This window comes from Streptomyces melanogenes (genome assembly GCF_014649795.1).
In the GTDB taxonomy this organism is placed as follows: Bacteria; Actinomycetota; Actinomycetes; order Streptomycetales; family Streptomycetaceae; genus Streptomyces; species Streptomyces noboritoensis.
Genome location: NZ_BMTS01000018.1, coordinates 57,672 through 169,945 on the forward strand (window position 1 = coordinate 57,672; position 112,274 = coordinate 169,945).

General features: G+C 70.8%; 110 protein-coding genes and 2 pseudogenes (1 of these 112 only partly in view). 48 read left to right on the top strand and 64 right to left on the bottom strand.

Translation table 11 applies throughout. The features are described 5' to 3' along the window. Window positions 1-695 precede the first annotated feature (695 nt). The gene (locus tag IE252_RS31610; protein WP_190092862.1) at window positions 696-1,136 is read left to right on the top strand and encodes a peptidase inhibitor family I36 protein; all 441 of its coding nucleotides are present in this window, start codon (window positions 696-698) and stop codon (window positions 1,134-1,136) included. 29 nt (window positions 1,137-1,165) lie between these two features. Continuing rightward, entirely contained in the window at window positions 1,166-2,089 is a 924-nt protein-coding gene (locus IE252_RS31615) for a hypothetical protein (protein ID WP_190092863.1), read from the top strand. Between the two features lie 121 nt (window positions 2,090-2,210). Here the strand turns inward: IE252_RS31615 and IE252_RS31620 are convergent, their stop codons facing one another. After that, on the bottom strand, window positions 2,211-4,040 hold the full coding sequence (locus IE252_RS31620) for a serine/threonine-protein kinase (RefSeq protein ID WP_229848908.1): 1,830 nt from the start codon (window positions 4,038-4,040) through the stop codon (window positions 2,211-2,213). 476 nt (window positions 4,041-4,516) lie between these two features. Here IE252_RS31620 and IE252_RS31625 point away from each other — a divergent pair, with 476 nt between their 5' ends. The 4 genes from IE252_RS31625 to IE252_RS31640 all read left to right on the top strand — a co-directional run bounded on the left by IE252_RS31625 (window position 4,517) and on the right by IE252_RS31640 (window position 9,781). Further along, window positions 4,517-5,929, top strand: a complete 1,413-nt coding sequence (locus IE252_RS31625) for a family 2B encapsulin nanocompartment shell protein (RefSeq protein ID WP_190092865.1) — start codon at window positions 4,517-4,519, stop codon at window positions 5,927-5,929. A 100-nt stretch (window positions 5,930-6,029) separates the two neighbouring features. Then, entirely contained in the window at window positions 6,030-7,391 is a 1,362-nt protein-coding gene (locus IE252_RS31630) for a family 2 encapsulin nanocompartment cargo protein terpene cyclase (RefSeq protein ID WP_190092866.1), read from the top strand. Window positions 7,392-7,400: 9 nt separating this feature from the next. After that, entirely contained in the window at window positions 7,401-8,282 is an 882-nt protein-coding gene (locus IE252_RS31635) for a geranyl diphosphate 2-C-methyltransferase (RefSeq protein ID WP_373298652.1), read from the top strand. A 116-nt stretch (window positions 8,283-8,398) separates the two neighbouring features. Beyond that, window positions 8,399-9,781, top strand: coding sequence for a M1 family metallopeptidase (locus IE252_RS31640; protein WP_190092868.1), 1,383 nt, complete (start codon window positions 8,399-8,401; stop codon window positions 9,779-9,781). A 23-nt stretch (window positions 9,782-9,804) separates the two neighbouring features. Here IE252_RS31640 and IE252_RS31645 read toward each other — a convergent pair whose 3' ends face one another. The 4 genes from IE252_RS31645 to IE252_RS31660 form a co-directional block, all read right to left on the bottom strand. Next, complete coding sequence (locus IE252_RS31645) at window positions 9,805-10,917, bottom strand: ABC transporter substrate-binding protein (RefSeq protein ID WP_190092869.1); 1,113 nt, start codon at window positions 10,915-10,917, stop codon at window positions 9,805-9,807. An 85-nt stretch (window positions 10,918-11,002) separates the two neighbouring features. Further along, complete coding sequence (gene lanL / locus IE252_RS31650) at window positions 11,003-13,735, bottom strand: class IV lanthionine synthetase LanL (protein ID WP_308434579.1); 2,733 nt, start codon at window positions 13,733-13,735, stop codon at window positions 11,003-11,005. A gap of 13 nt (window positions 13,736-13,748) precedes the next feature. Continuing rightward, window positions 13,749-13,910 carry an SflA family class IV lanthipeptide gene (locus IE252_RS31655; protein ID WP_180357040.1) on the bottom strand — a complete coding sequence of 54 codons (162 nt, stop codon included), beginning with the start codon at window positions 13,908-13,910 and terminating at the stop codon, window positions 13,749-13,751. Window positions 13,911-14,095: 185 nt separating this feature from the next. After that, complete coding sequence (locus IE252_RS31660; RefSeq protein ID WP_190092870.1) at window positions 14,096-15,085, bottom strand: GlxA family transcriptional regulator; 990 nt, start codon at window positions 15,083-15,085, stop codon at window positions 14,096-14,098. Between the two features lie 72 nt (window positions 15,086-15,157). Here IE252_RS31660 and IE252_RS31665 point away from each other — a divergent pair, with 72 nt between their 5' ends. Beyond that, window positions 15,158-16,474, top strand: a complete 1,317-nt coding sequence (locus tag IE252_RS31665) for an MFS transporter (RefSeq protein WP_229848910.1) — start codon at window positions 15,158-15,160, stop codon at window positions 16,472-16,474. 80 nt (window positions 16,475-16,554) lie between these two features. Beyond that, the gene (locus IE252_RS31670; RefSeq protein WP_190092872.1) at window positions 16,555-17,454 is read left to right on the top strand and encodes an NAD-dependent protein deacetylase; all 900 of its coding nucleotides are present in this window, start codon (window positions 16,555-16,557) and stop codon (window positions 17,452-17,454) included. A gap of 47 nt (window positions 17,455-17,501) precedes the next feature. Here IE252_RS31670 and IE252_RS31675 read toward each other — a convergent pair whose 3' ends face one another. From IE252_RS31675 to IE252_RS31685, 3 genes are all read right to left on the bottom strand, one after another. Further along, window positions 17,502-18,719, bottom strand: coding sequence for a GNAT family N-acetyltransferase (locus IE252_RS31675; protein WP_190092873.1), 1,218 nt, complete (start codon window positions 18,717-18,719; stop codon window positions 17,502-17,504). A 161-nt stretch (window positions 18,720-18,880) separates the two neighbouring features. After that, window positions 18,881-19,291 (bottom strand): hypothetical protein, encoded by a 411-nt coding sequence (locus IE252_RS31680; RefSeq protein WP_190092874.1) that lies wholly within the window; start codon window positions 19,289-19,291, stop codon window positions 18,881-18,883. Window positions 19,292-19,447: 156 nt separating this feature from the next. Further along, window positions 19,448-20,365 carry an endo-beta-N-acetylglucosaminidase H gene (locus IE252_RS31685; protein WP_190092875.1) on the bottom strand — a complete coding sequence of 306 codons (918 nt, stop codon included), beginning with the start codon at window positions 20,363-20,365 and terminating at the stop codon, window positions 19,448-19,450. 322 nt (window positions 20,366-20,687) lie between these two features. On the opposite strand from IE252_RS31685, the gene IE252_RS31690 reads away from it, so the two are divergent. Then, window positions 20,688-21,686, top strand: coding sequence for a beta-propeller domain-containing protein (locus IE252_RS31690; RefSeq protein WP_190092876.1), 999 nt, complete (start codon window positions 20,688-20,690; stop codon window positions 21,684-21,686). 60 nt (window positions 21,687-21,746) lie between these two features. Here the strand turns inward: IE252_RS31690 and IE252_RS31695 are convergent, their stop codons facing one another. The 3 genes from IE252_RS31695 to IE252_RS31705 all read right to left on the bottom strand — a co-directional run bounded on the left by IE252_RS31695 (window position 21,747) and on the right by IE252_RS31705 (window position 25,201). After that, window positions 21,747-22,328: a hypothetical protein gene (locus IE252_RS31695; protein ID WP_190092877.1), complete on the bottom strand. Its 582-nt coding sequence runs from the start codon at window positions 22,326-22,328 to the stop codon at window positions 21,747-21,749. Window positions 22,329-22,392: 64 nt separating this feature from the next. Beyond that, on the bottom strand, window positions 22,393-23,532 hold the full coding sequence (gene dnaN / locus IE252_RS31700; RefSeq protein WP_190092878.1) for a DNA polymerase III subunit beta: 1,140 nt from the start codon (window positions 23,530-23,532) through the stop codon (window positions 22,393-22,395). A gap of 172 nt (window positions 23,533-23,704) precedes the next feature. Then, window positions 23,705-25,201 carry an IMP dehydrogenase gene (locus tag IE252_RS31705; RefSeq protein WP_190092879.1) on the bottom strand — a complete coding sequence of 499 codons (1,497 nt, stop codon included), beginning with the start codon at window positions 25,199-25,201 and terminating at the stop codon, window positions 23,705-23,707. 368 nt (window positions 25,202-25,569) lie between these two features. Here IE252_RS31705 and IE252_RS31710 point away from each other — a divergent pair, with 368 nt between their 5' ends. Continuing rightward, the gene (locus IE252_RS31710) at window positions 25,570-25,959 is read left to right on the top strand and encodes a VOC family protein (protein ID WP_190092880.1); all 390 of its coding nucleotides are present in this window, start codon (window positions 25,570-25,572) and stop codon (window positions 25,957-25,959) included. 19 nt (window positions 25,960-25,978) lie between these two features. On the opposite strand, the pseudogene IE252_RS31715 reads toward IE252_RS31710, so the two are convergent. Together IE252_RS31715 and IE252_RS31720 are read right to left on the bottom strand one after the other, a co-directional pair. After that, window positions 25,979-26,513, bottom strand: a pseudogene (locus tag IE252_RS31715) (hypothetical protein). A gap of 121 nt (window positions 26,514-26,634) precedes the next feature. Next, a complete protein-coding gene (locus tag IE252_RS31720) occupies window positions 26,635-27,198 on the bottom strand; it encodes a GNAT family N-acetyltransferase (protein ID WP_190092881.1) in 564 nt (187 codons plus the stop codon). A 333-nt stretch (window positions 27,199-27,531) separates the two neighbouring features. Between IE252_RS31720 and IE252_RS31725 the strand changes: the two genes are divergently transcribed. Continuing rightward, window positions 27,532-27,951 (top strand): hypothetical protein, encoded by a 420-nt coding sequence (locus tag IE252_RS31725; RefSeq protein ID WP_190092882.1) that lies wholly within the window; start codon window positions 27,532-27,534, stop codon window positions 27,949-27,951. 96 nt (window positions 27,952-28,047) lie between these two features. Here IE252_RS31725 and IE252_RS31730 read toward each other — a convergent pair whose 3' ends face one another. The 3 genes from IE252_RS31730 to IE252_RS31740 form a co-directional block, all read right to left on the bottom strand. Then, a complete protein-coding gene (locus tag IE252_RS31730; protein WP_190092883.1) occupies window positions 28,048-28,572 on the bottom strand; it encodes a MepB family protein in 525 nt (174 codons plus the stop codon). Window positions 28,573-28,648: 76 nt separating this feature from the next. Beyond that, window positions 28,649-28,993, bottom strand: a complete 345-nt coding sequence (locus IE252_RS31735; protein ID WP_190092884.1) for a DoxX family protein — start codon at window positions 28,991-28,993, stop codon at window positions 28,649-28,651. Window positions 28,994-29,205: 212 nt separating this feature from the next. Then, window positions 29,206-29,943 (bottom strand): TetR/AcrR family transcriptional regulator, encoded by a 738-nt coding sequence (locus IE252_RS31740; RefSeq protein ID WP_229848911.1) that lies wholly within the window; start codon window positions 29,941-29,943, stop codon window positions 29,206-29,208. Window positions 29,944-30,062: 119 nt separating this feature from the next. Between IE252_RS31740 and IE252_RS31745 the strand changes: the two genes are divergently transcribed. Beyond that, complete coding sequence (locus IE252_RS31745) at window positions 30,063-30,770, top strand: NAD(P)-dependent oxidoreductase (RefSeq protein ID WP_190092885.1); 708 nt, start codon at window positions 30,063-30,065, stop codon at window positions 30,768-30,770. Between the two features lie 94 nt (window positions 30,771-30,864). On the opposite strand, the gene IE252_RS31750 is transcribed toward IE252_RS31745, so the two are convergent. Both IE252_RS31750 and IE252_RS31755 read right to left on the bottom strand, forming a co-directional pair. After that, window positions 30,865-31,071, bottom strand: coding sequence for a cold-shock protein (locus IE252_RS31750; RefSeq protein ID WP_190092886.1), 207 nt, complete (start codon window positions 31,069-31,071; stop codon window positions 30,865-30,867). 225 nt (window positions 31,072-31,296) lie between these two features. Then, window positions 31,297-32,502: an RICIN domain-containing protein gene (locus IE252_RS31755; protein WP_190092887.1), complete on the bottom strand. Its 1,206-nt coding sequence runs from the start codon at window positions 32,500-32,502 to the stop codon at window positions 31,297-31,299. A gap of 359 nt (window positions 32,503-32,861) precedes the next feature. Between IE252_RS31755 and IE252_RS31760 the strand changes: the two genes are divergently transcribed. Both IE252_RS31760 and IE252_RS31765 read left to right on the top strand, forming a co-directional pair. Beyond that, window positions 32,862-33,938 carry a LacI family DNA-binding transcriptional regulator gene (locus IE252_RS31760; protein ID WP_190092888.1) on the top strand — a complete coding sequence of 359 codons (1,077 nt, stop codon included), beginning with the start codon at window positions 32,862-32,864 and terminating at the stop codon, window positions 33,936-33,938. Between the two features lie 280 nt (window positions 33,939-34,218). Beyond that, window positions 34,219-35,589: a glycoside hydrolase family 10 protein gene (locus IE252_RS31765; protein ID WP_190092889.1), complete on the top strand. Its 1,371-nt coding sequence runs from the start codon at window positions 34,219-34,221 to the stop codon at window positions 35,587-35,589. A 116-nt stretch (window positions 35,590-35,705) separates the two neighbouring features. On the opposite strand, the gene IE252_RS31770 is transcribed toward IE252_RS31765, so the two are convergent. Further along, window positions 35,706-36,401 (bottom strand): SDR family NAD(P)-dependent oxidoreductase, encoded by a 696-nt coding sequence (locus IE252_RS31770; RefSeq protein WP_190092890.1) that lies wholly within the window; start codon window positions 36,399-36,401, stop codon window positions 35,706-35,708. A 114-nt stretch (window positions 36,402-36,515) separates the two neighbouring features. Between IE252_RS31770 and IE252_RS31775 the strand changes: the two genes are divergently transcribed. Beyond that, window positions 36,516-37,442 (top strand): LysR family transcriptional regulator, encoded by a 927-nt coding sequence (locus IE252_RS31775; RefSeq protein WP_190092891.1) that lies wholly within the window; start codon window positions 36,516-36,518, stop codon window positions 37,440-37,442. Here IE252_RS31775 and IE252_RS31780 read toward each other — a convergent pair. From IE252_RS31780 to IE252_RS31795, 4 genes are all read right to left on the bottom strand, one after another. Further along, window positions 37,355-38,185, bottom strand: coding sequence for a hypothetical protein (locus IE252_RS31780; protein ID WP_190092892.1), 831 nt, complete (start codon window positions 38,183-38,185; stop codon window positions 37,355-37,357). The genes IE252_RS31775 and IE252_RS31780 overlap by 88 nt on opposite strands. Window positions 38,186-38,211: 26 nt before the next feature. Continuing rightward, entirely contained in the window at window positions 38,212-38,691 is a 480-nt protein-coding gene (locus IE252_RS31785) for a hypothetical protein (RefSeq protein WP_190092893.1), read from the bottom strand. A 125-nt stretch (window positions 38,692-38,816) separates the two neighbouring features. Further along, window positions 38,817-39,851, bottom strand: coding sequence for an ETX/MTX2 family pore-forming toxin (locus tag IE252_RS31790; RefSeq protein ID WP_190092894.1), 1,035 nt, complete (start codon window positions 39,849-39,851; stop codon window positions 38,817-38,819). Window positions 39,852-40,143: 292 nt separating this feature from the next. Beyond that, window positions 40,144-41,355: a serine hydrolase domain-containing protein gene (locus tag IE252_RS31795; RefSeq protein WP_190092895.1), complete on the bottom strand. Its 1,212-nt coding sequence runs from the start codon at window positions 41,353-41,355 to the stop codon at window positions 40,144-40,146. Window positions 41,356-41,611: 256 nt separating this feature from the next. On the opposite strand from IE252_RS31795, the gene IE252_RS31800 reads away from it, so the two are divergent. Further along, window positions 41,612-43,201: a serine/threonine-protein kinase gene (locus tag IE252_RS31800; RefSeq protein WP_229848912.1), complete on the top strand. Its 1,590-nt coding sequence runs from the start codon at window positions 41,612-41,614 to the stop codon at window positions 43,199-43,201. A 78-nt stretch (window positions 43,202-43,279) separates the two neighbouring features. On the opposite strand, the gene IE252_RS31805 is transcribed toward IE252_RS31800, so the two are convergent. After that, window positions 43,280-44,023 carry a class I SAM-dependent methyltransferase gene (locus IE252_RS31805; protein ID WP_190092896.1) on the bottom strand — a complete coding sequence of 248 codons (744 nt, stop codon included), beginning with the start codon at window positions 44,021-44,023 and terminating at the stop codon, window positions 43,280-43,282. A 224-nt stretch (window positions 44,024-44,247) separates the two neighbouring features. On the opposite strand from IE252_RS31805, the gene IE252_RS31810 reads away from it, so the two are divergent. The 3 genes from IE252_RS31810 (at window position 44,248) to IE252_RS31820 (ending at window position 47,352) form a co-directional block, all read left to right on the top strand. Further along, window positions 44,248-44,547, top strand: a complete 300-nt coding sequence (locus IE252_RS31810; protein WP_373298650.1) for an alpha/beta hydrolase — start codon at window positions 44,248-44,250, stop codon at window positions 44,545-44,547. Between the two features lie 494 nt (window positions 44,548-45,041). Further along, a complete protein-coding gene (locus IE252_RS31815; RefSeq protein WP_190092897.1) occupies window positions 45,042-45,782 on the top strand; it encodes an SDR family NAD(P)-dependent oxidoreductase in 741 nt (246 codons plus the stop codon). A 205-nt stretch (window positions 45,783-45,987) separates the two neighbouring features. Continuing rightward, window positions 45,988-47,352 (top strand): esterase-like activity of phytase family protein, encoded by a 1,365-nt coding sequence (locus IE252_RS31820; RefSeq protein WP_190092898.1) that lies wholly within the window; start codon window positions 45,988-45,990, stop codon window positions 47,350-47,352. Window positions 47,353-47,354: 2 nt separating this feature from the next. Here IE252_RS31820 and IE252_RS43460 read toward each other — a convergent pair whose 3' ends face one another. After that, window positions 47,355-48,113, bottom strand: a complete 759-nt coding sequence (locus IE252_RS43460; RefSeq protein WP_229848913.1) for a helix-turn-helix domain-containing protein — start codon at window positions 48,111-48,113, stop codon at window positions 47,355-47,357. A 59-nt stretch (window positions 48,114-48,172) separates the two neighbouring features. Between IE252_RS43460 and IE252_RS31830 the strand changes: the two genes are divergently transcribed. Together IE252_RS31830 and IE252_RS31835 are read left to right on the top strand one after the other, a co-directional pair. Beyond that, window positions 48,173-48,514: a DoxX-related protein gene (locus tag IE252_RS31830; protein WP_506417297.1), complete on the top strand. Its 342-nt coding sequence runs from the start codon at window positions 48,173-48,175 to the stop codon at window positions 48,512-48,514. A 412-nt stretch (window positions 48,515-48,926) separates the two neighbouring features. Then, the gene (locus IE252_RS31835; protein WP_190092900.1) at window positions 48,927-49,427 is read left to right on the top strand and encodes a VOC family protein; all 501 of its coding nucleotides are present in this window, start codon (window positions 48,927-48,929) and stop codon (window positions 49,425-49,427) included. 100 nt (window positions 49,428-49,527) lie between these two features. On the opposite strand, the gene IE252_RS31840 is transcribed toward IE252_RS31835, so the two are convergent. Next, window positions 49,528-50,442 carry a MerR family transcriptional regulator gene (locus IE252_RS31840; RefSeq protein ID WP_190092901.1) on the bottom strand — a complete coding sequence of 305 codons (915 nt, stop codon included), beginning with the start codon at window positions 50,440-50,442 and terminating at the stop codon, window positions 49,528-49,530. Window positions 50,443-50,481: 39 nt separating this feature from the next. On the opposite strand from IE252_RS31840, the gene IE252_RS31845 reads away from it, so the two are divergent. Beyond that, window positions 50,482-51,231, top strand: coding sequence for a maleylpyruvate isomerase family mycothiol-dependent enzyme (locus IE252_RS31845; protein ID WP_229848914.1), 750 nt, complete (start codon window positions 50,482-50,484; stop codon window positions 51,229-51,231). Window positions 51,232-51,274: 43 nt separating this feature from the next. On the opposite strand, the gene IE252_RS31850 is transcribed toward IE252_RS31845, so the two are convergent. Next, a complete protein-coding gene (locus IE252_RS31850) occupies window positions 51,275-52,195 on the bottom strand; it encodes an NADP-dependent oxidoreductase (RefSeq protein WP_190092902.1) in 921 nt (306 codons plus the stop codon). Between the two features lie 133 nt (window positions 52,196-52,328). After that, window positions 52,329-52,769: a protein-tyrosine phosphatase family protein gene (locus IE252_RS31855; RefSeq protein ID WP_190092903.1), complete on the bottom strand. Its 441-nt coding sequence runs from the start codon at window positions 52,767-52,769 to the stop codon at window positions 52,329-52,331. A 231-nt stretch (window positions 52,770-53,000) separates the two neighbouring features. On the opposite strand from IE252_RS31855, the gene IE252_RS31860 reads away from it, so the two are divergent. The 4 genes from IE252_RS31860 (at window position 53,001) to IE252_RS31875 (ending at window position 56,530) form a co-directional block, all read left to right on the top strand. Next, a complete protein-coding gene (locus IE252_RS31860) occupies window positions 53,001-53,876 on the top strand; it encodes a heavy metal-binding domain-containing protein (RefSeq protein WP_190092904.1) in 876 nt (291 codons plus the stop codon). A 1-nt stretch (window position 53,877) separates the two neighbouring features. Continuing rightward, entirely contained in the window at window positions 53,878-54,741 is an 864-nt protein-coding gene (locus IE252_RS31865; protein ID WP_229848915.1) for a heavy metal-binding domain-containing protein, read from the top strand. Window positions 54,742-54,757: 16 nt separating this feature from the next. Next, entirely contained in the window at window positions 54,758-55,150 is a 393-nt protein-coding gene (locus IE252_RS31870) for a hypothetical protein (RefSeq protein ID WP_229848916.1), read from the top strand. Window positions 55,151-55,288: 138 nt separating this feature from the next. After that, window positions 55,289-56,530 (top strand): glycosyltransferase, encoded by a 1,242-nt coding sequence (locus IE252_RS31875; protein ID WP_190092906.1) that lies wholly within the window; start codon window positions 55,289-55,291, stop codon window positions 56,528-56,530. Here the strand turns inward: IE252_RS31875 and IE252_RS31880 are convergent. From IE252_RS31880 to IE252_RS31905, 5 genes and pseudogenes are all read right to left on the bottom strand, one after another. Then, the gene (locus IE252_RS31880; protein ID WP_190092907.1) at window positions 56,520-57,485 is read right to left on the bottom strand and encodes an alpha/beta fold hydrolase; all 966 of its coding nucleotides are present in this window, start codon (window positions 57,483-57,485) and stop codon (window positions 56,520-56,522) included. The two genes, IE252_RS31875 and IE252_RS31880, sit on opposite strands and share 11 nt — an antisense overlap. Beyond that, on the bottom strand, window positions 57,482-58,888 hold the full coding sequence (locus IE252_RS44545) for a beta-ketoacyl-ACP synthase 3 (protein WP_444545963.1): 1,407 nt from the start codon (window positions 58,886-58,888) through the stop codon (window positions 57,482-57,484). Before IE252_RS44545 ends, IE252_RS31880 begins: the two co-directional genes overlap by 4 nt. Before the next feature lie 74 nt (window positions 58,889-58,962). Then, window positions 58,963-59,550 (bottom strand): annotated as a pseudogene (locus tag IE252_RS31895) (alpha/beta fold hydrolase); the annotation flags it as partial. 183 nt (window positions 59,551-59,733) lie between these two features. Then, window positions 59,734-60,027, bottom strand: coding sequence for an acyl carrier protein (locus IE252_RS31900; protein ID WP_190092909.1), 294 nt, complete (start codon window positions 60,025-60,027; stop codon window positions 59,734-59,736). A 14-nt stretch (window positions 60,028-60,041) separates the two neighbouring features. After that, entirely contained in the window at window positions 60,042-61,055 is a 1,014-nt protein-coding gene (locus IE252_RS31905) for a beta-ketoacyl-ACP synthase 3 (protein ID WP_190092910.1), read from the bottom strand. A gap of 282 nt (window positions 61,056-61,337) precedes the next feature. Here IE252_RS31905 and IE252_RS31910 point away from each other — a divergent pair, with 282 nt between their 5' ends. Then, window positions 61,338-61,793, top strand: coding sequence for an ASCH domain-containing protein (locus tag IE252_RS31910; RefSeq protein ID WP_190092911.1), 456 nt, complete (start codon window positions 61,338-61,340; stop codon window positions 61,791-61,793). A 21-nt stretch (window positions 61,794-61,814) separates the two neighbouring features. Here the strand turns inward: IE252_RS31910 and IE252_RS31915 are convergent, their stop codons facing one another. Then, window positions 61,815-63,953, bottom strand: a complete 2,139-nt coding sequence (locus tag IE252_RS31915; protein WP_190092912.1) for a serine/threonine-protein kinase — start codon at window positions 63,951-63,953, stop codon at window positions 61,815-61,817. 266 nt (window positions 63,954-64,219) lie between these two features. Between IE252_RS31915 and IE252_RS31920 the strand changes: the two genes are divergently transcribed. After that, window positions 64,220-64,924: a class I SAM-dependent methyltransferase gene (locus tag IE252_RS31920; RefSeq protein ID WP_190092913.1), complete on the top strand. Its 705-nt coding sequence runs from the start codon at window positions 64,220-64,222 to the stop codon at window positions 64,922-64,924. Here the strand turns inward: IE252_RS31920 and IE252_RS31925 are convergent. Further along, window positions 64,877-65,305 (bottom strand): MarR family winged helix-turn-helix transcriptional regulator, encoded by a 429-nt coding sequence (locus tag IE252_RS31925; RefSeq protein ID WP_190092914.1) that lies wholly within the window; start codon window positions 65,303-65,305, stop codon window positions 64,877-64,879. The two genes, IE252_RS31920 and IE252_RS31925, sit on opposite strands and share 48 nt — an antisense overlap. A gap of 372 nt (window positions 65,306-65,677) precedes the next feature. On the opposite strand from IE252_RS31925, the gene IE252_RS31930 reads away from it, so the two are divergent. Next, on the top strand, window positions 65,678-66,913 hold the full coding sequence (locus tag IE252_RS31930) for an MFS transporter (protein WP_190092915.1): 1,236 nt from the start codon (window positions 65,678-65,680) through the stop codon (window positions 66,911-66,913). Between the two features lie 37 nt (window positions 66,914-66,950). Here IE252_RS31930 and IE252_RS31935 read toward each other — a convergent pair whose 3' ends face one another. The 6 genes from IE252_RS31935 to IE252_RS31960 all read right to left on the bottom strand — a co-directional run bounded on the left by IE252_RS31935 (window position 66,951) and on the right by IE252_RS31960 (window position 72,473). Continuing rightward, window positions 66,951-67,430, bottom strand: a complete 480-nt coding sequence (locus IE252_RS31935; protein ID WP_190092916.1) for a hemerythrin domain-containing protein — start codon at window positions 67,428-67,430, stop codon at window positions 66,951-66,953. A 110-nt stretch (window positions 67,431-67,540) separates the two neighbouring features. Beyond that, window positions 67,541-67,867 (bottom strand): plasmid stabilization protein, encoded by a 327-nt coding sequence (locus tag IE252_RS31940; RefSeq protein WP_190092917.1) that lies wholly within the window; start codon window positions 67,865-67,867, stop codon window positions 67,541-67,543. A 154-nt stretch (window positions 67,868-68,021) separates the two neighbouring features. Next, window positions 68,022-68,645 carry a DNA polymerase ligase N-terminal domain-containing protein gene (locus tag IE252_RS31945; RefSeq protein ID WP_190092918.1) on the bottom strand — a complete coding sequence of 208 codons (624 nt, stop codon included), beginning with the start codon at window positions 68,643-68,645 and terminating at the stop codon, window positions 68,022-68,024. A 213-nt stretch (window positions 68,646-68,858) separates the two neighbouring features. Continuing rightward, window positions 68,859-70,205, bottom strand: coding sequence for a phosphatase PAP2 family protein (locus tag IE252_RS31950; RefSeq protein WP_229848917.1), 1,347 nt, complete (start codon window positions 70,203-70,205; stop codon window positions 68,859-68,861). 168 nt (window positions 70,206-70,373) lie between these two features. Beyond that, on the bottom strand, window positions 70,374-71,030 hold the full coding sequence (locus tag IE252_RS31955) for a CatB-related O-acetyltransferase (RefSeq protein ID WP_190092919.1): 657 nt from the start codon (window positions 71,028-71,030) through the stop codon (window positions 70,374-70,376). A gap of 99 nt (window positions 71,031-71,129) precedes the next feature. Next, window positions 71,130-72,473, bottom strand: a complete 1,344-nt coding sequence (locus tag IE252_RS31960) for a serine hydrolase domain-containing protein (protein WP_190092920.1) — start codon at window positions 72,471-72,473, stop codon at window positions 71,130-71,132. A gap of 170 nt (window positions 72,474-72,643) precedes the next feature. Here IE252_RS31960 and IE252_RS31965 point away from each other — a divergent pair, with 170 nt between their 5' ends. The 5 genes from IE252_RS31965 to IE252_RS31985 all read left to right on the top strand — a co-directional run bounded on the left by IE252_RS31965 (window position 72,644) and on the right by IE252_RS31985 (window position 75,767). Further along, entirely contained in the window at window positions 72,644-73,432 is a 789-nt protein-coding gene (locus IE252_RS31965; protein ID WP_190092921.1) for a VOC family protein, read from the top strand. A 219-nt stretch (window positions 73,433-73,651) separates the two neighbouring features. After that, entirely contained in the window at window positions 73,652-74,230 is a 579-nt protein-coding gene (locus tag IE252_RS31970) for a dihydrofolate reductase family protein (RefSeq protein WP_190092922.1), read from the top strand. A 266-nt stretch (window positions 74,231-74,496) separates the two neighbouring features. Beyond that, a complete protein-coding gene (locus IE252_RS31975; RefSeq protein WP_190092923.1) occupies window positions 74,497-74,733 on the top strand; it encodes a hypothetical protein in 237 nt (78 codons plus the stop codon). Further along, window positions 74,730-74,999: a hypothetical protein gene (locus IE252_RS31980; protein ID WP_190092924.1), complete on the top strand. Its 270-nt coding sequence runs from the start codon at window positions 74,730-74,732 to the stop codon at window positions 74,997-74,999. The genes IE252_RS31975 and IE252_RS31980 overlap by 4 nt, the downstream gene beginning before the upstream one ends. Before the next feature lie 189 nt (window positions 75,000-75,188). After that, a complete protein-coding gene (locus tag IE252_RS31985) occupies window positions 75,189-75,767 on the top strand; it encodes a hypothetical protein (RefSeq protein WP_229848918.1) in 579 nt (192 codons plus the stop codon). A gap of 46 nt (window positions 75,768-75,813) precedes the next feature. On the opposite strand, the gene IE252_RS31990 is transcribed toward IE252_RS31985, so the two are convergent. Continuing rightward, window positions 75,814-77,049: a hypothetical protein gene (locus IE252_RS31990; protein ID WP_308434580.1), complete on the bottom strand. Its 1,236-nt coding sequence runs from the start codon at window positions 77,047-77,049 to the stop codon at window positions 75,814-75,816. On the opposite strand from IE252_RS31990, the gene IE252_RS31995 reads away from it, so the two are divergent. From IE252_RS31995 to IE252_RS32010, 4 genes are read left to right on the top strand one after another with little or no spacing between them, the layout of a single operon-like run. Next, on the top strand, window positions 77,020-77,340 hold the full coding sequence (locus tag IE252_RS31995; protein WP_190092974.1) for a hypothetical protein: 321 nt from the start codon (window positions 77,020-77,022) through the stop codon (window positions 77,338-77,340). The genes IE252_RS31990 and IE252_RS31995 overlap by 30 nt on opposite strands. After that, window positions 77,337-77,909: a hypothetical protein gene (locus tag IE252_RS32000; RefSeq protein ID WP_190092925.1), complete on the top strand. Its 573-nt coding sequence runs from the start codon at window positions 77,337-77,339 to the stop codon at window positions 77,907-77,909. Before IE252_RS31995 ends, IE252_RS32000 begins: the two co-directional genes overlap by 4 nt. 35 nt (window positions 77,910-77,944) lie before the next feature. After that, the gene (locus IE252_RS32005; protein ID WP_190092926.1) at window positions 77,945-79,138 is read left to right on the top strand and encodes an epoxide hydrolase family protein; all 1,194 of its coding nucleotides are present in this window, start codon (window positions 77,945-77,947) and stop codon (window positions 79,136-79,138) included. A 54-nt stretch (window positions 79,139-79,192) separates the two neighbouring features. After that, window positions 79,193-79,738, top strand: a complete 546-nt coding sequence (locus IE252_RS32010) for a GNAT family N-acetyltransferase (protein WP_190092927.1) — start codon at window positions 79,193-79,195, stop codon at window positions 79,736-79,738. A gap of 9 nt (window positions 79,739-79,747) precedes the next feature. Here IE252_RS32010 and IE252_RS32015 read toward each other — a convergent pair whose 3' ends face one another. From IE252_RS32015 to IE252_RS32050, 8 genes are read right to left on the bottom strand one after another with little or no spacing between them, the layout of a single operon-like run. Then, a complete protein-coding gene (locus IE252_RS32015) occupies window positions 79,748-81,040 on the bottom strand; it encodes an NADase-type glycan-binding domain-containing protein (RefSeq protein WP_190092928.1) in 1,293 nt (430 codons plus the stop codon). Continuing rightward, window positions 81,037-81,603, bottom strand: coding sequence for a phage tail protein (locus tag IE252_RS32020; protein ID WP_190092929.1), 567 nt, complete (start codon window positions 81,601-81,603; stop codon window positions 81,037-81,039). The genes IE252_RS32015 and IE252_RS32020 overlap by 4 nt, the downstream gene beginning before the upstream one ends. After that, window positions 81,600-83,567, bottom strand: a complete 1,968-nt coding sequence (locus IE252_RS32025) for a putative baseplate assembly protein (protein WP_190092930.1) — start codon at window positions 83,565-83,567, stop codon at window positions 81,600-81,602. The genes IE252_RS32020 and IE252_RS32025 overlap by 4 nt, the downstream gene beginning before the upstream one ends. Beyond that, window positions 83,567-84,037: a GPW/gp25 family protein gene (locus IE252_RS32030; RefSeq protein WP_190092931.1), complete on the bottom strand. Its 471-nt coding sequence runs from the start codon at window positions 84,035-84,037 to the stop codon at window positions 83,567-83,569. Before IE252_RS32030 ends, IE252_RS32025 begins: the two co-directional genes overlap by 1 nt. Window positions 84,038-84,080: 43 nt before the next feature. After that, window positions 84,081-85,991, bottom strand: coding sequence for a VgrG-related protein (locus IE252_RS32035; protein WP_190092932.1), 1,911 nt, complete (start codon window positions 85,989-85,991; stop codon window positions 84,081-84,083). Further along, window positions 85,991-86,728 (bottom strand): CIS tube protein, encoded by a 738-nt coding sequence (locus tag IE252_RS32040; protein ID WP_190092933.1) that lies wholly within the window; start codon window positions 86,726-86,728, stop codon window positions 85,991-85,993. The genes IE252_RS32035 and IE252_RS32040 overlap by 1 nt, the downstream gene beginning before the upstream one ends. 47 nt (window positions 86,729-86,775) lie before the next feature. Then, entirely contained in the window at window positions 86,776-87,198 is a 423-nt protein-coding gene (locus IE252_RS32045; protein ID WP_101386351.1) for a phage tail protein, read from the bottom strand. Between the two features lie 60 nt (window positions 87,199-87,258). Next, window positions 87,259-87,573 (bottom strand): hypothetical protein, encoded by a 315-nt coding sequence (locus tag IE252_RS32050; protein ID WP_190092934.1) that lies wholly within the window; start codon window positions 87,571-87,573, stop codon window positions 87,259-87,261. Window positions 87,574-89,869: 2,296 nt separating this feature from the next. Here IE252_RS32050 and IE252_RS32055 point away from each other — a divergent pair. Continuing rightward, a complete protein-coding gene (locus IE252_RS32055) occupies window positions 89,870-90,325 on the top strand; it encodes a hypothetical protein (RefSeq protein ID WP_190092935.1) in 456 nt (151 codons plus the stop codon). 149 nt (window positions 90,326-90,474) lie between these two features. Here IE252_RS32055 and IE252_RS32060 read toward each other — a convergent pair whose 3' ends face one another. From IE252_RS32060 to IE252_RS32075, 4 genes are all read right to left on the bottom strand, one after another. Next, window positions 90,475-90,633: a DUF6760 family protein gene (locus IE252_RS32060; protein WP_180357046.1), complete on the bottom strand. Its 159-nt coding sequence runs from the start codon at window positions 90,631-90,633 to the stop codon at window positions 90,475-90,477. Then, on the bottom strand, window positions 90,630-91,130 hold the full coding sequence (locus IE252_RS32065) for a hypothetical protein (RefSeq protein ID WP_190092936.1): 501 nt from the start codon (window positions 91,128-91,130) through the stop codon (window positions 90,630-90,632). The genes IE252_RS32060 and IE252_RS32065 overlap by 4 nt, the downstream gene beginning before the upstream one ends. Beyond that, a complete protein-coding gene (locus IE252_RS32070) occupies window positions 91,130-91,576 on the bottom strand; it encodes a phage tail protein (RefSeq protein ID WP_190092937.1) in 447 nt (148 codons plus the stop codon). Before IE252_RS32070 ends, IE252_RS32065 begins: the two co-directional genes overlap by 1 nt. 85 nt (window positions 91,577-91,661) lie before the next feature. Beyond that, the gene (locus tag IE252_RS32075) at window positions 91,662-93,278 is read right to left on the bottom strand and encodes a phage tail sheath family protein (RefSeq protein WP_190092938.1); all 1,617 of its coding nucleotides are present in this window, start codon (window positions 93,276-93,278) and stop codon (window positions 91,662-91,664) included. A 232-nt stretch (window positions 93,279-93,510) separates the two neighbouring features. On the opposite strand from IE252_RS32075, the gene IE252_RS32080 reads away from it, so the two are divergent. After that, on the top strand, window positions 93,511-94,911 hold the full coding sequence (locus IE252_RS32080) for an RICIN domain-containing protein (RefSeq protein WP_190092939.1): 1,401 nt from the start codon (window positions 93,511-93,513) through the stop codon (window positions 94,909-94,911). Between the two features lies 1 nt (window position 94,912). Here IE252_RS32080 and IE252_RS32085 read toward each other — a convergent pair whose 3' ends face one another. From IE252_RS32085 to IE252_RS32095, 3 genes are all read right to left on the bottom strand, one after another. Then, the gene (locus tag IE252_RS32085) at window positions 94,913-96,949 is read right to left on the bottom strand and encodes an ATP-binding protein (protein WP_190092940.1); all 2,037 of its coding nucleotides are present in this window, start codon (window positions 96,947-96,949) and stop codon (window positions 94,913-94,915) included. Continuing rightward, window positions 96,946-97,623, bottom strand: coding sequence for a Pvc16 family protein (locus IE252_RS32090; RefSeq protein WP_190092941.1), 678 nt, complete (start codon window positions 97,621-97,623; stop codon window positions 96,946-96,948). The genes IE252_RS32085 and IE252_RS32090 overlap by 4 nt, the downstream gene beginning before the upstream one ends. 164 nt (window positions 97,624-97,787) lie before the next feature. Beyond that, window positions 97,788-98,462 (bottom strand): helix-turn-helix transcriptional regulator, encoded by a 675-nt coding sequence (locus IE252_RS32095; RefSeq protein WP_190092942.1) that lies wholly within the window; start codon window positions 98,460-98,462, stop codon window positions 97,788-97,790. A 245-nt stretch (window positions 98,463-98,707) separates the two neighbouring features. Here IE252_RS32095 and IE252_RS32100 point away from each other — a divergent pair, with 245 nt between their 5' ends. Beyond that, a complete protein-coding gene (locus IE252_RS32100) occupies window positions 98,708-101,581 on the top strand; it encodes an AAA family ATPase (protein ID WP_190092943.1) in 2,874 nt (957 codons plus the stop codon). Between the two features lie 26 nt (window positions 101,582-101,607). Here the strand turns inward: IE252_RS32100 and IE252_RS32105 are convergent, their stop codons facing one another. From IE252_RS32105 to IE252_RS32120, 4 genes are all read right to left on the bottom strand, one after another. Next, window positions 101,608-101,997 carry an SHOCT domain-containing protein gene (locus IE252_RS32105; RefSeq protein ID WP_190092944.1) on the bottom strand — a complete coding sequence of 130 codons (390 nt, stop codon included), beginning with the start codon at window positions 101,995-101,997 and terminating at the stop codon, window positions 101,608-101,610. Window positions 101,998-102,143: 146 nt separating this feature from the next. Beyond that, entirely contained in the window at window positions 102,144-103,418 is a 1,275-nt protein-coding gene (locus IE252_RS32110) for a phosphatase PAP2 family protein (protein ID WP_229848920.1), read from the bottom strand. 298 nt (window positions 103,419-103,716) lie between these two features. Beyond that, on the bottom strand, window positions 103,717-104,076 hold the full coding sequence (locus tag IE252_RS32115) for a peptidase inhibitor family I36 protein (protein WP_190092946.1): 360 nt from the start codon (window positions 104,074-104,076) through the stop codon (window positions 103,717-103,719). Window positions 104,077-104,246: 170 nt separating this feature from the next. After that, window positions 104,247-105,395 (bottom strand): winged helix DNA-binding domain-containing protein, encoded by a 1,149-nt coding sequence (locus tag IE252_RS32120; RefSeq protein ID WP_190092947.1) that lies wholly within the window; start codon window positions 105,393-105,395, stop codon window positions 104,247-104,249. A 184-nt stretch (window positions 105,396-105,579) separates the two neighbouring features. Between IE252_RS32120 and IE252_RS32125 the strand changes: the two genes are divergently transcribed. The 3 genes from IE252_RS32125 to IE252_RS32135 all read left to right on the top strand — a co-directional run bounded on the left by IE252_RS32125 (window position 105,580) and on the right by IE252_RS32135 (window position 106,914). Continuing rightward, window positions 105,580-105,987: a DnaJ family domain-containing protein gene (locus IE252_RS32125; protein WP_190092948.1), complete on the top strand. Its 408-nt coding sequence runs from the start codon at window positions 105,580-105,582 to the stop codon at window positions 105,985-105,987. Window positions 105,988-106,181: 194 nt separating this feature from the next. Then, entirely contained in the window at window positions 106,182-106,409 is a 228-nt protein-coding gene (locus tag IE252_RS32130) for a hypothetical protein (protein WP_190092949.1), read from the top strand. A 19-nt stretch (window positions 106,410-106,428) separates the two neighbouring features. Next, the gene (locus IE252_RS32135; RefSeq protein ID WP_190092950.1) at window positions 106,429-106,914 is read left to right on the top strand and encodes a hypothetical protein; all 486 of its coding nucleotides are present in this window, start codon (window positions 106,429-106,431) and stop codon (window positions 106,912-106,914) included. Window positions 106,915-107,016: 102 nt separating this feature from the next. On the opposite strand, the gene IE252_RS32140 is transcribed toward IE252_RS32135, so the two are convergent. Continuing rightward, window positions 107,017-107,502 (bottom strand): hypothetical protein, encoded by a 486-nt coding sequence (locus IE252_RS32140; RefSeq protein ID WP_190092951.1) that lies wholly within the window; start codon window positions 107,500-107,502, stop codon window positions 107,017-107,019. Window positions 107,503-107,833: 331 nt separating this feature from the next. Here IE252_RS32140 and IE252_RS32145 point away from each other — a divergent pair, with 331 nt between their 5' ends. From IE252_RS32145 to IE252_RS32155, 3 genes are all read left to right on the top strand, one after another. After that, window positions 107,834-108,517 (top strand): response regulator transcription factor, encoded by a 684-nt coding sequence (locus tag IE252_RS32145; protein WP_190092952.1) that lies wholly within the window; start codon window positions 107,834-107,836, stop codon window positions 108,515-108,517. After that, window positions 108,514-109,698, top strand: a complete 1,185-nt coding sequence (locus IE252_RS32150; RefSeq protein WP_190092953.1) for a sensor histidine kinase — start codon at window positions 108,514-108,516, stop codon at window positions 109,696-109,698. Before IE252_RS32145 ends, IE252_RS32150 begins: the two co-directional genes overlap by 4 nt. Before the next feature lie 162 nt (window positions 109,699-109,860). After that, window positions 109,861-110,445 carry a TerD family protein gene (locus tag IE252_RS32155; protein WP_190092954.1) on the top strand — a complete coding sequence of 195 codons (585 nt, stop codon included), beginning with the start codon at window positions 109,861-109,863 and terminating at the stop codon, window positions 110,443-110,445. A gap of 134 nt (window positions 110,446-110,579) precedes the next feature. Here IE252_RS32155 and IE252_RS32160 read toward each other — a convergent pair whose 3' ends face one another. Further along, window positions 110,580-111,524, bottom strand: a complete 945-nt coding sequence (locus tag IE252_RS32160; protein ID WP_190092955.1) for an SMP-30/gluconolactonase/LRE family protein — start codon at window positions 111,522-111,524, stop codon at window positions 110,580-110,582. 107 nt (window positions 111,525-111,631) lie between these two features. Here IE252_RS32160 and IE252_RS32165 point away from each other — a divergent pair, with 107 nt between their 5' ends. Next, window positions 111,632-112,084: an Lrp/AsnC family transcriptional regulator gene (locus IE252_RS32165; RefSeq protein WP_190092956.1), complete on the top strand. Its 453-nt coding sequence runs from the start codon at window positions 111,632-111,634 to the stop codon at window positions 112,082-112,084. A 37-nt stretch (window positions 112,085-112,121) separates the two neighbouring features. On the opposite strand, the gene IE252_RS32170 is transcribed toward IE252_RS32165, so the two are convergent. Beyond that, window positions 112,122-112,274 carry the 3' portion of a MarR family winged helix-turn-helix transcriptional regulator gene (locus tag IE252_RS32170; RefSeq protein WP_190092957.1) on the bottom strand. Its footprint extends 276 nt past the window's final position, so only the last 153 of its 429 coding nucleotides appear in the window; the start codon falls outside the window, past its right edge; its stop codon occupies window positions 112,122-112,124.

The following is a 112,274-nucleotide window of genomic DNA, read 5'->3' on the forward strand; positions in this document are numbered from 1 at the left end:
TCGGCCTGGAAGCCGGCCTCGATACGGCTCCAGGGCGCGTCGATCAGCGCCGAGTGCGCCGCACGCATGGCGCGTTCAAGGGTCTGCCACGCCTCCCGCTCCCCGTCGGCGAGATCCATGATCCACGGGGTGATCGGTCGGCGCGTCGGGCACACCCGGTCGAGCTCCGCCCGTACGCGGGATGCGGGCGTCGCGAGGACCAGCTCGAGTCCGTCGTCGAGCCCTGCGCTGAGCGGGTCGAGGAACAACGGCCCCCGCGCCGTGGGAGGCACCAGACCGAACAGGGCTGTCGCCTCCCGGGGCAGGGCCTCCCGTGCCCTTCGCTGCCAGCGTGAGAACTGCGGCACCGTCGCCCGCTGGACCATCGCCATGGCCAGGCCCAGTTCCATGAGTGGCGCGGGCTCGGCGGCGAACGTCACCCGCAGCAGGTCCTCGGCGGTGAAGCGCAGACGCAGCAAACGTCCTCCCCCATCCGTCGCTCGGGCCGTGCGCACCCGTCAAAGACCGCCCCGCATCCGACAGTTCGGCCACAGCCGAAACCATCGCGTCCCCGATGCCCGGCGCCGAGCATGGAGCGCACCAACACGACCGATGGTTCCGGTGGTCCCTGTAGGACGAAAGGGCGTACCCGGCCACATCGCCGCGCGCGAGAAACCGGTCCACCGGTCACCGCTCGCCGTCTTCCAGGAGGACACGTGAGGAAAAAGCTGGCTGTCTGCATCGGCGCCGCGGTGCTGGGTCTGGGGACCCTCCCCGTGGCCCAGGCTTCCGCTCACACCGCCAAGGCGCCAGGGAGCGAGTCGGGGGCACAAGCCTCCTGCCCCTCCGGATACGCCTGCTTCTGGCCCGGCCAGAACTTCACCGGGAACCGGGGACAGGTGGCCGGGAACAACCCCAACTTCGCCACGTTGCCCAACTCGGCCCACTCCTGCAACGCCGGGTGGGAGGACTGCATCAGCTCCATCCGCAACAGCGGTACGCAGTGCACGGTCTACTTCTACTCGCTGCGGAACTACAGCAAGTCAGGCAGGTGGCACAGCCTGGCCCGCGGTGACGAGGTCGGCAACTTCGGCACGATCTACCACGACGCCGCCTTCGACAACACCATCAGCTCCAACAAGTGGTGCTCCTCGTAGTGCACCGGTCGGCCAGGGGCACGCGCTGCGTGTTGTCGGCCCTGATGCTCCTCACCGTGTCGGCCGGTTGCGCGGGCGCGCAGTCGGCCGACCGGTCGACGACCCCGCCGCCCGAGCGGACGTCGTCACCGGGACGGCTCAGCGGCGCGGCAATCGACCTCGCCACGCACTCCGGGACCTGGCCGACGACCGAGCGCACGCTGATGTCGGCCGAGGTCCGGCTCGTCAGAGCCTGCATGGAGGAGAAGGGATTCCGCTATCCGGCGCCGGATCCTCCCGCACGGCCCGCGCCCGAGGACGAGAAGGCCGCCGTGGAACTGACCGACCGGAGCAGGACCGGATACGGCATCTCCCAGCCCCCGTCACAGGCTCCCGGACCGGGCCCGGCGCCCGTCGACCGCTACTACCGGACCCTGCCGGCGGCCCGGCAGAGAGCCTTCGACCAGGCACTCGACGGACCGCCCGACAAGAAGGTGACCGTGAGCGGGACCGACTGGGGCGAGGTGCGCGTGGCGACCGAGGGCTGCGACGCCGAGAGCCGGTCCCGTCTGGCCGGCAGCCCGGCTCTGTGGGCACGCATCACCTACGTTCCCGAGAGGTACGACAACGAGCTGGGGCGGCGTGTGCCGTCGGCTCCCGCCTATGTGCGGGCCATGGCCGAATGGCGATCCTGCATGGCGGACCGAGGACTTCCGTACCGCAGCCCCGAACAGGCCCAGGACGCCCTGCGAAAAGAGCGGCGAACGGCCGACAGCGCCGAGGCGTTCCGGCACAGGGAGATCGCGGTCGCGGTCGCGGACGGCGCATGCGCGCTACGGGCCCACCTGCCCGCCGTCTCACTGCGCGTGCAACGTGAACTCGTCTCCACGTTGAGCCGCGACGAACAGCACACCCTCACCGAGCTCGCCGCGTACCGCGAGGCGGCGCTACGGCGGGCCCGCACGGTCCTGTGAGGAGTCGGAGCCAAGGGGGCAGGAACCGCTGAACTACGTGGGGAGTTCAGCGGTCCCCGTCACGGTGGGCTCGGCGGCGAGGCGCCGTCGCGATGCAGGTGTCGTACCCACGGCCTCCGAGCTACCTGTTGGCATCGGCGACCGATTCGACGACGTCCTTCGCCGCTGACCTCGCATCCCTCATCGCGCTCGCGTAAGTGGGCGCAGACGCGTTGGCGAAGCCCGTGCCGCTGTCGTAGACCCTGACCACGACGTTCCCCGTACGGACCACGACCGTCGCGTCTTTGTAGCTGTGGTTGTTCGTCTTCGAGTCGGAGGTCATGGCGGTGACCTGATCGCCGATGTCGGACACGCGCACCGTCTTGATGTTCCAGGCGTTGGTGCTGGTCCGGACGTCGGCGATGACGTCCGTGTAGGTGTCCTTGGCGTGCTGCCGGCCGCTGCGTGTGTCGGTGTCGTGGCGCCACAGGGAGACGGAGAGGAAGCGGAAGTGGTCGGTGTCGTCCTTGCCGCTCCAGTAACAGCTGGTGTGGTCGGCCGTGTTGTGCGATCCGGCCGTACCGCTCGTATCTGTCACGCCGGGCAGCAGCCGCTCGAGCGCCCCTGTGGTGAGTGCCTTGCAGGCCTGGGGCGCCCTGGCGAACTCCACGGCGTCGGCCTCCGGGGTCTCCGCCGTGCTCGGCGAGTAGTCGGAGTGCGAGCCCGTCGACTCCTCGCCGAGAGCATCGTCGCCCTGGCCCTTGGAACCCGTCTGCCCCAGGAAGACCGCGAGTGCCGCGATCGCCGAGGTTGCCAGGGCCACCCCCAACGCGACCACCAGCGGCGGTATACGGCGACGGTGTGGCGGCCTTGGCGTGGGAGTGCCGAGGAGCTCGGCACCGGCCGGAGGGGCCGGGACGGGGCCGGACGGTTCCCCGATCTGGGTAGGCGCGTGGTGCAGTGCGGGCGGCGGCGCGGGTGGCGGTGCCGGAGCGGGAACGTTGGGGGGTGCCGCAGGTTTGTCCGGCAGCACCGGGGGTGGCGTCTGAGGCAGGGACGCATCGGTGTGCTCCCGTACGAGCCGGGTGATCCGATCGGGCATCCAACCGGACTCGGTGAGCAGCAGCGCGACATCGGGCGTCTCTTCGCCCTTGCCACAACCACCCACGCTGGTCAGCTGGTTGAGCAGCGCGGCCACGGTGGGGCGGTCGTCGGGCTCTTTGGCCAGGCATGCGGAGACCACAGGGCGCAGCTCGGGTGAGAGCGAATCCAGGCCGGGCTGTTCGTATACGGCACGGAAGTGCAGGGCGTGCGGGGTGCCGGTGCCGAACGGGCCGACCCCGGTGGCCGTATAGGCCAGCAGCGCGCCCAGCGCGAAGATGTCGCTGGCCGGTCCGACCGACCGCCCGGTGAGCTGTTCGGGCGACATGAAACCAGGGGTGCCGATCGTCATGCCGGTATGGGTCAGCGCGCTGTCCTCACCGGCCAGCGAGATACCGAAGTCGATCACCCTCGGGCCGTCGGCGGCGAGAAGCACGTTGGAGGGTTTGAGGTCCCGGTGGACGACCCCCGCCGCGTGGATCGCCTCCAGTGCCTCGGCCAGACCCGCCCCCAGGGCGAGTACCGGCCGCGCCGGCCAGGGGCCGTGCCCGGAGATCGCCTCGTCCAGCGAGACACCCGGTACGTAGACGACGGCCAGCCAGGCGGGGGAACCCTCCGGGTCGGCGTCGACCACGCCTGCGGTGAAGGCGCTGCTGACCCGCCGGGCGGCGGTCACCTCGCGGGCGAAGCGCTGCCGGAATTCGGGTTCGCCGGCCAGTTCCGGACGTACCACCTTCACCGCGACCAGACGCCCGGCGGGTGAGCGCGCCAGGTACACCTGGCCCATGCCGCCGGAGCCGAGTCGCGCCACGATCCGGTAGCGCCCCGCCTGCCGAGGGTCCTGCGGCTCCAAGGTCTCCAGCGCTCCCACCCCTTGCCCCCTGTCCCGGCGCCGCCCGTAACGCCTTCCAGCATCGCGCCGCCCGTTCCGTGGAGCCAGAGCCGAGGATGATCGAACGTGGCTCGAACTATCGCGCTCCGGCGCGTGCGTCCCCGGCACACAACTGCCCCGCGACTGGGGGCGTTTCTGGACGTGAGCCGACCGGCGCAAGGCCTGGGGACCGCCCGACCTGCGCCGCGTCGACCCGGATGCGAAACGCCGCCCCACGGGTCGGCTGCCACCGTGCGCCAAGCGCGCTCGCGTTCGAGCTGTCCGAATACTTTCGACGCCCGGACCAAACGTCATACGGGGCAAGACCACTGCATCGAAGTAACAACATCCGATCTTGCCCTGCGCCGGGCGCACCGGCCCTTTACTGGTCCCCGGGAGCTGACGGGCTCGCTGAGGTCTGCCCTCGTTTCGCCCGCGTGCCCCGAACTACCCCCTCGTGAAGGAGAGCCCGGCGGATGACCATCGAGACCAGCCCGGAATCGGAGCTGGAGCCGGCTCGGCAGCAAAGCCTGGGCACCGCGGCTGCCCGCAACCTGGCCACCACGACCAAGTCCGCACCGCAGATGCAGGAGATCACCTCCCGCTGGCTGCTGCGGATGCTCCCCTGGGTGGAGGCCAAGGGCGGCACCTACCGGGTGAACCGACGGCTGAGCTACACCGTCACCGACGGGTACATCGCCTTCGTCCAGGACGGTCCCGACATCCGGGTCATCCCCCAAGAGCTCGGCGAACTGGCCCTTTTGCGCGGCTTCGAGGACGTCGACGTGCTGACCGCGATCGCCGACCGGTGCGTCCGGCGCGACTTCCGCGCCGGCGAGGTGCTGGTCGAACGCGGCGCCCCCGCCGAGGGGATCAACCTGATCGTCCACGGCCGCATCCGCCAGACCTCCGTCGGCCAGTACGGTGACGAAGTGGGCGTCGGCGTGCTCGCCGACGGCCACCACTTCGGCGAGCAGTCCCTCGTGGGCGCCGACGCCACTTGGGACTCCACCGCCACGGCCGAGACCGCCGGTACGCTGCTCACCCTCTCCCGGGCCGACTTCGACGCCGTACTGTCCAGGGCCCCGAGTCTGCGGGCCCACATCGCGCAGGCCGGCTCGCTGCCCCGCCAGCGCCAGAACCGTTACGGCGAGGCCGAGATCGGGATGTCGGCCGGCCACAAGGGCGAAGCGAGACTGCCGGGCGCCTTCGTCGACTACGAACTCCACCCGCGCGAGTACGAACTCTCCGTCGCACAGACGATCCTGCGGGTCCACACGAGGGTCGCGGACCTCTACAACGGGCCGATGGACCAGACCGAGGAGCAGCTCAGGCTGACCGTCGAGGCGCTGCGCGAGCGCCAGGAGCACGAGCTGATCAACAATCGGGAGTTCGGCCTGCTCCACAACGCCGACTTCAAGCAGCGGATCCAGCCCCACTCCGGCCCGCCCACCCCGGACGACCTCGACGAGCTGCTCTGCCGCCGCCGGGGCACCAAGCTGTTCCTCGCCCACCCCAGGACGATCGCGGCGATCGGGCGCGAGTTCAACGCCCGCGGGATCTATCCGGGCCATGTCGACCTCTACGGGCAGCTGGTCAGGGCGTGGCGGGACGTGCCGATCCTGCCCTGCGACAAGATCCCCATCAGCAAGGAGAGCACCAGCTCGATCCTCGCCATGCGCATCGGCGAGGACAACCAGGGCGTCATCGGGCTGCGCCAGACCGGCCTGCCGGACGAGTACGAGCCGGGGCTCTCGGTGCGCCGCACGGGCATCAACGAGCAGGCGATCATCTCGTACCTGGTCACCGCCTACTACTCCGCCGCGATCCTGGTGCCCAACGCGCTCGGCGTGCTGGAAAACGTGCAGATCTCCCGCTGGGGCGACTAGGGAAGCCGTCCAGCGTCCCCACGGCCCGGGCCTCTCCCCGGCCGCTGGTCGAACATGCCCGGGTCCCGGGCACCTGCCTCACCCCATCAAGGAGCTACGGATGCCCGATCCCGGTGCTGCCCCTGTGCAGTCGAGCCTGCCGGCCGCTGCGGCCCGTTTCGGGGAGCACATCGTTGCCGCATGCGCGGAAGCCGGTGTGGAAGCCAGTGCCCGGCCCTGCCTGCCAGGGCCGCCCCCCGCCCCCGTACTTGCCGCGAGTACCGCTCCTCCAGACTTGGAGACCGCCGGCCCGGACGAGACCGCACTCGACGACGCCCCTGGTGGCGACCTGGTCGCGCAGCACGTGGAAGACGGTGCCGCCGCCGAGGTGCGGCAGCTGAGTTCGATCCTGGAGCAGGTCCTGCGGGGTCCCACCGGTCTGGGTACGGCCGGCTTGAAGCTGGGCCTGTCCGAGCCGTCCCCGGCTCCGGCGGCACCGGCGGAGGGCACCCCGATCCCGGGCCTCTACCACCACCCGGTGCTACCGCCCGACCCGGCGCGGGTCGAGGAGGTCGGCCGCAGGATCAAGACATGGGCGGTGGACGAGGTCCAGGCCTACCCACCGGAGTGGGAGGACCAGTTCGACGGCTTCTCCGTCGCCCGCTACATGGTCGCCTGCCATCCGGACGCTCCCACCATCGACCACCTGATGGTCGCCGCACGGCTGATGGTCGCCGAGAACGCGGTCGACGACTGCTACTGCGAGGACCACGGGGGCTCACCCGTCGGTCTCGGCAGCCGCCTCCTGCTGGCACACACCGCCCTCGACCCGCTGCACACCACGAAGGAGTACGAGCCGGAGTGGACCGCCTCGCTCCAGTCGGACGCACCCCGGCGCGCCTACCGCTCCGCCATGGAGTACCTCCTCCAGCAGGCCACCGCCTCGCAGGCCGACCGGTTCCGGCACGACATGGCCCGGCTGCACCTGGGATACCTCGCCGAGGCCGCGTGGGCCGAGACGGACACCGTTCCCGAGGTGTGGGAGTACCTGGCGATGCGCCAGTTCAACAACTTCCGCCCCTGTCCCACCATCACCGACACCGTCGGCGGCTACGAACTGCCGGCCGACCTGCACGCCCGGCCCGACGTGCAGCGCGTCATCGCACTCGCCGGCAACGCCACGACCATCGTCAACGACCTGTACTCGTACACCAAGGAACTCGAAAGCCCCGGCCGCCACCTGAACCTGCCGGTGGTGATCGCCGAACGTGAGGGCATGTCCGACAGGGACGCCTATCTCAAGGCGGTCGAGGTCCACAACCAGCTCATGCACGACTTCGAGGCCGAAGCCGCGGCCGTGGCCGCCGCCTGCCCCGTACCCAGCCTGCTGCGCTTCCTGCGCGGAGTGGCGGTGTGGGTCGACGGCAACCACTACTGGCACCAGACCAACACCTACCGATACAGCCTGCCCGATTTCTGGTAAGGAGTGGACATTCCTGTGACCACCGAGCTCACCACCAACACCTCCCCCTTCATCCCCGCCCCGGCGTCGCCCTACCAAGGGGACATCGCCCGCTACTGGGACCAGGAGGCCAGGCCCGTCAATCTGCGTCTCGGCGACGTCGACGGGCTGTACCACCACCACTACGGCATCGGCGACGTCGACCACGCCGCCCTCGGGGACACCGCCGACAGCGAGTACGAGAAGAAGCTGATCGCCGAGTTGCACCGCCTGGAGTCGGCACAGGCCGAAGTCCTGCTGGACCACCTCGGCACCATCGGGCGTGCCGACACGCTCGTGGACGCCGGCTGCGGGCGGGGCGGGTCGATGGTCATGGCCCACCAGCGGTTCGGCTGCAGCGTCGAGGGCGTCACCCTCTCCGCCAAGCAGGCCGACTTCGCCAACCGGCGCGCCCACGAACTCGACATCGAGGACCACGTCCGCGCCCGCGTGTGCAACATGCTCGACATGCCCTTCGAGACCGGGCAGGCCGCGGCCTCCTGGAACAACGAGTCGAGCATGTACGTCGACCTGGAGGACCTCTTCGCCGAACACTCCCGCGTCCTGCGGGTCGGTGGCCGCTATGTGACCATCACCGGCTGCTGGAACCCGCGTTACGGCCAGCCCTCGAAGTGGGTCTCCCAGATCAACGCCCACTTCGAATGCAACATCCACTCCCGCAGGGAGTACCTGCGCGCCATGGCCGACAACCGCCTGGTACCGCAGGCCGTCATCGACCTGACGGCCGCGACCACGCCCTACTGGCAGCTGCGCGCCACGTCCTCCCTGGTCACCGGCATCGAAGAGGCCTTCCTCAACTCGTACGAGGACGGCTCCTTCCAGTACCTACTGATCGCCGCCGACCGCGTCTGACCGACCACTGCCCGCGAGGGCCGGGGCCGACATCCAACGGCCCCGGCCCTCGCGGAGCTTCGCGAAGTGCCTCGGAACCCGCCCGTCCGGGCGCACGCCGTTCTAGCGTGCCTGTCATGACCTCGCTCAGGTTCTGGCGGGCGCCGTTGCTCGCCCTCGCGGCCGTCCTGCTGATCCTCCCCCGGACGGCCGCGGCGCAGGACCCCGCGGCTCCCGTGCGGGCGGCGACACCGGACCATCCCTCGTACGACGTGGCACTGCGCGCCGACGACGACGGCTCGCACTGGACCGGCCGCCAGACTGTGTCCTTCCGCAACGCCTCCCGAACCCCGCTCAGTTCGGTCGACATACGACTGTGGGGCAACGGCACCGACGGCTGCGGGGCCCCGGGCAAACCGTCCCCGGTCCGGGTCGGCAGGATCGCCGGAGGCACCCCGCGACCGCTCACCGTCGGCTGCACCGCGCTGCGGATCGACCTGCCCGCGCCGCTTCCGTACGGGGCGCGCACGAGCGTCTCCTTCGACGTCGCGATCACCGTCCCGGACCGGATCCACCGCTTCGGCAAGGACGGCGCACACCGCTACCTCGGCAACGCGCTGCCCCTGCTGTCCGTACGCGACGCGCAGGGCCCCCACCTCGACCCGGACGTCGGCTTCGGCGAGAGCTTCTACACCCTGGCCGGTGACTTCCGGGTCGTCCTGGACCACCCCAGTGCGCTCGTCGTTCCCGCGACGGGCGCCACCACCCGGCATGCGGGCGCACCCGGCCGCACCGTCACCACGAGTGTCGCGCACGGGGTGCGGGACTTCGCGTGGGCGGCGGGCCCCTTCCGGTCCCGGACGGTGACCACGCCCGGCGGCATCCGGCTGAACGCGTACTGGACCGCCACCACCTCCCCCGAGGGCGTCGCCACCAGTGTGCGGGACGCCTCCGGGTCGGTGGACGAGTTCGGGAAGCGGTTCGGGCGCTACCCGTACGGCGAGCTCGACCTCGTCATGAGCGACACCCTCGACGACTTCGGCAACATGGAGTTCCCGGGGCTCGTCCTGCTGTGGACCGAACCGGACGGCTCGGGCGCCGTCCACGAGATCGCCCACCAGTGGTTCTACGGCATCGTCGGCAACGACCAGTTCGCCTCGCCCTGGCTGGACGAGTCCTTCGCCCAGTACGCGAACCAGCTGTACTACCGGGAGGACACCGCCGCTTGTTGGCCCGACCAGGGCGAGTGGCCCAGCGGCACGGCCGCCCTCACCCAGTCCATGGCCTACTACGCGGACGGCCGCCGTTCGGAGTACGTCCAAGTCGTCTACCTGCGCGGCGCCTGCGCCCTGCACGATCTGGAGCGCGTCCTGGGCGCCCCGGCGATGGCACGCATGCTGCACGGCTATGTACGAGACCACTGGCTGGGCGTCTCCACCACCGCGGACTTCAAGCGCGCGGCACAGGCGGCGACGGCGACGGACCTCGGCCCGTTCTGGACGGAGCACAGGATCCGCTGACCGCCTGGGCCGCGCCGCACCGGTCAGCCGGTGTGAAGGACCCGGAAGCGATCGGCCTCCGCCGGATCCCGATCGACGACTTGGACGGGCGCCCACACCCACTGCCACACGCTGATGCCCGACGTACGGGAGAACCGGATCTGCCCACGGGTGCCTTCGACTGCGACGCGCGGCCAGGACGCGGCCGTGCGCGCCCGGTCCGTGCCGTGCGAACGCAGCACGTCGGCGAGGACGGTGACCGTGTCGTAGCCTTCGAAGGCGACGAAGGAGGGTGCCTGGGCCAGCCGCTCGCGCAGGGCCGTTTCGACTCGTATCCCCAGCGGGCCGAGACGCTCGGGCAGGTAGCGCAGGAACGGGATCGCGGCCCCGTCGTCGCCCAGCAACGCCGCCCATTCGGCGAACTCCGGCTGCCCGGCCGGAGCGCCGATCATGATGTCGGCGAGGCGCTGGTCGCGGCGGACGGCCTTGACGGTCGGCACCGCGGGTTCCGGGTGGCCGGCCAGCAGGAGGAGGGCGCTCGCGCGGTGGTCGACGAGTGCGTCGCACAAGGCGGTGGGGGTGAGCGCGCGCAGGTCGAGTTCGACGACGGTGGCGCCGCGCGGGGTGAGGTGGTCCCGCAGGATGCGCGTCCCGGATGCCCAGTAGACGCTCGGCTCGGCCGCTACGGCGATGCGGCTGTGGCCCGCGCCGAGGAGGAAGTCCGCGTAGATCCGCCAGCCGTGGGACTGGGCCGGGGCGAGGCGCGCGACCCAGTCCGTCGGCTGTTCGGTGAGCGCGTCGAGCACCGCCGACGAGCAGAGGAACGGCAGGCCGAGGGCGTCGGCCCGGGCGGCAGCGGCACGGGCGACGACGCTGTGGTACTCCCCCGCCACGGCTGCCACGCCGAGCCGGGCCAGTTCGTCCACGGCCGCCGCGGCCCGGTGCGGGTCGGCCGCGCTGTCCCGGACCACCAGCTCAAGCGGCCTTCCGTCGATCCCGCCGGCGTCGTTGACATCGCCGACCGCCAGCTCCAGTCCCGCGAGCAGGTGCCGACCCGCCTCGACCCAGCCGGGCCGGGTCAACGGAACGAGAGCACCGATCCGGACGGATGATCCGTCAGTCCGCTCCGCTCCCGGGCGCGATGGTGGCGTACTCATACGTTGGCGTCTCCCTCTTGCTTTCGGGTGTGCACGGCCCGCCGAAGCGGCCCTCCGAAAGTGATAACACAGGGGCGCAAGGGCATTACTGGCGCTCAGGGCCCCGAGAGGGGTTGCGCGGGGCCGGTGTGCCGTCGTTCCACAGGCGCGGACCCCCGTGGTCGCGCAGGCGACGCAGAAAGGACAGGACGCCCGCGCTGCCGGTGGCCCACCCCGGTCCCGACGAGGCCAGGGTGTTGTCGGGGAACACCGGTCGCCGCAGGGTGCCACCGCTGCGGGACAGGATCAGGCCCGCCACGTCCTCGGCGGCGCGGTGCAGTTGGCCGTCGCCGGTGGCGGCCTCGGCGTCGATGAGCAGTTCGCCGACACCGGCCAGCCCGCAGCACTGGGACACCGGGCTCATCCGGGGTGCGAGGTCGCGGCACGCCCAGGCGCACCGCACCCCCAGGTCCGTCAGGCGCGGGTCCCCCTCGTGTCCGCCCACCTCGATCAGCAGGGCTCCGATCCCGGCGAGTCCACGGCACCAGGACCCGTAGCGCCGGTGGGCCTCGGGGCGGGCTGCCAGCGCCAGCAGGCGCGGTGTGTGGAAGGCGAGTTCGTCAAGGCCCGAGCGGGCGGCCGCACCGGCGGCCGGATCACCGGTGAACCGGTGGTAGGCGTGCAGGAAGTGGACGACGCCCGCCCGGCCGTGGGCGAAGCCGAACGGGAACGCCGCCTCGGACGCCGCCGCCGAACGCTGCGGCTCCGGACGCTCCCGCCCGGCCTCCATGGCCAGCAGGGCGCGGACGCACTCCCCCGCCGCGGCCGACCGCGCGTCGGCCTCTTCGTCCCGCCCCACCACGTACGCACGCCGGGCCAGCGCCAACAGCCCGCTCCCGGCACCCGCCGCACCGCCGATCTGGTCACCGGTGTCGTCGTAAGGCCGCAAGCTCGGCGGAGGGACGAACTCCTCGTCTGTGCCGGTCAGTTCGGCGGCGGCGCCGAGGAAGAGGTCGACGCCGGTGCGGCCGGTGTACAGCGCGGTGGTCAGCGTCGGCAAGGCGGTGTGGCGGGCGGTGCGATGGGCGAGGTCGGCCACGGCCTGGGGTACGCCGGGGTGTTCCGGGTGGTGCAGCAGCTCCAGGCCCACACCGGCCGCCCCGTCGTAGAGGGTCAGCCCGAAGTGCAGTTGCCCGTGCGGGGGCTGCGGTCCTGCGGGCAGTTCGGCGGCGGCGGTTGCGCAGGTCGTGACGGTGTGCGCGATCAGGTCGTCCAGGAGGCCGCGGGTGACTCTCGGTGGTGACGGGAGCCGGTGCCCGGTGGCCAGTGGTGCCGGGCGGCCGCGCCACCGCTGTGCGCAGGCGACACGCCGTACCGGGTCGGCGTCCAGGAGACCGGCGACGAGTTCGCGCCCCGACCGGTGCGACGCGCCTGGGAGCACGGCGGCAAGGCACGCGAGCGTGCGGACCCGGTTGACAGCCGCATCGCGGTCGACGACCACCGGGTCCATGCCGGTCAGCGCGAAGTACAGGGTCGCGCCGAGCGCGTACAGGTCGTCGGCCGGTCCGGGCGGCTCGTCCGCGCGGTACACCGGCATCGAGTAGCCCGGCGTCGCCCCGGCGGGCCGGTCACCGTGCAGTGCGCTGACGCCGAAGTCGACGAGGTACGCGGTGTCGTCCTCGCCGAGCACCACGTTGGACGGTTTGAGGTCGCCCACCACGACACCGCGCGCGTGCACCGCGTCGAGCACGGCCAGCAGACGGCGTGCCAACGCGGCGACTTCGCGGTGGTTCGCTGTCGCGGTGGCTGCGGGCGCGGGTTCGGCGGCGGGCCCGTACGGCCCGTGGCCGAGTACTTCGCGGCGCAGGTCACGGGGTCCGCAGTCGGTGGTGATCAGGTACTCGTCGTCGCCGTGGCGGAGGTGGTCGCGCACCTGGGGGACGCCTTCGACGCCCGCCAGGGCTCGCAGAACGGCCTGCTCGTGGCGCAGACGGCCGCGGGCGTCGACGCCGTCGGGGCCCTCGCCGACGTAGGCCCTGGCCTGTTTGACGATCACGCGCTCGCCGGAGGCGGTGTCCACGGCGCGGTAGACGTCGCCGTGGGGGGAACGGGCGATGCCCGAGGTGAGTCGGTATCGCCCGCCGATCAGTCGGGCAGGACGGCCTGTGGGCGGTGTGACGGCGGCCCGGAACGGGTCGGCGGTCCAGGGTGGTTGGCGGTAGCGCGTGCCCGCCCGCCCGACGAAGCGCGTCCCGTCAGGGCCGGTCATGAGGAGCGCGGCGTCTTCGGTGCCCGTGGCCCGGAACGGGCCGTACCGGTAGTAGACGGGGGCGTCGGAGCGGATCTGCCGGTCGCTGAGCACCCGGGGGCCGGGCCAACCGGCCAGCAGATCGGCGAGTTCACCGCCCAGCGCCGTCACATCCTGCGGTCGCGGGTAGACGGTGACCGCTTTCCCGACGAGCGCGGCATCGAGGGCTCCACTGTTCATCAGGCCCAACACCGCTGCGTCGCGGGCGAATTTGGCGTCGCAGACATAGCGCTGCAGCACAGGGACGATCAGGTCGGCGACCCGTGAAAGGTCCTCCGGGCGGGCGGATATGTGCAGTTTCCAACCGTGGCTGGGGAGTTCACTTGCCCGAGGGCGGGGAGCGAACAGGTAGAGCCACTGTTCGTCGGCGACGAGACGCCGCTCGCAGTCGGTGAGCAGGTTTCCGAGTTGCTCTTCGAGGGGGTGTTCCGGGCTCGACGCGTGGTGCACTGTTCCGGGCGGCGGTGACATCTCGCCAGTGACGGCCGTCCCGGACCTGTCCTCACCGGCCCAGGCCGGTCCGGCCGCCACTCGCGCTCCTCGCCTAGTCGCAGGCGAAGCGGGTCGTGGCCGTCACCCAGGGGTCCGCCAGACACGCCTGGAGGCCACGGCTCGGGTCGGCCTGTTCCTCGAACGGGATCTCTTCTTCCTCCACGGCCACGTCGAGCGGGCCGGCGTCGCGGATCTGCAGTGCCACAGGGCTCATGACGGTCCTTTCTGTGTGCAGAACGAGAAGGTTCGGTGGAGATGTTGTCAAGCGCATGCCAGTTTCATCGAAGTCGAACGAACGGGCAAGAGGGGCGACGGGAGAGATCTCAGACCCAACACCGTTGTGCGTATGGACACTTGGCGCACACGGTGTCATCGAGTGGCGGTTCGCCCGGCTTCGGCCTACCCGGCCCTCTCCGCGCGGAACGCGCGCCGGTACGCGGCGGGCGTGGTGCGCAGGGCCTCGTGGAAGCGGCGGCGCAGGTTGACGGCCGAGGAGAGGCCGACCTTGCGCGCGATGGTCTCCACCGGCAGGTCGGTCTCCTCAAGGAGCGCCCGGGTGGCGGCGATCCGCCGGTCGAGCAGCCAGCGCCCGGGACTGATGCCCAGTTGCTCGGCGAAGCGCCGGGTCAGCGTGCGGGGCGAGACCTGGGAGCGGACCGCCATGTCGGCGACGCTGACCGGCTGGTCGAGGCGCCCCGACAGCCACTCGAGGAGCGGGGCCAGCGAGTCGGTGACCGATCCGGAGGTGGGCAGTTCGGCGTACTGCAACTGGCAGCCCTCGCGGTGCGGCGGCATCACCATCTGCCGGGCGATCCGCATCGCGTACGCGGCGCCCTGATCGGCGCTCACCAGGTGCAGGCAGAGGTCCACCCCGGCCGCCGACCCGGCGCTTGTGGCGACGTCGCCGTGGTCCACGTACAACACCGCCGGGTCGACCCGGACCTGAGGGAACCGGGCAGCCAGCTCGGCGGCCCTGGCCCAGTGGGTGGCGGCCCGCCGGCCGTCAAGCAGTCCGGCGGCGGCAAGCACGAAGGCGCCCGAGCAGAGGGCGACGACCCGCGCGCCGCGCCGGTGCGCCCGGCGGACCGCCGCGACCACCGCGGGCGGCACCTCGGTGCCGGGCGGCTGCTGCCAGCCCGGTATCAGCACGGTGTCCGCGCGCTCCAACGCGTCCAGGCCCGCCGTGACCAGCATGTCGTAGCCGTCCTGGGTGCGCACCGGGCCGGGGTGCTCGGTGCAGACCTCGAAGGTGTAGCGGGCGGGTAGCGCCGGGCCGTGGTCGCCGAACACCTCGCTCGCGCAGGCCAGCGTGAACGCCGACTGCGGGGGTTGCAGCAGGGCCACGACCCGGTGCGGCGCCGGGGGTTTCGGCCGCGAGCGGGGCGTCATGGCGCGAAAGTACCCCATCGTGTCGGTTGGGACACTGGGTTTGATCGATTGGTCCAGTCCAATATCTGTACGGTGACCACCACGCAGACGCACACCGCCCAGACCACCCGGACCGATCCGCCAACTGCCCTGCCCCCGTTGTGGGACCGGCGCTTCACCCTCTACTTCACCGCTCGCTCCGTCTCCCTGGTCGGCGACGCGATGATGCCGGTGGCCACCGCGCTCGCGGTCGGCGCGGTGTACGGGATTTCCGGGGTCGGCTACGTCCTCGGCGTCTGGACCGGAACGTTCGTCCTCCTGGTCCTGTTCGGCGGGGTGTTCGCCGACCGGTTCGGCGCGCGCCGGATGATGGTCGGCGCGGACCTCGCCCGGGTGCTCACCCAGGGTGTGCTCGCTGCCGCGTTCTTCGCCGGAACACCGCCGTTCTGGCTGCTGGTGTCCATGGCGGCGCTGGCCGGAGCGGCCGTCGCGATGTTCCTGCCGGGGGTGAACGGAATGATCCCCCTGGTCGCCCGCGAGCCGCAGCGGGCCAACGCCACGCTCAAGGTGGCCGACGCACTCGCCCAACTGGTCGGCCCGGCGCTGGCGGGACTGCTGATCACGCTGACGGGCGCCGGGACCGTGTACGCGATCGACGCCGGCACCTTCGTGCTCAGCGCCCTGTGCCTGGCGCTCATCCCGCTCGCCCGGGGCGGCGCGCCCCTGGAAACCCCGGCCGGCACCGACTCCCCCGCCCCCACCGGCAGTTCGCTCCGCCGCGACCTGCGCCAGGGCTGGCTGGAGTTCCGCGCACGCACCTGGATGTGGGCGGTGATCCTGATCTGGATGGGCTACGGCGTACTGCTCTTCGGTCCGCTGATCCCGCTCGGCTCGACTCTGGTCAGCGCCCGGCTCGGCTCGAACGCCTACGGCCTGGCGGTCTCCTCCCTCGGCGTCGGAACGGTGCTCGGCGGCCTGCTGGCCCTGCGGCTGCGCCCCGCCCGACCGCTGGCCGCCGGGGCGGTGGCGATGACGCTGTACGCGGTGCTGCCGCTCTGCGTGGCGCTGGGCGCCGATCTGCCGGTGCTGCTGGCGGGCCACGTCCTGGGCGGCGGCGCCTGGGCGTTCTGGTCGGTGATGTGGGCGACCAGCGTGCAGACCCACACCCCGCCCGCGGTGCTCAACCGGGTCACCGCGTACGAGCAGGCCGGTTCGGTGTCCGGGATGGCGCTCGGCCAGATCCTGGCGGGCCCGGCCACCGGTCTGGTCGCCCCGGAGCGGTTGCTGCTGGTGTCGGCGGGCGCCTGCCTGGCGGGCTGTGCGGCGCTGTTCGCGGTCCCGGCGATCCGCACGCTGCGCCGCGCGGCTCCCCAGGGCAGTGGCCCGGTGGGCGGTGCGGACGGAGAATGACCGGCCCGTACGGAGTGGCCGCGCCCCCCGCACAGAACGACTCCGTGCCGGTGTCCCGCCCGTTTTCGTACGCTGGCTGTATGCGCATGCGCCCCACACTCAGCTGGACCCCCGATGCGAGCCTGCCGCCCGGCACCACGGATCCGGGGCCGGTCGCCGATGCGCTGAACACCGGCGGTGTGCTGGTGCTCAGCGGGGCCGGTCTCTCCACGGAGTCGGGCATCCCCGACTACCGGGGCGAGGGCGGAAGCCTCAGCCGGCACACGCCGATGACCTACCAGGACTTCACCTCCAGCGCCGGTGCCCGGCGCCGGTACTGGGCGCGCAGCCATCTCGGCTGGCGCACCTTCGGCCGCGCCCGGCCCAACGCCGGGCACCGGGCCGTGGCCGCGTTCGGGCGGCACGGCCTGCTCAGCGGTGTGATCACCCAGAACGTCGACGGGCTGCACCAGGCCGCGGGCAGCGACGCGGTGGTGGAGCTCCACGGAAGCCTCGACCGGGTCGTCTGCCTCTCCTGCGGCGATTTCAGCCCGCGCCGTGAGCTCGCCCGGCGGCTGGAGGAGGCCAACGCGGGCTTCGCGCCGGTGGCCGCCGCGCTCAACCCCGACGGCGACGCCGACCTCACCGACGAACAGGTCGGGGACTTCCACGTGGTGCCCTGCACCGTCTGCGGCGGCGTCCTCAAGCCGGACGTGGTGTTCTTCGGTGAGGCCGTTCCGCCCCGGCGGGTGGCGCACTGCCGCACGCTGGTGGGCGAGGCGACCTCCCTGCTGGTCCTGGGCTCCTCGCTCACGGTGATGTCCGGGCTGCGTTTCGTACGCCAGGCCGCCCAGGCCGGGACTCCGGTGCTGATCGTCAACCGGGACCCGACCCGGGGCGACCAGCACGCCGTCACCCGCGTCGCACTCCCCCTGGGGACGGCCCTCACCACCGTCGCCGAACACCTGGGCCTGCCCGTCGAGGACCCGGCGACGGCCTGATCGCAGCAGTCGCCTTCCTCGGCCGCCCAAGGTCGGCGAGGGCGCGGTCAGAACCAGTGCAGGCAGTGCGGGGCGCGCTCGGCCCGGAAGAGGGCGTCGGCGAGGGCGGCCGCGCCCGGGCGGTGGGCGCGGATGCGTCCGGCCCGTACGAGCAGGCTCGGGGCGGTGCCGCCGAGGTAGATCGAGCCGAGGTCGCTCACGTCCAGGGACAGGTCGGGCTCCCGGTCCGTCGGGACGCACTCGGCCTTGCCGTCCCGGACGGTCAGCAGGTAGCGGCCGTGCTCGCCGAGGAACGGGTCGTCGACGTCGAGGACGAGCTCGCCGTCCATGAACCAGCCGCGCGCGGTCAGCGCACGCGGCACATCAAGGAGCCGCACCCAGAGCCAGTCGGTGTCGTCGCTCACCTGCCCCGCGCGGAAGTCCGCGAGCTGCCAGCGCAGCGGGTGCTCGGGCGGGACGTGTTTGAACACGACCTCACTGGCCAGGTCGTGTCCGAGGACGAACCGGGCCAGAGCGGTGAAGACGGCGTCGTCCGCGGCGATGGTCTCGTCGACCGTCAGGGTGCCGGGATCGGCGACCACATAGCTGGCGTACCCGTCGGGAACGCCGTCGGAGTCACGGTGGACGGCGACGTAGCGCGGCGCCCGCGAGATCGGGGGCTGCCCCGCGCCCACGGCCCACCAGCGGTGCGGCCGGGACAGCGCGCCGGGCTGTGCGCGGCGGTAGCGGTCGTAGACCTCTTCCAGGATCTCGACACAGTCGGCACGCCGCAGCACTTCGATCGAGCCGGTGTCCGAGCCCGCCTGACCGCCCGCCCGGGGCAGGGCGAAGGCGGCCTTGTGGCGAGGAACCGTCAGCCGGTGGGTGTACGTCGCCGGTCCGTACCCGAACCTGCGATAGATCAGCGCCTCGGAGGCCAGCAGTACGGAAAGGAACTCCCCTCGGGCCCGCAGCTCGGTGAGTTGATGCCGCATCATCGCGGTGAGCACGCCCTGACGCCGGTGCGAGGGCACGACGCCGACGGCGGTCACCCCTGCGGCCGGGGCGAGGATCTCGCCGGGCAGGGTGAGTTCGAAGGAGTACGCACCGGCCGTGCCGATGAGGCGCCCGTCCGCCGCCACCGCGAACAGGCCGCGGTCCATTTCGAGCGCCGACCACCAGGCCCCGCCGCCCTCGGCCGGAGCGGCCGGGAAGCGACCGAACGGGGTATGGAGGGTGTCGACGAAGACATCCAGGTCCTGGTCGGTCGTGGAACGGATCTCCATTGCTGCGACTGCCTCCCGCGATACCGGCACCACCGGTCGTGGCGTCCCGCCACAGTGCAGCGCTGCCCCATCTACAGGTCAAGCGAATTACCGCAGCACGGAACGCCAACAGCCCGCGGCCGGAGGAGGCCACGGGCTGTGGGGCCGTGCGGGACGGGAGGTCAGCGAACGGTCACGTTGAACACCGGCGAGGCGGTGCTCCCGCTCACGATCCGCAGGTCGTTCTTGCCCTTCAGGCCCAGCTTGACGCCGAGCGAGTAGGTGCCCTTGGAGCTGAGCGGGGTGGCTGCGGGCAGGCTGACCCACTTGGCGCCCTGCTTCTGCTGGAGGACCATCTTGCTGCCCGCCTTCATGCCGGTCGCGGTGCCGGTGACCCGGAACAGCTGCCACGCCTTCACCGAGGTCACCGAAGGCTTGGCGGTGATACCGGCCTTGGCGGCGGTCGCCTGCGGGGCGGAGGCGGCGGCAGCCGGGGTGGCGGCCGAGGCAACGGTTCCCGCGAGGACGACGGACGCCGCGCTGACGACGCCCACGGCAGCGATACGCAGGGAGTGCCGCTTGGTGATGGCCATGAATATCCCTCTCGGTCGAAAAGCACCGGATCTCGCGCTTCAGCGAGTTGGTGCCCTTTGCTCGCTTCTTGCCTGAAGAGATATCCCTCGCCTCGAACGCGTTGCCCCGCCTTTGTCACCGTCCTGCAACAGCCGCCACTGGCCTCCCTCGTGCGCTCAGGGGGTGTACACGGCATCGCTTCCATACAGCTGCCGGGTGAAGCTGGAGACATAGGTGTGCCGGTCGGAGCCGTCCAGGTTGTAGGTCAGGTAGACGCCGTAGCCCTCGCTGACGGTCCGCCTGGCCAGGCTCGCCGCGGTCGTCGGGGACGTCGATCCGAAGTCGATGGCCGCCGGTGACAGGCTCGCCTTCGGCAGGGCGATTCCGGGCACACCCCAGGTGCCGTAGTACGGGTTCCAGGCGTAGTTGAACTTCGACGAGACGTTCACACCGCCGTAGGACAGTCTCGTCGCCGACGGGCCGATGTTGTAGAGCGAGATCAGCTTGTTCGGCATGTTGGCCCGCAGCGCCGAGACCAGGTGGACGAACGAGCTGTCGTTGGGCTGGCCGGTGCCGTTCCTGCCGTACTCGGCGTACTCGTCGTCGAAGTCGATGCCGTCGAGTCCGTACGTGCTCACGGCGTCGGACAGCTGCTTCGCGAAGGCCGAAGCGGCCGCCTTGGACGGGAAGTTGGCGAATCCGGCGCCCTGGTGGTTGCCGAGCACCGACAGCATCACCTTGATGCCCTTCGCCTGCAGCGGGCGGATCTGGGTCGCCGCGTTGCCGAGGACGCGCTGCACGTTGGGGTTGAAGTACAGGTACGCCGACTTCTTGGCGGTGTCGTAGTTGATGTTGGCGGCGAACACCACGGCGATGTCGAAGACGTTGCCGCCGCCGTTGGCCAGGCTGTACTTGCCGACGTTGAGCATGCTGTTGCTGTTCACCTCGATATAGGCCACCGAGGTCGGTCCCTGCTTCTTCACCGCGGGTGCCCCCGCCGCAGGGGTGGTCGCCGTCGCGCCGACCGCGAGTGCCGCGGCGGCCGCGAGTGCCAGTGCCGTCGTCCGTGCTGTGCTACGGCGTGATGTGTGCATTGCCGATCAGCCTCCCGTCGCATGGCTCGTGCGATGTGGCCACCAGCGGCAGGCACGCTCTACGCCGCCGCGCGCAAGCGGACGACTGATGCCCTACCGTCCACCCGCTCCGGCCGGACCGGAGCCTGCCATACCGCACGGCGGCCTGGATAGGGCGCCTCGGGCACGTACTCCCGCACCTCGGGTCCCTCGCGTGTGACAGCCGTGTACGCACCACGTCACAGGGCTCGTATGACCACGTGAACTTTCTTCCCCTGGAGCCCCATCGGTGGGATGTTTACGCGCCGAAGCGGCCGGAAGCAGGCCGCACGGAGGGATCGGGGTGGACACCTTGACACACCATCAGCAGGGCACCGGCGACGGCAGAACCGCCGCAAGCGAGCGAAGAATCGGCAGGACCGGCGCACACGGCACCGCACGGCGCCGGGCGGCGGTCACCGCCGTGGCCATCGCCATGGCCGCGCCGCTGACCCTCGGCGCCGCGGGAGACGCGGGGGCGGCTGAGGGCCAGCGCATCGTCTTCGCCCGCTACACGGCGGCGGCGCCCACGGAAGACCTCTACGCGATCCCCCCCAGCGGCGGCACTCCCGTCCCTCTCACCCACACCGCCGCCGTCAGCGACGTGATGCCCAGTTGGTCGCCGGACGGCAAGCGGGTGGCCTTTGTCCGCTATGGATCGGGCGGCGCCATCGACGGCATCTGGACGATGAAGACCACCGGCGGCGACCTGAAGGCCGTCCCCGGCACCAAGGGCGCCTCCGACCCGGCGTGGTCCCCGGACGGCAAGCGGATCGCCTACTCCAAGCCGGTGGGCACCCAGCGCGAGATCTACGTGGCCGACATCGACGGCACCGCCGCCACCCGACTCACCCACACCGCGGCGGACGACCTCCATCCGACGTGGTCCCCGGACGGCAAGTACCTGGCGTTCAACCGCGCGGACGCGAGCGGCACCAGCAGGCTGATACGGATCCAGCTGTCCACCCTCAAGCAGACAGCGATTACGGGTCCCGGCTCCCACGACGGGACGCCCGACTGGTCGCACAGCAACCACATCGTCTTCAGCCGGGTGGACTCCACCGGCTTCGCCCACCTCTACGTCGTCCGCCCCGACGGCACCGCGCTCCACCGCATCACCGCGGCCCGCGCCAACGACAAGTACCCCTCCTGGTCCCCGGACGGCCGCCAATTGGTCTTCACCCGTGGCGGCACCGACGACGCGGACCCCGAACACCTCTACCGGGTACGGGCCGACGGCACCGCACTGACCCAACTCACCAAGACCGACTCCCACGACCTGGAGGCCGACTGGCGCCCGTAGACGCCGGTCAGCGGCCGGTGGCTGCCCGGGTTCGGCGAACGGGGCGCCGACCCGGGCGAGTCACGCCGTTGAGTCCCCGCCAAGGGCACCCTCTTCCACTGCGGGCGCCAACGGCCCTCGGGTCAGTGTCTCGATGGGCAGGAGCGGCCACTTCGGCTCCTTCCGCGTAAGGCTCGCCAGCTCTTCCGGTGGTTCGGCGCCGTCCCGAACGCTCGTGACGTAGGCCTTCGCCTCCCGCAGGCCCAGTCGCGGAGCCTCCCTGCGCAGGTGACTCATCGCGGCCACGGCCCCGGCGGAGTGCACGAGGGCGCGAACAGCGGCGGCCAGTGGATCAGGCCGCCTGATGCCCTTGGTCTCCAGGAGGTACCGCTCCTCCCAGCCCTCCTCGTCCCACCACACGTCGGGCACGTAGTGGATGCTCCCGTCGAGCCGGTCCACCAGGTAGTGGCCGCCGACGAAGCTGCCGCGCACGTCACGGGCGCGGGCCTGCTCCGCCGAGCGCCAGAACACGAGCCAGCCGACCGCGCGCTCCTCCACGTGGTAGATCTCCGGCGTGGGAGGAGGCCCCTCCCACGGCCACGTCGGCAGCTCCGTGGCCAGGAAGGACTCGACGAGCTCGACGGCGCGTTCCTTGGAGATCACGATCTCATCATTCACCACAGGACATCCGCGCCGGGCGCCCGGCACCCGTAAGCGAGCCTCGCCGTCAGCTCAACTGCCGTACGGACATGAGCAGATGCTGGTGCTCCTCGTGCGCGATGTCGTCCGATGCCGGTACGCCGCTGAGCAGTGCCCGCTGACCGGGGCCCAGCATTTCGAAACGCACCTGCGCGGCGCTGAAGGAGTTGAGGGCTTCCAAGAGATATGCCGGGTTGAAGGCGACTGCCATGTCCTCGACGGCCGTCAGGGTGGCGGGGAGTTGCTGCGCGGCGATGTCGTCTTCGTAGCCCGCCTGGAGGAGGACTGTTCCCTCGTTGGAGAAGTCGAGGCGGATCGGGCTGTTGGGCTCCGCGACGACCGCGACCCGGCGGACCGCGTCGGCGAGCGGCTCCCGCTCGACGACCGCGACGGCCGGGCTGTCCAGCGTGAACAGCTTGCCGTAACGCGGCAGTTGGCCTTCCAGCAGCCGCACCGTCGTGCGCATCCCGGCTCCCTCGAAGGCGATCAGGCCGCTGCCCGGGCTGCCCGGGCCGCTGAGCCCGATACGGATCAGGCCGGACTTGGCCAGCGAGCGGGCGATCTCGGTCAGCCTGCGACCGGGAACCACCACGTCCACGACTTCGGAGTCGACCGCGTCGGGCTTCCACGTCACCGTACGTACGGCATAGCGGTAGCGGTCCGACGCCGCCAGCGTCATCGACTCGCCGTCCAGCCGGAGCCCGATGCCCGTGAGTACCGGAAGGGCGTCGTCACGCCCCGCCGCGATCACGACCTGAGCCACCGCCGCAGCGAACTCCCCGGCATCCACCACACCGCGCAGCTCCGGAAGGCCGGGCAGCTGCGGATACTCCTCCCGGGGCAGTGTCGAGAGCCCGAACCGCGTACCACCGCCTTCCACGGTGAAACGCGCGCCATCCAGCGCGCACTCCACCACGGCGTCGGGCAGCACCTTGCAGATGTCGAGCAGACGGCGCCCCAGGACGAGGACCTGACCGGGTTCCACCGTCTCGGCCGGCACCTCGATGTTCGCCGACACCTCGTAGTCGAAGCCGGAGATACGGAGCAGCCCCTCCTCGGCGGTCAGCAGGAGGCCTCCCAGCACAGGCACGGGCGACCGCGCGGGCAGCGACCGTGCGGCCCATGCCACGGCCTCGGCGAAACTGCTTCTCTCGATCCGGAATTCCATCCGTACTCTCCCCGGTGCAGGCGTGCCAGTTGATCCGCGCACGCTATACGCCGCCACTGACAACGGCGCCTGGAGGCGGAGGCGCGACCACTGGCGGGAGAGGCTGTCGCAACCGTGCGCGGTCGCTCCCGTCAGTAGTCCGCACACCTCACACCGAGGACTCAGCAGCTGGTCAGGAGACCGTCGCCGGGGTGTCCCGCAGAGTTACGTTGGCGTGGCTCTCCTGGAAGCTCTGGTCCGATACGAGGGTGAGGCGGGCCGTGGACTGGAACTCCGGCAGGGTGGTGGAGCCGCAGGAGACCATCGTGGTCTTGAGCTTGGCGACGGTCAGGGCGAGCCCTTCGTTGAGGTCACCGGCGTAGGGAACGTAACCGTCCACGCCTTCCTCGAAGACCAGCCCCTGGCCTCCCTGGCCGTAGCGCTGCCAGTTGCGGGCCCGGTTCGAGCCCTCGCCCCAGTACTCCTTCACGAAGCCGTCACGGGTGGGCAGCTTCGCGCCGGCCGCCTGGTCGAAGCGGGCGAAGTAACGCCCCATCATGACGAAGTCGGCGCCCATCGCCAGCGCAAGAGCCACGTGGTAGTCGTGCACCAACCCACCGTCGGAGCAGATCGGCACGTACTCACCGGTGCGTTCGCGGAACGCGTCCCGGGCCGCCGCCACGTCCAGCACGGCGCTGGCCTGGCCGCGGCCGATGCCCTTCTGGTCCCGGGTGATGCAGATGGAACCGCCGCCCACCCCGACCTTGACGAAGTCCGCTCCCGCCTCGGCGAGGAAGGTGAACGCCTCCCCGTCGACCACGTTGCCGCCGCCGACCGGGATCTCCGGATAGTGCTTCTTCACCCAGGACAGCGCCTGCGCCTGCCAGTCGCTGTAGCCGTCGGACGAGTCGAAGCACAGCGCGTCCGCGCCGGCCTCCAGCAGGGCCGGGACGCGCTCCTGGTAGTCGTGGGTGTTGATGCCCGCGCCCACCCGCAAACGTTTGGCGGCGTCCACGACCTGGTTCGGGAAGCGCTTGTTGTCCGCGTAGTCGGAACGGAACACCAGGTGCTGCAGGTGGCCTTCGGTGTCGAGCACCGGGAGGCAGTCCAGGCGCTCGTCCCACAGCCGTGCGTTGGCTTCGGAGAGCGTGATGTCGGGCCCGGCATGGGCGAGGTCGGCGACGGCGGTCATGCGGCCGCTGACCGGTCCGTCCAGATCGTGGCGCTGGGGGTGGAAGTCCCGGGAGGTCACCAGGCCGAGCAGACGGCCGGTGGCGGTCCCGTCGTGGGTGACCGCGGCGGTGCTGTGGCCGGTGCGGCGCATGACCTCGACCAGCAGGCTCAGGGTGTCGTCGGGGCGGACGTTGGCGTCGCTGGTGACGAACCCGGCCTTGAAGTTCTTCACCTGGCGGACCGCCGCGGCCTGGTCCTGGATCGGCTGGTTGTGGTGGACGAAGCTCAAACCACCGCTTCGGGCGAGCGCGATCGCGAGCTCGGGTGTGCTGACGGCCTGCATGATCGCGGACGTGAACGGGGACTGCAGCTCGATCGCCGACGCCTCGCCCGCGATGTGCCGCACCAGCGGCGTACGCAGGTCGACCGTCGCAGCCGAACAGTCGGTCCGCGTCCGGTTCGGCAAGAGCAGAAACTCGTTGAAGGTCCGCGAGACCTCGGCGATGACCTGTGCCACTCGTTCCTCCTGACCCGTCGGCCGGGGCCGGCTGCCCCGCCGTGAGGACCGCCCTGTCCCGTCCCGGGACCCGGGCGGCAGGCAGAGGTCGGCACAGCAGTCGTGGAGGTGCCACCAACTGCGGCAGAGCCCTGACCGGCCCGCGGATCGAACGGGGGTACGGTCGTGACCAGGCACCTTATCGATCAACTCGGCAATGCACGAATCGGGACCGCCGAGGCGAGAGTGATGCTCTTGAAGCGAAGCAAGAAGGCCCCCTTCCGTACTACGGCGACGCGTAGTTGAGCCCCCCCCCGCGTGGGGAAATCCAGTCGTGGAGTCGGCCTGATCCTGATAGACACGGCCGTGGGCGATCGGGAGGTTCTGACATGACCAGTAAGTTCACCGAGTTGGCGATCGACTGCGCGGATCCCCACGGTCTCGCCCTGTTCTGGTGCGCCGTTCTTGACTACGAGGTGCAGGAGGAAGAGGACGGCTATGTTGCCATCGGCTCCCCTCTGGTGCCGGAAGGCAGAGACCGCCTCGGTCCGGTGCCACCGTCGTTGGCCTTCGCGCGCGTGCCCGAGGGCAAGACCGTCAAGAACAGGCTCCACATCGACGTCAACCCCACCGACAGGGAGCAGGACGAGGAGGTCCGTCGTCTGCTCGACCTGGGTGCCCGACATGCCGATGTCGGGCAGACCGGCGACGACAGCTGGGTCACCCTCGCCGACCCGGAGGGGAACGAGTTCTGCGTCCTCGCGAGCCGCCGCCCCTGACCCGGACGCTGCCCGCACGTCAGTTTTCGTTGGCGCGGGAAAGGGCGTCGGTAATCAGGCGCGTGGCGAAGTCGGTGTCGTTGGTGATGCGGTTGATGTGCTCCGCGAGCAGGAACGCGGTGACTTCCAGGGGAGTCATCTCCTCCTCGGTCCAGTCCCCGTACTGCTGCCGCCAAAGGCTCGGGCTCAGGCCGGTGCCCGCGGCGACGACCAAACCGGCCAGGGTGGGAATGGCCTCGGGGCCGACGCTCCTGGGCATCATCCGCATCGCGGCCACGGTTGGGCACCACGTGCTCGATGACGTCCTTCTCGTGCTCCTCGTGGGCCTGCCGCAGCCACGTCATGAACATATAGATCAGCGTGCAGGCGCCGTCGAGCAGGTCATGGGCTCCGTCCGGGCCCAGCGACGCGATGAACTGGTCGACCAGCGCCTCCTGTTCCGGGTTAGTCTCGGTCTTGCCGCTGTAGACCTGCTTGAGCCGGGAGTCGACCACCATCAGAGCCGCGCTCACATCGCCGGCGGGAGCGTGCTGGGGACCGTAGCGCGATAACAACAGGTTCCTCCTCCGGTGGCCGCAATGGGCAGTACGCCGTGTCCGTACCCTAAAGGACCCGGAAGCCGGGGGTCCGTCAATCCCGTGAAGACGCCCGCCGCTCTTCTGCGGCGGGGGCCGGTCAGTCCTGGGCGGTGCCGGAGGCCGCGTCGACGGGTCTGTCGATGCGGTAGACGTAGTGGGCGCGGTCGTCGTCCGGGTTGTCCGGGGTGAGGTCGGCGGTGCCGATTCTGCGCAGCCCGGCCTTCTCCAGCGCGCGCCAGGAGGCGCGGTTGGCCGCATGGACCGGGACGATGACGGCGGGCGCGTCCGGGTGATCGGTCCACGTGGCCGCGACGAACTCCCGGATGATGCGCGGCCCCAGACCCTGCCCCACCCGGGCGGGGTCTCCGATCAGGTAGTCGATCGTGACCGCCGCGTCCGGGAGCTCGATCTGGCGGCCCAGTTCCGCGAGATAGTCGGGGTAATCGTCGAACCGGCACCGCTGCACCAGGGCCACGGGCACGCCGTCCACCAGCACCAGGAAGTCCTCGGACGGCTCCTGCCCGCGCGCCGCCGGGCCGAAGTCCCGTGCAACCGCCTCCTCGGAGCTGTCGTGGTGCCACCACCGGGCCACGTGCGGCTGCGCGAGCCATTGCCGCAGCAGTACGAAGTCGGCCTCGGCCACTCGCCGCCAGGTGATCATCGTGCCTCCTTGAATGCCGCGCCACTGTCGCTGTTGGGAATGATCCCCCTACGAGAGTCACCGAGGGGCGTAGGGCGCATGCCCAAGTTCCGGAACACAGGCTCGAAACCACGGGCCACCCACTCCCCCGCAGGTCACGCACGTGTTCACCCGACTCAACGATGTTGTTCAGCACCACCGAACCGGGCTGCTGAACAACCCCCGGCCTGGTTGGCTTGCCTATCAGCGGACACCAACCGCCGCTTGGGGAGCCTCAGTCCGCCCGGCCCCCACACACTCCACGAGCCCCCGACAGGGGCCGTGACCGATCGCACGAACAACAAGGAGAAATCCATGCGCATAGGCAGGATCATCGCCTCCGCCGCCCTGGCCACGGCGGCCGTCGCCGCCACCGCACTACCGGCGACGGCCGGCGGAAAGGCGTTCCACGGGCCGGAGTTCATCACCGCGCAGAAGCTGACCGCTCCGACCACGGTGGAGTTCGCCTACCGCTGCAAGCCCGGAGCAGCGGACCGCAGCATCGAAGTCGCGCTGACGGCGCCGGAGACGTACCCGACCACGGACTTCAGTACGTGGCTGAAGGGAAAGCAGGTCGTGTGCAACAACAAGACGCAGCACGTCAAGGCGGTGCTGACCGAGTCCCGCGAGGGGAAGGACCGCTTGCTCAAGCCGGGCGAGACGGGGCGGGTTTGGCTGAGGATCTACGGTGGCGGCCGTGACGTCCTGCAGACGCGTCTGATGACCGCACACTGATCCGCGGATCGGACCCCGTCCATGCCAGGGCGGGGTCCCTCGCTGCCCGCGCCCCCTCGGGTTGCCCGATAGCCACACGGGGGGGGCGGGCGGCGTCTACGGGTGGTGGAGGGCGCGGGCGCGGGCCAGGTCGACGGGCTCGTCCTCGCCGAGGTGAAGGAAGTACTTCACCTGCCATGCCTGAGTGCTGCCGGCCTGCCGGTTGGTCGTGGTGACCCAGGGCGGATAGACACGGAACCCCCGCTTCCCACCGGAGCCGTCACGGGAGACGATGCCCCGCTCGCTCAGCACCTCGCGCGGGAAGACGAACTGTCCGAAGCCGTCGTCGTCCCGGCTGCTGATGACGAAGAGGTCCACCCCATCCTCGGCGTCGAACGGTCGGATCGGCCCCTCTTCGGACCGCTGCCACACGGTGACGAACTGACCCACCTTCGTCGGGGTCGTCTTCCCCACGCGGAAGCGGACCGCGAGGCCGTCGAGCGTGAACGCGTGTGCCGCGTACTCGGCGCTCTCCGGTTCGGGCACCGGCAGTGAGCAGGCAAAACCGCCCGGGTCGTACACCAACGCCTTCGCCGCCAGCAGATCACCGTGAAACCCCGTCCACGGTTGATTCGTCACCATGTGGTCATCCTGCCAGGCCGACCGACGAGCTCGCACACGCGTTCCTCGTCGGTGGGGATTCGGCCCACCCTGGCGGTCAGGCGGCGTAGCCGAGGATCAGGGTGGCCACGACCGGCGCGAGATACAGGACGGGGAAGGCGACGGTCTTGTAGGAGCGCGCCCGCAGTACGGCAACGACCGCGCCGAGGAAGTACAGCACCAGGCCGATCCCGGCCGCGATACCGATCCCGGGAACCGCCAGACCGACCAGCAGGCCAGCCGCGCCGGCCGCCTTGGCCAAGCCCAGCAGCGTCCACCAGGAGCGCGGGACGCCGTACTCGACGAGCGGCTGCGTCACGAAGTCGGCCCGGCGCAGCAGGGAGAACCCGGAGAAGCCGACCCAGGCGGCGGTGAGGACGGCGACGATGGCGTAGGTGGACATCGGAAACTCCCATGCGTGTGGATGCAGCGGACGATCTGGAGCAGAGGGCCCGGCATCGCTGCGCGACCCCCTGCACCTCGCTGAACCGCGAGAGCCCGGATGTGTGACACCGTCGGCGAGAAAATCTCAGAAACCCCGGTCGGCAGTCCCCGCTGGGCCGTTCCCACCCCGCCATCGAGAGCACTCGTGTCCCGGCCCCGACACCGAGGTGTTCAGCGTCCGCGCGGGATGCCCAGCATCTTGATGAGCTGGCCGAGTTCCTCCAGGAACAGCTTCTGGGGGCTGGTGGTCTGGGTGCGCAGGTGGCCGTAGACCTCCAGTGACACGAGGCCGTGCAGATGGCCCCACATGCGCAGGGCGAGGGCGACGGCCGCGGGCGGCAGGTCGGGGAATGCGGGGCGCACCTTGTCGAGGAGCCCGGGGTCGAAGTCGGACCAGTCGAAGGTGCTGCCCTCGTAAAGGTGCTGGGTGTGGGGCCATGCGGCCGCCGCGAGTGCGGTGAGTCCGGTGCAGACCCGGCGTGCGGCGTCGGGGGCGGGGCCTCCCTCGGGCGCCTGGTAGCCGGGTACGGGGTCGCCGTAGATGAGGCGGAAGCCCTGCGGGTTGACCAGGGCCCAGGTGCGGAAGGCGTTGGCCCACGCCTCGATCCGGGCGGCGGGATCGGTGACCGGGGCGGCTTCCCACGCGGCGTCCACGGCGTCGGCCAGCGCGGTGTAGACGTCGTTGATGAGCGTGGTCACCAGGTCGTCCCGGGCCGGGAAGTAACCGTAGATGGCGTTGGCGGTCATGCCCATCTCCCGGGCGATGGCTCGCAGCGTGATGGCGTCCGGCCCGCCCGAGGCCATCAGGGCCAGGGCCACCTTCTTGATTTCGGCTGTGGTCTCGGCACGCAGCCGCTCCCGCCGCCCCTTGCCGCCGCCCGCACTTCCCACACTTCCCGTCACTGTCACGACGGGCACTCTACAGCGTCCACATACCGAGTGCCGTGCAGTTACTTCACACCGTATAGTTTTCGCACGGCGTCACTTCATCGAGTGACGTCCCACATCTGCATGCACAGGGGAGAACCATGCACATCGGCGTCATCGGAGCCACCGGCACCATCGGCGGTCAGGTCGTCACCGAGGCCCTCGAACGCGGCCACCACGTCAGGGCGTTCAGCCGTGACGCCACTCAGGCACAGCGTGCGGAGGGCCGGGACAACGTCACGTGGGCGAGCCTCGATGTCCTGGATCCGCAGGGCATAGCCGATGTCCTGCCCGGCCTCGACGTCCTGATCAGCGCCTTCCAGCCGGGCAATGCCGCCCGGGACTTCGAGGAGACCGTGCGGCGCTCGATCGCCGACCCGACCGTCTACGCGACGGCGGCGCGGGCCCTGCTGAAGGGGTTGGAGAGCCACCGTCGGACCCGGCTCATCGTGATCGGCGGTGCCGGGAGCCTGGAGATCGCACCGGGTGTGGTCCGCGCCGACTCCGACGAGTTGCTGCACACCACCCTCGACCAGCTCGGCCTGCCCCGCGCCTACGCCGCAGCGGTACGCGGGCACCGGGACGCCCTCGACGTCCTGCGGCTGTCGAACCGGCTGTGGACCTACTTCAGCCCGGCGGAGGAGATCGCCCCCGGCGAGCGCACCGGGCGTTTCAGGGTCGGCGGCGACCAGCCCGTTCTGGACGCCGAGGGACGCAGTCGCATCTCGGTGGAGGACGCGGCCGTGGCCCTGGTCGACGAGGCGGAGCTCCCGCGTTTCGTCCAGCGCCGCTTCACTGTCGGCTACTGATATCCCTCAGCCGGAATGACAGGGGTAGTACACCGCGCATCCGCGGCGTACTACCCCCGCCCCCGCTGCCGCCGCCCCCGGCCGCGTCAGCCCTTCACCCTTCGACGACGACGTTCTCCGCCTGGGGACCCTTGGGCCCCTGAGTGACGTCGTACGTGACCTGGTCGCCCTCCTGAAGCTCCTTGAACCCGCTGGTCTGGATCGCGGAGAAGTGGACGAACACGTCCGGGCCGCCGCCGTCCTGCGTGATGAAGCCGAAACCCTTTTCCGCGTTGAACCACTTCACTGTGCCTGTTGCCACGCTGATCTCCTTCAAAGGCTCCGGGCGGCGCCATCGGCGCACCTGCGGAACCACTTCTGAACAGTGCTCAGGCGGACGGTACGGCTTCTCCGCGTCGACACGGCGGGAAGCCTCCCGCCCACCGGCCCTCAATCACTCGCAAAGGTGAACGCGCGGAGTGTTCGGGGGTCTTTCCGGACGCTGCCACCGGAAGCATCGTTCCGTGTCGGTGCACGTCCGGGCTCCTCAGAGAGGATTCGGGTGCGACCACAGCTGGTTGGCCGTGGCCCAGCAGTCCCAGATCTGCAGCAGGGATCCGTTGGCGGAGCCGCCCGCGTCCAGGCACTTGCCCGACGGTGGGTTGGTGAGCGTGCCGTTCGGGTTGAACCGCCACTGCTGGGCGCCGGTGCCGTTGCACGTCCACAGCTGGACGCGGGTGCCGTTCGCGCCGGCGCCGCCAGACACGTCCAGGCATTTGCCGGTGTGCGGGTTGACGACAGTGGAGCCTGCCGCCGTCCACCGCTGGTTCCAGTCGCCGGAGCAGTCCCAGAGCTGGACCGGGGTGCCGTCCGCGCTGCCCCATTCGCTGAGGTCCAGACAGCGTCCGCTTTGCCGTCCCACGATCGCGCTGCCCGTCGAGGCGCTCCCGTCGGGGGTGTAGGAGAAGTTCCGCACACCCAGGCCGGGGCCGCCGACCCACGGCTCGAAGCCCGCCTGCACGCTGGTCATGTACCAGGACAGTTGCAGGTAGCCGCGCGCCTTCGAGTCGTTGGTGAAGTCCTTGATGTTCACCGTCAGGGAGTCGACCGGCTGCTGCCTCACGTACGAAACGGTGTTCCACGTGAGGGTGACACCGTCGGCGGTGCTGCTCTGCGGGCCGTACCACACGTCCCAGTTGGCACCCTCCAGCCAGACGGTGCCGACCTCGCGGCCGTACGGTGTCGGGGGGCCTGCGTGGTTGGCCCAGATCATCAACTCCGTGCCGTTGTTCTGCCCGCTGGGGTGGGGGTTGGTGTCGAACCAGATGTCGTAGGCGGCGTCCCACTGGCCGTCGCCGGTGGTGGTGAAATCCACGTGGGACTGCGGGTTGGTGAAGGACGACACCTGTTGTGGCAGTCCGTTGCCGCTGGAGCAGTTGCCCCAGTGGCAGCCCGCGTAGATCGACGGATAGCCGGCCGGCTTGGGGCTGCCGGGCAGGTTGTGGTAGCCCGAGGTGTACGTGAAGCCGCCGTCGAAGGCGTTGACGCACTGCCCGATCGTGTCGCCCCACTCGTTGTTCTGGACGATGTACGTGCCGCCCGACACGGCCGCGCTGCCGTACTGGTCGCAGAGGGGGCCGGTTGCCGACGCCGACGGCGCTGTCGCCAGTGACAGCGCGCCGAGGAGCACGGTGGCCAGCAGCCCCACCAACGCCCCGGCTCCGCGCCGTGGCCACCTGGGTACGTCACGCATGGCGGTTTCCTCCCTGTCACCCGGGCGCGTCCCGACGCACCTGGTGGGTCACCGTTGGTATGTCTTCTCGGGGCCGGAACGGCAGATGCCTCCACTGCGCAGGTGCGGTCATCTCGTCCGCGCCGGGGGCGATCGGCTCCGACCCCCAAGGCGAGGGCCGAATCTTTCGGTAAGTTTCTCTCACCATCCCGGGCAACGTAGGGCACTCGCACAGCACCGTCAACGGATATTTCGGGCAGGCCACCGAGAGGTCCGAGGGCTCCGCCGTCGGGCACCGGAAGGCACAAAACTTGCCGAAACACTCGGAGTTGAGGCGCGTATGCTGGCCACGACGAGTCGACACAGAGACGAGGTCGCCCATGCCCGGCCGACGGAGCAGCAGCGCAACGACGGTCACGGCCGGGGCCACCGCTCCCGCCACCCGGGTCACCATCGCCGAGATCGCCCGCGAGGCCGGGGTGTCGGCGCCGACGGTCTCCAAGGTCCTCAACGGCCACGACCAGGTGGCGCCGGAGACCCGGGCCCGCGTCGAAGAACTGCTGCAACGGCACAACTACCTGCGCCGCCGCGCCCGTCCGAAGAAGACGGTCGGACTGATCGACCTGGTCATCCGCGAGGTGGACAGCCTGTGGGCCGGCGAGGTGCTGCAGGGCGTGCAGGGCGCTGCGGCCGAGCACGGCACCGAGGTCGTGGTGACCGCGACCCACGGAACCACCACGCAAACCGTGCGCTGGCTGGACAACGTGTCCAAGCGCGGCTCCGACGGGATCATCCTGGCGGTCACCGACCTCACCCCGGCGCAGCACAAGCAGGTCAACTCCCTGGACATCCCATTGGCCGTGGTCGACCCGGTCGGCAGCCTGGACGCCGGAGTGCCGACGGTCGGCGCGACCAACTGGCAGGGCGGCATGGCCGCGACCCAGCACCTGCTCGACCTTGGACACCGCAGGATCGGCATCCTGCAGGGCCTGGAGGAGGCCCTGTGCGCGCGGGCGCGCCTCGACGGATACCGCGCGGCGCTCGAAGGGGCGGGCATCGCGGTCGACCCGGCCCTCCAACAGCCCGGCGACTTCTACTACACCACCGGGTACGCCGGCATGCGCAACCTGCTGGCCCTCCCGAAGCCGCCCACCGCGGTCTTCGCGAGCAGCGACCTGATGGCCCTGGGCGCGTACGAGGCGATCCGGCAGGCCGGGCTGCGGGTCGCGACCGACGTGAGCATCGTCGGTTTCGACGACGTCCCGAACGCCGCCTGGGCCTCCCCGCCGCTGACCACGGTGCGCCAGCCGTTGCGCGAGATGGCGGCCCTCGCCGCCCGGATCGTGCTGCAGGGCGCGGAAGCGGTGCTGCCCGGCCCCACACTGCGGATGGAGCTGGCGACGCATCTGGTCGTCCGGGAGAGCACGGGGGCTGCGCCCGGCGTGTCCACCAACTGAGCCCGCCGCCCGGCCTGGTCGCGTTGCCGCAAGGGGACATGGGGCGGCGACAGGGCAGGTGCAGAGCGCGTCGAAAATTTCGAGCCGAAAATTCCATCGAGGGGTCCACTCGGCGCAGTTGAGGTTATGGGTGCGCAGTGTGTTGACGGCAAGGGAGGGTGCTCCTATGGTCCGTCACGCAAGTCGGGAATGATTCCGAAACTTTCGGAGAGCAGTGTGCCCGCGCTGAGCGGGTGCGCCGCCAAATCCTGCCCACCCCCACCCGGATGAAGGGGACGAGATGGCATCCCGCACCACCATCGACCCACCTCCTCAGCGTCGGCCCCGACGCCCGCGCACCCGCAACGCACTCGTCGTCGGCACAGCGGCCCTGCTCGCCGCAGTCGGTGCTCCCGCCCTCGCGGGCACCACCCAGGCCGCCGGTACCCTCGGCGCCGCGGCCGCCGAGCAGGGCCGCTACTTCGGCGCCGCCGTCGCCACGAACCACCTGGGCGAAACCCCGTACGCCTCCACGCTGGACACCGAGTTCAGCTCGGTGACACCGGAGAACGAGATGAAGTGGGACGCCACCGAGCCCACCCGCGGCACCTTCACCTTCGGCTCCGCCGACCAGATCGTGAACCACGCCCAGAGCAGAGGCATGAAGGTCCGCGGACACACCCTGGTGTGGTACTCGCAACTGCCCGGCTGGGTCGGCAACCTCGGCGCGACCGACCTCAGATCGGCGATGAACAACCACATCACCCAGGTCATGCGGCACTACCAGGGCAGGATCCACTCCTGGGACGTCGCCAACGAGGCCTTCCAGGACGGCGACAGCGGCGCCCGGCGCAGCTCACCCTTCCAGGACAAGCTCGGCGACGGGTACATGGAGGAGGCGTTCCGCACCGCCCGCACCGCCGACCCGGCCGCCAAACTCTGCTACAACGACTACAACATCGACGGCATCAACGCGAAGAGCAACGCCGTCTACAACATGGTCAGGGACTTCAAGGCGCGCGGGGTACCGATCGACTGCGTCGGCTTCCAGTCCCACTTCAACAGCGCCTCCCCGGTCCCCTACGACTACAAAGAGAACCTCCAGCGCTTCGCCGACCTCGGGGTCGACGTGCAGATCACCGAGCTGGACATCGAGGGCTCGGGCACGGCACAGGCCGACAATTACAGCAGTGTGGTGAGGTCCTGCCTGGCGGTCTCGCGCTGCACCGGCATCACCGTCTGGGGTGTCACCGACAAGTACTCCTGGCGTGCCGGTGGAACACCACTGCTCTTCGACGACAACTACACCAAGAAGCCCGCGTACAACGCCGTGCTGGCGGCGCTCGGCGGCGGCAGTTCAGGCACCGCCACCTGCACGGCCACCTACAGCAAGGCCGAGGAGTGGAGTGACCGCTTCAACGGCAAGGTGACCATCACCGCGGGCAGTTCGGCGATCAGCAACTGGACCACGACCGTCACCGTCACACCTCCGGAGAAGGTCTCCGCCACCTGGAACGGCTCACCCACCTGGGACACCAGTGGCAACGTCATGACGATGCGGCCGAACGGCAACGGCAACCTGGCCGCCGGAGCATCGACGAGCTTCGGCTTCACGGTCATGCGGAACGGCACCAGCACGCCCCCCGTGCTTGGCTCCTGCACCGCATCCTGACCGACCCGCACCCCTTGGTACGTGTCCGGTGCGACGACCGCGCCGCCCGCGCCGGACACGGCTGCCGGGAGCGGAGTTCGCGGATGCCGGACATGGGGCCGCGGCAGACCCCGCGTCTACCAGGGCACGACCTGCCCTTGGTGGTCGAGGAAGTGGAGACCGGGCTTCCCTGCGTGGCGCTCCATGGTCTCCGCCACCCCCGGCACACTCTCCTCCACGCTGAGGTCGGCCTCGGGGCCGCCGAGTTCGGTGCGGACCCAGCCCGGGTCCATGAGCAGCAGCGTCCGCGTGTCCTCGGCGTTGCGAGCGGCGTAGCTGCGCATCAGCTGGTTCAGCGCGGACTTGCTGGCCCGGTACAGGTCCTGCCGGCCTTCGGTGTTCAAAGAGATGCTTCCCTGGCTGGAGGACATGACGCCGATGGTCCCCGTCGGGGCGACCAGCGGGCCGAGGGTCTCCACGACGCGCATCGGGCCGAGCGCGTTGGTGATCATGACCTCGGCGAACATGTCCGTCGAAACCTCGCCGATCGGCAGATCGCCGCGCGTAATGGCGGCGTTGACGAAGAGCAGGTCGAGCGTGCGCTGTGACAGCCGGTCGCGCAGTGCCGAGATCTGGTCCGGGTCGGTCATCTCCAGCGACTCTATGGTCAACTGGCCCCCGGACTCCTCCGCCAGGTCGTGGAGACCGGTGCGCCGGCTGCCCCGGACCGTGCCGATGACGTCCCAGTCACGACGGAGGTACTCGGCGGCGAGCCCGAGGCCCAGGGTCCGTGAAGCCCCGATGATGAGAGCGGTCTTGCGGGTGTCGTTCATGTGGTTCCTCTGCATGGTGTGTCAGTGCGTCAGGACTGTGGGAGTGCTGGTAAGTCTCCGAGCCCTTCGACCGGGCGTCCAATACCCTTCAAACCACATTGATACCGTTACGGCATGGATCTGGATCTGCGAAAACTCCGCTATTTCGTGGCGGTGGCCGAGCACCGGCACTTCGGCCGGGCGGCACAGGCACTGTTCATCGCGCAGCCGGTCCTGAGCCGGCAGATCCGGGCGTTCGAGCAGGAGTTGGGATGCCCGCTGTTCACGCGGACCACGCGCAGCGTCGAGCTGACCCCTGCGGGGCAGCAGCTGTATGACGAGGCGTCAAGGATCACCACCGTGGTGGACGTTGCGCTGCGGCGCGTGCACGAGGCGCAGCGGGGCGAGCAGCGGCTCGTCGTCGCCTTCTCGGGCGGCCTGTACGTGTCGGAGGCGATCCGGGCGTTCACGGCGAGCCATCCGAACGTAGAGGTCGATGTCCTTCCGCTGACCTGGCCGGAACGGGACGCGCCGCTCCGCGACGGCCGCGCGCACGTGGGATACCTCCGGCGCCCCTTCGACGATTCGGGGCTGCACACCGTCCCCATCGGCCACGACACCAAGGTCGCGTGCCTGCCGGTGACGCACCCGCTGGCCAACCGCCACGCGCTCACCTCGGCCGACCTCGACGGCGAGCCGATGTTCGACGGCAGTACGCGGCGGACGTCCTCCCTGGAGGAGAAGTTCGAGCTCATCGCCTCCGGGCAGGGCATCGCGCTCCTCCCCGTCAGTATCGCTGCCTCGTACTCCCGCCCCGACCTCGTCTATCTGACCGTCACCGACGCCCTGCCCGTCGAGACCTGCCTGGCGGTATCCGAGAGCAACTTCACGGGTCCCGTACGGCACTTCGTGGACATCGCCACCGCGATACTGCGCCAGCGCTCCGGCGACCGAGGGAGGGCGGCACGGTCAACTCAGGTTGCTGTGGGTGGTGTTACTTCCACGAGGCGGCCGGAGGAGAAGCACCAGCGGAGCCAGAGGACGGATTCGATGTCCCAGTAGGGAGGGGCGGTCAGTCCGTCCTTGACGGCGAACCTGAAGCCTTGGGTGGCGAGGATCGCGCGGAGGGTAACGTGCACCCCGGCGTAGTCGTGGGCAACCTTGGTCCAGTCGGGGAAGACGGCGCCGCCGTGCACGCGTGCGTACCGCTCGACGAAGGCCGCCCATTCGGCGGCGCCCGTGATCTCGAGGACTGCGGCCGCGGGGTCGGTGACCTGGAGTTCCCAGGTGTGCCAGGGCCGTGGCTGGAGGGGCGATCCCTGGTCCAGGTACATGCGCCACATACCCGGACCGTCGTGTTGTGCCGTGGAGGTGTACAGACCGAAGTGGAACGGCTTCGTACTGGGGGAAGCCGGTTCCCCGCGAGGGGTGGTGAACCGTGTGCGGGCCAGGGTGGGCTGCCGTGACGGCATCAGCTCGTGGGGGCCGGTGCCGATCCAGTGCTGGCGGGTGCGGTCCAGGGGGCCTCGCACGAGGCTCGGCTCCTCGCGGGCGAGACGGCGCAACAGTGCGCAGTTGTCGGCCACCTCGTCCGCATCGGCGGCTTCAACGAGGGTTCGCCCTCCGGTTCGGGCGGCCGTTTCGGGCTCGGTCCACAGCGACATGACCGCGGTGAAGTGCCGCAGGCCCGCGTCGGCGGCGGCGTCCGGATCCGTCGACGCGTCGAGGTCCGCCGCTCTGCGGGCCAGGACGCGGATCGGTGGGGGTGCACGCCAGGTCTCCTTCCCGGCGGCACCCCCGTGCAATGCGGCCGCCTTCCGGTAGCGGCGGATCAGCAGGAGAGGGCGACTTCCTGGCCGAGGCCGTTGGTCGAGCTGGTGGGCGGCTGGTAGCCGGGCGGGAAGACGACCTTGAAGTACATCCGGCCGCGGTAGTTGCCGGGGCTGCACTGGACGGCCGCGTTGTTCTGCGCCGTACGGGTGTTGTGCTGAGTGCGCAGCGCCGACTGGTTGACGAGCTGTCCGTTCTTGTACAGGGCCGCCCGTGTGGTGATCTCCGGAACCGGCGCCGAGCACGAGACGGTGACAACGACGTTGACCGTGCCGGGTACATGAGTGGAGTTGCGCGGACGCTGCACCTGCCCCTCACACCGGATCACGGCGGATGCGTCCGCGTCGGACCCCGCCCTCCCGCCTTCGGCGGTCCCCGACTCGGCCGACTTCCCCGCGGGGACGGCAGCCGGGGCGGACGGATCCCCCTCCGTGGGCCCGGCGGCCAGGGACGTCCCGGCGATGAGCCCGACAATCGCCATCGACGCGGCCGCAGCCGCAGCCGACAGAAAGTATCCGACTCGCTACAGAGAGTGGCGAAGCGGATCACTCCAACGTCACAGTCGACTCCCCACGACGGCGTAGGCGGCATGCGGGGAGCGTCTGGTCACCGAGGAGGTGCGGCAGTCCTCCGCGCGGCCACCGTGTAGGAGTAGGAGCGCGAGGCGCCCGGGGCCGCGACTCGCCGCTGCGGCACGTAGCTGACCTCGACGCCGAACTGCGAGCCGTTCTCGGCGGTATAGGTGCCCAGGCCCGGAACCGCGACCGTGTGATGGCCGCTGAGGTAGATGCCCGGCGGCAGCGGAACGGCTGCCAGGGCCGTGTCGTACACCGATTCCTTACTGCTCCGGACAGTATGGCCAGGGGCGTAACCACCGCCGACGTCGTTGCAGTCCGTACGGATCAAGGACCTGGTGAAGCTTCCGTCCAGGTCGCCTTCGAGCTTCACCGCGCCCGTGCTCTTCGTCTGCTTGAGCACGACCTTGATGACGGCGGTGGTGTGCGGCGGCACCGGGACCGACTGGGGCGTGGCGGTGTAGGTCTCCTGCAGGGATGCCGTCTTGGTGTCGGTCTCGCCCCAGGTCCACGTGGCGGTGAACTCGTCGCCTCCGCTGAAGAACTCACCGAGCTTCAGCTGCGCCGATACCTTGTGGGAGGTGGAGAGTTGTTTGGTGACCGCGGTCGACACGGTGTCCGTGACCGTCCTGCTGAAGCTCTGGGTCGTCAGCGTCATCTCCCTGTCGGTGGCGTTCGTCAGGAAGTTGCTCCCCACGTACCAGGTGGCCCCGGGCGTCGTGGTCGCCTGACCGTCCGGAGTCACCTGAAGGTTGGTGAAGGTGACCCCGGAGGCATCGTTACGGGTCGACACATGGCTGGTCATCGGAACGTTGGCGCGGCCCCACTGGTACACCCAGTGGTGGTTGTCCCACGCGGACGCGTACTGGCGCTCACCGTTCCAGGTGGCGGAATCGCCGTACTGCACGAATTGGTTGAGCAGCCCGTCGAGGTCAGCGGGGTACGGCGGAGCAGCGTGGGTGGCGGCACGAGCATCGCCGGGCGCCGCCAAGGCAGCGAGGGCCGCCAGGGCGGTGACCGGCACCACGAAACGGGCAACGCCCCTTTTACGTATGGACAACTTCACGGTGTCTCCCTCGATCACTCGGCTCCACCCGGATCACTTCGGATCCCCGTCGGCGTGAACCAGTGACAGCTAAACCCCACCTACCGGGAAAAACCGGGCTTATTGATATCCCTGATACGTCCCCGCCGCCTGCCTTGATGTTTTCCTTGCGCGGCTACATCGCCGGGCTCCGCCGCGGCTGCGGTTGCGGTTGCGGTTGCGGTTGCGGTTGCGGTTGCGGTTGCGGTTGCGGTTGCGGTTGCGGTTGCGAGATCATCAGCCTGCTCGCGCGCTTACCGCAGCAGGTCGACCGTCACTTCGCGCACAGTGCGGTGTCGACGAACCGCTGGACGTTGTCGGTCTCCGTGCCGCTGGGCGGGCTGAGCGCGGTGACGGCGGCGCTGGCGGCGCTGCCGCCGTCGGTGACGGCGACGGTCGTGGAGTAGCCGGGGATGCCACCGCTGTGGCCCCAGCTCAGCCCGCCGCAGCTCAGCGGCATGCTCACCAGGCCAAGGCCGAACCGGATGCCGGAACCCGGCTGGAAGTCGTCGGGGACCGCGACAGTGGTGCGCATCTGGGCGAGCTGGGCGGGCTTGAGGAGCCCCCCGCCGCCGATCAGGGCGGAGAAGAAGCGGTTCAGGTCGCTGGGAGTGGAGATCATCTGCCCGGCGGCCCAGCCCCAGGAGGGGTCCAGCTCCGTGACGTCGTCCAGCGGCGCTCCGGGCTTCGACGCGTGGTACCCCTTGGGGTGGGCTTCTCGGATCCGCTCATCGCCCACACCCGGGAAGTAGGTGTGCCGCAGCCCGATACGGTCGATGATCCGCTCGGTGATCTGCTCGGCGACCGGGCGTCCGGTGACCTTCTCTATGAGGAGACCGGCCAGGACGTAGTTGGTGTTGCTGTACGACCAGCCGTCGCCGGGGGCGAACAGCGCCTTGTGGGCCAGGGCCATGTCCAGCAGCGTCCGGGGCTGGTAGTAGGTGTGACGGCCCTTGCCGTAGAGGGCATCGCTGGTCATGAACTCGGTGTAATTGGGCAGGCCGCTGGTGTGCTGAAGCAGCTGGCGTACGGTGATGTCGTTGCCGTCGATCCCGTCGCCGCGCACCAGGTCGGGCAGGTACTCCTCGATGGGGGTGTCCAGGCCGATCTTGCCCTCGCCGACGAGCTGGAGGACGACCGTGGCGGTGAACGTCTTGGTGTTGCTCCCCACCCTGACCTGCCCGTCGACCGGCACCTTCGCCCCGGTCCGCACGTCCCCGACACCGGCGGTGTAGTTACGGGTGCGCCGGTCACGGTCGACCGTGGCGGCCAGGGCGGCGGGGTACTGGTCCTCGACCACCAGCCGCTCCACGCTCTTTCGTACGGCATCGCGGGAGCCGTGGGACTCCGCGGCCGCGGGTAACGTGCCGGCCACGGCCAGGGCGGCGGCGACCACGGCCACCACCGCGGCTGCCCGTCGCGGCCTTCGCAGCGATGTGGTGTGAACGCGCCGGAGCTTCTGCGATTCACGAGAATGATCGGACATGGGTGAACTCCCCCTGTGCGGCTTGCTGGTTGCATCGGAATGCCGGACGCGTCCAGCCTGCGCATCCAAGATCCACTGAACCAACCGGGCAGCACGCCCATGCGAGGTAGGGACAACCCCCCGCTCATTCCCCCGTACGCTCCGCGCACCCCACCGGGGCCCCTGTGGCCAAATCGCAACATTGCGTCGTTAGGGTGGCGGAAGCAGGACAGAGCGGCCGGGGAGATCCGGGGCTGGGACAAGGAGTGCGGGCAGAGTGTGGGACGGTGCGGGGGCCGACGGGCCCGGACGGCTGATCGCGGGACGCTACCGGCTCCTGGAGCAGATCGGCCGCGGCGGTATGGGCACCGTGTGGCGGGTCGAGGACGAGCTGCTCGGCCGCCACGTCGCACTCAAGAAGGTGCACTTCCCACCGCACCTGGGTGAGGACGAGCGCGCGACGCTCCATGAGCGCACCCGCCGCGAGGCGCGCAGTGCGGCCCGTATCACGCACCGCAACGTCGTGGTGGTGCACGACGTCGTGGAGGACGCGGGGCTGCCGTGCATCGTCATGGAGTACGTACCGTCCCGCACGCTCGGTGACGTACTGAAGAACGACGGTCCGGTGGATCCCGGCGAGGCCGCCCGGATCGGCCGGGCCATGATCGCCGCCCTGCGAGCCGCGCACGCCGCCGGTGTCCTGCACCGCGATGTCAAGCCCGCCAATGTGCTGCTGGGGGCCGACGGACGGGTGGTCCTGACGGACTTCGGCATCGCGATCGCCTCCGGCACGTCCACCCTCACGCGCACCGGCGAGCTGGTCGGCTCCATCGACTACTGCGCCCCGGAGCGGGTCAAGGGCGCACCGCCCGGCCCGGCCGGGGACCTGTGGGCGCTGGGCGCCACGCTCTACCAGGCGGTCGAGGGGCGACCCCCGTTCCGCCGGAGCGCTCCCATAGAGACGGCGTACGCGATCGTCGCCGACCCACTGGAGCCGCCGCGCCACGGCGGTCCGCTGGCCCCGCTGATCGCGCAGCTGCTGGCCAAGGAGCCCGAGGACCGCCCCACGGCCGAGGCCGTCCAGGCACGGCTTCGGGAGTCGGCACGGCCGCATACCCCGGCGCCCGACCCTTCGGGCCGCGCTGCCCGGACGGAACCCACCGCGCCAGGGCCCGACCGCCCGGGCACGGCCGCGACCGCGCTCCTCTCTCCCGACGCGGGCGAGAACACCGCTGCCCGTGGCCGCACCGGGCGCCGGACCGCCGTCTGGGCGGCGGTCGCGGCCGTCCTGGCCGCAGCGGCGCTCGGCGGCACCTATCTGGCCCTGCACGATTCGGGCCGCAGCGCCGCGAGCAACGCCCCCTCCCCAAACACCTCCGCCTCCAAGGCCACAGAGCCCCCGGTGCCCAAGGGCTACCGGCTGGCCGAGGAGAAGGCGTTCGGCCTCGCGTTCCCGGTCCCCGACGGCTGGACCCGCAAGAAGCTCGAAGACGACGCCGAGGGGGTCGCGTACATCGACCCGACCGGGATGGCGAGCCTGCGGATCGCCGCGCTCGACTTCGCGAGCACCGACCCCCTCCAGCGCTGGAAGGACGACGAGGCCAGGTCCATCAAGCAGGGCAAACTGCCCGGCTACCGTCAGCTGCGGATGCAGAGCACCACCTACCAGCAGCGTCCGGCGGCGATCTGGGAGTTCACCTGGCAGGGCAGGGCACGCCAGTGGCGCGCGGTGGACCTCGGGTTCGGCAAACCGGGCGGCACGGAGTACGCGATCTACCTCTCGGCTCCAGCTGCCGACTGGGACCGGTACAAGCCGGTCTTCGACCACGTACGCGACGGCTTCCGCCTGCCCGGCCAGGCGCGGTAGCAAGCAGCGGTGCTCCACGGCCGTGCCGCCTCGCCGGTCAGCGCGAACCCGTACTCCAAGCTCCGGCCGGCCTGCCGGTCAGGCACGGCAGCGCAGCATCGCCAGCGGCGGGTGCGCGAGGGCGTCCGCCCAGAAGTCCTCGCCGAACTCACGGATGCCGGCTTCGGACACCGTCAGCGGAACCCACTCGACGTCACCGAAACCGGCCGCCCGCAGGCACTCCTCGTAGACCTCGCTGCGCGGGGCACTGCTGACGATGGTGATCGGCTGCGGTTCGAGGAGAGCCGTGACCCGCACCCGCGTACCCGTCTCGATCTCCTCGCCGGTCGGCTCGCAGAGGAAGCCGTACTTGTCCAGGGACGGACAGTCGAACCGGTAATCCGGATTCTGGGCGAGTACGAAGAACTCCCCGCCCGGCGCCAGGTTCCGGTGGATGTTACGGCACATCCGCTCCATCGTCGCGATGTCCTCGGCGTAGTTGAGGCACTGCACGCCCAACGCGATGTCGAAGTGCCGGTCGAGCGTCTCCAGTTCGGCCACGTCACCGACCTCGTAACGCACACCCAGCGGGTCACGCTGCTCGATCTCCCGCGCGGCGGCGATCATCTCGACGGAGATGTCCACACCGAAGACATCGGCGGCACCGCGCCGCTTGAACTCCCTGCTGTAGAAACCGGTGCCGCACGCCAGGTCGAGCACCGACTTGCCGCTCACGTCCCCGACCAGGGCCAGGAAGCTCGGCACCTCCCCGAAACGCATCAACGGCAGGGACTTGAACCCCTCGAAGGCCTCGCCGATCTGGTCGTACTGCTGCACGCTCATGTGCCGTCCCCTCGTGTGCTTCATCCTGTACGCGGCCACGACGGCGCTGCGGACCCTGGGGCCCGCCGGATCGCGGCTGTGGCAGGAAGTCTCCTCCGCGCCCGGCCGACCGCCGTACTGGCAGATGACACAAAGAAGTTGACCGGTGGCCCTCGTATCACCCAACCACACCGTCGGGGCGCGGGACCCGCCCAGCTCGCGGACAGGCCCCGAGCGCAGCCACGTTGGCGCTCCTGCGGCGCAACCGGCTCGGCGGTGACACACGCCCGGTAAGGCTGCCGCACGACCGGGGCCGTGTGGTCGAGGGCGGTGTGAAGGTACGGGTCTTCGTGCCGGAGCACGTCGACGGCGTGTATCTGCACATCCACAGCGGCGGCTGGGTGTTCGGGTCGGCGGACGGCCAGGACGAGCGGCTCCAGCGGCTCGCCGAGCAGGCGCGGCTGGCCGTGGTGAGCGTGGAGTACCGCCTCGCGCCGGAACACCCCTTCCCCGCCGGGCCCGACGACTGCGAGGCGGCTGCCTGATGGCTGGTGAAGAACGCCGCAGCCGAGTTCGGTACCGAAACGGCTGCTGATCGGCGGCGAGTCGGCCGGTGCCCACCTCAGCGTCCTCCACACCCCGCCCCAGAGAACCCGAAGGCACCTACGAACGGCCTGACGTTCAAGCCACGCCGGGTCAGCCGACCACCCGGACCTCGTCGCGGATACCGGCCACTTCGGCGGCGAAGTGATCGAGGTCGATGTCCGAGGGCTTGACCCGACGGCTGCTCATGCCGAGAGCCACCTTCACCACCGTGGAGGAGTCACCCCAGACGCATGAAGGTTCCACGGACACGACCTCGGGGCGTCCGGCTGCGGCCGCGTACGAGCCGTCCACCCCAGCGCCAACGCACAGTCTTGATCATTACGCGGACCAGCGTCTCCCACCTCGCAGGACGACGACTTGAACCTGACACCGGTGTCAACTTCTAGCATGCCGACATCGCAAGCACGTCGGCGTCGCATACGGAGGAACAACCATGAGTGAGTTGACCGGCAAGGTGGCCCTGGTGACCGGCGGCAGCCGTGGGATCGGCGCGGCGATAGCGAAGCGGTTGGCCGACGCGGGGGCGGCGGTCGCGCTGACCTACGTCCAGGCAGCGGACCAAGCGCTGGAGGTGGCCAAGCAGATCGAGGCCGACGGCGGCAGGGCTGTGGTCATCCAGGCCGACCTGACCCATCCGACGGCCGCGGCGGCGGCAGTGCAGCAGACGGTACGGGAGTTGGGCCGCCTCGACATCCTGGTGAACAACGCGGGCTTCCTCACCTACGGCCCGCTGGAGGAGGTGTCCGCCGAGGAACTGGACCGGGTGCTCGCCGTGGACGTCCGGTCGGTGTTCCTGGCCGCCCAGGCCGCCGCCCGGCACATGGGCGACGGGGGGAGGATCATCAGCATCGGGTCGTGCTTCAACGGGCGTGTTCCCGGCGCGAACTTCGTCCTACAGGCGACGGCCAAGTCCGCGCTCATCGGGCTGACCAAGGGACTTGCCCGCGAGCTGGGACCGCGCGGGATCACCGCCACCATCGTGGACCCGGGCCCCATCGACACCGACATGAACCCGGCCGACGGTGAAACCGCCGCCTACCAGCGCTCCCTCACCGCCCTGGGCCGCTACGGCGAGGCGGAGGACATCGCCGACGCGGTCGCCTATCTGGCGGGCCCCGGCGGCCGTTACATCACCGGCACTTCCCTGGCCGTGGACGGCGGCTACACCACCTGACCACAACCTCGCTGCCGGCGTCACGGTCCCCGGTCGGATGCTCTGCCGCCACCCGGCCGGGGCAAACCTTCGGGAACACTCCACCACTCGCTCCCCCAAGGGCGATGGCCGCGCGTCGGATGGAGTTCACCCTGACGTCCCATCACGTTCGTACGAAACGGTCAGCTTGGCCACTGTCACATGACTTGTCGGCCAGGAGGCCCCGATGGCATCGCACGCGCACACCCAGCGCACCGTACGACGTTCCCTGGCCGTGGGCCTGCCCATCGCCCTGCTCGCGGCGATCGGCGTGGCCGGGACCGCAGCCGGTGCTCCGGGCCCCGAAGGTGACAAAACACAGAGTCCGTATGTCGAGGGCACGGCCACCCTCGCGGACACTCCGCTCGGTGAGTTCAGCAACAGCCTCCTGCCCGGTTCGGTCGCCGACGACCGAGGCATCGACCTCGGCGGGATCGGCAGCGACCTCTACCCCGCCGGCCGCAAGGGCGAGTTCTGGACGGTGACCGACCGGGGTCCCAACGGCCAGATCAAGGTGGACGGCACGAAGCGCCGCACCTTCCCCGTACCCGGTTTCGATCCGGCGATCGTCAAGGTCCGGGTGTCCGGCGGCCGCGTGCAGGTGCTCAAGGCGATCGCGATCACCACGCGCTCCGGCAGGCCCGTCACGGGACTGCCCAACCAGGCTTCACGCGACGAGGCCCCGTACACGTACGACGCGAAGACCCCGCTCTCGTACGACCCGAACGGTCTGGACACCGAGGGCATCGTGCGGGCGGCGGACGGCACGTTCTGGCTCGCCGACGAGTACGGGCCCTCGCTCGTGCACGTCTCCGCCCGGGGAAAGGTGCTCACGCGGTACGTCCCCAAGGGGCTGAACCTCCAGGGAGCCGACTACCCCGTGGTGGAGTCGCTGCCCACCATTCTGCTCAAGCGCAAGACCAACCGGGGCTTCGAGGGGCTGGCCCAACTCCCGGGCGGCGACCTCGTCCTGGCGGTGCAGAGCCCGCTGTCCGTGCCGGACACGGCCGCCGGTGAGAAGTCCCGCAACGCGCGTCTGCTGCGCTTCTCGCCGAAGAAGCGCGCGGTGACGGCCGAGTACGCCTACCGCTTCGACGCCGTGGACGTGGTCGATCCGGGCGAGCACAACACCTCCGAGCTCAAGATCTCCTCGCTGGTGGCGATCGGCGGTGACCGGCTGCTGGTGCAGGAGCGCACCGACAAGGCCTCCCGCATCCACCGGGTCACACTGCCGCGCGGCCGGGGCATGCTGGGCAGCGCCTGGGACGACCCGACGACCTCTCCTTCGTACGAGCAGGTGGAGGACCCGGCCACGGCCGGTGCGCCGGTGCTGCGCAAGACGCTCGTGGTCGACTTCAACAAGGTCGCGGGCGTACCCGGCAAGATCGAGGGCATCGCGCTGACGGGCCGGGACACCCTCGCGCTCATCAACGACAACGACTTCGGCATGACGGACGGCCCCGGGGCCTTCGACACGCACGGCCGACTGGTGGACAGCGGCATCGAGACGACGGTGACGTACGTACGTCTGCCCAGGCCACTGCGCGGCTGAGCTCAGGCCGGGGCCGCGGCCCCGGCTCCGCCGTCCGGGCGCCGCCGGTGCTTCAGGGAGGCGGGCGTGCGCCCGGTGAAGTCCCGTGCCGTACGGGTGAGATGGGCCTGGTCGGCGAAGCCCGCGGTAGCTGCGGCCAGAGCCGCCGTCGAGTCCCGGAGATCGGCGATCGCGGTGCGCAGTCGGCCCCACCGGCGCAGGCGGGCGAGGGCGATGCCCACGTCCTGGCGGACCAGGGCGCGCAGCCGCGGGGCCGAGAGGCCGACCTCGGCGGCAATGCAGGTGATGGACAGGTCCGGATCGCGCAAGGTACACAGGTCGACGGCGTGGGCGACTCTCGGATCGAGCGGGGACGGGCGCCCGGTGAGTGTACGCAGTTCGGCGTATCCGGCGCCCAGGTCCGCGCCGATGTCGGGGCCTTCGGCATCCATGGTGCCGAGCGCGGCGAGCAGGCGGCGGACCTCGCCGGGGCTGAGCTGTACCGGACCCGGGCACGGTGGCAGCCGCCAGGAGTCGATGAGCAGGGCGAGGTAGGGCGAGGTCGCCGCGCAGGCGTGGGCGAGCTGCGGCGGCACGACCAACCCCGGTGCCGCCACCAAATACCCTCCCGGCTGGAGGAGTTCGGCGTGGCCGCCGATCGGCAGCACGGCCTTCCAGGCGGGCAGCCGGTGTTGGGCGACGTGGAACGGGCGGGACTCGGCGAACATCGTCGCCTCGGGGCCGGTCGCGAAGACGGTGCGGCGATCGTTTTGTTCAAGCACCCAGGCACGAGGTGAACGGATCATCGTGCCATGCACGCTATCGCTTCCGTCGCTTGGCGGTGTTCCTGATCGTTACGGGAGTCATGCACTTCCTGTCCCCCAGCTACTTCCGCGCGCCGGTTCCCACATGGCTCGGCCCGGAGCGGCTCCTGGTGGCCGGTAGTGGGGCGGCTGAGGTCGTGGCGGGTGCGCTGGTGCTGGTTCCGGGCGGCAGGCAGGCCGGGGGCTGGGCCGCCGTCGCCCTGATCACCTGTTACCTGGTGTCCCACGGGGACGCACTGGTCCGGGCGCGGCCGGACCGGCCCCGGCTGCTGGAGCGGCCGGTCGGAGCGGTGGCTCGGCTCGTGGTGAACGTCCTGTACATCGCCTGGGCGGTGACGGTGGCCGCCTCCGCGCCCTGACAGCGATGCACAGCCGCCGAACCGTCCGGGGCGGCGCCGGGATCTCCGTGGGCTGGGCACCGAGCCGCATGTCCTGTCAGGCCGCTCTACCCATGGGCCGGGCGTCGCCGATGTCGTCGCGGCGCGGCTGTCCGGCCGGGAACCCGGGCCTGTGCGGATCGGCTACGCCTTCACAAACATCAGCCTCGGCCGACGTGACGGTGCCGTCCAGTTCACTCACCCCGACGACCGCCCGCGCGGGCTCGCCCTGACGGGACGCGGGGTGCGTCGGGCAGATACGGGCAGGATTCCTGACGATCACACACCATGACGAAAGACACACAGACCCGAGGGGATTTACTTGAAGTCTCACATTGTTTTATCGTCGAAAGCGAGGCCACCGCCTCACCCTTCGCCGCCCTGGGAGAACTCCATGCCTGTACGCCGCCTCAACCACGCGGTGCTCTACGTGCGTGACGTCGCACGAGCCGTCGAGTTCTACACCGACGTCTTCGGCTTCAAGCTCGACGTCGACATCCCCGGCCGCGCCGCGTTCCTCAGCGCCGAGGACACGCTCAACGACCACGACCTCGGTCTCTTCTCGGTCGGACCGGACGCGCCCGGCCCCGAGCGCGGCCGCGTCGGCCTCTACCACCTGGCCTGGGAGGTGGGCACCCTCGGCGAGCTGGTCGCCGTCGCCGACAAGATCAACAAGCGCGGCGCCATGGTCGGCTCCACGAACCACGGCGTGTCGAAGTCCCTCTACGCCAAGGACCCCGACGGCAACGAGTTCGAGATCATGTGGCGGGTGCCCCGCGAGGACTGGCCGACCGGAGCCGAGGAGTCCCGCCCCGGCCCGCTCGACCTCGAAGAATCACTCAAGCGCTGGGGCCCCGACCGCAAGACAGGCGCCGCGGCCGGATCCGCCACCTGAGCGAAGAGCCATCGTCGAGCACGAGGGGCGAGGTGGAGTCGAGTTGCCTTCCCGGAAGGCGTCTTGCCGCTTCGCCCCCGCGCACGATGCATGATCGGATTCACCGTGGCGTGACCGCACCATGGAGCGAGTCCAGCAGCCAGGCGTGTGCCTTGCCGACGGTGACGTCCTCGCCCGTGATGTCCCCGACGAGCTCCCAGTACCGGTGCAGACCGGGACTCCGGTCGACGGCCCCGGTACGTGCCAGGGCGCGCCGGAACGCGGGGCTGTCGCGTGTGCCTCGGGTGGCCGCGTGCACGTCGACGAACCGGTCGAGCAAGGGTCCGGGACCCGGCCGCCGCCCCGCCCGCACGAGTGGGCGCGCGAGCTCGCACACCTCGCCAACTCCCCCTTCGAGCAAGGCATTCCGATACGCGATGAACTCCTCGCCCGTACGGGTGCGTGCCCAGAACTGCTGCCGCAGCCGATGGTCCTGCACGATGGCGACGAGCGTGGCGTAGGCGACCACCTGCTCGGGGTCAGGGTCGCCCGGCAGCTCGGGAACGCCGGCCGAGATGACCATGGCGGCGCCGTCCTCGGGCATCGAGGGCAGGGCCACACGGCTCCAGAACGCCTCAAGGGTGTGCCGGGCCGCCCCGCCGTCGGCGACCGCGGCCAGCAGTTCCAGCCTCGTTTCCCGTTCGGCCGGTGCGGCTTGCTCGACCGCGCGCAGCGAGGCGCGGCGCCAGGCCAGTGCCCCCAACTCGGCTTCTACCTTGGCGCGTTCCTGCGCGGCGGCTTCGGCGACGGATCGCCGGCCGCTGAGTACGGAGTCGATCGTCGCCAGTCCGAGCCCGAGTGCGCGCAGCCGACGCAACAGCGTCAACCGCTGGACCGCCTCCGCACGGAAACGGCGGTGCCCGCCTGTGCTGCGGACCGGCTCCAGGAAACCCTCGTCGCAGTAGAAGCGGATCGTGCGTACGGGCACGCCGGTTCGCTCGGAGAGCTCACCGATGGACAGGGTGTCCTCGCGCACTTGAACCTCCACCGGGGTGGAGTTCCTACCCTACGCCGCATGACGCAGCCTCATATCGAGCGGCTGGCCTCGGGCCTGCTCGCACAGACCGCGGCGTTCGCCGATGCCGTGGACGGCACGGACTGGGACGCCTTCGTACCGACGTGCCCGCAGTGGCGGCTCCGGGTCCTCGTCGGACACCTCGGGCAGGCGCCGCGCTGGGCGGCGGGAATCGTACGCGGGGGCCCGCCCGGCGCCGTCCCCGACCCGCACGAAGCACGGCCTCCGCAGGACTGGCGGGCCTGGCTCCTCGCGGGCGCCTCGGAGCTGGTCACGGCCGTACGGGAGGTCGGCCCCGACGCCCCGGTCTGGACGGTGGCCGGGCCGGCACCGGCGTCGTTCTGGCTACGCCAAGCCACCCACGACACAGCCGTGCACGCAGCCGATGCCGCGTTGCTGGCGGGCGTGCCGTACGCCGTCGAACCCGACCTGGCGGCCGACGCCGTGACCCAGCTCCTGGAGCTGCTGTCCGCACCGGTCATGGCGACGCTGAAGCCCGCGGTGGCTTCGCTGCGGGGTGCGGGCTCGATCGGGCTGCGGGCGCGCGAGGAGTCGGTCGAAGGGTGGGTGATCACGCGCACGCCGACGGGGGTGTCATGGCGGCGGGGCCCGGGAACGGCGGACGTCACCGCGACGGGTCCGATGCAGGACCTGCTGTTGGTACTGATGCGACGCCTGCCGCCACAGCGTCTGACGATCGACGGAGACCGGCAGCTGTTCGACCACTGGCTGACGCACTCCGCCTTGTAGGCACGGGCCCTCAGCCGGGCCCGCGTGCCGCCTCCCAGGGGGGCTAGACGGTCAGGACGATCTTCCCTCGCGTGCGGCCCGCCTGGCTCAGGCGCCACGCTTCGGCGGTCTCGGCCAGCGGCAGCGCGTGTTCCACGGGCACCGTCAGCTTGCCCGCGTCCGCGAGCGCGGCGAGCGCCGCCAGACCATCGGCGTCGGGCCGCACCCAGACATAGTGGCCGCCCTTGGCCGTGGCCGCCCCGTCGGTGATGGACGCGACCCGGTCGCGCTCGCGGAGCAGCTGCTGCGAGACGTCGACCGCGCCCTCGCCGATGAAGTCGAGGGCCGCGTCGACGCCGTCGGGCGCCAGGTTCCGTACGCGGTCGGCGAGCCCGTCCCCGTAGGTGACCGGCTCCGCGCCCAGCTCGCGGAGGAAGTCGTGGTTGCGTTCACTGGCCGTGCCGATCACCCGGGCGCCGAGCGCGACGGCGATCTGCACGCCGAGCGAGCCGACGCCGCCGGCCGCGGCGTGGATCAGCACGGTCTCGCCCTTGACCAGACCGACCCGCTTGATCGTCTGGTAGGCGGTGAGCCCCGCGAGCGGCGCTCCGGCGGCCTCCTCCCAGCTCAGCGCGGCGGGCTTCCTGGCCAGGGTGCGCACGGGCGCGGCGACGAGCTCCGCGTACGTGCCGTTCTGCGCCCAGTCCTTGCGTACGTATCCGAAGACCTCGTCCCCCACCGCGAACTCGGTGGCGTCCAGACCGACCCGTTCCACCACACCGGCCACGTCCCAGCCGGAGATCAGCGGGAAGCGGACTTCCATGATCGGGTCCAGGTAACCGGCGGCGAGCTTCCAGTCGACCGGATTGACCCCGGCCGCCTTCACCCGGACGAGGACCTCACCGGGCGCGACCTTGGGATCGGGCAGCTCGACCAGTCGCAGGTCGTCGGCGGCTCCGTACGATTCAAGCGCGATTGCCTTCATGCTCCAGAACCGCTTTCCGGCCGGTCGCTGCGTTCCGGCCCAGTCGATGGGGGCTTCCCTCTGCTGCGTCCAGGATTCACACGGGTGCGGGACGTAGGCAACTCCAGCCGGAGGCGGCACCCACGGCTGCCCGTCACCCGCCGAAGCGGCGCACGTACCGGCGCTGCCAGGGCGTCTCGACAGCGTGCCGGTCGTAGTTCCGCCGTACGAAGTCCACGGCATCCTCGGCAGGCACCCCGTCAAGGACGGCGAGACAGGCAAGGGCGGTGCCGGTACGCCCCCGCCCGCCACCACACGCGACCTCGACGCGCTCGCGTCCCGCACGCTCCCACGCCTCGCGGAACACCTTCGCGGCCTGGCCACGGTCCCCGGGCAGCCAGAAGTCCGGCCAGCGCAGCCACGCGAAATGCCAGGGGACATCGGGCGGAGGCTTGCCAAGCAGATAGACGGCGTACGAGGGCGTTGGCCCGTCCGGAAGCGGCCTACGCAGCCCACGACCTCGCACCAGCCGCCCGGACGGAAGGCGCAGAACTCCTGCGCCGGTCGGCTCCCAGGATTCACGGCTCGCGGTCACGGGTTCACCGTAGCGTCGTCGTACGGTGGATCTCCTGCTCTGGCGGCTCATCTGCCCCTTGCGCGCCGCAGCGGGGTCAGGAGCACCCCCACGCACTCCCACCCAAGAGCCGGTCCACGCAAACCCATTGGCGTCTCTGACCACCGTTTCGCTGATCCCTCCCATGACATACGCTGCCGACTGAACAGGTGATCCACTTGGTGATCCGCGAGGTCGAGGGCACGGGAGTCGATGACGCACCAACGTGACGTCGGTCTGCCGGGAGGCGCCGCCGGCGGGACGGCAACGCCCCGGAGCGGCGGCGCCTGGGGCTCGGCGCTGTCGTCCGAGGAGTTCGCGGCGATCAGAGGGGCCGGGTTCGAGCCGGTCGGGCAAGTGCTCGGTACCGCCGTCTTCACCATCGGGTCCACCGGTGTCTGGGGGTGCCCGGGTGCGTGGTCGGTGGCGGACGGCAGGAAGGTGCCGCCGTCGTCGGCTTGGACGTCGTCGTTCTCGCAGTTGGTGCGGGCGATGTACACCGGGCGCAGGCTGGCACTCGACCGTGCGGTGGCCGAGTGCCGTGCGCTCGGCGGCGACGGGGTCGTCGGGGTGAAGCTGCGGGTCGGTGAATTCCCGTCCGGGGGTACGGAGTTCACCGCGCTGGGCACGGCGGTTCGGGCCCGCTCGCGCGTCCGGCCGCGCCTGCCGTTCACCTCGCACCTGAGCGGCCAGGACTTCGCCAAGCTCGTGCACGGCGGATGGATTCCCACCGGACTGGCCTTCGGTATCGCCCTGGAGATCCGGCACGACGACTGGCGCACCTCCCGCCGGATCCGCTGGACCGCCGGGAACCAGGAGGTCGACGGCCATACCCAGCTGATCAGCTTCGTCCGCCAGGACGCCCGCAGACAGCTCGCCCTCGACGCGGCGAAGCACGGCGGCGACGGAGTGGTGGTGGACGACGTGGAGTTGAGGGTGCGCGAGAGCGAGTGCCCTACGTACGGCTACTCGCGCGACCTCACCGCGGAGGCGGTCCTCGTCGGCACCTCCATCGCCCGGTTCGACCGCTCCGAGCGGCCCGCCGGGCCCGGACCACTGACCATCATGAGACTGGAGCGCGAGCACTGACATGACCGAGCGAACGGGGCAGGAACCGATGGGGAGGGCCGCACAGCCGACCGCGGAGGGTGTGCCCGAGGATGCGATGCGGCGGCTTGCGCAGCTCCAGCCGGGGGAAAAAGGCTCGCTCTTCACCTCGGACCTGACGGTGAACGAGTTCCTGCTGGTACGTGAGGTCGGCTTCCGCCCGCTCGGCCTGGTCCTCGGATCCTCCGTCTACCATGTCGGCCTCCAGCTCGGCCGGTGGTCGAAGAACCAGGAGCTGACCAAACTGTCCCAGGCCATGTACCACGCGCGCGAGCTCGCGATGAGCCGGATGGAAGCGGAGGCGAGCGCTCTGGGAGCGGACGGGATCGTGGGGGTGCGGCTGGACATCGAGTTCAAGGAGTTCGGCTCGGACATCGCCGAGTTCATCGCGATCGGCACGGCGGTGAAGGCGGACGGCGCGGACCCGGGGCCGGGCGGGACCTGGCTCAACAACAAGGGCAAGCCGTTCACCTCGGACCTGTCCGGCCAGGATTTCTGGACGCTGATCCGGGCCGGATACGCGCCGCTGGACATGGTCATGGGCTCGTGTGTCTACCACGTGGCCCACCAGCGCCTCGCTCAAGTGCTGAGCAACACGGGCCGCAACGTCGAGATCGAACCCTTCACCCAGGCACTCTACGACGCCCGCGAGCTGGCGATGAGCCGTATGCAGGCCGAGGGGAACGCCCTGGAGGCCGAGGGGATCGTGGCTGTCCAGCTGAGACAGCACTCGCACAACTGGGGCGCGCACACCACCGAGTTCTTCGCCATCGGAACAGCCGTGCGCCCGCTCCGCGACGACCACGTCATCGAGCGTCCGACCATGGTGTTGAGCCTCGATGCCTGACTCGGCGCCTGATTCGATGCCGGAGAGGGAAGTGGCGCTGCTGGCCGCGGCACTGCGCCGGGACAGCGCCGACCTGAACCTCTACGCCAACGTGCTGTCGGCGAGCCTGGCGGACTCGCTGCCGCCCGGCGCTGTACGGGTCACGCGCAGGCGTTCCGTCGCGGAACGGGTGACGGGGCGCGAGGGCTCGGTCGCCGAACTGGACGTCGCGCTCGGGGAGCAGCGGCTCTCGTTGCGGATGGACCGAGGCCGGGTGACCGGGGAGATCTGCCACGAGGTGCGGGGCATCGTGCTCTCGCGGCGCCACGTGGACTTGGACGAGTGGATCGATGCGCTGGCCCGCTGTCTGGCCGACGCCGCGGCCTCCAATGCCCGGGCCCGCGAGGCCGTCGAGCGCTTTCTGGGCTGACCGCAGCCGCCCCCGCCGTGCGGCGCAGAAGAACGTGACGCCCCTGGTCCGGGAGCGTTAGAGATGCCGTGCACTCCTGTGGTGCACGGCATCTCCCCTTCGCAGCCCGAGCAACGGAACACCCGGAGGTCCCAAACCGTGGAGCCCGAGTCCCCGCTCACCCGGCGTCGTGTCCTCCTGGCCACCTGGGGTACGACCGGTGACATCGCCCCCTACACAGGACTGGCCACCGGCCTCAAGGACGCGGGGCACGACGTCACCGTCGTCACGTCCAACCGCTATGCGGACACCTTCCGTCAGCACGGGCTTGGCGTCCATGCCATGCCCCTTGACCAGTACGAGGCGGCGATCGGGCAGGTGCCGACTCGGCGTGCACGCACAAACAACGCCCGGGAGATGGCGACGGTCGCGGCGCGGTGCCTGCTGGAGGCCGCGAGCGAGGGGACCGATTTCCTGCTCGCTCATCCTCTCCTGCACCCCCAAGCCGCCCTCATCGGCCGCGGACTGGGAGTGCCGTGCATCGGTACGTACACCGTCTCGCACGCGATGATGCTCCCTCGGCTCCTGGCGGGAAATCCCCGTCGTCGCTATCGCCTCGCCGACTCCGTGGTCAGGATGATCCTCAGCCCGATCTACAAGCCGGGAGCCGCCCATCTGCGACGGGAACTCGGCCTCACACCCAGCGCCGTCGAAGACATGACGCTGCCCACCTCGCGACACTCCGTCCGCTACGGATTCGGCGCACCGCTGCTGCCCCGGCGCCTGCGGCTCCCCGCCTCCCACCAGGTGGTCGGCGCCTGGCGCCCCCGACGCGCCATAGATTGGCAGCCCGATGCACGACTTCAGGAGTTCCTCGAATCCGGCCCCGCCCCGGTCTACTTCGGCTTCGGAAGCATGCGCGGCATCAACCAGGACCACCTCGCCCACGCCATCACCGGGGTCGTCCAACGCCTCGGGATCCGCGCCGTCGTCCAAGGTGGTTGGGCCGAGTTGCAGAGCCACGGCGACGACGTCCTCAACATCCGCGACTGCCCGCACGACTGGCTCTTCCCCCGGATACGGGCCGCGGTCCACCACGCGGGAGCGGGTACGACCCACGCCTGCCTCCAAGCCGCCACACCCGCCCTGCCCATCCCCGTCGCCATGGACCAGCCCTTCTGGGCCTCCCGGCTCCATGCCCTGGGTCTCACTCCCACCGTGATCCCCCATCAGCGGCTCACCGGCGCGAACCTCACCCTCGCCCTCGAACAGCTCCTGACCGACGACCGCTATCGCCTGCGCACCGACCGCATCAGCCGAGCCGTCCGGCAACAGGACGGCACCGCGGCCATCCTCGAAGAAGTCGCGCGACCACTGGGGAGCGCACACCTCACGGGATGATCTCGGCGGTGCAGTCCGGCAGGTCGTCCAGGGGTGCGCCGTGCAGGAAACGCGTGAGGACGGCGGCGAAGTCGGCGTCGCGTTCCAGGTGCAGCAGGTGGTCGGCGTTCCTCATCACGAGGAAGGTGGCGTCGGCGATGGTGGCCGCGACGGCACGGTTGTCCTCGACGGTGGTGGCCGTGTCATGCTCGCCCACGCCTACGAGGGCGGGGACACCGGTGATACCCCCTGCGGGGAGCGGGTCGCGCAGCAGCAGGAAGCCACGGTCGAAGACGTAACGCACCAGGGGGTCGTGAGGGGACGCCGTGAGTTGGTCGAGCATGACGCGCGCGGCGGCTCTGATGAGCAGGTGGTGTTCGGCGGCCTGGGTGTTGGTCAGGACGTTGACCAGTTCGGCTGCGGTGTGTCGGCGCCTCGCGGGCGAGTCGGCGTGCGGGGGCGCGGCTTCGCGGCGCAGGCCTTCGTGGATGAGCGCGGCGAGTCGGGGGCTGGGGTGCCGGGCGGCCCCGAAGAGCATCAGCCGGGTGACGCGGTCGGGGTGCCGTTGGGCGAGCCGGTAGCCGATGGGATAGCCGGAGGAGACGGCGAGGACAGCGAAACGGGGGACGGACAGCTGGTCGACCGCGCTCAGGGCGGCGGCGGTGAGGTCGTCCCAGGTGAGGCTGGCACGGGCTTGCCCGGGTGAGCGGGCGGGCGGCAGGTCGGGGATCAGGAGCGGCCGGTGGGGGGCGAGGTGGCGTTCCAGCCGAGCCCAGGAGTGCCGACTTTGCAGGCCGCCGCCGAGTACGAGCAGGGGTTCGCCCTCGGTCGGCGCGCGCGGGGTGACCACCCTGCAGGGGTAGTGCGCCGAGGCCCAGGCGATCTCGTGATCACGGATGTCGGTCTCGGTCTCGTCGAAGGTGTGGACAGCGCTATCAGTGTCGGGCAGAGCTGGTCCTGCCGCGAGGTGCGTCACGCGTTGGCCGCCTGGTGACGCTCGATGAGAGCGGCCAGGTCAGCGATGGTGGAGTTCCCGGAGAGGTCTGTTTCGGTGATCACCACACCGTGGTCGTCCTCAAGGACCATGGCCAGGACGGCGATGGCCATGGAGTCCACGCCCGCTTGAGTGAGCGTGGCGGTGGGTGTGACCGGGGCGGCGGGGAGTCCGGCTTTCTGCGTCAGGGTGTCGATGACGATCCGCAGCATGGGGCTCATGGCTTCTCTGTGTACGTAACGAACGGTTCGGGGGCGGTCAGTTGGACGAGCGGACGTTTGGCGCGCTTTCTGCGGTCGTCTCGGCGGTTTCACAGACAAGGAGTGACACCCTGGGGCCAGATGGCGGTGGTCGCCGCCCAGGACAGGCCGCTGCCGAACGCCACCATCACCAGGCGCTGCCCCTCTTTGACCGTCCCGTCCCCGGCCGCCTGCGCGAGCAGGATCGGTGCCGAACGCCACCATCACCAGGCGCTGCCCCTCTTTGACCGTCCCGTCCCCGGCCGCCTGCGCGAGCAGGATCGGTACGGAAGCCGCGGCGGTGTTTCCGATCGTCTCGATGTTGGAGGGCATACGGGCGAGCGGAAAGGGCAGCGCCGCCGCCAGCGCGGTGGTGATCGTGGCGTTGGCCTGGTGGGCGATGAGCACGTCGACGTCCGACAGGTCCCAGCCGACGGCCGCTGCCGCCCCGGTCGCGGCCGCTTTCATCCGGCGCACCGCGTTGCGCAGCACTTCGGTGCCGCGCATGTGCAGATAGAGGTCGTTCCCGTCGGAGGCGGGGGACGCGGCGCGGTGGCGGGAGCCGCCCGCGGGAATGGCGATGGCGTCGGCGAGGGTGCCGTCACTGCCCCAGACGGTCGGCCCGAGGGTGGACGCCTGGCCGGGACGGGCCGCGCGCAGCACGACAGCACCCGCGCCGTCACCGAAGATGGGCGCGGTACTGGAGTCCGCCGGGTTGACCATCGTGGACGTGCTTTCGGCGGCGATCACCAGGACGGACGCGGCGGTGCCCGTCGCGATCAGCCCTTTGGCCAGCTCACAGGCGTACAGGAAACCGGAACAACCGGCGTTGATGTCGAAGGCGGCGATCCCGGTCATGCCCAGTCGGCTTGCCACTTCGGGGGCGCCCGCCGGGCAGAGCCGGTCGGGCGTGGTGGTGGCCAGGATGAGCGCGTCCACGCCTTCGGCGTGCGCGGAGGCGAGGGCGCGGGCGCCCGCTTCGGTGGCCAGATGGACGGTGGCGGCTCCGTCGCTGATGCGGTGCCGTTGCGCGATGCCGATGCGCCGCCGTACGAAGGCGTCCATCTCGGGGGCCATCAGATCCGCGTTGGTCACGACGGTGGGCGGCAGCCAGCACCCGAGTCCGGCCACGATGGTGTGGGTCATGCTTGCCCCGATCGTCTTCCTGGGTGGTGCGGTGCCGTAGGGACGTGTCCAGCGCGCCATGGTGCGGCTGCCCCTCAGCCGCGTACGGCAGCGGTGGCGGCAGTTCCGACAGCGGCCACCGGTTCCACCAGGTAGTCGCGGTCCTCCAGCGGCTGGTCGGTGAAGAAGCGCATCACCAAGTCGCTGGCCTCGTCGCGGCGTTGCATGAACACCCAGTGATCCGCCTCGGCGATCGCGGCGAACGTGCAGTGCTCGATGGTCGCCGCGAACTCGCGCTGTTCCGCCAGGGAGCTGATGGTGTCGTGCTCGCCGCAGAAGACGAGGGTCGGAACGTCCCGGAGGCCGCCTTCGGGGCCGAGGTTCTCCAGGACCGACCGCTCCATCGTCTCGAATCCGTGGGCGCTGGCAGTGACACCGCGCAGGGTCATCCGCGTCACCAACTGGCGTACGATGTCGCGGTTCCTGATCGTGGCCCGCGAGTCGCCGCACAGGAACATCTCCGTCAGCACATTGACGAAACCCTTGGCGTCCCCGCTCGCCATCCGCTGGGCTCCGCGATTCCACAGGTTGATGAGCTTGTCGCTGATACGGACGGGGACCCCGCCGAGCGCCAGCTTGGCCAGTCGCTCCGGTCGGCGCTGCGCGCAGCGGCAGGCGACGGCGGAACCGGACGAGGACGGGGTCGATCCGGGGGTTCTCGGCGGGCACCACCTGGTAGGAGAAGGACAGTCCGTCCAGGGACAACGTGCGGGTGATCGCCTCGGTCACGGCTCTCCAACAGTCGTACGAAAGGGGTGAGCATCGGGTGTGGTGACTCAGGGGGACGTGGGGCCCGGCCGTGGTTGTCAGCCCTGCGGCACGGCGCTGCCGCTTTCCTGCCGTTGCCGGTCGACGCCCTCCAGTGCCTCGGTGATGAGCTCGGCGGTCTGGCGCAGTGTCATCTCTCCGCTGGCGAGCGAGTCGTCCAGGTGGATGCCGTAGTGGTCGGAGAGCGTCACGAACATCTCCACCTGGGCGATGGAGTCCAGTTCCAGGCTCTCGAAGGTGCGGTCGCCGATGAGTTCGGCCTCGGGGAGGCCGAACGCGGAGGCCAGGTAGGTGCGGATGTGGTCGAGGGGCTGCTGGGCGGGCTGGCTCATGGTGGTGGGCTCCTTCACGGCGTGGGTTTGATGTCGGGCCAGGTCAGTCCGACCGCGCCCCACACCGCGCCACCGCCGAACGCGGTGAGCAGCGTCCTGCTCCCGCAGCGAACGGCGCCGGTCCTGACCAGGTCGTCCATGACCAAGGGAATCGAGGCGGAGGAGGTGTTGCCGACCTCGCGGATGTTGGCGAAGCGGCTCGCGGCCGGCACGCCCACCAGGTCGGCGACCTTGTCCAGGATGCGCTGGTTGGCCTGGTGGCCGATGAACGCGCCGACCGAGTCGACCGGCCACTCCAGCCTTTCGAGCAGCAGTCTGGACACCTCGGTCATACGGCGTACCGCGTGGGCGAACATGTCGGGGCCGCGCATCTGCAGGCAGCGGTCCGCCAGTTCGGCGGCGCCTTCGGGATCGGGTCGGCGCGAGCCGCCCGCGTTGACGACGGCGAGGTCCTTCTGTGTGCCGTCACTGCCGAGGCAGACGGCCTGGACGGCACCGGGCTGGTCCCGGCCACCGCTGCGCAGGACCGCCGCCCCGGCGCCGTCGGCGAAGACCACGGCGGTCATCCGGTCGGCGGGATCGGTGATCGTCGACAGCGTCTCGGCCGCGAGGACCAGGACGCAGTCCGCCGACCCGGATCGGATCCAGGCGTCGCCCACGGCCAGGCCGTAGGTGAATCCGGAGCACGCGGCGGCGATGTCGAAGGCCGGGACCGTGCCGAGGCCCAGGCGCGCGGCAACCCAGGGGGCCGTCCCCGGCGAATGGTGATCGGGGGTTGTCGTCGTCAACACCACCAGATCAACCACCGGGTCGCCCGCGCTGCGCAGAGCGGCCCGGCCCGCCTCCACCGCCAAGTCCCCCGTGCTGGTACCCGGGTCCACCCAGCGCCTGCGCTCGATGCCCGTCCGCCTGCGGATCCACTCCGCGGTGGTGTCCAGCTCCGACAGCGGTGGATCGCCGTTCGCGACGATGCGCGGTGGCAGGAAGGACCCGATGCCGCAAACAACAGAAGCCAGGCTGGACGCCATCAAAATCCTCAAAGTCGGCAGCGGCCGCACTGACTCATTCGACATCCGCGCGCACATTTTTTCGGGCCCGGCATGCCGTGCAACCGGGCCGCATTCCAGGAATGACGGAACACAACTGCCAAAGAGAGGAAATCTGCGCCAGATAACGGGTGATGTCATTTCCCAACGCTATACTTTCCCGCTTTATCTACCTTCAAATCGTGGGCTGCGGAAACTGCCAGGTGGTGATCACCGTCCGATAATCGCTGCCGGTCGGAGCGAACCGCTCGCTACTGTGACCGTATGACCACTGACTCCGTCTCAGCCGATGACATCGCCTCGCTGCCCCGCACCGAGTTCGCCTTCCCGGGCCCGCTGCGTGACCAGCTCGTCGCGGCCATCCTCGATGGTTCCAAGACCTCCACGACCGGGCTCGTCATCGACTACGAGCACGAAGGGGAGCCACTGCCGTCCATCGGGAGCCGCGCGGTGGTCGTCGACTCGGACGACCGCCCGGTCGCGGTCATCGAGGTCACCGGCGTACGTGTCGTGCCGCTGGCGGAGGTGGATTTCGCTCACGTGGTGGACGAGGGGGAAGGCGACACCAGCATCGCCGGGTGGCGGGCGAACCACGAGGGGTTCTGGCACAGCGACGAAATGCGCGCGGCCTTGGAAGACCCGGAATTCACCGTGGACGACACGACCTTGGTGGTACTGGAACGCTTCCGCCTCGTCGCCGACCTTCGCCCGGCCGATTGACCATCCGTATCGTCTCCGCGGCTATACCGGCACCGCGTACAGCCGCCCGAAGGTGCTGACGTAGACCAGACCGTTCGCCACGACCGGCGTGGACGCGGCGTCGCGGGTGGGGAACCTCCACCGCTGCTCGCCGCTCGCGGCAGCCACCGCGTACAGGTACTTGTCGTCGCTGGCCGTGGCGACGTACACCACCCCGTCGGCCACCGCCGGTGCGGAGAGGGCACCGCCGACGGGGAAGACCCACCGCTTGCTTCCCGTGGCGGCGTCCAACGCGTACAGCAGTTTGCCGCCGCCGACGTAGACCACCCCGCCGGACACCGCCACCGGGCCACCGCGGCCGCTGGCGAAATCCCACTTCGGCTTGCCGTCGGCGGCATCCACCGCGAAGAGGCGCTCGCTGGAGGTGGTGCAGTACACCACGCCGTCAGCCACCACAGGCTGCGCCCAGGACACGATTCCGACGTCGGATTTCCACCGCTGCTCCCCGGTGCCGGCGTCCAGCGCGCACAGCATCCCGTCGCTGATCCTGCCGACGTACACCACCCCGTCGGCCACCGTCGGCGCGGCCCGGAACGCCGTGGCGTCGGTGCGGAACTTCCACCGCTGCTTGCCGTCGGCGGCATTCACCGCGTACAGGTACGCGTCACTGCTGAAGTAGACCAGCCCGTCGGTCGCCGCCGGTGAATACACCTTCTCGCTGGTCGGGAAACTCCACCGCTGCTCGCCGGTGGCCATGTCCACCGCGTACAACCGCTTGCCGCCGCAGGCGTACACCAGCCCACCGGACATGGCCAGCGACGAAGGTACATCGGCGTCCTCGACGGTGCTGAACTTCCACCGCTGCCTGCCCGTGGCGGCGTCCAGCGCGTACAGAAACGCTTCTCGGCCGCCCACGTACACCGCACCGCCGAACACCAGCGGCGTCCCGTAGTTGGAGCCACCGCTGACGGACGTCCACCTGGGCTTGCGTCCGTCACCCTTCACGAAGTACCAACCGGCGAAGCCCAGTCCGCCCGCCGTGACGGTCCCGGCGAGGCCGAGCAGAGCCCGCCTGCGGGACACTCCGGTGGGTCCGGTGGCCGCGGCCGTGGAGGGCTCGGGCACTCGACGGGGAGAGTGCGCATATGCCCGGGGGCCGACAACAGGAGTGGTCTCGGGGGACGTCTTACGCGGCTGAGCATCCGCGTGGTCCTGCTCCGCGGGGATCTGCCGGGGCGGCACCGGGTCGGAGGTCCCCGCCAGCACGGGGCGGGGCGGCGGCGAGGGTGTGGTGGTCCGCAGCTGTACGGTCCGGGCGACGGCCTCCGGCATCCAGTCGGCCTCGGTGAGCACCACCGGGACGGCCCGGTTGCCTCCAACCGACTCGGCCAGCTGGTCCAGCAGTTCGGCCGGGCTGGGCCGCTCTGCGGGGTCCTTCGCCAGACACCGTGCCACCACTGCTCGCAGGGCCGTAGGCAGTGCGGTCAGGTCGGGTTCTTCGTAGACCGTACGGAAGTTCACCGCGTGCGCCGAGCCGGTGCCGAACGGCCCTCCGCCGGTGGCGGTGAACGTGAGCACCGCCCCCAGGGCGAACACGTCACAGGCCGGTCCCACCGGCCGGGCGGTCAGTTGTTCAGGGGACATGAAGCCGGGGGTGCCGGGCATCACACCGGTCTGGGTCAGCACGCTCGCCTCGCTCGCCAGCGAGATCCCGAAGTCGATCACCCGGGGCCCGTCGGCGGCCAGGAGCACGTTCGACGGCTTGAGGTCACGGTGGACCACCCCGGCCGCGTGGATGACCTCCAGCCCTTCGGCCAGCCCCGCCGCCAGCGCCAGCACCGGCTCCAGCGGCCAAGGCCCGTGTGCTGCCACCGCCTCCCCCAGAGACAGCCCCGGCACGTACACCGTGGCCAGCCACGCCGGTGATCCCTCGGGATCGGCGTCCACCACACCTGCGGTGAAGGCCCCGTTCACCGCCCGGGCCGCAGCCACTTCACGGGCGAACCGGCGCCGGAACTCCTCGTCCTCCGCGAGCTCGGAACGCACCACCTTCACGGCCACCGCACGCCCGCCGGGCGTGCGGCCCAGGTACACCCGCCCCATCCCGCCCGCGCCCAGTCGCGCCACGATCCGGTAGCGCCCCACCTGACGCGGGTCCCCCGCCTCCAGCGCCTCGAACACCCTTACCCCACAACCCCTTTGGCCTTCCGGACGGGCCGACCCCGCCGGCTCGGACGGAGAGAGCCCACATGATGCCCGAATCCCCATCGGCGTGAAGACGGCGCTACGAATTGCGTAGCACGAGCGGGACATGACGGCGACATTCCCGGCGACCGATGCCTCGGCCCGTCCACGGACGAGCCGCCTCCTTTGGCAGCCTCGGTGATAATCTATTGCACTGTCGACTTGCTCAGAGCTCTTCCCCACACGCGGAGGTACGAGCGCAGATGACGGATTCGGCGGAGTTCTGGGACCGTCGGTACACCCACGGCGACCTCGGCTGGACGCTCGCCCCCCATCCGCTGGCGGTCGCGGAGCTCGCGCTCGTACCGCCGGACACCTCCGCCGGGCCGAACGCGCCGGGACGCCTGGCCCTCGACCTCGGCGCGGGCGCCGGCCGCCATTCGCTGTGGCTGGCCCGGCGCGGTTGGCGGGTGACGGCCGTGGACTTCTCCGCGACGGCCCTGGAGCGCACCCGCCGACAGGCCGCGGCCGAGGAGCTGGACGTGACGACCGTCCTCGCGGATCTGGATTCCTACGAGCCGCAGCAGGGCGCCTTCGGCCTCGCCCTCATCACGTACGTACACCCCGAACCGCCGCTGCGGGCCGCCCTGTTGGAGCGCGCGGCCAAAGCGCTGGCTCCCGGCGGGCGGCTGGTCATCGTGGGGCACCATCTCGACAACCTCGGCAGGGGCCTCGAAGGCCCGTCCGACCCGGAGCGGATGTTCACTCCGGAGCGCCTCTCCGCCGAGCTGCCGGAGCTGCGCGTCGAGCGGGCCGAGCGGGTCATCCACATCGTCCCCACCGCGTCCGGCGAGCGCGAGGCGTACGCCACCGTGATCCGGGCCGGTCGCGCCACCACCGACCGCCCGGGTGAGCCCCCGTCAGAGGCCGGGCTGCCGCACCACGAGCCGTACCAGGAGATTCCGTAGAGCCTCGCGCTCCTCGGCGGACAGGGGGCCGAGGAACTCCTGATGGACTTCGGCCAGCACCTCCTGCGCCTCCAGCAGGCGTGCGATGCCCTGTTCGGTCAGGTGCAGGGCCGACGTCCGGCGGTCGGGGCCCCGTCTGCGCTCCATCAGCCCCGTCCCCTCCAGCTTGTCGACCAGGGCGACGATGGTCGTGCGGTCGATCCGGAGCTTGTTGCCCACGGCCCGCTGGTTCAGCCCCGGTTCGGCCGCGACGACGCTCAGGACACCGAATTGACGCATCGTCACATGAAGGGGGCACAGGTTCCGTTCGGCGCATTCCGTGACCGCCTGGGCGGCCTTGCGCAGCAGGAAGCCGTGCCACTGCTGAAGCCCTTCGAACAAGGGCCGGTCCCCAACGCCGAGTTCTCCGCTCACCGTCATTTCTCCGGCCCCCCTCGGATCCGACAGCGGCAGTGGCTGTCTTTCGGACAGAACATCAACGCCGCCGCCACCCGTCAAGCCTTCAACAGCGGGCGCGCACCCGTGACGAGTCGGACAGGTCGCCCGTTTCCCCAACTGAGCTCTTGCGTGCACCAGTTGATGCACGCGAGGGCCCCTCCTCCGCGTTGACGATTCCTTCGGGCGGTCCCATACTGACCCATCAGGGTCTCTGACTATCAGCTTCATTGATGAATCGGCCTTCCGGACAGTCATGGAGGCAGGGGCGTGGGCAGCCGCGGCCCGTCAGCAGGCCACCGGGCCGGAGGGAACACGATGAACAAGCACGCCAACGACGCCCAGGACATGCGGCTGGTCTACGCCGGGTCCTTCCTCGGCAACTTCGACCGGATCGTCATCACGCCCCTGCTGCTGCCCGCGTCCAAGGGCCTGGGCGTCAGCGTCTCCCACGTCACGATCGCGCTCACGGTCTATCTGCTGCTGTTCGGCCTGATGCAGCCTGTGCACGGGCTCATCTCCGACGTATACGGGCGCGTACGGGTCATGCGGGCGGCCCTGTTCGCCATGTGCGTCGCCGACCTGGTGTCCGCGCTGGCCCCCAACCTGGGCGTGCTCATCCTCGGACGCGCGCTCGCGGGCGCGTCGGCGGCCGCCCTGCTGCCGGTGATGGTGGCGTACGTGGGCGACCGGCTGCCCTTCGCCCAGCGGCAGCGGACCGTGGCGAGCGTGCTGGCGGCCGGGGCGGTCGGCACGGCCGCCGCGACCGTGGTCGCCGGTGTGTTCACCCACCTGTGGAGCTGGCGCGCGGCGATCCTGCTGGTCGCGATCTGCTCGCCGCTGCTCGCCCTCGCCTTCGGCCGTCTGCCGGAGGCCTCCGCCCCGGCACCCAGCGGCACGAGCGTGAAGACCCGGCTCGGCATGGTCTTCCGCATCGGCTGGTTCCGGTTCCTCGTGGTGTTCGCGGTCTTCGAGGGCGCGGCCATGCTGGGCTTCTTCAACTTCTTCAACACCGCGCTGCAGTCGGGCGGGCACAGCGTCGTGTACGCCGGTCTCGTCACCGGCAGCTACGGACTGGCCGCGGTGGCTGGCGGCGTAGCCGTGCGCACCCTGGGCAACCGCGTGTCGGCGGCGACCCACTTCGCCGTCGGCAGCGTGCTGCTCGGCGTGGGCTATCTGGTCTGCGTGCCCGCCCAGTCGATGGTGACCGTGCTGGTGGGCAGCGTGCTGTCCGGGCTCGCCTTCGCGCTGGTCCAGTCCACCGTGCAGACCTGGGGCACGGAGGTCGCGCCGCCCCAGGTACGTGGCATCGCCACCTCGTTGGTGGCCTGCGCGGTGTACACCGGGGCCGCGCTCAGCACGTATCTGGTGAGCGGGCTTGCGGACGACGAGCACTTCGGCACGCTGTTCGCGATCGCCGCCGCCGTCACCCTGCCCGTCGCCCTCGTCGGCCCGGTCGCCCGGGCGCGGTTCTCGGCCGCGCTGGCGGGTCGACGCGACCAGCCCCACCCGGCCGAGGCGCCGCCGGCCCGTCCCGCGAACCAGAACCCGTAGCGGCCGGGCTTCGGCGACGCACTCCGCTCGGGGGCCGTCAGGCGGCCACGGTGTCCCACACCATCTGCGACGAGGGGCGTCGGGGGTGCTGAGGCGCGCACTCGGCGAGCGTCGCCATCCAGGCGCCGATCTCCTGCAGCTCCTTGCGCCCGACGGCGGCCCGTACACGCGGGAACCACCGCTGGTCCTCGGCGTCCATGTGCCGCTCGACGATGTCCATCAGCAGACGCGCCTTGGCGTCGAAGGCGACGGCGTCGCGGCGCATCTCGTACAGCTCGGCGGCCAGCACGTCGGCGATGTGGTGCTCCTCCGCGAAACCCAGGATGTCCGGCTCGGTCTCCGGGACGAGGACGCCGACGCGGGGATACATGCCCTCCCGCTCGATGTACGTGTACACGGTCAGTGCGCGCAGGAAGGGCTCTATCACCTGGGCATCCCGCTCGGCCCGATAGGAGTGGATCAGCCGCCTGATCTCCTTGTGGCCTTCCCTCAGCATCACGATCGCGTCGGTGGACATGGGCAGCTCCCTGGGACACAGGACTCACTTCCGTCCAGCCCCATACCCGGCGAACCGGATGATCACGCACCGCTTGCGCGGCCGCTCACCCGTGACCGCTGCCCGTTCCGTCACTTGCCGCCGAGTGCGCGCTTGAGCTGGGCCTTGTTCATGTCGGAGCGGCCGTGGATGTTGCGGCGCTGGGCCTCGGCGTAGAGCTGGTCGTACGTCGGCCCCTGCGAGCCGCTGTGCGAGCGCCGGCCACCGCGCCTGGCGGACGACATGTCCTGCGTGGAGCTCTTGCTGGCGGTCTTGGACTCACCGGAGCGGGCACGCTCCTTGTTCACGGTCCTGGCGGCGATCTCCTTGGCCCGCTTGGTGCTCTCACCGCGCTGTTCGGCGCTCTCCTTGATGTGCTCGTACTGACGTTCCCGCTTGGGGCTGGATCCACGAGGCATGACGACTCCTCGACCACTCTGGGTGATTGTTCTCGTACGTAATCTCACCTTGTGTTGACACGACCGGCTCCGCAATCGGGCGGGGTCGACCGTACCCGTCCATGGTCGCCGGGTGCCCCGTTCACGGCCGACGATGCTCCGGGCTCAGCCGGTCTTATCCGGTCTCAGGGCCTGCCGCCTCCGTCTCCACCTGCCCCAGCGTCCGGCCGGTACGGGCCGAGCGTGCCCGCCTCGGGTCGGGCGTTCCGTCGGTGGAGGCGTGTCCGTCGGTGTGCTTGACCAGGAGCCACGCCTCGCGCTCCCCGTCCTCCTCGGTGCGGAAGCGGGTGAGCGAGTAGCCGCCGTGCAGTTTGCGGCCGTGCAGGCTGAACGAGGCGTGGCCCTGTTCCAGGGCTCGGGTCAGGGGGATCTCCCGGCCGTCGCGGCCGGAGGAGAGGTTGCGGTAGGTGCCCTCGTCCCACACGATCACCGTGCCGCCGCCGTATTCACCCTTGGGGATGACGCCCTCGAAGTCGCGGTACTCCAGCGGGTGGTCCTCGGTCGGGGTCGCGAACCGCTGGTCGTGGGGGTCCTTCGACGGCCCCTTGGGAACGGCGAAGGACTTCAGGACCCCGTCGGCCTCCAGCCGGAAGTCGAAGTGCATGCTGCGCGCGTCGTGGATCTGCACGACAAAGGAGGGCTGCTCGGCGGGCTCCCGGGCCGCTCGTCCTCGGGGTTCGGCGGTCTTGGCGAAGTCGCGTCGCTGCTGGTAGCGCGCCAACGCCTTCTTGGCCGACATGGCAACCTCCTCGCACGCAGGCCGCTACGGGCGACCGCCGACGCGGCGGCCCGGGGCTCGGTGCCGGGGCAGAGCGGACACCTCGGCTTCCAGTGTCGCTGCTCCACGGCTCGGTTTCCCGCCGCCGGGTTGTTTACGCGCACAGCACACGGCCGACCCGGCGAGGACGGTCCGTTCGGCTACGCCTCACAGCCGAACGGACCGTCCTCGACATCACGCCATTTCGGGCTGCGGCTGCAATTCCGGTTTCCGTGCGGTCGCGGCCTGCGGTTCCCACGTTTTGGTGGTCCGCACATAGTTGTAGACGACCGAGCTCAACGCCAGAAGGAGAAGCGGTCCGAACACCCACGGGTGCTTGGCCATTTCCATCGGCAGATAGCGGTACGACACCAGGAGCACGGAGAAGACCACCGTGCCATAAGCGACCAGCTGAATTGCCGACCGGTCCCAGCCACGGTTGAACGCGCGCATCGCCGCCTCGATCGTCAGCGCGAACACGACACCGGCAATGAGATCCGCGCCGTAGTGGTAACCGAATCCCAGCGTCGCGCTGAGCGTGGCGACCAGCCAGAACGTGCCCGCGTATCGCACACCCCGTGAACCCTTGCGGGAATGAATGAAGATCGTGGTGGCCCACGCCGTGTGCAGGCTGGGCATGCAGTTGCGCGGGGTGATCTCGTCGTACGGCATCGCGTGCGTGCTCAGCGGCGGCGGCGTGTTCGGCCACAGCTCCGCCACCACCCAGTGCCCGCCGCCGGTACCGAAGGCGCCGTCGCCGTAGGCGAAGACCGGTCCGACCACCGGGAAGATCATGTAGATGGCCGGCCCGAGCAGCCCGATGACCAGGAAGGTGCGCACCAGATGGTGTTCCGGGAAGCGGCGCTCGACCGCCACCTTGCGCAGCTGGTACAGCGCGACGAGGGCCGCCGCCAGCGGAAGCTGGCTGTACACGACATGCAGCAGGTGGGAGCCGAAGGGGCCGCTGGCCTCGACGATCTGGCCCGCCACCCACGACGGATTGCCCAGCGCGTGGTCGGCGGTCGCCACGTACTGGTCGAGCACCATCGGCCGGGTCTTCGACGTGATGAGCAGCCAGGTGTCGCCCGTCTTGTGACCGGCCACCAGCAGCAGGCCGAGACCGACGCCCTTCAACAGCAGCGCACGCTCACGGCCGGTGCGGCGGGTAATCGCGATGACCGCACAGCCCAAAATCACCCACAACGCGCCATTGCCGAAGGCCAGCTTGGCATCGAGCGCCCACCGCAGCAGCAGGATAACGGCGTCGATACCGAGCGCCACACCGATCGCGATGAAGCGCTGCCGCCAGGTGAGCACCACCATCGTCAACGCCATACCGGCATACAACAGCGGCCCCGATTTGGGGGCGAATATCACCTCCTGCGCCTGATTGGCGATCGGACCCGGCAGGCCGTAGTGGCGCGCCGTGATCTCCAGGCCGATGAGGAATCCGAGGGTTAGCACACCCGCCGTGGCCCACAGAATCGCGCGCGGCTGACGCCACGCGGCGAAGTCAATTCTGCGGGTTATTCGCGAAAGCACCCGCGTTGTTATAGAAGTCAATTGTATGGCCGATTTGTTAGATTTTATTTGTTTAGGTCATTTTCCGTGCCGGACAGTATAAGTTCCGGTTAAGGGCGGGCGACGGGGAGGCGACCACCGTTCGATCATGTTATAGGAGCGACGTGGGTGGCTTTCGCGGGTCACCGGCTAGTACGGAGGCCGCTCGATTGTGGGGGCAGCCGCTTCCAGGTCGTCGATGCTGCCCGACATGATCGTCCGTACGTGTTCGGTGATGTGCTCGGCCGGCCAGTCCCACCAGGCCACGGCCAGCAGCCGGGCGATGTCCTCGTCGCTGTAACGGGTGCGGATGAGGCGGGCGGGGTTGCCGCCGACGATCCCGTAGTCCGGTACGTCCGAGGTGACCACGGCCCCGGAGCCGATGATCGCGCCGTGCCCGATCCGTACGCCGGCCATCACCGTGGTCCCGTATCCGAACCAGACGTCGTTGCCGACGACGGTGTCCCCCCGGTTCGGCAGGCCGGTGAGCAGGTCGAAGTGCTCGGACCAGGAGCCGCCCATGGTGGGGAAGGGGAAGGTCGAGGGGCCGTCCATGCGGTGGTTGGCCCCGTTCATGAGGAACCTCACCCCCGTGCCCAGCGCGCAGAACCTGCCGATGATCAGCTTCTCCGGCCCGTAGTGGTAGAGCACGTTCCGCGTCTCGAACGCGGTCGCGTCGTCCGGGTCGTCGTAGTACGAGTACTCCCCGACCTCGATCAGCGAAGACTTCACCAGCGGCTTGAGCAGCGCCACCCGCGGCTGCTCGGGCATCGGATGGAGGACCGTCGGGTCGGCGGGCACAGGCATGGCGAGCGGTTCCTCCGGGCGGTGTGGTCGTGTCCGTATGCGCTCCATGATCGCCGTACCGCGCCGACCAGGAACCGTTTTCTGTGTATGAGGACAGGATCAGCCGATCGGTTCCTCGATCGGCGCGGGCTTGTCGAACATGGCGCACACCGTCGCGGTCTGGAGCGCCTTGGCCGCTTTGGCCAGTACGGGGAAGGCGTCAGGGTGCTCGGCGAAGGCCTCCGTCGCGACGAGGACGGTCGCCGTGCGCCTGCCGGTGGGGTCGGTGACGTGGGTGCTGAGGTAGCCGGGGATGCCGCCGTCGTGCGCCCACACCCTGCCGCACGGGGTTGCGGCGGTCTGGATGCCCAGCCCGTAGCCGGGCCCGTCCGGCTGCTCCGGATCCATCGGCACGGTGGTGCGCATCTGGGCCAGCTGGGCGGCGGGCAGCAGCTTGCCGGACATCAGTGCGGCGTAGAACCGCGCCCAGTCGTGCGCGGTGGACACCATGGCCCCGGCCGCCCCGCCCCATGAGGGGTTGTTGTGGGAGATGTCCACATGACCGTCGTGGTGTGCCCCGGCGAAGTCCCTGAACTCGGCGGGCACACCCGGAGGCATGTGGGCCGCGTCGGGTTCGTAACCCTGGGCGTGCGGGCCGCGCCAGGCGGAGTCCGTGGCGTAGTAGGTGTGCTCCAGGTGGAGCGGACCGGCGATCCGGTCGCGGACCAGGTCGGCCAGGCTCCTGCCCGTGGCCTTCTCCAGGACGGCACCGACCGCCGCGTAGTTGGTGTTGCTGTACGCCCACTGGGTGCCCGGCGGGAACTTCGGATCGTGCCGGACGCCGAGTGCGAGCAGTTGCTCAGGTGTCCACGGCCTCGGGTCTTTACCCATGGCCGACGGCAGGATCGCGGGATCCTCGGTGTAGTCGAACAGGCCGCTGGTGTGGTTCAGCAGCATGCGCAACGTGATCGCGCGGCCGTTGGGCACCTGGCCCGGCAGCCAGGTGTCCACCGGCTCGGTCAGCGCGAGCCTGCCCTCACCGACCAGTTGCAGCACGAGCGTGGCCATCATGGTCTTGGTGTTGGAGCCCATCCGGAACTCGTCCTCTACCCGGAGCCGGTGATCCTTCCTGGTCCAGGGGGCCTGCTCGGTGATCTCGATGGGGCGACCGTGGCCGTCGTCCACCCGTACGATCACGGCGGGCGCTCCGGCGGCCACCAATCGCTGTGCCAGGCGGTCCAGTTGGGCGTGGAGCGGTGGCTTGGCCACGGTGGCGTGGACGGGCGCGGTCGGCGGGGTTTCGGTCGTACGGGCGGCCGCGTGCCCCTCGTAACCGATCGTGCCGACCAGGCCGGTCACTGCCAGGAAGGACGCGGCGACCACAAGGCGCTCAACTCGTCGGCGGGCGGCGGGTCGCGGCCGGGATTGTTCGTACGCGCTGGTGTTGCGTAAGCCTGTCGTCATGCTGATCACCCCTACCCAGCCGGGGGTGCCGGGTCACTGCCGTGCGCAACCCGCTTGTTCCTTGTTCGGGAGCAATGCGGGTGGAAAAATCACTGGTTGCTCAGAGCTGCGACACCGTTCCGCATTCCGTCCCATCAGCTTATGAATCCATCAGCGTACGGAGACTGCTCATGCCCGATGTCAACAGCCCCTACCAGCCCGGCACTCCCTGCTGGGTCGACCTCCTGGTCCCCGACCAGCAGGCGGCACTCGACTTCTACTGCGGCCTCTTCGGCTGGGAGGGCGAGGTGGGGCCGCCGGAGACCGGCGGGTACGCCGTCTGCACCCTCGACGGCAAGCCGGTGGCCGGCATAGCGTCCGCGATATCGCCCGACGGCGGGCCCACCCGGCCGACCGTGTGGACCACCTACCTCGCCAGCTCCGACGCGGATGCCGACGAGAAGAGCATCGCCGACAACGGCGGCGCCGTGATCATGCCGGGTGTCGATGTGCTCACGCTCGGACGTATGTCGCTCGCCGCCGACCCCACGGGCGCGGTGTTCGGTCTGTGGCAGGCCCGCGACTTCCTCGGCGCGCAGGTCGTCAACGAGCCCGGCGCGTTCATCTGGAGCGAGCTGAACACCAGCGACCCGGATGCCGCAGCACTCTTCTACGCCAACGTCCTGGGCATCACGAGGGCCCCGATGGACGGCGAGGACGGCTACTTCGCCCTCGAAGCGGACGGGCGGACCGTCGCCGGGATGCAGGGGCTCGACAAGATGCCGCCGGGCACGCCCTCGCACTGGCTGACATACTTCGCCGTCGACGACACCGACAGCGTCATCGAGGCCCTGGTCCGCGCCGGCGGCAAGGTCCTCAGGCCGACGTTCGACATGACCGCGGGGCGGATGGCCGTGGTACAGGACCCGCAGGGCGGCAAATTCGCCGTCATCGCTCCTTCCTCCACCGAATCCCGCTGACCTCGGCTGCACCAGACACGTATACGCGGGGCGAGCGTGCTCGGCGCTCGGATCGGCCCGTCCGCCCATGTGGTGGGCGGGCCGGACGTCATAAGGACGGAGGGCCATGCGCCGCGTCCGGGTGGCCGGGCTCCAGGAGTCCGGCCACCGGCGATGAGTTTCTCCGTGGGTTCCGGTCTGTATCGGCAGACGCGATCAACCGCACCCGAGGAGAACATCATGTCCGCCACCTACACGTTCGATGTCTTCTCCAGCCTCGACGGCTTCGGCGGCGCCGGCGGCGACTGGACCGGCTACTGGGGCAAGCAGGGCACCGAGCTGCTGGACCACCGCCTCGCCCTGTACGCCGAGGAGCAGCGGATGATCTTCGGAGCCAACACGTATCGCGCGTTCACGCAGATGCTGGCCGCGAGCACAGAGGAGTCCGACGTACGTGACCCATGGGTCACCCGGATGAGGAACCTGCCGGCCACGGTGGTGTCGACCACGCTGGAGGAACCCCTCGACTGGCCGAACGCGAACGTCGTGAGCGGCGACGCCGTGGACGTCGTCGCCCGGCTCAAGCAGGAGTCCGCGGTGCCGTTGCGCTCGCACGGCAGTCTGTCGATGAACCGGGCGCTGATGGCGGCCGGTCTGGTCGACCGTGTCCAGGTGACGCTCTTCCCCGTGATCACCGGCCGGACCGGGCTGGACCCGATCTTCCAGGGCGCGGCCGACTTCGACCTCGAACTGATCGAACACCGGACGCTCGACGGCCACATCCAGGAGCTCGTCTACCGGCCGACCCTGCACGGCTGAGTCCGGCGATGCGCCCCACCCCGTCGAACAGCCGCGGCATCCCATACACACGGTAGTGGTGCAATCGCTTCGAGTGTTTGAGATGCGGCATGCGGGGTGGGAAGGTCGCAGAGTGCAAGACCCTTCAGGCGCGACCGAAGGACGTTCGGAGGGATACCGCGATGACCGTGCTCAGCATCTAATCGCCAGGCACTCTGACCACTGGCGGGTCCGGCTTCAACTCGGCCTCGCAGGCCGTCAGCAACCCGTTCGCCACACCGAGCGCGGTGTGGATCCAGTGCACGACCAAGTACGTCGCCGGGAACGGCCAGTCCGACTTCGGGATCTCCCAGGTCAATCTCATCGACGACAACGGGCAGTTCCAGGCCGTGAACTACGGGGACGACCACCTCGGCACCTATCTGGCCCGGCTGTACGTGCCACGACTGCTCGGCCTCACGGTCATCGCCCGCACCTACGACGCGGCCATCGAGGGCACACTGACCCTCTTCTCCTGGGGATGACCACCATGCAGCCACAGTCGACACACGACATCCAGGCGACCGTACGCACCTTCGTGGTCCGCTCGGCCGACAGCGGCGAGATCATCCACGTGCACGAGGAACTCACGTTCCCCCACACACCTCCGGGCGAAGACCGGGGCGACGACCGGGGCGAAGACCGAGCGCTCCGGCTCGTCGGTGAACGCGCCCGCGACGCCACCGTCGAAGAGGCCGAACCGGGGTATCGCCACCCCATCGCCCTCCCGGACAGCCCCCCACCTGCCTGACCCGGCGGGGTTTGTCTTCGGCGGCCCCCGGCGCGCCCTGTTGCTCCCAGGTGCGGAGCCGTGGCTGCGCGGTGCTGCGTCCAGTGTGCGGACGGTCACCTTGACGACCATCGACACTTAGGCCAGCCTTACCTTCGCTCCCCCGGTCGCTGGTGAGAGCACGCCCTGCCGAAGATCCCTGGAGCAACCATGTCCGCCGCCGACGCCACCGCGAGCCCCCACAGACCCGGACGGGAAGCGGAACTGCTCCAGCTTCCCCAGTGGTGTCGGACCGCGGCGGCGTCCCTGGCGGTGTGTGCCGGCTGGGCGGCCACGACGTGGATCGCCCTGCACCTGCAAGCCGACGCCACACTGCACACCGCGGCGCTGTTCGTCCACCTCGCCTCCCTGGTCCTGGGCTTCGGCGCGGTACTCGCGGTCGACTACTACGGTGCCCTGTGGCTCATGGGCCGCAAGACGCTCCGCGAGGTGCTCGACTTCACGGCCCCCTTGCACGTCCCCGTGTGGGTCGGCCTCGGCGGTCTGCTCTTCAGCGGCGCCTTCCTGCATCCCGATCTCGGCTCACCCCTCACGTGCGTCAAGCTCGGCCTCGTCCTGGTGCTCGCGCTCAACGGCGTCCAGGCATCGGCCCTGCACCGCCGCCTGGCCGCCGTCAACGGCGAGCCCGTCCGCCCCGCGCTGTTGATCCGCAGCGCCGTGACGGCGGCGGTTTCGCAGGCGGCGTGGTGGGGCGCGGTCACGATCGGGTTCTTGAACAGCCAGCGCTGACCGCTCAGCCGAACGCCACCCACCAGTCACGATCCAAGGATGTCCATCAAGTGATCATCCAACTCTGCCACCCAGCCCTCATGACGCCACGGCCGCAACTCCCGCCGTGCTCGCCGTAACCGGATCGCCGGCACTCGCCCACCCGTCGCCGAGGCCGACACGACGCACTGATGCAGCAGCTCGGCCGCCGATCTCGGATCGCACATGCGGATCCGGGCCAAGCCTGGTCCGTCGTGACGATCGCCCGCTGCACCTGCTCGCGCGGCGCCACAAGTGCCTCGGCCGAAGCCGCAAACCGATCGTGCGCGACATACGGGTCCCCGACATACAGCTCGCAGACTCCCTCGAAGCCCCGCAGGTGCCCGGCCGTGAACGATGTCCCGCTCGGATCCTGCTGGTGGCCGCTTTCCATGTCGTACCAAGCCAGCCCGAGTGCGGACTGCGCCTGCCGCTCTTGACCGGCCCGCGCCGCGATCTCGGCCTGAAGGGCGTGGGCCCGTGCACGCACGACGACGCTGCCGCCGATACGGGCATCGCGCACCGCGGCCTGCACGAGCGCTCGCGCCCCGCCGAGGCCGTCCGTCGAGTACAGCGTGACCAAGGCCTGGCTCATGTGCACGACGGAGCGCCGCCACGCTTCCGGCAGCAGGCTCGCCTGCTGGGTGGCTTCCCCGTGCAGGCTGCGAGACGCCACGTCGTCGCGGGTCTCGAAGGCGAGGCGCCCGGCGAGGGTATGCGCGGAGACCGCGACGGCGCGCAGGTCCGGAAGCAGCGACTCGGGCACGGGCCCGGCGACCAGTCGGCGGCAGGCCTCCAGGGCGGGGGCGAGCATCAGCTGCAGCCGCACGAACGGGAGGCTGCCGACTTGTGCATTGACGTCGGACACCACGGAGGCGAGTACGGCCACCGCGTGCTCATCCGCCCGGGACGGGTCGGACAGCGCCGCGGCGAGTCCGGACTGCACCTCCGTCGAGAGCAGCGCCAGCATCCCACCGCCCTGATCGGTTGCCGTCCGCAGCAGCAGCGTCCGCAATTCCGCCAGTTGCCGTTCGCCCTCCCCCAGGCAGGCCAGGGCGTCGAGGAGCTCGACGAAGTCGGAGCCCGCGCCGAGCGCGAACGCTCCGGCTGGAGTACGGGCGTAGAGGTGCGCCAGAAGTAGCTGATGACGCTGGTCCGGCCGGGTCGCACTGGCGGACTCCCAACGCGCGACCGACCGTTGCAAGCCGGCCACGGACGGCAGGGAGGTGCGGGGGTGTCCGAGGTCCTCGGCGATGGTGATCAAGGCGCGGGCCGTCTCGGCGAGCGAGAGACCGCGTCGTCGTCGCAGCGCTTTGAGTGCGGCTGCCCCGGACGCCCTGTCGTTCATCTCACCATCGCCATCCCGGCGCAGGACAGCCCCACCGAGGCGGCCTCACATGACCCAGCGCAGTACCGGCGCTGCGAGGTGTGCCACGAGACGGGCGCGGACGTCATCACCCACATGTTCGTCGCCGACTCCGGCCGCGACCACACGAGCTACGCGCACCGCGAGTGCGCCGAGGCGACCGGCGCCGGCGAGGTGATCACGCCGTGATGGACCAAGCCGGGAGAGCCATCACCGACTGGCTCGCCTCGGCACACCACATTCCGGCGCAGGCCCGGCGGGAATTCGACGTGGGCATCGCACTCTTTCCGACCGGCGAGAAGTTCGACGCGATCCGCCTGCCCGCCGAGGTCGTCCACGCGGCCGCGAGCAGCGAAGACCCGGACATCATCGCCACGTTCCTCGCCGAAGCGCTGAAGGCCGGGGCCGTCATCCACGACGCGTACGGAGTCGGCGTCTGGTACTACGCCCTCGTCCCACCAGGTACGTACGCCGACTGGCGGACGCCGGGTGCCGAGTGTCTGCGGCCGGGAACCTGGCTGGGCGTGCCCCGCCTCGACCTGACCACGCGGCCCGGGCCGCACTGGGCCCTACCACCACGCGCGATCGGCAGCGTATGCACAGCACACGCCGTAGCCGACCTGGTGGCGTCGGGGCAGGACAAGCTACGGGAGACTCGGCGAGGCAACGGCGCAGCGCCTCTCGTTCTCGGGCAGGTCTCGCACCGTCGTACCGAAGGCCGCCGCGCTCGCCCCACTCCCCCTCGTAAATCCCCTTGATCCCCCATCGGCCCGGCCGCCTAAGCTGCGCCACCATGACGACATCTCCCGACGACAGCGACAGCATCCGGCCGTTCCGTATCTCGATTCCGGACCGCGACCTGGATGACCTGCGGCTCCGCCTCGATCTCACTCGTTGGCCCGACGAGCTGCCGGGCGCCGGGTGGGACTACGGGGTGCCGCGGGAGTATCTGCGGGAGCTGGTGCGGTATTGGCGGTATGAGTACGACTGGGGGGCGGCGGAGGCTCGGTTGAATCGGTGGCCTCAGTTCATGACCACGATCGATGGCGCGGACGTTCACTTCGCGCACATCCGCTCCCCCGAACCGGACGCCACGCCCCTGATCATCACGCACGGCTGGCCGGGATCCATCGTCGAGTTCGAGCACATCGTCGGGCCGCTGACCGACCCCCGGTCGCACGGCGGCGATCCTGCGGACGCCTTTCACCTGGTGCTGCCGAGCATCCCCGGCTTCGGGTTCTCCGGGCCCACCCGTGAGAGGGGCTGGGAGTACCAGCGCGTGGGGGCCGCTTTCGCCGAGTTGATGAGTCGTCTGGGGTATGGCCGTTACGGTGCTCAGGGTGGTGACTGGGGGTCGGCCGTCTCGCGCGAGCTCGGGCGTATCCGGCCCGACCAGGTCATCGGCGTCCATCTGAACATGATCCCCGGCGCCGGGGCGTCGGCCGAGCCGACCGACGAGGAGCTCGCCGCCCTCAGCCCGGCGGAGCGGGAGCGCACCCGGGCCTCCTGGGAACGGTTGCAGGCGTGGAGCCGCGAGAAGCAGGGGTATGCCGACCTCCAGTCCACGCGGCCGCAGACCCTCGCGTACGCACTCACCGACTCCCCCGTCGGCCAACTCGCCTGGATCGCCGAGAAGTTCAACGAGTGGACGGAGGACGGCGTCGACCGCGATCACCTCCTCACGAACGTGATGCTGTACTGGCTGACCGGGACCGCCGGCTCCTCCGGGCGTATCTACTACGAGCGCGCCCACGCGTCCTACTGGGGGCAACCGCCCGAGCCCTCGGCGGCTCCCACCGCGTACGCCGCCTTCCCGCACGAGAACTTCATCATCCTGCGCCACATCGCGGAACGCACGAACAACATCGTGCGCTGGACGGAGTTCGACCGGGGAGGCCACTTCGCCGCGATGGAAGCACCCGACCTGCTCGTCGGCGACATCCGCGCCTTCTTCCGCGATCTGCGCAGCGACGCAATCCCCGCGTGACGAGCGAGGAAGCGGGGAAACAGGCGCTTAACGTGCGCTGGCTATGGTCGACCGATGAACGGCAAGGGGAAGGGGACAGCCGTGAGTACGCACGTCCGGGCCGGTGCCGAAGACGACCTGGAAGAGTTGACCCGTATCTACAACCATTACGTCGTCTCGACCCCGATCACGTTCGACATCGAGCCGTTCACCGCCGAGCAGCGCCGGCCCTGGCTGGAGTCCCACCCCGACCACGGGCGGCACCGGCTGCTCGTGGCCGAGGAGGGTGGGAAGGTCCTCGGCTACGCGACCAGCAGCCCGTTCCGCCCGAAGCAGGCGTACGAGACGTCCGTCGAGACCAGTGTGTACGTGGCGCCCGAGCAGGTGGGGCGCGGCGTGGGCGGTCTGCTGTACGCCTCGCTCTTCGAGGTGCTTGAGCAGGAGGACGTACGGCAGGCACTCGCCGGTATCGCCCTGCCCAACGAGGCGTCGCGGCGGCTCCATCTGCGGTTCGGTTTCGAGCCCGTCGGGGTGTACCGGGAAGTCGGGCGGAAGTTCGGGAGGTTCTGGGACGTGGCCTGGTTCCAGCGGTCGCTGTCGCCAGGCCGCGTCACACCCTGATCCTTGCGGTCAGATGCTGTTCGAGCTGGAGCGGCCGAAGAACTCGACTTCCGCGATGGCTACCTGCTTGTCGCCGGTGGCCGCGTAGGCCGACTCGATCGTGAAGCGAACCTTGACGGCCTCGCCCACCCGGAACGGGCGGCGCTGGCCGCCCGCGCCCTGGTCGAGGGTGATGTCGCGGGTCGTGGTCTTTCCGTCCTTCAACGTCACCGTCGCCTTGATGCGGTGCGGCAGCGCCGACCCGTCCAGTTTGTCAGCGCGGGCCGAGACGCCCGGAGTGATGATCACGTCCAGGAGGCGGGTCGGCTCGGCGAAGGTGACTTCGAGCCACTGGCCCTGGCCGGACTCCGAGACGCCCGGACCCCACCAGGTGTTGCTCCGCTTGTCGAAGGCGAGCTGCGGCTGGTGGCCGGGGTAGGAGCGGGAGGCCCGGAAGCCGTCCGGGGCGACCGGGGCCCGCTTGGCGAAGTGGTCGCGCCCGGCCTGGACGGCGTCGGGGACGAAGATGATGGCGAGGGCGACGAGGGTCAGGGCGACAGCGGCGGCCACCCAGGTGCCGATGCGGTCGAACACGCGGCGCAGCGGCGGCCGTTCACCGGCCCAGGGGGTGTCCCGCTGCCGGTCGAAGAGACGGCGCCACCAGGGGCGGCGGCCCTGGGGCTGGGCAGCGGCGTTCTCGCCGGCGAGGGGCATCGCGCAGCGGGCGCAGAAGTGCCGGTCGGTGCGGTTGGGGGTGGCGCACCAGCGGCACGGCGGACCGTTGCCGATGTCCTCGCTGAAGCCGGGGCCGCGGACCTGCGGCCGGTCGGCGTCGGGGCGGCCGGGCAGCACGGGCGCCACGGCGGGAGGCGGGGCGGGGCTGGAGGTGTCCGGGTCGTCGACGGGGACGAGCAGGGAGCGGGCGCGGTCGCTCCCGCTCTCCGGAGAGCTGTCCGGGAAGCCGTCCGGCGCTTCGGCGTCGGTGCCGGATGCCGGTACGGGAGCCACCGGGACGGTGGGCGCGGTGTCGTGAACGGCGGGGGCGCCGGGACCGGGTGGTGTGTTCACGCCTGTGGCGGGGCGATCACCTGCGTCGGTCGTCGCGTCGGTGGTGTTCCCGTCGTCGGCGGGTGCCGGGTCCGGCAACCTCCGTGGGGCGGGCGCCGGGCCGCTGCCACGCGAGCCGGAGTGGTCGGCGGCGGCTGCGGGGCGGGCTGTCCGGGCGCCTGCCCGGTCCCAGCCGAGTACGGCGCCGCAGGAGTCGCAGAAGGACTGGCCCGGTTCCGCGCGGGTTCCGCACTCGGCGCAGTGCTGGGTGGTCATCGCTGCGGGGTCCTTTCAGCGGTGGTGACTTCGACGGTGTAGGGCATGTGGGCGGGGCGGGCCGCCGCGACGAGGGTGTCCAGGCGGTGGGTGTCGGCCGGGACGGGGTCGGGCAGCCGGAGCGTGACGTGCAGGTGCGGGCTCGGGGTGCCGGGGAACGGGCCCAAGGGGCGCGCGTTCCAGTTGGCGCCGCCGCTCTCGGTGATGTCGGGCGTCACGCCGAACACGAGGCGTATCGCCTCTTCGAGACCGCGCCGCGTGCCGCGTACGCGGTGCAGACCGGCGGCCGCGGCCACGGCGGCGCGCAGCCGCGCCTCGGGTTCGGTGCCGTCGGTCTCGGCGCCGACCCAGGTGCCGAGCCACGCGGCGAAGTCGGCGGGAGTCAGAGCGGGGTCGAAGTAGGTGTCGAGGCAGTCGAGGACGTTGAGGATGGGGGCGAGGACGTCGTCGAGCCCGGCGACGAAGCGCTGGGCGAGGTCGTCGTCGGCGAACACGGCCGGGAGCATGGCGCCGATGGGCGCGGAGGAGCCCAGGCCGTCGACGGAGCCCCTGCCGCCGCTCATGCCCCGTCCCCGATGACGCGGACGCGGTGGTCGTAGGAGAAGACGAGGGACGGGGCGTCGAGGTCGATGCGGTCGGTGGGGTCGCCGCGTTTGCCGGTGAGCGGGTCGGCGGGGTGCAGGACGACCTCGTCGACGAGTTCGACGCCGGGGACGCGCTGCAGGACGGCGAAGACCTCGCCGGACTGCACCGGGCGGCCGAAGGGCCAGCCGCGACCGTCCGCGCCGCCCGTGAGCGGGTCGAGGTGGCGGTAGAGGGCGTCGTGGGCCTGGCGGCGTACGCGGTCGGTGTCGGTGCCGCGGAAGGCGTGCACGGTGGCGACGACGGTGACGCCTTGGTAGTAGGGCGGGCCCACGGCGAGCCGGGTGCCGATGAGGCGGCGTTCGTCGAGGTGGCGGGTGATGCGGCCGAGCAGGTCGTCGCCGGGCACGAGCTGCTCGAAGCGGAGCCGGCCGCCGGGGTCGGGGACGGCCTGCGGGACGACCACGACCCGTACCGCGTAGGCGCCGTGTTCGCCCTCCTCGCCCTCCAGGCAGGTGATGCGGGCGGTCTCGGGGGCGGCGCGGCGGGCGAGCTCCTCGTAGTCGCGCAGGGTGACGGCCCGGTCCTGGGCGCGCAGGGTGATGGGCGCCCGGAGCTTGGCCTCCTGGACCGTCTCGCCGTCGACACCGCCGCGCGCCGCCTCGCGGTTGACGACTTCGGCGACGTACGGGATCGAGGTGCGCAGCACCTGGACCGCGCCGCGGGCCACGTTCCCGGACCGGCCGCCGCCGGTGCGGTAGCGGCGGGCGCGGACGACGGCGCCCTTGGCGGCGACGGCTCCGTACTGGCGCAGGGTGCCGTCGGCTTCGCGGACGGCGGGGCCGAAGGCGATCTCGCCGGTGGCGGCGTCCAGGGTGATGTGCCGGTCGTCGGGGCGCGAGGCGGCGAAGTGCGGGACGACCTTCCAGTCCTGCCAGTCCTGCCAGCCGTCGTGCGCGGCGGTCTGGAGCAGCAGGGGCGGGTCGTCGGAGACGACGGGGGTGTGGGTCAGGCGCAGGCGCTGTCCGGGCAGGCCGGTGGACTCACCGAGGGCCTCGTCGTACACCGTCTCGGCGTGTACGGCGCGGGTGGTGGCGCCGATGGTGTAGGCCTCGGCGGAGCGGATGGTGGGCGTGGTCGTGTAGAAGGGCTGGCCGTGCCGGGGGTCGGTGACGCGGCAGCGCACCCAGCCGGCCTCCTGGCCGCCGGTGCGGGACAGGACGTGGCCGCCTGGGACGTGGAGCACGATGTCGCCGGGCCGGTTGAGGCCGCCGGTGCCGTCGCGGTCGACCTCGCAGGCCCGCCAGCCGTCCTCGGTCCACGCCTCCCACACCAGCGGCGGCTGACGGGGGTCGACGCCGACGCCGTCGACGCGGCTGTCGAGTTCGAGCGCGAGGGCGCAGTGCGGGACGGCCGCGGTGAGACCCAGGAGCAGGCAGTCGCCGGGGCGGGGCGACTCGGCGAAGCACGCCAGGTCCTTGCCCTCGACGAGGTCGGAGGTGCGGTCGGCGACGGGCTCGCCGCGGTGCTGGACCACGAGGCGGTCCAGCGAGCACGGGACGACGGTCAGATCGCGCTCGGTGGCGAAGACGACGGCCTCGTCGCGTTCGGTGCGCGTGGTGGAGACCTCGGTGCCCATCGGCACGGAGATGGGCTCCTCCTGCGGTGCGGACAGCCAGAAGGTGACGTCGGTACGGGCCGCGCCCGGCGGGAACAGCGTGATGCCGACCAGGTCCAGGAAGGCCAGGTGGTTCTTCTCCGGGACCCGGTTGAGGCGGTAGACGATCTGGTCGGCCATGTGCGCGACCGTCTCGATGAGGGTGACGCCGGGGTCCGAGACGTTGTGGTCGGTCCACTCGGGGGCGCGCTGCTGGATGTAGCGCTTGGCGTCGTCGACGAACTGCTGGAAGCGGCGGTCGTCGAGGTTGGGCGAGGGCAGGGACATCAGTGTTCGCTTTCGGGGAGGGTGCCGGGGCCGGCCGGTCCGCCGGGACCGTCCGAGGGACCCGGCACTCCGGGCTCCTCGTGGGAGGGGATGACGTAGAACGGGAAGACGAGGCTGCGCGGGTTGTTGGTGCCGCGGATCGAGTAGCGGACGTCGATGTACAGCACGCTCTGCTCGGCGCCGGCGGTGACCTCCACGTCATGGACCTCGATGCGCGGCTCCCAGCGGTCGAGGCTGACCAGGACCTCGTGCTGGATGCGGCCCGCGGTCTGCTCGTTGACCGGCGCGAAGACCAGGTCGTGGATGGCGCAGCCGAACTCGGGGCGCATCGGCCGCTCCCCGGGCGAGGTGGCCAGCACCAGCCGGATGGCCTCCTCGACCTCGCGCTCACCGCTGACCAGGGCGATGCCGCCGGTGGGCCCGATGCGCAGGGGGAACGCCCAGCCGGACCCGACGAACTGCTCGGCCATCAGAGCACCACCCGTCCCTTCCAGTAGTTCACTTGAGTCCTCGTCATGCGGGGAGCGGGTACTTCCTGTTGTTGACCAAGACCAGACCGTTGAGCAGGAGCGTGCCGGCCCGGATGCCCACGTTGGCGGTGGAGTTGATCTGCACACCGGCGCCGGCGAACACCGTCGCGGCGGCACCCGCCTTGATGTCGAGGACACTCGCCGCGGACACACCCACCACACCCCCGAGGGACCTGAGGCTGACCAGACCGCTGCCCTGAATGCTGACCGAACCACCGCCGCGGATGGACACGTTGCGCTTGGCCCGCAGCGTGAGGTCGGTGCCCGCCTCGACCGACACCGAACGCCCGCCCTTGATGGTGACGGCACCCGCACTGTCCACGGTGATCTCGGTCTCGGTGCGGTCGAGGTTGATGGTCAGGTCGTCGTCACCGGTGGCGATCCGCACCCCCTGCTTGCGCCCGCCGCTCTGCTGACTGAGCAGGTCGACACGGTTGCCCTTGCGGTCGGACAGGGTGTGCCGGACGGCCCGCTTCTTCAGACCGTGGTGCAGGGGCACGTCGTTCGCCGTCGGTTTGTCGCGACCGTTGTAGAGCCCGCCGATCACGAAGGGGTGGTCCAGGGCGCCCCGGTCGAAGGCGACGAGCACCTCGTCACCCACGTCCATGGGGAAGACACCGCCGCCGCCCTTGCCCCCCAACTGCACGCTGCGCGCCCAGTCGCTGACGTACGAGTCGTCGAGCCAGGGGAAGGTGACCTTGACCCTGCCCTGCTCGAGCGGGTCCTGTACGTCGGTGACCACGGCGTTGACGACGCCGGGCAGCCGCGCCCCCGAGGCCTCCGCGCCCGTCCCGCCGGACGCCAGTCCGTACAGGGAACGCCACTGGCGTCCGCTGACGGTCACCCAGGACTCGTAGTGCTTGCCGTCGCCGAAGACGTGCCGGACCGAAGTGGCGGTGTACTTGCCCTCGAAGGGCCTGCCGACCCGGGAGAGGGCCACCGGTACGCCGGGCCGCAGCCTGGGGTTGCCCCGGACGGCCACCTCCAGTTCGGCGAACGACGAGGTGACGTCGGCGGCGAGGGCGTCGGCGGCGTGCCGGACCTCGGTCTGCTTGTCGTAGGGCACACCGGTCTCGACGAGCCGGGTGGCCTTGAACCTCTTCGCGATCCGGCCCGGGGTGGTGCCGATGCTGATGCCCGTGTCGGTGCCGACGCTCTGGGTCTCCTTGATCCTCTTCTTGGTGGTGACGTTCCAGCCGCGCGACTCGACCTTGCCCACCTGGTCGGCGGCGGTGACCGCGGCCCGCAGCCGCAGGATGTCGCGCTTGGCCCGCAGGACGAACGGGCTCGTGTCGCTGTCGGCCTGGGGCGAGGGCGCCCCGGAGGACGGCTTCGGCTTGACGAACTGGAACCGCCCCTTGGCGTCCAGCGACATGACCATCTGGTTCTCGTCGGCGAGCCGGGCGAGGAAGTCCCAGTCGGTGACGTTGGGCTGGCTGATGAACTCGTACAGCGTGTCCGTCGACTGGATCCGGCCGATCCGGACCCCGTCCTGGACGGCGAGCGTACGGGCGATGTCGGACGCCAGCTGGTTGCGGTAGGCGACGACCCGGCGCTGGCGCATCAGCCGGTGGCCGTAGTCGTAGCCGCGGATGACGGTGTAAGTGCCGGTGCCCTCGAAGTCGGCCTCCAGGCCGGTGACCTCGCCGGTCAGCAACGGGTCGCCCTTGCCCCGGCCGTCGGCGATCGGAGTCAGCACCACCTCGGTGCCGAACTGCACCTTCAGTTTGTCCAGGACCAGCCGGCCGGGGTCGCGGAAGGTGAGCCGGAACGCGGCGGGCACACCGGCCCCCTGGTCGACCCAGCCGTCGACGAGCAACGGGGCGGTGTCCGGCGGCAGTTCCTTGCCTCCGACGGTGACGTGGATGAGGGTGGAGAACGCGGGCTGCACCATCAGACGCGCACCTCCTCGGCGGCCGGCAGGACGAGTTCGGTGCCGGAGCCGAGCCGGGACGGGTCGTCGATGCCGTTCGCCTCGGCGATCGCACGCCAGACAGTGGCATCCCCGTATTCGCGCCAGGCCAGCGACGGCAGTGTGTCCCCGGCGACGACCCGGTGCACCCGACGCGCGGTGAGCGCGCCCGACGTCGGGTTCTGCCGCTTCGTCTTGGAGGGGATCTCGTGCAGCCGCATCTGGCACGTGGCGCGGATGGGAACACCCGTGGTGCCGAACAGCGTGTAGGAGGCCTCGACGGAGGAGACGTACGCGGTGAACCGGGCCGTGGAGAACGACCCCCACTCGAAGACCACCCAGGGCGGCGACGGCTGATCGGCGAACATGCTCGTGTCCGTCGTCTCGCAGCAGCTCAGCAGCGTCTCCACCTTCTTCAGGACCGTGTCGCCGGTCGGCTCGTCGGAGGAGTCGAGGAAGATCTCCAGGCTCATCTCGCGGGCCTCCGGGCCCAGGAACTCCGGTTTGGAGCCGTCCCGTACGGCGGGGGCCACCGTCACGTGCCACTGGGCGCGGCGGCTGAGGGAGAGCTGCGCGGGGTTGAAGTCGAAGTCGAACGTCTCGATCAGCCCGCCGGGCGTGGTGCTGGTGCCGAGCGGGGGCTCGTGGATGGCGAGGGTGGCGCGCACCAGGCTCTTGCCCGCGCCCTTGCCGCCCGCGCTCTTGCTGCTCTTGGCCATGCTCTCTTCCTCTGCGGTCCTGCGTCCTGTGGGCCCTGGAGCCGCCGTCAGTCGGTGAAGCCGTGGTGGGCGATCTCCAGCACCTCCGTGGCGACGGCGGGACTCGCCGGGTCGAGCGTCGGTCCCTGCCAGCTGACGGGCAGTACGTCGATCAGCCCCCAGCGGGCGACCTGCGACCCGTCCGCCCGCAGCGCCGTGATCTGGGCGGTCGGCCGCTTGATCCCCGTCTGCACGGAGGAGATCCACTTGGCGACCTTGGTGGTGTCCGGGGTGAGGGGGCGGGTCAGCCGGATGGTGGAGAACGTGACGCGGGTGGGCAGCGCCCAGACGAAGCCGTTGTTGCCGCCCTCCTGCCGGTGCTCGATCTCCACCTGGGACGACAGGCCCTGACACCCGTTGAAGTAGCCGAGGCTCTCGCCGTCGATGGCGAGGGTGAACCAGATGGTGGAGCCCGGGTCCTGACGGGGCATCGGGGTGAGCCTTTCTCTTCTGTCGTGGCCGAGGCCGTTTCGCTGGTGCGGTCCGCCCGGTCAGGGGCGGGGATCTCGGAGCCGGCCGATCCGCTCCCGGTCCATGCGCAGTTCGGTACGGACGAGGCGGGTGATCCGCCCGATGATCCGGTGCACCAGCTCGTCGAGCTGGAACTCGGTGAGCGCGCGCGGGTCGAACCCGCCCGCGGGCACCGCCGTGTACCCGGGCAGCGACTCCGCCGCCGCCGAAGACGTGGGGCCCGTTGTGTACGAGGGCAGGCCGTCGTCCGGCGTCTCGCTGTACGCCGGCAGGGGTTCGGCCGACGGGGCGTGGCCGGTCGACGAGCCGTGCAGGTGGCCCAGTGTGTCCGCCACGGCGGACGCCGCGGCGGCGGCGAGCGCGCCGATGCTCCGGCCGGCACTCCGGCCGGGCAGCCGCTGGACCGTCGGCGTCGAGGTGCTGCCCGCGGACGGCGGTGGACCCGCTGCCGGTACGGGGGCGGAGTGGAGCGGGCGAGGCGGTGCCTGCGGGGGCGGTGTGAGGCCCGTGACGGGCAACGGGGTCCGGGGGCCGGAGGCGCCGGGTGCGGATGGGCGGTGCAGGGGCACGGTTTTGGGGAGCGTGGGACGGGTGCTGGGGGCGCGCTGGACCGTTGCCGTTGGGAGGGGGCCGTGGGACGCCAGTGCAGCCGCCGGGGGCGGGGAAGGGATGTGGTGGACGGGTGGCGGGGGTGACATGGGCAGGGAGGGGATGACGCCCGGCGAAGGAGGCGACATCGGGAGGGAAGGGGCAACGCCCGGCGCAGCGAGGGGAGCGACGATGCCCGGCGAAGAGGACGGCAGCGTGCCGCTGGTGGTCGGTGTGGTGGCTCGCTGGACCGGCGCGGGTGTACCGGCGTTGGTGCTGTGGGTGCCGGGGCTCGGTGCCGTACGCCGCCTGGCGAGTGGCGCGGTGTCGGCGGGTGGGGCGGGGAGCGGGGCGCCGAGCGAAAAGCGCCGGGCCGGGGTGGAGCTGATCGCAGCCGGAGGGGTGGCGGCCGGTCCCGGGACGGGAGTCGGGGCCGGGCTCGTGGGCGAGGTGCCGGGACGGGCTGCCGGGCTTGGCGCGGGGGCGGCCGACCTCGACACGACGGGTGCGCCGAGGCCCGCACGGGCTGGCGATGTGCTGCGCTGGACTGGGTGTACGGAAGTGGAGTGCCGGGGGGCGGAGTTCCCGGTCGTCGGTCCCGGCAGGGAGCCGGCGGTGGACGGGGTGGCGCCCGGGAGCGTCGGCGGAACCGAAGGTGCCGGGGAGGCGGCGGGGCCTGTGGTCGCGCGCGTCGTGGAGCGCTGCACTGGAGGGGTTGCCGGGGCCGGGGGGACGGCGGGAGTGTCGGTGTGCCGAGTTGTACGGGACGTGGACGGAGCCGGTGTGGACGGCGTGCGGCGCGTCTGTGCCGTCTGCTCCAGGGAGGGCTGTGTCGGCTCCGGTCGGCGGCCGGGGGTTTCTGCCTGTCGCTGCACGGTGTCCTTCGCGCCGGTCGCGTGGGGCGAACGACCGCTGGCTGCGGGCTTGTTCAACGGAGACGGCTCCGCGGGCCCTTCGGCCGTGGTGCCCAGCGGGGCAGAGTCAGAGGCGGGAGCGGACTGGCTCCGGGAGCCGACAGGGTGGGCCGACGAAGGCCCGGTGCCCGACGGCCGGTTGGCGCCGGGCGCCCCTCCCCCGCCGGAGCTCGGCGCAGCCGTCTGCGGGGACACCGCCCGCTGGATCGGCGCGGACGGCATCGGCGCACGTGGGGTGCCGGAACCTGCACGGGCTGAGCCACTGGTGTCACGCGCCCCACGGCCCCCAGCAAGCGAGTTGCCGCCCCCGCTCTCGGCGGGCTTCGCGGGGACGGCGGCCGGGCGGTCGGTCGTACGGTCGGCTCGGGGCGCGTGCGCCGGGCGATCGGCAGAGTCGGCCATGGGCCCGCTCGTCGACATACGACGGCTCACCGGAGAGGGGCGGGAGTCGGACGGCTCCGCAGGCCCGGTCCGGGTGGTCGATGCGGGGCCCTGCGCCGAAGACGACCGTTGTACGGCCGGGTTGCCCGCCGTCGTACGGGTGTTGGGAGCAGACACCGCACCGCCGCCGGGGGCCGGACGAGCTCCGGGCTCGGTCGGCGCGGGCACCGCACGCTGCACCGGGGCCCCTGGCGACGTACTCACCCCGGGGCCGGGCGCAGCAGCCTGGCCGCCGGGCGTATGCGCGCGGGATCCCGCACCGGGGCGCGGGCCACGCACGGTCGGCGCGGAGCCACGCGAGGGCACCCCGCCCTCCACCAGGGCGCTCGGAGAAGTACGCCCCCCACCATCGCGCACAGCCCGTTCACCGGACGGATTCACGCCACGTACCGGATCAGGACCGGCCGCATCAGCAGTACGGGCTGTGACGGCAGGCCCGGGCCCCTGCCCGGACACCGCCCGCTGCACCGGCCGACCGGCCACCGCCGGGGCACCGGCGGACGAGCCCGCCGCAGGCTCGACGGGCACAGGCCTCGCCGACGCCGGGCCCGTTCGATCGTCGTCGGTAGAGGGCTGTGCCGCCGCGGAAGGTCCCGGCTCAGCCGTCGTGGCCCGGCGGGTGGCGGGCAGGGTGCGGCGCTGTACGGCCGCCGCCTCGGCCGGAGCCTTGGTCAGGGTGGGCCGGGGCGTGGGCGTGGCGGGTGCGGGTGTCGCGCGGATGCCTCCGGCGGCCCGGGGCTGCGTGCTCGCCGGTGGCGTGGGTGAACCTTCCCGCGCCGCACGCTGGATCGACCGGGCGGGGGCCGTGGGTGCGGCGCCCGCACCCGGCCCCACCGGCGTGGGTGCGGACGGCGTGCTCGCCGCCGGTACCGACCGCAGCGGCGCGACCGGCATCGGCTGGGCCACCGGAGCATGGGCACGCGAACCCAACAGGCCCGCTCGCGTGGGCTGTTCGGGCTCCGCCGGAGCGCTCGTCGCGAACGCGCCCGAGAGCATGCCGCTGCCCGCCGCCGGGTCCAGGACGGCCGGGGACGGCGCGCCGGTGAACGACGGGTTCTGCCACGTCGGCAGCCGTCCGCCGAACCCGGCGTCCACGACCCCAGCGCGCGCACCTCCCACCGCACGCTGGATCTGCGGCATCTGAGGCCAGGCCGCGACGGCCGTGGGCGCGGGCGCGTCCGGGCGCGCCGGGCCGCTGACCGGCTCCGGGCCGGAGCCCGTCGCCGCGCCCGCACTCACGACCGCACCAGAAGCGCCGGCACGGCCCCGCAGCCGGTCCAGGAATCCCACCGCTCAGCCCTCCGCCGCGCCGCGCGTCACCAGGGACGCGATCTGCTCCGTATACCTGCGGCGGTCGTGGTGCTCCAGGTCCAGGATCGCCTCCAGACTCCAGTGGAAGTGGTAGGCGACGTACGCGACCTCCTCGTGCAGCCGGTCGGTCGCGTACGTCACGATTCCCCCAGGCGGCTCCCGCCGAGTTCCACCTCGAACGGTTCCGAGCAGTGCGGGCACCGGACGGCCGCGCGGGTGTGGCCCTCGGCGTTGATCTGGCGGTAGAAGTCCTGCAGGAACGCCAGGTCGGAGGCGAACATGTTCTCCACGATCCCGTCGTGCACCATCGCCAGCGTGCCGAGCCGGGTGATGACCCGGCCGAGCAGCACCACCGACAGGTAGGCCGGGTTCTCCTGGACGCGCACGTCGCGCAGCGGGACGAGTTCGTCCCGTGCCGTGGACAGGCGCATCACCCCGTCGCGGTGCACCGTGCCGGACTCGTCGACGTATCCGCGCGGCAGCTCAAAGGGGAACTCGGTGCGCAGCTGGTCGCGTTGAGCCACATCGGCCGGTTGTTGCTCGGGGGGTGCGACGGCGGGAGCCGTCTGGGGGTAGACCTCTCCCGCCGCCGCGCTCGTGGGAGCGGCGCCCGGCGCTGTGGCCGTGGTGCGCCGCATTACTCAATGACCAGTTCTTCGAAGACGATGGTGACGGTCTCGGTCAGCGCGGCGGCCTCGCCCGCCTTCACCGCACTCGCGTCGATCTTGCTGCACCAGGCATTGCGCAGGTTGTAGCGCTTCACCGGGTTGTCCTCGAAGTCCATCAGGATGATGGAGGCGTTCTTGCGGGCCGTGGACATCCGGCCGTTGATGGAGTCGTTGATCCACTGGGTGAACGAGGACGACTGGGTCATACCGCGCACGACGGTGCACTGACCGTCCTTCTGCGTGCCCGGCAGCAGCGCGATCTCGCTCTTGCCGGTCGCGCCGTTGTTCTGCGGGTACTTGATGACGTCCTGTTCGAGGCTGAGGCCGCTGACCTCGGCGAGGTACTCGACCATCACCCCGTCGATCTGGAGCCCGAAATTGTGTGAGGTAAGGGAGTCACCCGGCTGGAGAGACATCTGTTCGCTGTCCTTCTAAAGGAAAAGGGAAGGGGGAGGGCTGACGGCGGCGGGGGCACCGGGGTGCGGTGCCTGGAGGCCCGGGCTACTCCTCCAGCTCCCCGCTGCCGCTGGAGAACTGGGCGAGCCGGAAGATCACGAACTCGGCGGGCTTGACCGGCGCGATGCCGATCTCGCACACCACCCGGCCGAGGTCGACCGACTCCGGCGGGTTGGTCTCCTCGTCGCACTTGACGTAGTACGCCTCCGAGGGGCTCTGCCCGAAGAGCGCTCCGCTGCGCCACTCGTTGACCAGGAACGCCGAGATGTTGCGGCGGATGCGCGCCCAGAGGTTGTGGTCGTTCGGTTCGAACACCACCCACTGGGTGCCGATCAGGATCGACTCCTCCAGGTAGTTGAAGTACCGGCGGATGTTCAGGTAGCGCCAGGCCGGGTCGGAGGAGAGCGTGCGGGCGCCCCACACGCGGATGCCGCGGCCGGGGAAGGCCCGGATGCAGTTGACGCCGATGGGGTTGAGGAGGTCCTGCTCGCCCCGGGTGATCTGGAGTTCGAGGTCGACGGCGCCGCGTACGACCTCGTTGGCGGGGGCCTTGTGCACACCGCGCTCGGAGTCGTTGCGGGCCCAGATGCCGGCGACATGGCCGCTCGGCGGGATCAGCCGGGACTGCCCGGAGGCCGGGTCGAAGGACTTGATCCAGGGGTAGTACAGCGCCGCGTACTTCGAGTCGTAACCGGCCGTCTCCTGGCGCCATACGCGGATCTGACGGGCGTTCTGCCCGGGCGGCGGGTCGATGATCGCGACCCGGTCCCCCATCAGTTCGCAGTGGGCGATGAGGCCGAGCTGGACAGCCTTGACGCCCTCCAGGTCGATCGCGCCGCGCTGGTAGGCGGCCATCAGGTCGGGCACGGCGACCATGGAGATCTCGTCGATGGCCTCCAGGCCGCCGAAGCCGGTGCGGTCGGCGGAGTCGCCGAGGTAGTGCGCCGGGCCGGGGTGTGCGGCCTCGTCCGGTCCGGCGTCGCGGGCCACGGCGGAGGCGGGAGCGGGAGCGGGCGGCGCGGGCAGGGTCACCGTCTGGTTCTCCGGCCGGGCCAGCTGCGCGGAGGGCGCCGTCTCCGTCACGGTGATGAGCCGGGACTGCTCCTTGACCTGCGTGACGACGTAGGAGCGGTTGCCCTTCTTGGCGCTGACGTCGAAGGTCTCGACCGGCTTGCCGCCGTCCTTGACGATCAGCCGGAACCGCTCGGCGGGGCCCTCGCCCTCGGGGTCGGCGACCTCGACGGTCAGCGGACCGTTCGCGCCGGCGGCGGTGGCCGTCACGGCGAACGTGCCGAGCTGCGCGGGCTCGGCGGCGGGCAGGGCGGCCGGGGCGGACGCGCCCGCCACCGCGGCCTGACTCGACGCCGCGCCGCGGCCGTTCCCGGCGGCGCCGTCGGCCGAGCCGCCGACCCGGACCACGTACGCGGCGGAACCGCCGTTGTTGAAGAACCCGTAGACGGAGTGCGCGAGGTAGTAGCCGTCGGAGAAGTCGCCGAAGGCCGCGACGTACTGGGTCCAGTTGGTCACCAGGGTCGGTTCGTTGAGCGGTCCGGTCGGGGCGAGGCCGACGAAGGCCGCGACCGACGTACCCACACCCTCGATCGGGCGCGAGCCACTGGCCACCTCCTCGACGTAGACGCCGGGCGACAGATAGGACGGCATGCTCTGCTCTCCTCGGGGTGCGCGACAGGACTCCCCTCACTCTCACTCGCGCGCCACCTCCGCCGAAACGGCCTGAGGGGCCGGAGCGGGGGCAGTGCGGTTGCCCCCGGCGGTGCCCCTGCGGACTCTGTCCCCGCCTGGGCCGCGAGGGCAAGCACGCAGGTGATGCCGGGCAACCCACCCTGTCCCAACGGCTCCTGACACCACGACAGAAGCCTCCTAGCATCGTCGTGTGAGCCTATGGACCTCTCTGGAACCCGCGTCCGCGACCGTCGACCCCGGCAGCACCACCCAGGTGCGGCTACGGGTGCGCAACACCGGTGACGTGGTGGACGAATACCGCTTCGAGCCCGTGGGCGGACCCGCGCCCTGGACCACGGTGGAGCCGCAGACCTTGCGCCTCTATCCGGGAACGACCGGGACGGTGGAGCTGACGTTCGCACCGCCCCGCACCCCGGACGCCACCGCCGGGCCGAACCCGTACGCGGTGCGGATCACCCCGACCGAGCACCCACAGGCGGTGACGGTTCCCGAGGGAAACCTCACCGTCACGCCGTTCAGCGAGGTGCGGGCGGAGCTCGTCCCCGTGACGGTCAAGGGGCGCTTTCGCGGACGGCCACGGCTCGCGGTCGACAACCTCGGCAACACCAAGGTGACCGCGTCGGTCAGCGGCAGCGACACCGGCGAGCACCTCACGTACGAGATCCGACCCGCCGCCGTGCAGATCGAGCCGGGCCGGGCGGCGTTTGTCGACACCGCACTCAGGCCCCGGCGGATCATCTGGTTCGGCTCCAAGGAGGAACGGCCGTTCACCCTGGCCGTACGCCGCTCCGGAGCCGAGCCCACCCAGGTGCAGGGCACCTATGTGCAGCGGGGTTTCCTGCCCCGCTGGCTGGCGACCTCCCTCGGCCTCGTCACCGCCCTCGCGATCACCTTCGTCATGCTGTGGATCGCCTACAAACCCCAGGTGCGCACCAGCGCCACCGAGCAGACCCAGCAGGCGGGCAACACCCTCCCTCCCAGCGCCGCCCCCAAGCCACTGGCCTCCCCCAGTGCCGCCGAGCCGCCCGCGAAGAAACAGCCGCCCGCCGGGGACTCCTCGGGCGGTGGCGGCTCGGCACCGTCCCAGAAGCCGGCCGGCCCGCCCCCCGTGGTGCCTGCCGAGAACATCATGCTGCGCAACACCACCACCAAGATGTGCGCCGAACTCCCCGGGCGCGACAAGGGGGAGCTCAACGGCCCGGTCCAGCAGTCGACCTGCACCGAGACGGGTGACAACCAGAACTGGAACCTCGAGGTGACGGTTCCCAAGGGGGGACCGGGCGGAGCGCCGCTGTTCCTGATCCGCAACGTCAAGGACCAGCTGTGCATGGACCTGCCCTACAACGGGGCCCAGCCCATCCGTACCGGCATCACCGAGTTCACCTGCGACGGCACGACTGGCGACAACCAGCTGTGGTGGATCGACAAGCAGGACAGCGGCGCCTACTGGATCCGTAACTTCGCCAGCAACAACAAGTGCCTGGACGTCGGGGGCTACAGCGACGGCGGTGTCGGCACCAGGCTGACGCTCTTCGACTGCAGCAACACCGACGACCAGGAGTGGCAGATCGTCCACCCCTCGAAGGGCTGAGTCACCAGCCGCCCTCCCCCGGTACCAGGCGGCCCGCCTTGCGGTATTCGCGGCGGGCCCCCTCTAGGAGGTCGGCGGCGGTCACCTCGTCCCCGCGCCCGGCGGCCAGGTACGCGGCGGAGACCACCGCGCTGCGGATCGAGCCGCCGGCCATCTCGAAGTCCCGCGCCAGCGGGGCCGGGTCGATCCCTTCGGCGTGCGGGACGTGCACCAGGCCGTGCCGCCACAGGGCCAGGCGCTGTCCGGCGTCCGGGAACGGGAAGTCGACCACCAGGTCCAGGCGCCGGGTGAACGCCTCGTCGATGTTGGCGCGCAGGTTGGTGGTGAGCAGCGCGATCCCGTCGAAGGACTCCAGCCGCTGGAGCAGGTAGGCGCTCTCCATGTTGGCGTACCGGTCGTGCGCGTCCTTCACCTCGGACCGCTTGCCGAAGACGGCGTCGGCCTCGTCGAAGAGGAGTACGGCGTCGGTGCGGTCGGCCTCGGTGAAGATGCGTTCCAGGTTCTTCTCGGTCTCGCCGACGTACTTGTCGACGATCGACGACAGCTGGACGACATAGAGGTCGAGGCCCAGGTCGGCGGCGACCACCTCCGCCGACAGCGTCTTGCCGGTGCCGGACTCGCCCGCGAACAGACCGAGGACGCCCCGGCCGCGGCCGCCGCCCGCGCTGAGCCGCCACTCGCCCAGGACACGGTCGCGGTGGCGGGCGCGCAGGGCGAGTTCGCGCAGCTGGGTGAGGGGTCCTTCGGGCAGGACGAGGTCGCGCCAGTCCACTGCGGGCCGGATCCGCCGGGCGTGCCGTTCCAGACCCGAGGCCGACTGGCGGCGGGCGGCGAGGCGGACGTGGGCGGCGGTCACCGGCGTACCGTCGAACGCCGCGAGGGCGCGGGCGGCCTGCGCGGCCCGCTGGACGCGGTCGCCGCCCAGGCGGTAGGGGGCGACGGTGGCGGCCAGGTCGAGGCCGTCGGCGTCCGTGCCGAGCGCGGCCTGCCAGGCGGGCGCTCCACCCGCCCCGCGGCCCGGAGCTTCGAGGACCAGCGGGTCGTACGGGGACCAGTGCGGGTCGTAGGGGCGGGGGTCGGTGAGCAGTACGGTCACGTCCGGCGCCTCGCTCAACGCCCGCACCAGCGCGGCGGGGTGGTCGGGAAGCCCCGGCACGACGACCGCCCGCCCGCTGAGGCGGGCCTCGCGCAGCAGCTCGGGGACGTGGTCCGCCGGGTCCGGGCAGCGCAGTGCGTCGAGGCCGGCGGCGCGCAGGGCGGTGGCGATAGCGGCCAGTCCGTCCCCCTCGCGTGGTTCGCGCAGATAGGCGATGAGCGGGCCGGTGCGCAGGCGGGCGGCCAGCCGAGTCATGAACTCCTCGGCGCCGGGGGCCGGAGGCATCGGCTCCGGCATCGGGTGCAGTCGGCCGAGGAGGGCGGCGTCCGGGGTGTCGTCGCCCAGGAGATGGCCGATCAGCCGGTCGGGCACGCGCAACGCACGGCTGAGGAAGGGACGTTCGGGGTCCTCGTCCGCCAGCAGGCCGAGGGCGCGCAGCGGCGCCGACGCATGGAGGCGGGCCCGGGCCCGCGCCGAGGACGCGGGCAGCCCGCACAGGTCGAGGGCCAGGCCCACGCTGGCGCGGCGCCGGCTCACGTCGTCGTTGAGGTAGCCGTACAGCGCCTCGAAGGTGCGGTCGACGTCCGGGGCGAGGGCGATGAGCAGGACGGTGGTGTCCCACTCGGTCAGCCCCATCCGCTCGGCCAGCCCCGACAGCCGGTCGGCGGGGCCCAGCGGCCGGACGGCTACGGGCACGGCAGCGTCGCTCTTGGTGGGCGGCCAGGTGTGCAGCAGGTGGTGCACCGCCTCGTCGGTCAGGTAGAGGCCGCGCAGCGGGTCGTCGGCCGTGGGGTCGGCGGCGGCGCGGTGCTCGACCAGCGCGGCCACCCGTTCCCGCAGGGCCGCGAGGTGGGCGAGCAGCGCCTGGGCGGGCTCGTCGTACGGGTCGGGCACGGGCGCGCCGGTGGCGGCGGCCGGTGTCTCGGCGTACCGGGCGCTCATCGCGGGTCCGGGCGGTCGGCCGCCGCGGCCTCGCGGGCGGCACGGGCGGTGGCCACCTGGTGCGGCCGGTGGGAGCGCTCGGAGGATTGCGGTGGGCCGCTGTCCGGGCCGCGCAGCCGGACCGTCGCCCCCTCGGTGACCACGGGCCCGGCGTCGTACTCGGGGTAGGCGGGGAAGGGCACGGTCACCACCAGGTCGAGGGACGGCCGGAGTTCGCCGCCCAGGGCGGACCAGATCTCGGCGAGCGAGCGGGACTCGTTCCGGGTGCCGGCCACCGTCACCGGCATCGAAAGGCCCAGCGCCCCGAGGGCTCCGGGGAGTTCGGCCGGTGGCACCAGCTCCCGCGTCAGCAGGGTCGCCAGTACGGCCGACAGCAGCCGGTGCTCGTCCTGCGGGGTCTTCGTCCAGGCCGTCACCAGGTACGAAAGCCGGAACCAGCGCGGCGGCCGGCGGCGGCGCACCACGACGTCCCGCTCGTCGCGCACCGGCATGTGGCCGCGCTGGCGCCGGTCCACGTCCTCCCGGATGTCGTAGAGGTAGGTGTTGACCACGGGGGCGTTGCGGCGGGCCGCCCAGTCGCGGGTGGGTGCGTCGAAGGACACGTCGATGCCGGAGCCGGCCAGCGCTCCGCCGCCGAGGAGGCGTTTGAGTACCTCGTCCACCTCGTGGATCACGTTCGCGCTCCCGCCATGCCGGTCCGCCGGCTCCCTCGTTCGTCGCCTTACGCCACCGATCGTGCCCCGCGCGCCGCCTCGCCCGCAGCCACGGCGGGACCGGCGGCCGGGCAGACGTCCTTGCCCGTACGGCCCGAAGTGGCCACCGGGACGTGCCCGTTCGGTCAGATGTAGCCCTCGCGCAGGGCGTAGGCGACGGCATGGGCGCGGTTGCGCAGGTGCAGCCGGGTGGTGAGGCCGTGGATCACGTTCTTCACCGTGCGTTCGGAGTAGGACAGCTTGGAGGCGATCTCCCCGGTGTCGAGTCCCTCGGCGACCAGCCGCAGCACGTCCACCTCACGGGGCTGGAGGCCCAGCGAGGGGGCGCCGACGCGGCCCGCCGCGCCCCGGTGCATGGTGCCCACCTGGCTGATGAGCCGTCCGAGCAGGTCAGCGGGCAGGTCGCCGTCGCCGCGGGCGGCGGCGAGGACCGCCTGCACGAGCCGGTGGGCGGTGGCTTCGTGCCGCCAGACGATGGCGCCGATGCCGCACCCGACGATGTCCAACAGCTCCGTCTCACGGATCGCGTCGACCACGACCACGGCCCGCGAACCCTCACTGCGCACGATCCGGCGCAGCCGGGTGAGCGCCGCCTCGTCGAGCGTGGTCTCGATCAGCAGGGCGACCGTGTCGGGACCGGGCTGCTCACGCAGCTCTATCTCGGGATGGCGGCGTAACTGGCTGACCGCTCCCTCGCGGCTGATCGGGTCCGGGGCGGTGACCGCCACCGGGACGCGTCGGCGGGCGGCGAGGCCGTCCGCGGTGTCGGGCACGGCGGCGGTCCGAAGTGAATTGAGCACCTGTCTCCCCCTGTTCACGAGCGTGCCGTACGGATTTGTCCGGCACCGGATGTCTCTTCACCCTTTGGGGCAGCGGCGGCGTGCGCAATCGTGGAGCACCACGAGGCACACCACGAGACCACGACGAAAGGCCCCGCAAACAGCGCTCCGCACCCCCTCACGTGATCGATGTCACCCTCACCATCACTCGCTTTTGCCTGTCTTATCGAGGGGGAGATCGCCTTACCGAACGTCAGGAGACAGCGATGAGCGGACCGTTCCGCGCACGCGAACGCGACGGCGCCCACGCGCTGGTCGCGGCGGAGATCGAGCGTGCCCGGTCCGGCGCCGGCGGCCTCGTGGTGCTGCGCGGCGCCACGGGCACCGGCCGCACCGCCGAACTGGAGGCCGCCGCCGAGCAGGCCGCGGCACAAGGTCTGCGGGTGCTGCGCGCGCGCTGCTCCTCCGAGGACACCGCGGTGCCCTTCGCCGCGGTGCGGCATCTGCTGGCCACGGTGCCGGAGTTCACGGATATCCCCGCTCTCGAAGGCGACGACCGCGCCGACGCGGCCCGGCTGTGGCGGCTGCTGTGCTGGTACGCGGCCGAGCACCCGCTGCTGCTGGCCGTGGACGACGTCCACCTGGCCGACGACTCCTCACGGCACTGGCTGCGCGAGGCGGCCCGGCACCTCGACCGGTTACCCGTCCTGGTGGTGGCCACCGAGCGCAGCCAGTACGACATCGAGCCACGGCCCGCCGGACTCCCCCAGCCGCTCTCCCCCTCCCTCGTACGCACCCGCACCCTCGGCCCGCTCGGCGACCGGGCGGCGGCCGACCTGGTCCGCGAGGCCTTTCCCACGGCCGGACCCCGGTGGACGGCGGCCTGCGTGCGCGCCGCCGCGGGCAGTCCGCTGCTGCTGCACGCCCTCCTCGACGACCTGGGCGGCGCCCCGCAGGACGACCCCGCCACAGGCGAGCCGCCCCTGCCCGAGACCTGCGCCGCCCTATATCCCGGGTCCTATCCGGCGGCCGTCTCCTGGTGGCTGCACAGCGCCGGTCCCGCCACGGCCGACGTGGCCCGCTGCCTTGCGGCGCTGGAGCAGGCCTGGCCGCCGGATGCGGCCGGATCCGCCCTGGACGACCCGAGCGACCGGGCCGCGAGCGATCCGGTCCACCTGCTCGCCGAGGCCACCGGCGCCGACCCCGTCCGGATCGCCGGGTGGATCGCCGCCATGACCCGGCTCGGCCTGCTGCGCCCCGACGCCACCGGCCGTCCCCGCTACGCGCATCCGCTGCTGCACGACGCGGTGCTCACCGACTGGCCCGAGACCAGCCGCCAGGCGGCGCACCGGGCAGCGGCGCAGGCGATGCTGCGCCGGGGCGAGCGGGCCGAGGCCATCGCCCGGCACCTGCTGCGGGTGCCCGGCGGCGAGCCGCCCTGGGCGCTGCGCGTCCTGCGGGACGCGGTGACGGTCGCCGTGCACGACGCCCGGCCCGACGACGCCGTCGGCTATCTGCGCCGCGCGCTGGACGAGCCGCTTCCCGACGCCCTGCGCCAGCGGCTGCTGACCGAACTGGGCTCCCTGCACTACGCGTCGGCCGACGCCCCGGCCGCCATCGCGCGCCTGGCCGAGGCCCAGCATCTGGCGGCCGAGCCCCGGAGCCGGGTGCGCACGGCGGTGGCCCTGAGCACCGCGCTGGTGGACCGGGGCGAGGTCCGTACGGCCCTGGAGGTCCTGCACCGTACGGAGGGACAGCTCTCCGGCCACCCGGACCTGGCCCGTACGGTCCAGACCGCGGCCGCCCTGCTGTCCGACGGGGACCCGGCGACCCGGCAGCAGGTCTACCGGTGGCTGTGCGAGGCGGCGGACACCTCTCCGGAGCTGGTGGGCACCGCCGGACAGGCCCTGCTCGTACGGTACGAGTCCACGGCCGCGCTGATCTCGGCCCGAGAGGCGATGGTCCGGATCCGCGACCTCCTCGCCCGGCCCACCGATGCACTCGCCGAGCCCTTCCTGCTGGGGACGGCCGCCGCCGTGGCGCAGTGGGCCGACGAGCTCGACGAGGCTGACCGGCTCGTCGACCTGGGGCTGGCCGGACAGCGGTCCATGCTGCTGCACCCGATGCGCCACGCACTCCTGAACACCCGCGCCGACATCGCCGCGGCCCGTGGCGACGCCGCCGCCCTGCTGGCCGCCCGTTTCGGTGCCGACCCGGTGGTCGGGCCTGTGGAGTCCCGCCCCGGCCCGTCCAACCGGGACGCCACCGCCCTGCTGGCGCTCGTCCACGCGGGCCGGATCGAGGACGCCCAGCGGTTCGCCGCCGGGTTCGACCTGCACCGGACGGCGGAGAACTTCGAGCTGAACCGCTTCCTCTACGCGCGGGGCGTGCTACGGGTCACCGCCGGCGACCCGGCGGGCGCGCTGCACGACTTCCTGGAGTGCGGACGGCGCCAGTCCGCCCGCGACGTGGTCAGCCCCGTGGTCACCCCGTGGCGGACGGCGGCGGCACTGTGCCGCCTCGCCCTCGGCGGCGGGCCGGACGCGGTGACCCTGGCGGCGGAGGAGCTACGGCTGGCCCGGGTCTGGAACACGCCGCGCACGGTGGGCCGCGCCCTGCGCGTGCTGGGCGCCGCGACCGGGGGGCGGCGCGGCCTCGAACTGGCCGAGGAGGCCGTGGCGACCCTGCGGCCGGCGTCCGCCGCCACCGGTATGGAGCTGGTGCGGGCACTGCTGGCACAGGGCCGCCAGCTCGCCGCCGCCGGCGAACGCGGCCGCGCCCGCGATTGCCTGCGCGAGGCCGCCGAACTGGCGGACGGCAAGGGCGCCGTGGGCATGGTCAACCTGGCCGGGCAGGCCCTGCGCCAGAGCGGCGCCCGCAGCCCCGTCGTGGACCGCACCGGCCCCGGGGCGCTGACCGGCAGCGAGCGCCGCATCGCCGAACTGGCCGCCGACGGTCTGACCAACACCGAGATCGCGGATCTGCTGCATCTGGCGCGCCGTACCGTGGAGACCCATCTGACCAGTACGTACCGGAAGCTGCGGATACGCCGCCGAACGGAACTGACCGAGGCGCTGGACCGGGACCGGCCCGGGGGCCCGAGCGGCACCGCTGGTGTGACGGCTCCGTCCGGTCGGTGACGCCGGTCCACGGAAATGCCGTCCTTTCAGGCCAGAAGTTCGACCTTCGCCCGGTCGAATTCCTCTTGGGTGAGGTCGCCCTTGTCCTTGAGGGCGGACAGCTTGCTCAGCTCGTCCGCCGAACTCATGGCGTTCCCCGCCGCCTTCTGAATGTACTGGTGAACCGCTTCCTCATACCTCATGGCGTGCTTCGCGTCACGTTCCGCCATCCCCTTCCCCCGGGCGATGAGGTAGACGAGAACGCCGAGGTACGGCAGCAGGAGTACGAGGATGAGCCATCCCGCCTTCCCCCACCCGCTCAGGCCGTGGTCACGGAAGACATCCGTGACGACCTTCACCAGAAGGAAGAACCACACCACCCACAGGAACAGCCACAGCATCGTCCAGAAAATGTTGAGCAGTGGATAGTCGTCCATGCTTCGCTCCGATCACGGATGCGCTGTTTCCTTCATTCAGGCGATCCAAATCTCCCGCACGCACATCGGGTCCCGCTGCCTTCTTTTCCGCCCATCTGAAAGACCGGGTTCCGGTGGCCGAATGAGCCCCCCCGTCCCGCCCCGGCTCACACCAGCTCGGGCTGCGGTTCCGGCTGCCGTACCGGTGCGGCCTTCGGCTGCTCCCACTGCTTGGTGGTGCGTACGTAGCCGTAGATCACCGAGGCCATCGCCAGAACGATGAGTGGTCCGAACAGCCACCGGTGTTCGGCCATCTCCACGGAGAGATAGCGGTACGACACCAGGAGGGCGACGAAGACCGTCGCACCGTAGGCGACCAGCTGCATTCCCGACCGGTCCCACCCGCGGTCGAGCGAGCGCAGGGCCGCCTCGATCGTGACGGTGAACACCACACCCGCGACGATGTCCGCGCCGTAGTGGTAGCCGAATCCGAGCGTCGCGCCGAGCGTGGCGATCAGCCAGAACGCCCCGCCGAATTGCAGAATCCTTGGACCCTTGCGGGAATGGATGAATATCGCGGTCGCCCACGCCGTATGCAGGCTGGGCATGCAGTTGCGAGGGGTGATCCCGTCGAACGGCATGTGGATCGGGGCACCGATCGACGGCGGCGTGTCCGGCCACAGGTCGGCCACCGCCCAGTGCCCGCCGTCGGCGCCGAAGGCGAAGATCGGTCCGACCACCGGGAAGATCATGTAGATGGCGGGTCCGAGGAGGCCGACGGCCAGGAAGGTGCGCACCAGGTGGTGGCCCGGGAAGCGGCGCTCGGCCGCCACGTTGCGCAGTTGGTACAGCGTGACGGCGACCGCGGCCACGGCGAGCTGGATGTAGACCCAGTCCAGGACGTGGGCCCCGACCGGGCCGGTCGCCTCGACGATCCGTCCCGCCACCCACGACGGGTTGCCCAGCGCGTGGTCGGCGGTCGCCACGTACTGGTCGAGCACCGTCGGGCGGGTCTTCCACGTGATGAGCAGCCAGGTGTCGCCGGTCTTGCGGCCCGCCACCAGCAGCAGGCCGAGCCCGACGCCCTTCAGCAGCAGGGCGCGTTCGCGGCCGGTGCGGCGCGTCACCGCGATGACCGCGCAGCCCAGCAGCACCCACAGCGCGCCGTTGCCGAACATCATCTTGGCGTCGAGCGCCCACCGCACGAGGAAGAAGGCGATGTCGATGCCGATGGCGGCACCGAACGCGATGAACCGTTGCCGCCAGGTGAGCACCACCGTCATCAAGGCCATGCTGGCGTACAGCAGCGGCCCCGATTTGGGGGCGAATATCACCTCTCGTACCTGGTTGGTTATCGGTCCCCGTACGCCGTAGTGGCGCGCGGCGATCTCCAGTGCGACGAGGAATCCGAGAGCCACCGCGCTCGCCGCAGCCCACAGCATCACCCGCGGCTGACGCCACGCGGCGACGTTCGTCCTGTGGTCTATTTGTGAAATCACCCGCAAGGTTTTGGATCTCAATCGCTCGGCCGATTTGTTTGACGCCATCACCCTTTGTGCCGAAAAGCGTGGTTTCCGGTGGAGGGCGCGATGAAGGAGATCACCGCGAGCTCGAACATGTTAGCGGAGCGGTACGGGTGGGTTCACTGGTCGCCGATAAGGCGAAGGCCGGCCGGCCTTGGCAGCGGACGGCCTGTGGGGGCAGGGATGTCCACGCCAGGCCGCCGGCCTGCCGGACCGCTCAGCAGGTGTTGCCGACGCCGTCGATCCGGCCGCCGAAATCGCTCCGGTAGTCGATCCGGTTGTCGCCGTTGCGCACCACCCGGGTCTCCTTCGGGCTCCAGTTGATGAAGCAGCCGTCGACGTTCGCCACGAACGAGCCGACGTTGTCGTGGAAGGCTGCGGGCATGTCGTGGTACCCGTCCCTGGCGACCCACTCCCAGCTCCGGCCGTCGTAGCGGGATCCGGTGAAGAAGCAGATCGATCCGCCCGTACAGGACGGTACGGCCGCGGCCGACGGGGCCGCCAGCGCGTCCGAGGCGGGTACGAGCGCGGCAGTCAGCGAGAGGACGGCGGCCAGGGACCAAGAGCGCAGCTTCATGGGGAATCTCCTAGATCAGCCCGTGAGCGGGGACCGGTGACGGATGTCGCTCCGTCGCGGGGTCGAGCCTCGTCCTCGCTGCCGGTGGGAGTCGACGGGTTTCCCTCGCCCCTCGCGAACGGGAAACGAGGAAACGCCCGGTCGCCCGCGCCCCGCGTAGGTGCGCCGGGTCAGTCGCCGGGGAGCAGCCGGGTCTCGGCGGCGGGCACGCCCTTGGTCCACCAGTGGTCGTAGCGGGCATAGGCCCGGGGGTCGCGGGCGGCGAGGAAGGCGGCGAGGGACCGGGCCTCGGCCGCCAACTCCTCCCAGACGGGTTCCGGCAGGGGGTGGAAGGCGCCGGCTTCGATGCCGCCGTCGGTGACGCGCCAGACCCCGGCGACCTGGCCGTCGACCAGCAGGGTGGGCAGCACGTCGCCGTTCACTCGGGTCACGTGCTTGCGGTAGGCGGGCGGGATCACGCGGCTGCGGTCGGCGTAGGCCAGCAGGACGCTGTCCCACATCGCCATCAGCCGGGACGGCGCGGGCGTGTCCTCCTCGGGCCTGGGCGCGCCGGGAACGTCGTACAGCACGGTGCCGTCGTCCCCCCGCAGCTCCTCCAGCTCGTCCGCGAGCGCCTTCACGGCCGCGCGGACCCGGGGCCGCTGGACCAGCGCGAACTGCGCCATGTCGGCCACCGACGCCGGTCCGAAGCCCGCCAGATAGCGCAGGATCAGGGTCCGCAGACTCTCCTCGGGCGCCTGCGGGTCCCCCAGGGCGGGCCGCTCCTCGGCCGCGACGTACGAGAGCCGGTTGGTGAACGTCCAGGGTCCGCCCGTGGGCGCGTGCCACAGCGGCGCGTACTGCCGCAGCATCCGCTGGGCCCCGACCTCCAGCGGCCGACCGAGGCGCTTCTCGAACCACTCCCCCAACTCGGCGCTGCTGCGCGGCTTCTGGGTGTACCTCCGCAGGCCCGCGACGAGGGCATCGGCGTCGTCACCGGTGAGCCCCGACGAGCGGAAGCGCGCGTCGCCGAGCCGGGAGGAGCGCAGGGTCGGCTCCATGGCCTCGCGAAAGCCGCGGTAGTCCTCCACGTGGACCGCGTGCAGGGTGAGCCGCATGAGGGTCGCCTTCACGATGCGGCCGTCGGCCAGCGCCGCGTCGAGATCCGCCGGATCGAAGCCGCGCAGCCGGTTCCACAGCGCGATGTACGGCGAGGCGGGCTGCTGCGCCTGGAGCGCGACCACACGCCGCAGCGCCTCCTCGACATCGAGCGACTCGCGACCGAGCAGCAACTGCCGGGCGAGCGTGGCACGGTTGAGGGCACGCGCGGAGATCACCATGCCCCGATTCTGCCGCGCCGGCGGCCGCCGCAGAACACTGACCTGCCGGGCACGCCCGCCAAGCTGGTGGAGGCCACTCCGCTGTGTCGTCGCCCCCCGACTACGCTTGGGTGTGTCCTTTTCCGTTCCCCGGCGGGAGCACATCGGTCTCGGCCGTCGCCGCGTGACGTAGGAGAGTGAACCGGTGACAGAGCGCAAACCTGCGGGTGTGAGCTTCGAGTCGTGGGTGGACCGGCAGATCCGCGAGGCGCAGGAGCGCGGTGAGTTCGCCGAGCTGCCGGGTTTCGGCAAGCCGCTGCCCGATGCCTCGCAGCCGTACGACGAGATGTGGTGGATCCGCCAGAAGATGGCCCGCGAGGGCGTCACCGCGATGCTGCCCCCGGCCCTGGCCCTGCGCAAGGAGATCGAGGACGCACTGGAGGTGGCGGCCCAGGCGCCGTCCGAGCGGGCCGTGCGGGCGCTCCTGGAACCGGTCAACGAGAAGATCGCCGCCATGCTCAGGAAGCCGCCTCCGGGGCCGCTGCTGGGGCGCGAGCCGATCGACGTGGACGAAGTCGTACGGGAGTGGCGCGAGGCGCGCCGACAGGGTTGACGGTGGGGCGACGTATCCCAGCGAACCTCCACGCCGCCCGCCACACCGTCGCCGCCGTCGGCCGCAAGACCCCCGCCCGCCCGGCAACGTCCCCGTGGCGCAAAAGTTACGCCCCAAAACGGCTTCCACGAACGGGAGTTGGTGCATACGGTCGCCTCTGTCAGTCGTGACGACAACGTTCAGGGAGGGACAGCATGAACCCCAACATAAGAGCGGCAGCCGCCACCGCGGCGCTCCTCACCGGGCTCCTCGCGGCCGCAGGCACCGCCAACGCGGCCGAACGCATCGACGCGCAGCACCTGGCCGTACACCTCGACAAGGCGATCGCCGCCGAGCAGGCGAACGGGGACACCACCACGGGCGGGCCCATCCTGGGTGCCGTCGCGAGCAGTCCTGACGGCGCCGACACCGTCGACTCCTGAGCGGGCGCGGGTGCGCGCCGTGGACAGCCCGGGGGAAGACGGGCAAGCCGGGGAAGACCACGTCACCTGGTGCCCCAGCGGGGAAGCCCATCGTCCGGAATCCGTCGTTCTGGGCGTCAGGTCGGGGGACGACGGCCAGGTCGTCTATCTGGCCGAGCCGGTACCGGCGGCACAGGTCCTGCCCAGCATCCCCGAGGGCATCGCGCCCCACCGGGTGCTCCGGTTCGCCTCGCACTGCGTGTCGGGCTGCGCGAACCGGGTCGGCGACGCCTGCGGTCTGATCGAGCGCATCCAGACCCTGCCGTCACCCGACGCCACGGGGGCCGTGCCACGGTGCCATCTGCGGCCCCACTGCAAGTGGTGGACCCAGGCGGGGGTGGACGCCTGTCACCGCTGCCCGGCCATCACCACACTCAACTCCCCCGACGACCAACTCGCCGTACTGGTCGCGGACCCCTCCACCACCACCGAGCAGTTGCAGAACTGGATCGCCGCGGCCGAGTGACCTACGGCGGTGGCACTCGCACCAAAAAGTGCTGGTCGCGAGGTCGCTGACCCCGCCCCCGCGACCAGTACTGCCGGGGCCACAGCACGCACTCGACGCGCTTCAGCCGGTCAAGCTGATCGCGGGCTCCCCCTGTTCGAGCACGACCGGAATACCCCCGACCGCCCGCTCCAGGGTGTGCCGGAAGGACGTCGAGCGGGCACCTGCCGCGCTGGTGGTCAGGCGAATCCCGGAGGCGTCCGCGGTCGCGCTGGCGCTGTAGAGCGGGAAGGCGAGTTTCTTGCCGAAGACCTTGTCGATCGCCTTGGCCAGCTCCCGGTGCGCGTAGCGGCTCACGTACAGATCCACCAGCGTGGGGTCCGCACCCGGATCCGCCTTCGCCGCCGCCTTCACCAGGTCACGCCCCCGTCCGAGATCGGTGACACACAGAGCCACGCGGCCCACCGGAAAGTCATTGGCCTGCGTCCCGTACACATCCGCGTACGCCCCATACCCCTGATCCCCCACGGCCTGGGAGATCCGGGTCGCCGAAGGTGTGTTGTCCGGTGTGCCGTCGATGACCGTCGGTGGCGCCGACGGATGGAGCACCGCATCCGCCCCCGTCGGACACGGCCTCCCCTCACGAGGGGAGGGAGTGCCGGACACGGAGACCGACGCGGGCGGAGCGGCACCCTCCGTATCGGACGTGCCGCAGCCGACCAGGCCGAGCAACGCCACTGCGCCGCCGACACACCCGGCGCGCAGCGCAACGAGGCTCCTTCTCACAACGTCCCCCTTACCCATAGGGCACCTATTCGGCCCGACGCGTCGCGACGTAACGCTGAGGATGCTGCCAGCACATGGCTGAGGGAACCCTGAAGGTTCCTGAGGATCCTTCAGGAACCCTCAACTGACGTGCGGCATACGGCATCGTGTGAGCATGCGCATACTGGTGGTCGAGGACGACGAACGGTTGGCGGAACTGCTGCGCCGGGGACTGTCCGGTGACGGGTTCGCGGTGGACGTGGCCCACGACGGGCCGCGCGGCCTCGAGTTCGCGCTCGGCAACGACTACGACGTGATCGTGCTGGACGTCCTGCTGCCCGGGCTGAACGGGTTCCGCCTCTGCGCCCGGTTGCGGGACGCCGATGTGTGGACTCCGGTGCTGATGCTGACCGCCAAGGACGGCGAGTACGACGAGGCCGAGGGGCTGGACACCGGCGCGGACGACTACGTCACCAAGCCCTTCTCCTACGTCGCCCTCGTGGCCCGGCTGCGCGCCCTGGTCCGGCGCGGCCGACGTGAGCGCCCTGCCGTCATCCACGTCGGTGACCTGGAGATCGACCCGGCGGCCCGCCGGTGCCGACGCGGCGGGACCGTACTGGACCTGACCGCGAGGGAGTTCGCGGTCCTGGAATACCTCGCCCTGCGCCACGGGGAGGTCGTGACCAAGACCGAGGTGCTGGAACACGTGTGGGACCACGCCTTCGACGGGGACGTCAACATCGTCGAGGTGTACGTCTCCGCCCTGCGGCGCAAGATCGACACCCCGTTCGGCCGCCACACCATCCACACCGTCCGCGGGGTCGGCTACCGTCTCGAAAACGGCAGGACACCCGCATGACGCACCTGGACCTGTCCCGGCTGCTGCGGCCCACCACCGCACGCGCCCAGCTGACTCGGCGCGCGGCGGGCATCGCCGCACTCGGCACGGTCGTCGCCCTGGGTATGGCGGCCGTCCTCACCGCTGGCGGTGCCGGTCCCGGTGACGACAAGAAGGACGCGGGGGCGTCAAACCAAGGCGGTGCGGACTCCCGAGCCCTGGAGCTGTGCCGGAGCCTCGGGCTGATACGCACCGACAGCACACAGCCGCATTCGGGTGTCTCCGGCTGGATGTGGCTGTGGGCGATCGTCGCGGTCACCGTCGTGGCGGCCGGAACCTGCTGGTTCGCCCTCGGCAGCGTGTTGCGGCCCGTGGAGGAAGCCCGCAGTCACTTCTCCCTGCTCGCCTCGGATGCCTCCAGGCACCGCGTCCCCCTCACCCGGAGCGGCGACGAGATCACCAACCTGGTCCGGACGATGAACTCCGGCCTGACCCGGCTACAGACCACCGTCGAGCAGCAACGGCGCTTCGTCGCCGACGCCTCCCACGAACTGCGCAGCCCCCTGGCCACGCTCCAGGCAGAACTGGAAATCGCCCTGTCCCGCCCGGACCGGGCCGACTGGCCCGACGTGGTACGCGCCGCGCTCGACGACACCCGCCGACTTCAGCACCTCACCGAAGACCTGCTGCTTCTGGCCCGCCTCGACCTCGACAAACCCGGCGGGCAACACCGTATGGAAAAGGTGGACCTGACCGACCTGGTCCGGGAGGAAACCGCCCGCCGCCACCCGCCCGCCCAGGTGGACATCCGCCTCGACATCGTCCCCGATCCGCTGGTCGTCAAGGGGCATCCCGCCCTGCTCGCCCGCGTCCTGGGCAATCTCCTCGACAACGCGGAACGCCACGCGAGCAGCAGCGTCACCATCCGCCTCAGCCACGACACCGAGGAACGGCAGGCCGTCCTGGAAGTCGTCGACGACGGTCCCGGCATCCCGCCCGCCGACCGCGCCCGCGTCTTCGAACGCTTCACCCGTCTCGACACCGCCCGCACCCGCCACACCGGCGGCACCGGTCTCGGCCTCGCCATCGCCCGTCGCGTCACCACACTTCACCGCGGCACTCTGACCATCACCCCAACTCCCCACGGGGCACACTTCACCGCCCGCCTCCCCACCCACGGACACACCCCAACCATCCCGTGAGGACGCCCGCGAACCCGACGCGGAACACACCGAACCCCCGGGTCCAGGTGCCTCCAGCGGCACCCGCCCCAGGCAACCGCCATGGCGTTAGGCACACTTTGTGTGTTGTAGTCCCTTACCAAGACCCGTAATCAAGACCCATACCAAGAGAATGAGCCACGCATGATCACGCTTACGAAGGAATCCGGCCCGGCGGACCTGGACGGAGTGACCCATCTGTCCATCGGTGTGTCCTGGGACCCCACGGCCGGCAGCAGCGGTGGAGTCGTCGGTCTGCTCCGCCGCAAGAGCGGCACCGACCTCGATCTGATCGCCGTCGCGATGCAGGGCGGGGACCCGGTGCGCCTCGCGGGTCTCGACTCGCTGGACCCCATGGGCAACGGCTCCTTGGTGCACAGCGGCGACAACCAGACCGGGCGCGGAGACGGCGACGACGAGACCGTCACGGTCGAGTTCGCGCGTATCCCCGACCAGATCACGTCGGTCGTGTTCGTCGCCGCCGCGTTCAAGAAGGGCAGCTCTTTCCAGAAGGCCCGCAACATCAGCTTCAAGGTGTACGACGCGACCGGTGGCAGCGCCCAGCAGGTCGCCGACATCTGGCCCAGCCTGCTCAGCCAGGACAACGGCTGCGCCGTGGCCAAGGCCATGCGGGTCGGCAACTCCTGGAAGCTCGAAGTGATCAACGTGACGGGGAAGATAAAGCAGGGCGACGAGCACGCCCTGATGCGCTTCGCCATCAGCAAGTAGCCCGTCCGCCCGACTTGGTACCGAGCGGCGATCGGGCCCGCGGGGCATCGCACGCACCTCCGGCTGTCGCCGATGCACGGCATCAGCGACAGCCGAGGGCATGCCCCGGGGAGATCGCCTGCGGGACCCGCGTGTCACAGCCAGCGGCGGCGGCCCGGTCCCGTCGGGTGGGTGCCGGTGACGCCCATGACCAGCGAGTAGAGGCTGGTCTCCGCGGCGATGAAGAGGCGGTTGCGCTTGGCGCCGCCCCAGGAGATGTTGGCGACCGCCTCGGGGACGTTGAGCCGCCCGATGAGGGTGCCGTCGGGGTCGTAGCAGTGCACGCCGTCACCCATCGCGGCGGCCCACAGCCGACCGCCGTCGTCGAAGCGGAGGTTGTCGAAGCGAGCCTCCTTCCGGGTCTGCGCATCGGCGAACACCTTGCCGTCGGACAGCGTGCCGTCGTCGCGTACGTCGAAGACCCGGATGAAGCCCGCGCGGGTGTCGGAGACGAAGAGCTGCCGCTCGTCGTGCGAGAAGACCAGCCCGTTCGGCGCCCCGAAGCAGTCGGCGACCAGTCGTACCTCGCCGGTGGCGGGATCGACGCGGTAGACGTTGTTGGCGCCGATCTCGCTCTGCGCGCGATGGCCCTCGTAGTCGCTGGTGATGCCGAAGTCCGGGTCGGAGAACCAGATCGAACCGTCGGACTTGACGGCCGCGTCGTTCGGGCTGTTCAGACGCTTGCCCTGCCACCGGTCCGCCAGCACGGTGACGCTGCCGTCGTGTTCGGTGCGTGTCACCCGGCGGTTGCCCTGCTCACAGGTGACCAGCCGGCCCTCGCGGTCGAGGGTGTTGCCGTTGGTGTTCCCGGCGGAGCGGCGGAAGACGCTGACGGCACCGGTCTCCTCGTCCCAGCGCAGCATCCGGTCGTTGGGGATGTCGCTCCAGATCACCTGCCGCCAGGCGGGCAGGTAGATCGGCCCCTCGGCCCAGCGGCATCCGGTGTACAGGACCTCCAGAGCGTCGTCTCCATTCATGCAGCGTCCGGTACGGAACCGGTCGTCGAGCATCTCGTACAGCCCGGGGCGCTCGCTGGTCATGGGGCCCTACCTCTCCTACAGACGCCACTTGCCGAACTTGCTTCGGCCTGATGTGCAGATTGCAGGATGAGCTATGGTCGACACAAGACGATGCCGAATGGAGAGTTGTGGATCACATTGACCGTGTCCTGCTGGCGCAGCTCCAGCAGGACGCCACCCAGTCCTACGCCGCACTGGGGCAGGCCGCCGGCCTGTCCGCCGGGGCCGCCCATGAGCGCGTGCGCAAGCTGCGGGAGCGCGGCGCCATCCGGCGCACCACCATCGAGGTGGATCCGGCCGCGGTGGGCAGCGCCGTCCTGGCCTATGTGCTGGTCGACTCGACCTCATGGATGGGCGATTCGGCGGACGCGTTCGCCGCGCTCCCCGAAGTCCTGGAGGCGCACATCATCGCGGGCAGTGCCTCGGTGCTGGTGAAGGTCAGGACCGCGACCACCGAGCAACTCCAGGACGTACTGCGCCGGATCTACGCCATCGACGGGGTCAGCGGCACCCAGGCCACCGTGGTGCTGGAGACCTTCTTCGAGCGGCCGCTCTCCCCCGGGGCCGCCGACCAGACCTGAGAGGTGTCACCCGGGACGTCAGCACCCTCGGGTCGTGTCACCGAGAGGTGATGGCCTGCTCCAACAGGCCGTGGAGCACCTGCTGCTCCTGCGGGTTCAGCCCGGACAGCGGGGAGTCCACGGCGAGGAGGTCGAGGAGGCGTGCGCGCAGCGCGGTGCCCTCGGCGGTGAGGACGAGGTGCTTGGCGCG

What these genes read in the sequence shown, in the direction of transcription:
- IE252_RS31625 (WP_190092865.1), top strand. Translation starts at nt 4,517, where the DNA reads ATGACCATCGAGACCAGCCCGGAATCGGAGCTGGAGCCGGCTCGGCAG.
- IE252_RS31630 (WP_190092866.1), top strand. Translation starts at nt 6,030, where the DNA reads ATGCCCGATCCCGGTGCTGCCCCTGTGCAGTCGAGCCTGCCGGCCGCT.
- IE252_RS31640 (WP_190092868.1), top strand. Translation starts at nt 8,399, where the DNA reads ATGACCTCGCTCAGGTTCTGGCGGGCGCCGTTGCTCGCCCTCGCGGCC.
- IE252_RS31645 (WP_190092869.1), bottom strand. Translation starts at nt 10,917, where the DNA reads ATGAGTACGCCACCATCGCGCCCGGGAGCGGAGCGGACTGACGGATCA.
- IE252_RS31655 (WP_180357040.1), bottom strand. Translation starts at nt 13,910, where the DNA reads ATGAGCCCTGTGGCACTGCAGATCCGCGACGCCGGCCCGCTCGACGTG.
- IE252_RS31660 (WP_190092870.1), bottom strand. Translation starts at nt 15,085, where the DNA reads ATGACGCCCCGCTCGCGGCCGAAACCCCCGGCGCCGCACCGGGTCGTG.
- IE252_RS31670 (WP_190092872.1), top strand. Translation starts at nt 16,555, where the DNA reads ATGCGCATGCGCCCCACACTCAGCTGGACCCCCGATGCGAGCCTGCCG.
- IE252_RS31675 (WP_190092873.1), bottom strand. Translation starts at nt 18,719, where the DNA reads ATGGAGATCCGTTCCACGACCGACCAGGACCTGGATGTCTTCGTCGAC.
- IE252_RS31680 (WP_190092874.1), bottom strand. Translation starts at nt 19,291, where the DNA reads ATGGCCATCACCAAGCGGCACTCCCTGCGTATCGCTGCCGTGGGCGTC.
- IE252_RS31685 (WP_190092875.1), bottom strand. Translation starts at nt 20,365, where the DNA reads ATGCACACATCACGCCGTAGCACAGCACGGACGACGGCACTGGCACTC.
- dnaN (WP_190092878.1), bottom strand. Translation starts at nt 23,532, where the DNA reads ATGGAATTCCGGATCGAGAGAAGCAGTTTCGCCGAGGCCGTGGCATGG.
- IE252_RS31710 (WP_190092880.1), top strand. Translation starts at nt 25,570, where the DNA reads ATGACCAGTAAGTTCACCGAGTTGGCGATCGACTGCGCGGATCCCCAC.
- IE252_RS31720 (WP_190092881.1), bottom strand. Translation starts at nt 27,198, where the DNA reads ATGATCACCTGGCGGCGAGTGGCCGAGGCCGACTTCGTACTGCTGCGG.
- IE252_RS31725 (WP_190092882.1), top strand. Translation starts at nt 27,532, where the DNA reads ATGCGCATAGGCAGGATCATCGCCTCCGCCGCCCTGGCCACGGCGGCC.
- IE252_RS31730 (WP_190092883.1), bottom strand. Translation starts at nt 28,572, where the DNA reads ATGGTGACGAATCAACCGTGGACGGGGTTTCACGGTGATCTGCTGGCG.
- IE252_RS31735 (WP_190092884.1), bottom strand. Translation starts at nt 28,993, where the DNA reads ATGTCCACCTACGCCATCGTCGCCGTCCTCACCGCCGCCTGGGTCGGC.
- IE252_RS31745 (WP_190092885.1), top strand. Translation starts at nt 30,063, where the DNA reads ATGCACATCGGCGTCATCGGAGCCACCGGCACCATCGGCGGTCAGGTC.
- IE252_RS31755 (WP_190092887.1), bottom strand. Translation starts at nt 32,502, where the DNA reads ATGCGTGACGTACCCAGGTGGCCACGGCGCGGAGCCGGGGCGTTGGTG.
- IE252_RS31760 (WP_190092888.1), top strand. Translation starts at nt 32,862, where the DNA reads ATGCCCGGCCGACGGAGCAGCAGCGCAACGACGGTCACGGCCGGGGCC.
- IE252_RS31765 (WP_190092889.1), top strand. Translation starts at nt 34,219, where the DNA reads ATGGCATCCCGCACCACCATCGACCCACCTCCTCAGCGTCGGCCCCGA.
- IE252_RS31770 (WP_190092890.1), bottom strand. Translation starts at nt 36,401, where the DNA reads ATGAACGACACCCGCAAGACCGCTCTCATCATCGGGGCTTCACGGACC.
- IE252_RS31775 (WP_190092891.1), top strand. Translation starts at nt 36,516, where the DNA reads ATGGATCTGGATCTGCGAAAACTCCGCTATTTCGTGGCGGTGGCCGAG.
- IE252_RS31785 (WP_190092893.1), bottom strand. Translation starts at nt 38,691, where the DNA reads ATGGCGATTGTCGGGCTCATCGCCGGGACGTCCCTGGCCGCCGGGCCC.
- IE252_RS31795 (WP_190092895.1), bottom strand. Translation starts at nt 41,355, where the DNA reads ATGTCCGATCATTCTCGTGAATCGCAGAAGCTCCGGCGCGTTCACACC.
- IE252_RS31805 (WP_190092896.1), bottom strand. Translation starts at nt 44,023, where the DNA reads ATGAGCGTGCAGCAGTACGACCAGATCGGCGAGGCCTTCGAGGGGTTC.
- IE252_RS31815 (WP_190092897.1), top strand. Translation starts at nt 45,042, where the DNA reads ATGAGTGAGTTGACCGGCAAGGTGGCCCTGGTGACCGGCGGCAGCCGT.
- IE252_RS31820 (WP_190092898.1), top strand. Translation starts at nt 45,988, where the DNA reads ATGGCATCGCACGCGCACACCCAGCGCACCGTACGACGTTCCCTGGCC.
- IE252_RS31835 (WP_190092900.1), top strand. Translation starts at nt 48,927, where the DNA reads ATGCCTGTACGCCGCCTCAACCACGCGGTGCTCTACGTGCGTGACGTC.
- IE252_RS31845 (WP_229848914.1), top strand. Translation starts at nt 50,482, where the DNA reads ATGACGCAGCCTCATATCGAGCGGCTGGCCTCGGGCCTGCTCGCACAG.
- IE252_RS31850 (WP_190092902.1), bottom strand. Translation starts at nt 52,195, where the DNA reads ATGAAGGCAATCGCGCTTGAATCGTACGGAGCCGCCGACGACCTGCGA.
- IE252_RS31860 (WP_190092904.1), top strand. Translation starts at nt 53,001, where the DNA reads ATGACGCACCAACGTGACGTCGGTCTGCCGGGAGGCGCCGCCGGCGGG.
- IE252_RS31865 (WP_229848915.1), top strand. Translation starts at nt 53,878, where the DNA reads ATGACCGAGCGAACGGGGCAGGAACCGATGGGGAGGGCCGCACAGCCG.
- IE252_RS31870 (WP_229848916.1), top strand. Translation starts at nt 54,758, where the DNA reads ATGCCGGAGAGGGAAGTGGCGCTGCTGGCCGCGGCACTGCGCCGGGAC.
- IE252_RS44545 (WP_444545963.1), bottom strand. Translation starts at nt 58,888, where the DNA reads ATGACCCACACCATCGTGGCCGGACTCGGGTGCTGGCTGCCGCCCACC.
- IE252_RS31900 (WP_190092909.1), bottom strand. Translation starts at nt 60,027, where the DNA reads ATGAGCCAGCCCGCCCAGCAGCCCCTCGACCACATCCGCACCTACCTG.
- IE252_RS31905 (WP_190092910.1), bottom strand. Translation starts at nt 61,055, where the DNA reads ATGGCGTCCAGCCTGGCTTCTGTTGTTTGCGGCATCGGGTCCTTCCTG.
- IE252_RS31910 (WP_190092911.1), top strand. Translation starts at nt 61,338, where the DNA reads ATGACCACTGACTCCGTCTCAGCCGATGACATCGCCTCGCTGCCCCGC.
- IE252_RS31920 (WP_190092913.1), top strand. Translation starts at nt 64,220, where the DNA reads ATGACGGATTCGGCGGAGTTCTGGGACCGTCGGTACACCCACGGCGAC.
- IE252_RS31930 (WP_190092915.1), top strand. Translation starts at nt 65,678, where the DNA reads ATGAACAAGCACGCCAACGACGCCCAGGACATGCGGCTGGTCTACGCC.
- IE252_RS31935 (WP_190092916.1), bottom strand. Translation starts at nt 67,430, where the DNA reads ATGTCCACCGACGCGATCGTGATGCTGAGGGAAGGCCACAAGGAGATC.
- IE252_RS31940 (WP_190092917.1), bottom strand. Translation starts at nt 67,867, where the DNA reads ATGCCTCGTGGATCCAGCCCCAAGCGGGAACGTCAGTACGAGCACATC.
- IE252_RS31945 (WP_190092918.1), bottom strand. Translation starts at nt 68,645, where the DNA reads ATGTCGGCCAAGAAGGCGTTGGCGCGCTACCAGCAGCGACGCGACTTC.
- IE252_RS31955 (WP_190092919.1), bottom strand. Translation starts at nt 71,030, where the DNA reads ATGCCTGTGCCCGCCGACCCGACGGTCCTCCATCCGATGCCCGAGCAG.
- IE252_RS31960 (WP_190092920.1), bottom strand. Translation starts at nt 72,473, where the DNA reads ATGACGACAGGCTTACGCAACACCAGCGCGTACGAACAATCCCGGCCG.
- IE252_RS31965 (WP_190092921.1), top strand. Translation starts at nt 72,644, where the DNA reads ATGCCCGATGTCAACAGCCCCTACCAGCCCGGCACTCCCTGCTGGGTC.
- IE252_RS31970 (WP_190092922.1), top strand. Translation starts at nt 73,652, where the DNA reads ATGTCCGCCACCTACACGTTCGATGTCTTCTCCAGCCTCGACGGCTTC.
- IE252_RS31980 (WP_190092924.1), top strand. Translation starts at nt 74,730, where the DNA reads ATGACCACCATGCAGCCACAGTCGACACACGACATCCAGGCGACCGTA.
- IE252_RS31985 (WP_229848918.1), top strand. Translation starts at nt 75,189, where the DNA reads ATGTCCGCCGCCGACGCCACCGCGAGCCCCCACAGACCCGGACGGGAA.
- IE252_RS32005 (WP_190092926.1), top strand. Translation starts at nt 77,945, where the DNA reads ATGACGACATCTCCCGACGACAGCGACAGCATCCGGCCGTTCCGTATC.
- IE252_RS32010 (WP_190092927.1), top strand. Translation starts at nt 79,193, where the DNA reads ATGAACGGCAAGGGGAAGGGGACAGCCGTGAGTACGCACGTCCGGGCC.
- IE252_RS32015 (WP_190092928.1), bottom strand. Translation starts at nt 81,040, where the DNA reads ATGACCACCCAGCACTGCGCCGAGTGCGGAACCCGCGCGGAACCGGGC.
- IE252_RS32020 (WP_190092929.1), bottom strand. Translation starts at nt 81,603, where the DNA reads ATGAGCGGCGGCAGGGGCTCCGTCGACGGCCTGGGCTCCTCCGCGCCC.
- IE252_RS32025 (WP_190092930.1), bottom strand. Translation starts at nt 83,567, where the DNA reads ATGTCCCTGCCCTCGCCCAACCTCGACGACCGCCGCTTCCAGCAGTTC.
- IE252_RS32030 (WP_190092931.1), bottom strand. Translation starts at nt 84,037, where the DNA reads ATGGCCGAGCAGTTCGTCGGGTCCGGCTGGGCGTTCCCCCTGCGCATC.
- IE252_RS32035 (WP_190092932.1), bottom strand. Translation starts at nt 85,991, where the DNA reads ATGGTGCAGCCCGCGTTCTCCACCCTCATCCACGTCACCGTCGGAGGC.
- IE252_RS32040 (WP_190092933.1), bottom strand. Translation starts at nt 86,728, where the DNA reads ATGGCCAAGAGCAGCAAGAGCGCGGGCGGCAAGGGCGCGGGCAAGAGC.
- IE252_RS32045 (WP_101386351.1), bottom strand. Translation starts at nt 87,198, where the DNA reads ATGCCCCGTCAGGACCCGGGCTCCACCATCTGGTTCACCCTCGCCATC.
- IE252_RS32065 (WP_190092936.1), bottom strand. Translation starts at nt 91,130, where the DNA reads ATGCGGCGCACCACGGCCACAGCGCCGGGCGCCGCTCCCACGAGCGCG.
- IE252_RS32070 (WP_190092937.1), bottom strand. Translation starts at nt 91,576, where the DNA reads ATGTCTCTCCAGCCGGGTGACTCCCTTACCTCACACAATTTCGGGCTC.
- IE252_RS32075 (WP_190092938.1), bottom strand. Translation starts at nt 93,278, where the DNA reads ATGCCGTCCTATCTGTCGCCCGGCGTCTACGTCGAGGAGGTGGCCAGT.
- IE252_RS32085 (WP_190092940.1), bottom strand. Translation starts at nt 96,949, where the DNA reads ATGAGCGCCCGGTACGCCGAGACACCGGCCGCCGCCACCGGCGCGCCC.
- IE252_RS32100 (WP_190092943.1), top strand. Translation starts at nt 98,708, where the DNA reads ATGAGCGGACCGTTCCGCGCACGCGAACGCGACGGCGCCCACGCGCTG.
- IE252_RS32105 (WP_190092944.1), bottom strand. Translation starts at nt 101,997, where the DNA reads ATGGACGACTATCCACTGCTCAACATTTTCTGGACGATGCTGTGGCTG.
- IE252_RS32110 (WP_229848920.1), bottom strand. Translation starts at nt 103,418, where the DNA reads ATGCTGTGGGCTGCGGCGAGCGCGGTGGCTCTCGGATTCCTCGTCGCA.
- IE252_RS32115 (WP_190092946.1), bottom strand. Translation starts at nt 104,076, where the DNA reads ATGAAGCTGCGCTCTTGGTCCCTGGCCGCCGTCCTCTCGCTGACTGCC.
- IE252_RS32120 (WP_190092947.1), bottom strand. Translation starts at nt 105,395, where the DNA reads ATGGTGATCTCCGCGCGTGCCCTCAACCGTGCCACGCTCGCCCGGCAG.
- IE252_RS32130 (WP_190092949.1), top strand. Translation starts at nt 106,182, where the DNA reads ATGAACCCCAACATAAGAGCGGCAGCCGCCACCGCGGCGCTCCTCACC.
- IE252_RS32145 (WP_190092952.1), top strand. Translation starts at nt 107,834, where the DNA reads ATGCGCATACTGGTGGTCGAGGACGACGAACGGTTGGCGGAACTGCTG.
- IE252_RS32150 (WP_190092953.1), top strand. Translation starts at nt 108,514, where the DNA reads ATGACGCACCTGGACCTGTCCCGGCTGCTGCGGCCCACCACCGCACGC.
- IE252_RS32155 (WP_190092954.1), top strand. Translation starts at nt 109,861, where the DNA reads ATGATCACGCTTACGAAGGAATCCGGCCCGGCGGACCTGGACGGAGTG.
- IE252_RS32160 (WP_190092955.1), bottom strand. Translation starts at nt 111,524, where the DNA reads ATGACCAGCGAGCGCCCCGGGCTGTACGAGATGCTCGACGACCGGTTC.